Below are 115,343 nucleotides of genomic sequence, written 5' to 3'. Positions count from 1 at the left end.
TACCCGTTGCCAGCGCCTTATCGAGCACATGTTTCATATCCCAGGGGGCAAGAAACTGACCCTTCTTGATATTTACCGGCTTGCCGGTTTCGGCAACGGCCCGGATAAAATCGGTCTGGCGGCAGAGGAATGCGGGTGTCTGCAGAATGTCAGCCACCTCAGCCACTGCTCTGGCCTGCTCCGGCGTATGTACATCCGTAATGACAGGCAGCCCCAATTCATCCTTAACCCGCTGCAGTATCCTAAGCCCCTCATCGAGTCCGGGACCACGGAATCCATCCCTGCTGGTTCGGTTGGCTTTATCAAAGCTGGATTTGAATACAAATGGCACACCAACTGTTGCTGCCATCTCGGCAATTGCTGCAGCTGTGTTCAGCGTAAAATCTTCGCCCTCAATCACACATGGCCCTGCCAACAGGACCAACGGGAGATCGTTAGCGATCCGAATATCGCCAACGGCAACGACCGATGCCATCAAACTGCCGCCTTGTCTTTACTGGCACTCACGAAGGCTGCAAACAGCGGATGGGGCGCATAGGGGCGCGACAGGAACTCCGGATGAAACTGGCAGGCAACAAACCATGGGTGGTCACGCACCTCCACCATCTCAACCAGCGAGTCGTCAGGCAGGGTTCCCGATACAATCAGGCCCGCCGCCTCCAACTGCTCACGATAGGTGTTGTTAAACTCATAGCGATGGCGATGACGCTCGCGAATCTGAGTTTCACCGTAGGCAGCATGGGCAAATGTTCCCTCAATCACTTTGCATGGATAACCGCCCAGACGCATGGTGCCGCCAAGGTCAGAGTCGACGCTGCGCTGAACGCGCGCGCCCTCCTGATCCCACTCGGTCATCAGTGCAATCACCGGATGCTCTGCACGTTCATCGAACTCACTGCTAATCGCATTTTCAAGTCCTGCAACGTTGCGGGCAAACTCCACCACCGCCAGCTGCATTCCGAGGCAGATACCCAGGAATGGAACTTTATTCTCTCGTGCATAGCGGATTGCGGCAATCTTACCCTCGGTTCCGCGCTCTCCGAATCCCCCCGGCACCAGGATGCCATCCATGCCATCCAGACAATCCGCCCCTTTCTTCTCAAGCGACTCAGCATCGAAATATTTGATGCGTACGCGCACGCCATTATGCATGCCACCATGAATCAGCGCTTCGTTGACTGACTTGTAGGCATCGGCCAGCTCAACATACTTGCCGACCATGGCAATGGTAATCTCCTGCTCAGGCTCACGAATCTCACGACATATGTTTTCCCAAACAGAAAGATCAGGTTCAGGCGTTTCCATACCGAAATGGTTCAGCACAACCGTTCCAAGTCCACCTTCACGCAGGCTCAGCGGTACACCGTAGATTGTATCGACGTCAGGTGCATCAATAACGGCATCACGATCCACGTTACAGAAGAGTGCAATCTTATCTTTCTGGCTCTTGGGTATCGGATGCTCGGAACGGCAAAGCAGCACATCCGGCTGGATACCAATCTCGCGCAACTTCTGCACGGAATGCTGTGTTGGCTTAGATTTAATTTCACCGGCAGATGCAATATAGGGCAGCAGTGTCAGGTGAATGTAAGCGGTATTCTTGCGACCGAGGTCAAAGCGGAGCTGACGGATCGCCTCAAGAAACGGCTGGGATTCGATATCTCCGACCGTACCGCCGATCTCAACCAGTGCGATATCCACATCCTCGGCACGCAGCGAGAGGATGGCGTTCTTGATCGCATCGGTGATATGTGGGATTACCTGCACGGTTGCACCGAGGTAATCGCCGCGGCGCTCGCGACGAATCACAGATTCGTAGATGCGGCCGCTGGTGAAGTTCGAGCGCTTGGACATGGTTGCATGCGTGAAGCGCTCATAATGACCAAGATCAAGGTCGGTTTCCGCCCCGTCGTCGGTTACAAACACCTCACCATGCTGGAACGGGCTCATCGTGCCGGGATCAACATTGATATAGGGATCGAGTTTCTGCATCGTGACCTTCAGGCCACGCGCCTCGAATAGGGCTGCAAGGCTTGCCGCAGCAATGCCTTTGCCAAGGGATGAGACCACCCCGCCGGTTACAAAAACGAAACGTGTATTTTTATTCATGACGGGGCGGCAAGTTATCAGAGTCCGATTTCATTCGCCAGTTAAAAGCGTTTAATCTGCCCACTTGCGGGCATTGCGGAACATGCGCATCCAGGGACCATCCTCGCCCAAGCCTTCAGGCTGCCACGAATGCTGCACGCTGCGGAAGAGTCGCTCCGGGTGCGGCATCATAATCGTGAATCGACCGTCTGCTGTAGTGAAGCCGGTCAGCCCATCGGGAGAGCCGTTCGGATTGTACGGATAACTCGTGGCAGGGCCACCATCCGGGCCGAGATAGCGCAGTGAGGCAAGCGCGCTGTTGTGCTGCTGTTCAGAGCTGAACTGAGCGCGGCCTTCGCCATGTGCCACCACCAGCGGCAGCCTGGATCCGGCCATACCATCGAGGAAAATCGAAGGCGAATCCAGCACCTCCACCTGCAGCAGGCGTGCTTCAAACTGTTCAGAGCGGTTGCGCTCGAAGCTCGGCCAGTTTTCAGCCCCCGGAATAATAGATTTCAGGCCGCTCATCATCTGGCAGCCATTACAGACACCGAGCGCAAAGGTGTCGCTGCGGTGGAAGAAAGCATCGAACTGATCACGTGCCCTTGCATTGAACATCACCGAGTTGGCCCAGCCACGTCCGGCACCAAGCACATCACCAAAGGAGAAACCTCCACATGCCACAAGCCCCTGAAACAGTGACAGATCAGTACGTCCGGCAATAATATCTGACATATGCACATCAACGCAGTCGAAACCGGCGCGATCAAACGCGGCCGCCATCTCAACCTGCCCGTTCACACCCTGCTCCCTGAGCACTGCCATTTTGGGCTTTTCCCCGCCAATAAACGGGGCACAGATATCATCTGAAGGAGCAAAGGTAAGCTCGGCAAACAGCCCCATGGCTTCGGTGTTGGCAATCGACTCAAACGCCTCTTCTGCACAGGCCGGATTGTCGCGAAGCGCCTGCATGCGGAAGCTGGTTTCAGCCCACACCTGCTGCAGTGACTGCACATGTTCATCGAACAGCATCTGCTCGTGACATGCCATGACAACCCTGCCATCGGTACGCGGGTGACCGATAATATGAGCCACATGCGCAAGTCCGATATTGGCCAAAATGGCCAGAACACGCTCGCGGTCGGAACGGCGAATCTGGACCACGCCTCCAAGCTCCTCAGAGAAGAGTACCTGAAGCTCCTCCCCGCCTGCATCGCCCATCAGGGTTTCCAGGTGAATCTTCAACCCTGTTCGGGCCGCAAAGGCCATCTCGGCCAGCGTTGCAAACAGGCCGCCATCTGAGCGGTCGTGATAGGCAAGCAGCAAGCCTTCACTGTTGAGCTGCTGGACACCCTCGAAGAAGGCCTTCAGCAGCGCTGCATCATCAACATCCGGAACCTCCTCACCGGTCTTGCCGTACACCTGAGCAAGGGCCGAGCCTCCAAGACGGTGCTTGCCATCGCCAAGATCAAGCAGAATCAGATCCGTATCGCCCTGGTCCAGCTTCAGCTCTGGCGTTAATGTTTTACGGATATCGGTTACGGGAGCGAATGCGGAGATAATCAGGGAGAGCGGTGAAAACATCTCCCGCTTTTCACTGCCATCCTGCCATACCGATTTCATCGACAGTGAATCCTTTCCGACGGGTATAGAGATGCCGAGTGCAGGGCAAAGCTCCATGCCTACCGCTTTCACGGTGTCATAAAGACGGGCATCTTCACCCTCGTGGCCGCAGGCGGCCATCCAGTTGGCGGAAAGCTTCACATCGCCGATCGCTGCAATCGGGGCAGCCGCAATATTGGTCAGTGCCTCACCGATCGCCATACGTCCGGAAGCCGGCGCATCAAGCACCGCAATGGGCGTGCGCTCGCCCATGCACATCGCTTCACCAGTATAGTGGGTGTAATCGGTGGCAGTGACCGCCACATCAGCTACAGGCACCTGCCACTTCCCAACCATCTGGTCGCGGGCGACAAGACCGGTAATCGAACGGTCACCGATGGTGATCAAAAACTCCTTGCTCGCCACGGCAGGCAAACGCAGTACACGATGCGCCGCCTCTTTCAGATCAATCCCACTCAGGCTCAGCGACTCATGCTTCGCATCAGTGTGTACCACATCGCGGGTCATTTTCGGCGGCTTCCCGAGCAGCACATTTAGCGGCAGATCAACCGGCTTGTTGCCGAACTCAGGATCGTTGACGGTAAGCTTGCGCTCCTCTGTTGCCTCTCCCAGCACTGCGAAAAGACAGCGCTCACGCTCGCATATCTCGGTGAAGAGATCGCGCGACTCCGGTGCGATAGCCAGCATATAGCGCTCCTGCGCCTCATTGCACCAGACCTGCATCGGGCTCATGCCCGGCTCCATATTGTGTACGGCACGCAAATCAACCCAGCCTCCTCGACCGGCATCATCAATCAACTCCGGCACCGCATTGGAGAGCCCTCCGGCACCGATATCGTGGATAAAGAGGATCGGATTGCTGTCTCCCATCTGCCAGCAGCGGTCGAGCACCTCCTGGCAACGGCGCTCCATCTCAGGGTTACCGCGCTGCACCGAATCAAAGTCGAGTGACTCTGCATTGGCGCCGGTGTCCATGCTCGAAGCCGCTCCGCCGCCAAGGCCGATCAGCATGGCAGGGCCGCCAAGCTGGATAATCAGGCTGCCAACAGGCACCTCTTTCTTGTAGACATGGCGGGCATCAATATTACCGACACCGCCGGCAATCATAATCGGCTTGTGATAGCCGCGCAGTTCACCCTTCACCTGCTGCTCATAGGTCCGGAAATAGCCTGAGAGGTTGGGGCGCCCGAATTCATTGTTAAAGGCAGCGGCTCCAATCGGCCCTTCGATCATGATATCCAGTGCAGAGACGATTCTGTCCGGCTTGCCGAAATCGGCCTCCCACGGCTGCTCAAAACCTGGAATACGCAGGTTGGACACGGAGAATCCGCACAACCCCGCTTTCGGCTTGGAACCGATACCGGTTGCCCCCTCGTCGCGAATCTCACCGCCGGAACCCGTAGCCGCGCCTGCAAACGGGGAGATCGCAGTCGGATGATTATGCGTCTCCACCTTCATCAGGATATGGGTGTCATCATCATGCGCCTTATAGTGGCGACCCTGATCGGGATAGAAACGCTTAGCTTTCGCACCTTTGATCACCGAGGAGTTGTCACTGTAGGCAACCAGCGTCCCCTCAGGATGAAGCTGGTGGGTGTTGCGGATCATTGCGAAGAGCGAGCGATCCTGTTCTTCACCATCGATAACCCAGTCGGCATTGAATATCTTGTGCCGGCAATGCTCTGAATTGGCCTGAGCAAACATCATCAATTCGGCATCGCTCGGGTTTCGCTCAAGTCGCTTGAAATTCTCCAGCAGGTAGTCGATCTCATCCTCGGCCAGTGCCAGGCCAAGGGCCCTGTTTGCAGCCTCCAGCGCAGCGCGGCCGCCCCCCAGCACATCAACCGTCTCCAGCGGTGCAGGCGCATGATGAGCAAAGAGGCGGGCAAGATCATCGGCATCGTCGAGCACCGACTCGGTCATGCGATCGTGCAGCAGTGCGGCAACTTCACCATGCTGATCGTGCGGGATGCCTGCAATGTGGTAGACAACACCGCGCTCAAGCCGCACCAGCGTGTCGAGCCCGCAGAGCCCGGCAATATCGGTCGCCTTTGATGACCAGGGGCTGATCGTACCGATACGCGGCACGACGATGAAGAGATTGTCGGCAACATGATCCGCAAACAACTCAGGGGAATCATTCAGAAGCTCGGCCAGGCGATGCGTATCCGCTTCACCCCACCCCTCTTTTACTTCGGCAATATGGATAAATTCGGCCCGGATCTCGGCGCTGGGCAATCCAATTTCTGCAAGCTGATTCAGTAGCTTGTCACGCCGGAAGTCTGAGAGTGCGCCCTTGCCTTTGAGAGTAATGATGCGGGTATGGATATCTGGTTCGGTCATACCCGCACTCTATTGCATAGGGCCATGAAACCAAGTCTAAATGTCAATCTTATACACCCTTTCTGATCACTGTTCACACACATGAACACCTTTGCTAAGATACATGGTTAATTACAATCAGGAGAGGCCACTTGCCCCACACACAAACGAATCTTAACAGCCTGCTGTCGGTTTTAAGCAAGCTTCATGACGGCGTCATTCTCACCAACAGTAAATTGAACATCACCTTTGCCAACCATGCCGCCCATGAGATCTTCGGTTATTCGCCTCGAGAACTCATCGGCGCCAATATCTCCGACCTCATTCCAGAGGAGCACAGGGCCCACCATCAGCATCTCACCGATACCTACATGCACAACCCTGTCCCGAGACTTATGAACCCCTCGATGCGACTTGAGGGCACCAACCGGACAGGAGAAACGATTCCACTCATTGTAAGCCTTGATCCGATTGAGACTGAATCGGAAACAATGATCTTGGTTCTGATTCGTGATATTCGCACCGTCGTGCGCATGGAGACGGAGCTTTTCCATGCCAGAAAGCTGGAAACGATTGGAAAGACCGCAGCAGGCATCATCCATGACCTGAAGAATGTCCTTCACATCATCAACAGTTCGAATTACTTCGCAAAAAAGGATTCATCCGGCAACGCCCTGAAATACCTCGATGATATCGATACCCAGACACAGGTTGCCAACAATATGCTGACTTCACTGTTGAACTACCTGCGCCATGGAAACCCTGCAGCGAAGCGCATCAATCTTGGCGACAGCCTGAAGGCGCTTGAACCAGTTGCAAGATCCCTCCTCCCCAAGAGGGTGGAGTTTAATGTGGAGGCCGGAGATGAACACCTCCATGTCCACTCAACTTCGACCTCTATCGAGCAAGTGCTACTGAACCTTCTTTTCAATGCAGGCGATGCAATAGCAAACGCCACCCAGCCGAAAGTCACTGTATCGCTGATGAAAGAAAAAGGGAGCGGGAATGCCATCCTGAGCGTCGCTGATAACGGATGCGGCATGAGTGACAAAGTGAAGGCCAATCTATTCCAGGCCTTCTTCACCACCAAGGAGAGCAAAGGAACCGGACTAGGGCTTGCCAGCGTTTATGGGGCCGTAGTCGACATAGGCGGTCAAATCGAGGTGGAAAGCAATGAGGGCATGGGAACAACATTTTTCATCTCGCTACCCACTGTAGCGTAATCAAAAAGGGGAGCCATTGGCTCCCCTTAAATCCTGTTGCCGATAACAACCAGGCTGTTCTTAGTAACGACGCTCGCGGATACGAGCTGCCTTACCGCGCAGTTCACGCAGATAGTAGAGCTTGGCACGACGAACACGGCCATGACGAACTACCTTGATGCTCTCCAGCATGGGTGAGTGCAGTGGAAATACGCGCTCAACGCCAACACCGTTAGAGATCTTACGAACAGTGAAGCTGCTGGAGATACCATTGTTGTGGCGGGCGATAACAACACCCTCATAGGCCTGCAGACGCTCGGTCCTGACCACACCCTGCTTGGTGTCCTTGAAATCGATAAGACGTACGTTTACGCGGACGGTATCGCCTTCACGAAAAGACGGAATATCATCACGCAGCTGATCTTTAGTTACATCATCCAGTGCACGCATTTTGTTTTGCCTCCAAACTTAACCCCTGTCAGGCCCATATATTTCAACGTTTTCCAAGTCGATCCAGATAAATCGCCAAGGCAGCCCGTACAGAAAGGTGGCGCACTTTACCGATACCTTCTATCGGTGACAACCATCCATTTGCATCCGGCATCTTTTCTGCATCCAGACCCCAGCCGGTTCCGAATACAATCAGATGTTTTCCGCCCATTTTCGGTATATCGGCAGGATCAACTATCGCACCTTCCGGCGGGGTCGCCGATGTATACCAGAGCTTGTACTCACCCAGCCCCTCGATATCAGCAAGTGATTTGACACAACGAACAGCCTGCAGCACTTCGCGGCGGGCCGGATTGCGTTCGCCCCCGGCACCGTTCAAATAGTAGTCGGTCATATCGTGGATCAGTGCGTGCATGCCATCAGCCGGATGCACAAGATAAACGGGGGCAATATCATAAAAGGCACAACTTCGTGCGAAATCGTGCACATCAATGGAGGTGATCGCAGTAGTGCCTGTCTCGCCCGAACGGGTGAGAACCGGGTGATGCACCAAGGCTACTGCGATTTCAGAACCGGAGTCAGACATGGCGAGAAACCTAACTGCCAAAGCCTCCCTCGCAAAGCCGCTGAACTCTTCAATGCAGACGGAGCCATTTATGTGTACTGTCCGCCTCATGCAAAGAGTGAGGATAATCAGATGACGGATATCGGTCGCCTTAACAGCCTGAAAGTGGTCAAAGAGCTTGATTTCGGTGTCTATCTCGATGGCGGCGAGTTGGGCGAGATTCTGATGCCGATCCGTTATGTTCCGGTTCCATGTCATGTCGGTGATGACCTTGAAGTGTTCATCTACCGCGACTCTGAGGATCGCCTGATTGCCACCACGGAAAGGCCAATGGCCATGGTTGGTGAATTCGCACTGTTGAAAGTGGTGGAAGTCACTCGAATGGGGGCGTTCCTTGACTGGGGACTGCCGAAAGATCTGCTGGTGCCATTCTCGGAACAGAAACCACGTATGGAAGAGGGAAAATCCTATGTGGTCCGCATCTATATCGATGAGGATAGTGATCGCATCGTCGCTTCCGCCCTGCTCGATGATTTTCTCTACCGCGAATCAGAAGGTGAGCTTGAGGCAGGTGAAGAGGTATCTCTTTTTATCGCCAACAAAAGTGACCTCGGTTATCAGGTGATCGTCAACAACACCTACTGGGGACTTCTGCACAATAACGAGGTGGCGCGACCGCTGCGTCGTGGCCAGCGCATGCAGGGGTATATTAAAAACATCCGTGAGGATGGGCGTATTGATCTCTGCCTGCACCTGAGGGCATCCGAAAAGACCGATGATATTTCGCAACTAATCCTGCGCGAATTAAGAAAGAGCGAAGGCTTCATCCCTGTCACCGACAAAAGTTCGCCGGATGAGATCGAGGCGCGCTTCCATATCAGTAAGAAGATGTACAAAAAAGCGGTCGGCTCGCTCTACAAAAAGAAGCAGATCACCATTGAAGCGGATGGCATTCGTCTGCTCAAAGCCTGGGCCACCAAGTAATTGCAACCCGATACTGTTCACCTCTCATATGCTATAATGAACAGTGCCCCCTTTCCTGGAGTTTATTATGAGTGATAAAAACAATACCCGTAGCATGGCACTGTTCTGTGATTTCGAAAATGTCGCCCTCGGAGTGCAGGATGCCAAATATTCAGCATTTGATATCCAGAAGGTGATGGAGCGACTTCTGCTTAAGGGCAACATCGTCGTCAAGAAGGCCTATTGTGACTGGGAGCGCTACAAGAAATTCAAGGCGCCGATGCACGAAGCCTCATTTGAACTGATCGAAATTCCGCATGTACGTCAGAGCGGCAAGAACTCAGCCGACATACGCATGGTCGTGGATGCGCTCGACCTCTGCTACACCAAAGCACATGTCGATACCTTCGTTATTATCAGTGGTGACTCCGACTTTTCACCGCTGGTCTCCAAGCTGCGAGAAAATGACAAGGTGGTGATCGGCGTCGGCGTGAAAAACTCCACCTCTGATCTGCTCACTTCAAACTGCGACGAATTCATCTATTACGACGACCTGGTTCGCGACTCGGAGAGCAAAGGGAAGTCCAGGCGCAGGCGCTCCTCCACCAAACCGAAGAGCAAAAGTGCAAGTGCAGATGTGGATGCTGATACCCTGAAGCAGGAGGGCATCGATCTGGTCATGGCAACAGTGGAAGACCTCTTCAAGGAGCGCGGCGAAGAGGAGAAGGTGTGGGGATCGATGGTCAAACAGACACTTAAACGTCGCCAGCCCGGCTTCTCAGAGGGTTACCACGGCTTTAAGAGCTTTGGCCAACTACTCGACGAGGCTCAGTCGCGCGGCCTGCTTGAGCTTGAACTGGATGAAAAATCTGGCGGTTACATTATCAAAAGCTTCTCGCAAGAGGAGTAGCCCCAGCCTGCACAAACAACAAGGCCCCGGGTACTGCCGGGGCCTTGTTTGCACTTCTCAACACGAGGAAAACTTATGTCCGGAGGGGGGATTAGGAGGGAGGGGAGGAAAAAACCGCTCCGGACAATGTGAACATTACGGATGGTTTGTTAGGCCGCTGTGAACCAACTATGAAAATAATTTCATGCTGGTATATGCCATCTGCCGGCATGGTTATCGGCTGATACTCCAGCTGCCATCGGGTTGACGGCAAGCGGTGCCGTAGCCCACCTCTTTCCTGCCATTAACAACAATATCCGTCTGGTATTCACGGCAGTACTGGCCTGATGGCTGCTGATAGGTGCTGGTCGGCATTGTCGAGAAATCGGCGCCTGTATTAGGGTTGCGCCACTGACTGGCCTGCATGTCACGATTCATCTCAAGCGCACGCTGTGCCTGAAGTTCATCAGTCTTGTCCATGTAGCTTCCGATTTCGCTACCAATCACTGCACCGAGAAGGGTTCCGGCAATAATGGCAGCTGTCCGACCTTCACCGCGCCCGACATTGGAACCCAATACGCCGCCAAGTGCACCACCCATGACTGCTCCCGCCTGCTGTCTCTCGCTGTAGCTGGAGCAACCTGATACAGGCATCATGAACAGCGTCATCAACATCAGAGATAGCATCTTTTTCATATCCACACCTCCTGATCTCCACAGTTCAACCGCCCCAACAGCCATGAACTACGGAGATATTACATACCGTAGGCTTATTATAGATGATGCCATACGGAAACCCCAAGCCAATTCGCCAACAGGTTGATTTATGGTCTATAATCAGATTGCGTAAATTACAAAACGGAGGCCCGACCATGAAACTGTTATCTCTCATCATAGCACTACTGTTTTCAGCCTACCTATTCACAACAGTTGAAGTCCAAGCCGACCCTTCCGCGAAAAACTCCCCGCCTGGCTGGCAGAAGGGGGATAAGGACAGCGACAAAGACGGCTGGGATAAAGACCGGCGAAACAGACATGAAAAGAGCCACAAATATAAAGACAAGAATAAAGAGCGTCCTCAGGGATGGGACAGCGGAAAAAAAGAGGGGTGGAGCTCAGATACCCCTCCGGGCCAGGAAGGCAAACAGAGACGAGACCCGCGCACCAAGGAGTGGAAAGAGATCAATAACCGACTTCCTTGGCTGGAGTAGACTTTTCCAACCAATATGAGGTTGCTTCTAAATAAGCATCGCGGACTGGTTGCTTAATGGTTCCGTTGCGACTATAATCGTATCAACAACTAACGAAGGCCTGCCAACCCCCTCCCCTCCTCGGCAGGCCTTTTCGTTTCTCTTCAGCACATCACCACCAATATTTCGACCTTTTATAAACCATTACAATGTAATGGTATCTTTTTCGGTGACAATGCGGTTTCTTCCAGACGATTTGGCCTGATAGAGGTATCTGTCCGCCAGCTTAACCAGGTCTGAGGCCACGACATCCTTGCCAGGAACTATTGTGGCCACGCCAATACTCACCGTGACACGCCTAGCGACAGGTGAAGATTCGTGAGTCATTTTTTTCATCTGCAAGCCATGCATGATGGCCTTAGCGACAGGAACTGCTCCATCAAGGGAGGTGTCCGGCATAATACAGACAAACTCTTCGCCACCATATCGGGCAACCATATCGGTCGGTCGGCGCAGGCTTTCCTGAATCAGTTTGGCGACTTTAATCAGGCAGTCGTCACCAGCCTGATGACCATAGCTGTCGTTATAGCGTTTAAAGTGATCTATATCGATCATGAAAAGAGAAACCGGTGTTTGATAGCGCATGGCCCTTCTCCACTCATGATGCAAATACTCATCGAAGCTTCTTCGGTTGGGGATATGCAGCAGGCCATCCATGCTTGCCAGTTTTTCCAGCGCCTTCTCTGCGGCCCGCCTGGCCACTTGCTCCTGTCGTGCTATAATAATCTGCCCACACGCCATAATAACCGGCGCCATATAATCCAGCAGTTGCTGATCAAAGCCACCCTCACGATTCGCCAAACCGACCTCACCAACAAGACGATCTCCGTAATAGACAGGGATGCCGGCAAACGTATGAATCGGAGGGTGCCCCCTGGGCATGCCACCACGACGAGGATCACTTGCAGGATCACCGGTAATGACCGGCTGACCACTTGAGATCACACGACCAATTAGCGTATTCAGGTTGCGGAATTCAAACCCCTTTTCACGAACAGCATCATAAAGTGCCTGACTCTCATCATCCCAAACATGATTACTCAGCGCAAACACCTTTAGATATGGTCGCTCTCCCGGGTCAGCCAACACTTCGCCAAAAAAACCGTATTCACTATCGGTCAATGTCAGTAAATCGCCGAGAAAATCCCTGTAAAGCGTAACCGGATCATCCCCATGCGAAATGAATCTCGATTGCAACTGCTCAATACACTTAATCAGCAGATTGCTTCGACGCAACGTCTCCTCGCCCTGTTTGCGCTCACTGATGTCCTGCACCACCCCGATCATACGAAGCGGCTTGTTGCTCTCATCATATTGCACCTGCCCCTGCTCATGCACGATGCGCACAGTTCCGTCTGGCCAGACAATCCGGTGATCTATGCTATAGGGCTCCATCTCATCCAGTGCAAGCTGAACCGTATCCTGAACCATCTGACGATCATCAGGATGGACTGAGCCTATAAACGCCTCGTAGGTAGCATCAAACGACTGAGGTTTAAGGCCGAAGATTCTATAAATCTCATCGGACCAGCGAAGCTCGTTACGAACGATATCCCATTCCCAGTTGCCGATATGTGCAATGGCCTGCGCCTCGGAAAGGCGCAAGGAACTCTCCTGCAATTTCCGCTCTGCAAGCTTCAGATCACGCACAGCTCGCTCCCTGAGGGCAGCAAGCCGTTCCGACTGACTGAGTGCCTCCTGCAAAAGCCTGACCCTCTTGTTCAGGGTCTCAAGCATACTCGCCTGAGCATAATCAGCTTCATCACCGAACTGCTCATTTGATGCTTCTGGTTCTGCTTCGAATTCAGTCTCAATATCCCCAACAGCATCTGACACTGACTCTTCATGGGAAGACTCAGTTGAGTATGTCAGGTCAATGCCACATTGAAGAGTTTCCAGATACTCAAGTGCAGCATCGACGTGATGACTGCAGATCAGTGAGCCGTGCTGTGGCAGTATGCCATTAATCTCCAGGTGGGATATATTGGCTACAAAACCACGGGTGGCCCTGTTGGATGCCATATAATCCTTGTGGAACAGATTCAGCTTGGGCACATGTGCATCGAAGGATTCCGCAACAAGGTGCCAGTCAGTATCAAGTGCAGCCCAGATGTCCCCTGAAAAAAGCAGCCCCGAAGCAGTATCATAGGTAACAAAAGCGCCCGGAAAGTGAAGAAATGGAGCAGGAATAAATAGCAGCTCCCTGCCATCGGGAAGACGGAAGCGAGGGTTCTTTTCGACATCATATGCCAGATAGTCACTTTTCCCGTAATGAGGAAGCAGCACATGTGTTCGTGGCGTGGAATAAACCTGCATTGCTGGATTGATGGCAAGCCACCTCACCATGGAGCCTGCCACATCAGGGTCCTGGTGACAGAGAATCATGCCGGTGATTTTGCCCGGAGGTAAAATGTGGCTTACACGCGTACAGACCTGATCGAATGCGTTGATTCCACCCGGATCGACCAGAATGGCCGCATCACCGTTTCGGATCAGATATGCATTGCAGCGGAAAGCTGTATCTTCAACGATACCCAGCCAGTAAACCGCATGTGCACCCGACTCAAAAACAAGAACAGGATGATCTTCGTCCGGTTCGATGTTTTCGGAGTAGCCTTGGCCTGTCAGCAGACTGTAAGTCACAGCAAACGCCTCCACTTTATGCTATCATAGCAGACCTATACCGCCCCGTGAAACAATTTGCCACACGGTTTTGTCATTGTGTTGACGTTATTATTTATGGCACCAATCTTCGCGGCTATGAACAGGCACTTCACAGAAAAGAAAACTGCACCGTTTGGTTGGCTAGTGGTAGCCCGCCGAACTGATTTTCTGTACCCGGACTGTTCTGATTAACTGACAAAGTTACTGCTACTGCAACGGCCACGGGTTTTGAAAACTCCGTGGCCGTTTTTTTTTCACCACCAAACTTCCACGGACACCCCTTAGCCAAACAGATCAAGATCATATGTAGAGAGGAGAGAGTCATGTCTGTGCCATCGGCGTATATAGGCGTCATAATCATCTGGAGCACCACCCCGCTTGCCATTCTGTGGAGCAGCGAAGAGGTCGGTTTTGTATTTGGTCTCACAAGCCGAATGCTTATCGGTGCCGTTCTGGCTCTGATTGTGGCCGCCCTTCTGGGCTCTGGCATGAAATGGCATCGCTCTGCCCTGATCGCCTACTCTGCTGCAGCCATCGGTATTTTTGGCGGCATGATAAGTGTTTACTGGGCTGCGCAATTTATCCCCACCGGGTGGATATCGGTCATCTTCGGCCTCTCGCCACTGTTCACCGCTTTGATGGCAGGCTGGTGGCTTGAGGGTGAGAAAATCACACGCTCAAAAGTCTTGGGCATGCTGATGGGAATCACCGGGCTGGCGATCATTTTCGGAACCAGCTTCACACTGCATGATCAGGCAGCACTCGGGGTGGTCGGCATGTTGGTTTCAGTATCCATTCACTGTGCCAGTGCTGTATGGATCAAGCGCATCGATGCCGATGTGCCTGCTATCGTGATGACCAGCGGCGGGCTTCTTTTTGCAGCGCCGCTCTTCCTGATGACGTGGATTTTGACCGGTGCTGAATTTCCATCTGAATTATCCACTCGTACGGTAACTGCCATTGGTTATCTGGCTCTGCTCGGTTCGGTACTTGGTTTTGCGCTCTACTATTATGTATTGAGCAAGGTTGAGGCGACAAAAGTTGCGCTGCTGACACTTGTTACACCGCTCTGTGCGCTGGCAATCGGGCACCTGTTCAACAATGAACCGTTGACACTGAATGTAGTGGCAGGATCGCTGTTGATTCTTTCTGGTCTGGCTCTGTTTGAATTTAGCGACATGACTGGACGGATCAGGGCCCGTATCCTGCGCTACTAAGAGAAGAGGCCTCGCAAAGCGGGGCCTCTTCTCAAATTCCTGACTTTAGCGGCCGCGACCACCGCCCATGCCGCCACGCCCCTGGCCCATACCTTGACCCTGGCCCATACCCGGGCCGCGTGCACCAGGCTCATCCGGGATGCTCTTGCCCTGCTCTCTGGCACGCTCCTGCATCCTCTCGTGATGCTCCTCTCGATACTGCTCTCGCTCTTCACCCTGCAGGTTGCGCATCTTCTGCCGGTGTTCCTGCAGCTCTTCCTGAGTCATCAGTTCGCGGCCGTAAACCATCTCTTTATCATTATCGGCATAGGATGATACCGAAAACATTGTCACCCCCAAAACCGCCGCAGTCAGTAAAACAAATAATGAAATGCCTCTCATGCCACACCTCCATGTTATTGGATAATAACATTATAGCCTTTACCAGCACCTGCTGCGACGAGTCAAATTGTCGCGGCCATAACAAAGGCCCTGCATGCAGGGCCTTTGTATTCCAATCATGATGGCTTCGGTGGCAGAAAGCCAGCTAATCACCTTAGCTGTCATTGAGGGGTTACTGTTTACCAGTTAGCACTTAACTCTCGCAGCTGCCACAGGCGCCACCGGGTTTCACACCCAGCTTAATCAGGATCTTCTCCATCAGGCACCAGCGGGTAAAGCCGGACTGGAAGAGATTGGCCCCCACAAAAAGGGTAAACCATAGCCATGTCGGCTCATCCAGCACCGTGCCGTTATAGATCGAGCTCAGGAATACCGAGAGCATGATAAAAAGTCCTGCAATAATTCGAATCAATCGTTCTGTAGTCATATCTTCTCCTTAATTGGGTTTTACTGCCGGCAGCTGGAAGCTGGCATGGCAGGCAATACAGTTGTTCATGGTTTCAACCAGCTTCAGCTGGATCGCTTTGCTGGGCTCGCCTGCTTTGGCCATATCGGCGATATCATCAAAGGCGTAGTGGGTGCCAAAACCAAGTTTCTTAAACTCAAGCGGCAGTTTCGCGCGCAATCTGAAATCGACCGTGGCGATCGCAGCACTGCCGATCGGGCGTGCTGCAGCCTCAACCGCTGCGAGATCATCGTTGGCAAGCGCTTCAACAACGGTTTGTGTTGTCTCAAGCAGCAGCCTCATCTCATCCAGCACAGCCTGTCGCTCTGCAGGTTCAAGGATCACCGCAGTACGGCCATCATCGCCCTTCTCGGTGCTTCCCAGCACCACAAATTTAAACACCAATCCTGCCAATATTGCGACCAGAATACTGATGGCTATCCAGTGTGGAGTTGTATTTTTCATATTGTCTTACCTATCCTCTCTTGTTGTTCATCAGTTTTTCTGAGATATATTTCAATGTTTTGATCGTAATCGCTTTCTCTTCGTCAGGAATATCGCTAAGCACTTCGGTCTGAAAATCCCTCACCAGAGGAATCATCACCTCCAGCGCCCGATCCCCTTCGCCAGTAAGTCCGATACGGAAATAACGCCGGTCCGCCGGATCGGGATTTCGCTCAACAAGCCCCTTCTTCACCAATCCGTCAATACGGCGGGTGATCGTGGTCTTGTCGCGCATAAGAAGTTGCGCTATCTCCACCTGGGTCATCGGCCCCTGTTTCATCAGACGAAACAGAATGCCAAAATCCTGTGCCGTTACGGCGTAACCGGCTTCTGCAAACCTGCGGGCGATCTCCTCTGTCATCAGGAAAGCAGTACGATTTACGTTCAGCCCGATCGCCTGTTCAAGCTGAAAGTCCAGAATAGATTCGCTCATCTTTATCTCCTGTGGGCCGCACACTATCCAATATAGTTGTATATTGCAACTGTTGTTATTTACATTCAATATAATATAACATCTCTTTCCATATTCCGCTCTGAAATCCAGTATAGAGCCATGCTCAGCTACCAACACAGTTACCATGCCGGCAATCACGCCGATGTTCTCAAGCATATCATCCTTGGCGAGGTGGTGGCCGGGATGCAGAAGAAAGAGACACCGATATTCCTTCTGGACGCCTTTGCCAGCCGCGGTATCTACGACCTTAATTCTCCCGAAGCACAGAAAAACCGTGAGTTCGAAACCGGCATCGCCAGGCTCTGGGCGCTCCGCAACGATCCGCACCCATTGGGTGTCGCACGCTGGTTCAAGCTTATTGAACAGAAAAACAGCGATGGAGACTTTTCCCACCTTCCCGGATCCACTGCCCTGCTTGCCGCCATGATGCGTCCGCAGGATCGTCTCGCTGCCTGCGACCTTCACCCGCAGGAGTTCGAAGGATTGCAGGCAAGCTTCAAAAGCAGTCGCAACCTTGCTCTTCATAAACGCGACGCCTTTGAGGCCATGAAGGCGCTACTCCCACCGAAAGAGAAGCGAGGCATGGTCTTCCTCGACCCCTCCTACGAGGAGAAGGGGGAGTACCGAAAACTGGCAACTGCTGTGGCCAAGGTTTACTCCAGATTTGCAGGCGGTGTCTATGTAGTCTGGTACCCCCTGCTTCCCGCCGCCAACCACAATGAACTGTTCGCCGTACTAAGGCGGGCAGGTATTCGCAAGATCCTCAGGATAGAGCTTGATTGCCATGGCGCATTTCCACAAATGCAGATGCAGGGATCAGGCATGCTGATAGTCAATCCGCCATGGGCGGCAGAGGATGCCATGAAAGCATCCCTGCACTGGATAAATACCCATTTGCTCTCGGGTAAAGGCAAAACACATTTCGGATGGCTGGTTCCGGAATAACGCACCATTGCGTGCGCTGAATAGCACCCATCTGCAAAGCCATCCAGCCACCCCATTACAATATGATTGTCATGCCCAACTGATAAACGGATAATCCAACGCCTATCAGCCGCGGCAGTTGTCGCGATACAAAATATAACCGCAGGTATAGCAATGGCTCATGCCCTCTCTACTGACAACGGCTCATCAAGCAAATTTGATCGTATCGTGGCTGATCTGCACGAGACCGGCTTTTCTATCTGCGATGGCTTTGTCTCACCACTACAAGTCAGCAATATGGCTCTCGAAGCGAAAAAGCAGTACAAAAAAGGCGCATTCCGGCATGCTCGCGTGGGTCGCGGCGCCTCGATGCAACTGCGTCCTGAGATTCGAAATGACCGGGTTCTCTGGCTGGACTCGGAAAAGCCGGGGGCAGCCCTGCTCCCCTATTTCCTTGATCTGGAAACGCTGCGCAAGGAGATCAACCGTAACCTCTACATGGGACTATTCGAATTCGAGGGGCACTTTGCCCTCTATCCGCCCGGCGCCTCCTATGACATCCACTTTGACCGGTTTATCGGCACGATGGAGCGCGTGGTCACCTGCATCCTCTACCTTAATGATAACTGGCAGCCTGATGAGGGTGGCGCCCTGAAGGTCTACGAAGGAACAGAGCCCTCAAACCTGCCATTGCCGATGGAGGTGATTCCGCAGGGGGGCAGGCTTGTCACCTTTATCAGCGAGCTGTTTCCGCACGAGGTGCTGCCAGCCAGACGCGATCGACTGAGCCTCACCGGCTGGTTTAGAATTCGAAGCTAAAGCTTACCTGTAGAGACAGAGATAGGCACTCTGGCCGATAGAGCGCACGCCGAAACGCTGATCCTTCTCAACCACAAATTCACTGCCTGCACAGTACCTGACCCAATCATCGGAATCGGGCAACTTCACATCAAGCAGGCCTGAGGTTACTGTCATAATCTCTTTCGTGGCCGTGCCAAACTCGTACTCGCCTTCGGCCATGACTCCAATTGTCGCCGGGCCATCCGCAGTCTCGAATGCGATTGATTTGACGGAGCCATCAAAGTATTCGTTGGTTTTGAACATAGCGTATTTCCTTATATCTGAAATTAAGCGATTGGAGATACCGCAAGCAGCATCTCACGCACAGCCTTGGCGGCCAGAACCGATGAGCAGCCCGATGTGTCCAGCTGCGGCGCCAGCTCCACGGCATCAAGAGCTACGATGTCGCACTCCATCATCGCCTTGATAAAGCGGTTAAATGTCCACCAGTCGATACCGCCCGGTTCAGGCGTGCCGGTGCCGGGAAAACAGGCCGGATCAAAAACATCAAGATCGATGGTGAGATAAACAGGGCGATCACCAATCCATGCGACCATCTCATCAAGATCATCATCGCGGAAAGTGGTCAGGGTACCAAACCCTTTCATCAACTCATATTCACGCTGGGTGCCTGACCGGATGCCGAGCTGACGAATATTTTCATCGCCGACTAGTTCCGAAACACGGCGCATTACACAGGCGTGTGAAAGCTCAATGCCAAGGTAATCATCGCGCTGATCGGCATGCGCATCGAGCTGCACCACGACAAGTTCGGGATACTTCTCAAACACCGCTTCAACGGCAGGCAGCGTTACCAGATGTTCACCGCCAAGCAGGAATGGAATCACATCGTCATTCAGGCACTCATCGACGGTTTCACGGATTATAGCGAGCACCGCTTCGGTGTTACCCATTGGCAACTCAAGATCACCGGCATCAGCATAGTGGACTGTCTCAAGATCGGCATCAAGATAGGGTGAATAGGTCTCCACACCATCGGAGGCGTCACGGATTGCCGCTGGCCCGAAACGGGCGCCGGGGCGAAATGATACGGTGCCATCAAACGGCGCACCGATGATACGAATATCATGCTCCTCTTTGAGGTCACGGTCGGTAAAATCAAACATGGCGACAGCATAATCGCATCCGCGCCTCCCGCATAGATGATTCATCGGGCTGGTCGAATACCAGCTACGGCATTAGCCTCGCTACCCGCCAGTCACCTCTTGCTGTGATTCGGCAATATATCAGGATACAGGTGTCTTATTATGAAAAGGGTTCTGATCATCGGCGCAGGTGGCGTCGGTCGCGTAGTCGCACATAAATGCGCCCAGAATGAAGATGTCTTCTCAGACATCTGGCTGGCCAGTCGCACCAAATCGAAGTGCGACCAGATCGCATCGGAAATCACCGAGAAAACCGGCCGAACAATCCAGACCGCAGCCGTCGATGCCGATAACGTGCCTGAACTGGTTGCGCTGATAAAGCAGATTCAGCCGTTCATGATTATCAACGTGGCACTCCCTTATCAGGATCTCACCATCATGGATGCCTGCCTTGAGACCGGCGTTCACTATCTCGATACCGCCAACTATGAACCGCTGGACGAGGCGAAGTTCGAGTACAGCTGGCAGTGGGCCTACCGCGATCGTTTTGAAAAGGCGGGGTTGATGGCACTGCTCGGCTCCGGCTTCGATCCGGGCGTAACCAATGTTTTCTGCGCCCATATGCAGAAACACCATTTTGACACACTGGATTACGTCGACATTCTCGACTGCAACGGTGGTGACCACGGCTATGCATTCGCCACCAATTTCAATCCGGAGATCAATATCCGAGAAGTGACCAGCAATGGCCGCTACTTCGAGAACGGCGAGTGGATTGAAACCAGGCCGATGCAGTACAAAAAACAGTTCGATTTCGATCAGGTCGGACCGAAGAACATGTATCTGCTCTATCACGAGGAGATGGAATCGCTCTCCGTCAACCTAAGAGGTGTTAAACGTATGCGCTTCTGGATGACCTTCGGCGATGCCTACCTCAAGCATCTCGAGGTATTCCGCAACATAGGCCTCGACTCCATTGAGCCGATCATGTTCGAAGGACGCGAGATTGTGCCTATTCAGTTTTTGAAAGCACTGCTGCCTGATCCTGCGAGCCTTGGACCACGCACCGTCGGTAAGACCAACATCGGCGTGATTGTGAAAGGCACCAAGGATGGCAAACCTCTCTCGCGCTATGTCTACAACATCTGCGACCACCAGGAGTGCTACAAAGAGACCAACGCACAGGCAGTCAGCTACACCACAGGTGTGCCGGCCATGATCGGCGCGATGATGATGTGTCAGGGCCACTGGATGAAAGCAGGTGTCTACAACATGGAGGAGTTCGACCCCGATCCGTTCATGGCTGCGCTGAATGAACATGGCCTGCCCTGGTCCGATATCGAAACAGATATCGACGTCGATTCTCTTCCAGAGTAAGCCATGTCATTTGACCTGAGTAAAGTCCCCTCCCCCTGCTATCTGCTGGAAGAGGAGATGCTGATCAGCAACCTTAAGGTTTTGAAACTGGTGCAGGAGCAGTCCGGTTGCAAGATCATCCTTGCCCTGAAGGGCTTTGCCATGTGGTCCACCTTCGAACTGATCAAACAGTACCTTCATGGCTGCACGGCAAGCTCGCTCTGGGAACTGAAGCTCTCCGACGAGAAGTTCGGTGCAGAAAACCACATCTATTCGGCAGCCTACCGTGAGGACGAGTTCGACGAGATCTGCTCAATGGCAGGCCACATTGTATTCAACTCTGTAAATCAGTGGCAACTCTTCGGCCCAAAGGCACTGGCGGCAGGCATCTCCTGCGGCATCCGTGTAAATCCGGGTATCAGTGAAGTTGCCACCGACCTTTACAACCCCTGCTTCTCGGGCTCTCGCCTCGGCGTACGCCCGGAACATCTGAAGGGGAAAGACCTTAGCGGTATCGAAGGGCTGCATGCGCATGCGCTCTGCGAGAACCTCGCCGACTCGTCGGTCGCCCTGATTGATGCCTTTGAAGCGAAGTTCGCCGATTACATCCCAAACCTTAAATGGGTGAATTTTGGCGGCGGCCATTTGATGACCCACAAAGATTACGATGTAAAAAAACTGGTTGAACGAATCAAGGCATTCAAAGAAAAATGGAGTGTCGAGGTCTATCTTGAGCCTGGAGGTGCGATCGGATGGCGTACAGGCCCGCTGATCACAAGCGTTCTCGATATCGTGCCCACTGACCAGTTGCCGGTAGCGATTCTCGATATCTCGGCCACTGCCCATATGCCCGATGTGCTGGAGATGCCCTACCGCCCCGCCATTAGCAGTGCTGGTGAGGCCAACGAGAAAGAACACACCTACCGTCTCGGCGGCACCTCCTGCCTGGCCGGTGACGTGATCGGTGACTACTCCTTTGATACGCCGCTTGAGATCGGTTCTCGTCTGATCTTTGAGGATATGATTCACTACACAATGGTGAAGACAACAATGTTCAATGGTGTGCGCCATCCGGACATCGGCATCTGGCGCAAAAACGGAGAATTTGAGCTGGTTCGCCGCTTCAGCTATGAGGATTTCCGCGACCGCCTCTCCTGATGCAGCCCCGTAGAGTAGGTCAGCAGGTGGCTCTGAACGTGGACCGCCATCTTCACCAGGGAACAGCATGGATTGGCTTTGCGCTGCTCTCATCCGCCAGCTTTGCGGTGATGGGTGCATGCGTGCGGGTGGTCAGCGAATCACTGCCGCAGAGCGAGGTGGTTTTTTTCCGTAATTTCATCGCCCTGTTAATCCTTCTCCCCCTGCTTGGTCGCAACAAGGCGTCTATGAAAACGGCCAAATTTCGATTGCACCTGCTTCGCGCCATATCCGGGCTGACAGCTATGTATCTCTACTTCTATGCACTGGCCCATCTGCATCTGGCCGATGCACTGTTGCTCAACTATACCTCGCCGATCTTTGTCGCTCTGTTTGCCGTGCTGTGGCTGAAAGAGGCATGGACAGCCAGCCGCCGCTGGGCACTGGGGCTGAGTCTGATCGGCATCATTTTGCTCTTTCACCCCTCGGCCAGCCTCTTTTCACTTGCCGGAGCGCTGGGACTTGCATCGGGCGCGCTGGCCGGGCTTGCCCTGACCACGGTGAAACAGCTCTCGAACAGCGATGATCCGGTAAGCATCGTTGTCTGGTTTGCGTTAATCTCATCAATTATTTCGGCTATCCCGCTCCTTTGGCACTTCCAGTCGCCGCATGGGACAGAGTGGATCTGGCTGCTTGCCGTCGGCCTGTTCGGAAGCCTTGGCCAGCTTGGACTGACATGGGCATACCAGCGTGCCCCAGCCACACAGGTTTCGCCTCTGGGTTACACAAGCCTGATCTTTGCCGGACTGATCGGCTTCTTGCTCTGGAATGAATTACCCGACCTGATCGGCTTTGCTGGCATTTTATTCATCACCGCCGCCGGCATCACCGTTGCCCGCGAACGACCCATTCCAGCACCTCAGCCACCGAGTGGTGTGCCGATTATTGAACAGCCATTGCATGCAAATCAGGGGGAGGAACGGCCGTCACAATAACAGGATGTTGTATTTTATTTCCTCGTGACTGAGCTGCCCCATAATATGGGTGGCAGATAAGGAAGGCACAATTGATCCATTGTTGAAGCATGGGCTTACGCCCCTCATAGTTCACAGCCATTCAGACACAAGGGAGTCGGCATGAAACGTACAGCTGCAAAATCTGAAAGTGCGACGTGTGCGCATAAACTGGTTTCATCACTGCAGACGCGGTTTGTGGAAGGACTGGAGAATCTGGCAACTGAGTTGGGCAGCACACAGCGCTTCTCGCCTGTCGAATGGTTCCGGGATGAAGGCATTCACGGCGGTGGCATCCGATATGAAACGGCGGACGGTGACCTGATCGGTCGCGGCTCTGTGAACGTATCGCAGGTGCACTACGATGACACCCCTGAGAAAAAACTCGGTTCAGCCAGTGCGATCTCCACCATCATCCATCCGGTGAATCCGCTTGCTCCATCTGTACATATCCATATCAGCTGGACCGAAATGAAAAACGGCGGCGGCTACTGGCGCATGATGGCCGACCTCAACCCATCCAATGAGAACAAGCAACACACGGCCCAGTTTTTCTCTGCCATGAAAAGTGCTGCTCCGGAGCAATACAATGAAGGCGTCGCACAGGGCGAACGCTATTTCTATATACCGGCACTCGGACGCCACCGTGGTGTCGCCCACTTTTATCTCGAAGAGTACAACTCAGGTGATGCCGATACTGATTATCATCTTGCCAAAGCAGTCGGCGAGGCAGCCATTGACACCTATGTCGATATTCTGGCGCAGGTACTGCGCAGCGGCGAGCAGGGCACAACAGCACAGCAGGAGATGCAACTTGCCTATCACACGCTCTACTTCTTCCAGGTGCTGACACTTGATCGCGGCACGACAACAGGGCTGCTGGTGCACGACCAGAATGACGTTGGCATTATGGGCTCATTGCCTGCCTACGTAGATCGAATGCTTCTCAAGTCGTGGGTGGATCGCATGCAGCCGCCCCAGCATCAGCTGCTCAATGCGCTGGTTGCATCCCTGCCCGAAGAAAACCCGGCACTTGTGGATGCGGAGGTTAAGCGGAAACTTGCCTCTGTGGTTCGCAATCACTACCGCGCCCATCCGGAAGCGATAAACATGCAGGCAAGCGGCAATGTCATCCCGCCAACGGTGAAGAACCACAGCTAACATTCGGGCAAAAATAAAGTCCAGGTCAGAAGCCACACGCCTGTTTTTGGCATCATGTTTGCTTTACTGTTTGGTAGTTAGTTCGTTGCACTGGTGTTGTGACTTATAAAGCTGGGCCGATGTATACTGAATGGGAGCTTATATACTCAGGTTGTGTGAATCCCTGAAGCGGGATACCTGATACCGGGATGCGGCGCCCCCCTTACTATAAAGGGTTCAGTATTTATAGGTCACAACACCAGTGTTATGACACATCCTCAAGGCCTGCCAGCCCCCCCCTCCCTTTCTGGCAGGCCTTTTCATTTCCTGCACATGATGTTTTTATAGATGGCAAATCCTATTGTGCATTTTGCTCAGAAATCTTGTTCTGGCGCTCAATCCAGCGGTTGCGTCTCTCGATATTCTCTTGGCTGTTCTGATGGTTCTTTAGTATCCGTTCCCGATGCCAGCTGGCGGGTTTTCCGCCCCACAGCTTCTCTTGCGGTTTAACGCCCTCTTTTTCAGCACCCTCTACTTCATCATCCGGCACCAGCTCGATACGGGCGAGGTTCAAGCGCGCAGGCTCGTAATCAGGTTCAAGCTTGAGCGCGTAATCGAAATGATCCCGCGCTGCAGGCAGATCTCCCCAGATCACCAGAGCAAGGCCCAGATCATTGTGGGCCGCTGCATTATCAGGACAATACTCAATCCCCTCCTCCATATATATGATCCGTTCATCTACATGGGGAGTACGCGTGGCTTTGTCAAAATAGCGGGCACCATGTTGACATTTCGGCCGATGATAGCGTACTTCGGAAGCATGGATCCGGTCATCCCTCTCCTTATCCAGAACAGCCCCGACAAGACTACCCAGCACGCCACCCTGAATACCGCCTTCGAAAACCCGATCACTCTGAGTAATATCAGTCGAGTTGCTAACAACGCTGCTCGACGGCTCTTTTTTGACTGAATGCTCCTGATGTGAAGCTGCACAACCGGATAGAACAAGAGTCGCGGCAATCAATACAAATCCATTCATACCCACCTCCTGAATAGCTCTAGCTTACTCAGAAGACCCTCTCCGACAAGAGGCATGCAGACAATCGGCACCAACTGTCAAAAATTCTCTCTCACCAAAGGAATTTCTGACGTTTGAACAAGGGTTGAAATAACAACTCGAGTTAAAAAATACTTAAGAACAGGGAGATATCCACGATTAAGGACTCTGGTATCAAATATGCTATAGGGTTATAACAGTTCGTTGCACTGGCGTGGTGGTTTGTAATTCTGGGCCGATGCGTACTGAACGGGAGCCTATAGAACCAGGTTGTGTGAATCCCGCCCCTAAGGGATACCTAATGCCGGTATGCGGCACCCACCTCGTAAATAGGGTTCAGTAGCTACAGGCCACCACACTGGTGCAACGACAAGTTTTCCTCGAAGGCCTGCCAGCCCCCCTCCCTCTGGCAGGCCTTTTTGTTTCTCCAGCCCATTCAATGCTTCATCCATGATAGCCATCAGCGCGGATGTATTCTTTGATCTGGCTTTCTCAGAAGGTTGGCCTACATTCTGCTATCATGAGTTATGAACAGGTCACTCAGCTACCTGTAGATCAACCGATGGAGAAAAAGTATGCAACTGGCAATGGTGGGTATGGGCCGCATGGGCGGCAACATGGCAAGAAGACTGGCCCTCGGAGGACACCGGGTGGTCGCCTTCGACGTCGATTTTGAGACGACTAAAGCGATTGCGGCCGAACATCACGAGATTCATCCTGTTGCTGACTTGGCAGCACTGGTTGCTGCGATGCCTGCTCCGCGCGCTATCTGGATCATGGTGCCTCATCAGGTTGTTGATGCCACCATCGCCGCCCTGCTCGATGCGGGGCTTGAGTCGGGTGACCTGATCATCGATGGCGGCAACTCCAACTACCGGGAGGGCCAGCACCGCGCCTGCAAACTGGCAGAGAGCGACATCCACTTTGCCGATTGCGGAACCTCCGGTGGCATTTGGGGACTTAAGAACGGCTACAGCCTGATGATCGGCGGAAAGAGCGAAGCGATCGAGCTGATCGCGCCCGCACTCACCACCCTTGCCGCGAATGATGGCAAGGGGTGGGCCCACGTAGGCCCGGTCGGTTCCGGCCACTTCGTCAAAATGGTTCATAACGGCATTGAATACGGCATGATGCAGGCCTTCGCAGAGGGATTCGAGCTGATGCAGGCAAAGTCTGAGTTTGCGCTCGACATGCACCAGATTGCCCGCGTCTGGCAGAAGGGCTCTGTGGTCAGCTCATGGCTTCTCGACCTCACCGCAGATGCGCTGGAGCAGGACAAAGGCCTCTCCTCCCTGTCCGATTACATGGACGATTCAGGTGAGGGACGCTGGACCGTCAACGAGTCGGTGGATCTCGGCGTACCGACGCCGGTTTTGACACTGGCGCTGCAGATGCGATTCCGCAGCCGCCAGCAGGACGCCTACTCCGGAAAAATCGTCAACGCCATGCGTGCAGGTTTCGGCGGCCACGCCATTAAGCCTGCCGGGAAGGCTTGAGATGAACGACGCAACGCAACCTGAACCGTGCAATATCGTCATCTTCGGTGCTGGCGGCGACCTCTCCAAACGCAAACTCCTGCCAGCGCTGGCGCGCATGCAGCGATGGAACTTGATCGCTCCTGAATCACGTATAATCGGCATACTGCGCGAGGGCACATGGAATCTCGACACGTGGAAAGCTTATGTGCGGCAATCACTGGAGGAGTTCCGCTCAGATAACGTAAATGATGAAGAGAGCTGGGGGCATATCTCTCAGATGCTTGAATTGACCATCGGCGACCTTGGCGAGGCTGAGATGTATCAGCGCCTGCGCCAGACGCTGAAGAGCGCCAACGGCAAAACCAACGTGCTCTTCTATCTCGCCATTCCTCCGGATTGGTACGAGGCCACCGTCAGCAACCTGCATGCGGAGGGTTTACTGGACGAGAGTGATGGCTTCCGCCGCATCGTCATCGAAAAGCCTTTCGGTAATGACCTGAACAGTGCACGCGAACTTAACCGTAGAATTGGCGAGTATGCCGGAGAGTCGCAGATCTACCGCATCGACCACTACCTCGGCAAGGAGGGAGTACAGAACCTGATGGTATTCCGCTTTGCCAATACCGTCTTCGAACCGCTGTGGAACCGAAACTATATCGACCACGTACAAATATCAGTTTCCGAGAGTCTTGGCGTGGAGTATCGGGCCGGCTACTATGAAAAGGCGGGGGCACTGGTCGACATGATCCAGAGCCACCTGATTCAGGTGATGACGCTGGTGGCAATGGAGTCGCCGATCTCCCTCGAAGGCAATGCCGTGCGCGATGAAAAGGTAAAAATACTCAAATCAGTGCGCCCGATCCCTGTGGAACGCGTCAACGAATTCGCCGTTCGCGCCCAGTACGCCGGTGGAACGAGGGACGGCAAACGTATCCTCGCCTACCGGGATGAAGAGGGGGTAGACCCTTCATCGACCATCGACACCTTTGCCGCCGTCAAACTCTATATCGATAACTGGCGCTGGCAGGATGTACCGTTTCTGCTGCGTACGGGTAAGCGACTGCCTGAGCGCGTCTCCGAAATCACTATCCGCTTCAAGCAGCCGCCAAAGAACCTCTTCTCTGTTACACAGCAGCATCTGCCGCAGAACGAACTGATTTTCAGGCTGCATCCGGAGGAGGGGATGATTTACCTGCTCAATGCGAAACTTCCTGGGCTCAACGACAAGCTGCGCGAACTCGCACTCGATGCCCCCTATGCAGTAAGTGGCGCCGACTCGCCCGAAGCCTACGAAACGTTACTGCACGATGTGCTGCTCGGGCAGAGTGCCCTCTTCTCTCGCGCCGATGAAGTGGAGGAGTCATGGCGCATCGTGGCCCCAATCATGGAGGCATGGAAAGAGAGGCGAGGCCTTCACTTCTACGAGGCAAACACGTGGGATATTCCAGGTATGGAAGAGTTAATGGAGGACTGCGTCGGTTGCTGGCGCGACCTCTCAGCGACACACCAGCATGGATATACGCCGATCTCTTAACTCACAATCACTGGCTGAGGATGCGGCACGTTATATTGCTGAGCGCATCCGAAAGGTGATTGCGAAGAAGGGGAGCTGCCATCTGTCACTGGCTGGTGGCGGGACGCCGAAAACAACTTATGAATTACTGCGTCAGCAGCCGATTGACTGGAGTCGTCTTCATATATGGTTCGGGGACGAGCGCTGTCTTCCGGTCGGTGACAGCGAGCGCAATGATACGATGGTACGACTTGCTCTTCTCAATCACATCCCGCTGCCAGATAATCATGTTCATCCAATCCCTGCTGAGCGTGGGGCAACGGCAGCGGCAGCAGCATACACAAAGGAGCTGAGCGACATTGCCGGGCTCGATATCATACTGTTGGGAATGGGCGAGGATGGACACACCGCCAGCCTCTTTCCTGAGAATGTCGCACTGGAGCTGAGTGAAGCGGCTGTGCCTGTTTTCGATGCGCCAAAACCTCCTGCTGAACGCGTATCATTAAGTCTGAATTTCATCCGTCGGGCGGAAGAGCGCATTATTCTGCTATCCGGTGCTGGTAAGCGTGAAATATTGAGCCGGATTATCGGCGGTGAAAGGTTTCCAGCCAGCGAGGTCGGCACGGCCACCTGGTTTGTGGATGCGGCCGCATCTCCAGACTGTAGAGACTGCTGACCAGCACCCCTCAGCCTGCCGGCTCTTTCCGTCATAGCGATTATCAACTACGCTACACTCGTTTACTGGTTGTTGAAGGAGGGTTTCATGAGCGAAGCACCCCAACTCCTGATAGGAGGAGCCTGCGGGCAGCAGGTCAAACTCGATGCTGGCATGGCCAACCGCCACGGCCTCATCGCAGGCGCCACCGGCACCGGAAAAACAGTCACCCTGCAATCGCTAGCCGAAGGCTTTTCACGTATCGGAGTACCGGTATTTATGGCCGACATCAAGGGGGACCTCTCCGGTATTTCGCAGGCAGGAAAACCGCACAAGGAGGTTGACCGGCGCATCCGTGAAATTGCCATCGACGGCTACAGTCAGCGCGGCAATCCGGTACTGTTCTGGGACATCTTCGGTCGCTCCGGACACCCGGTTCGCACCACCATCTCAGATATGGGGCCCCTGCTGCTCTCTAACCTTCTCGACCTCAATGACACGCAGAGCGGTCTCCTCTATGCCGCTTTCCGCATTGCCGATGATCAGGGGTTGCTCCTGCTCGACCTGAAAGATCTGCGATCCATGCTCTCCTGGATGAGTGAAAATGCTAAAGAGCTGAAATCTGACTATGGCAATATCTCATCCGCCAGCATCGGATCCATTCAGCGTGGCCTGCTGGTGCTCGAAGAGCAGGGGGCGGAACACTTTTTCGGCGAACCCGCCCTGAGACTCTCGGACCTGATGATAACGGACTTCTCGGGATTTGGCGTGATAAGCCTGCTCGATGTCACTGAACTGATCGCCAAATCACCCAAGCTTTATGCCACCTTCCTGCTCTGGCTACTGGCAGAGCTGTATGAAAATCTGCCGGAGGTCGGTGATGCCGACAGGCCGAAGATGGTTCTTTTCTTTGACGAGGCACATCTGCTGTTTGATGGCGCACCTGATGTGTTGCTGGACAAGGTTGAGCAGGTTGTACGCCTGATCCGCTCCAAGGGTGTCGGCGTCTATTTCGTAACCCAAAGCCCTCTCGATATTCCTGAAAGCGTACTGGGCCAGCTTGGCATGCGCATCCAGCATGCTCTGCGCGCCTTCACGCCGAAAGACAAGAAAGCGGTAAAAACAATCGCCGGAACCTTCCGGACGAATCCGGAACTCGATACCGAAGCCGTGATTTCCCAGCTTGGGACCGGCGAAGCACTGGTATCCACGCTTGATGCAACAGGCGCGCCCACCCAGGTTGAACGCATCCTGATTGCCCCGCCACAGTCACGCATCGGCCCCGCCAGCATTGATGAACGCAGTGCCATGATATCGCGCTCCCCACTGGCCGGACGATATGAGGAGATGATCGACCGGGAGTCCGCCCATGAGCTCCTGAAAGCCCGCGCAGAAGATGAAGCAAGAAGGGAAAGTGCAGCCAAAGCTGAACAGCAGCAGATATGGCAGGAACCGGCAGCACCAAAACGCCCGGCCGGAAGACCGCGTGACTCCATGGGGGAAGCCATCATGAAATCGGCAGCCCGTTCAGTCAGTTCGGCGATTGGTGGAGCGATCGGCCGTAAGCTGGTACGAGGCCTGCTCGGCTCCTTGCTCGGCGGCAGGTAAATTTTGGTTTCTGCTTTGTATTCAAGCGAGCGTGGCGTCGAGGTACATCATACAGGCAAAACCGATAATCAGACTGAATGTGGCGATCGACTCAAAGCCGCGGCGATGCGTCTCGGGAATGATTTCATCACTGATAATAAACAGCATCGCTCCTGCTGAAAAAGCCAGCGCCAATGGCATAACAGGCCCGGCCAGTGAAACGGCCAGACTGCCGAACAGACCACCTACGGGTTCTGCCAAACCAGTCAACGCAGCAACCATAAACCCCTGCATGCGACTGTAACCTATGGCAATCATGGCCACGGCTACGGCCAGTCCTTCAGGAATGTTCTGAATACCAATGCCAGTTGCCAGAGAGGTTCCATTGGCAATGTCGCCATTGGCAAACCCGGACCCTACAGCCATCCCTTCCGGAAAGTTGTGCAGTGCAATAGCGATAACAAAGAGCCAGATACGTTTGAAAGCTTTTGCATCCGGGCCCTCATGCCCTGAAAGGAAGTGCTCATGCGGAAGATGGCGGTGTAAATAGAAAAGCACGGCAGCGCCGGCCAGAAAGCCGATGATCACGACAGCCACTGCCAGCCCTTTACTCTCAAACTGCAGCTCACCATATTCGATGGCAGGCAGAAGCAGGGAAAAGAAGGAGGCTGCAAGCATGATGCCAGCAGCAAAACTGAGTAACGCGTCCTCAAGTTTTGGTGAAAGCTGCCTCACAAAATAAACACCGGCTGCTCCAACCGCAGTCATTAATCCTGCAACCAGGCTGCCAAAAAAACCTAACCAGACGATGTCCATGTCCATAGCACACCTCCGGGACAGGCATTAACATTACCATATCCCAGAGCCACTCTTCAGACAACAGTTTGAACACCGCCAGCTAGACGGAGTCTGCTGTCACCTGGCCTTCAGCCCGCTCCGCCACCTGCTCCAGTGTGGCGCGGTGAATAAAGCGGTCTCCCACCCGAATGGCAGGGGCATGAGGGCAGAGGCTCTGGCAATCCAGATCCTCCACCTCAAACCCCTGCTGCCTCAGCTCTTCAGCCATATCCCTGCTTCCGAAATCACTGCAGCGGGGGCCATAGCAAACGCCAATAGCAGACTTGCAACTCATGTGGCCTTCTTTGCTGCCCGCTCACGCCGGCCCGGGCGACGGCCACGGGTGCTGTGCGGCTTGCGTGGTGAAGAAGGATCGTGCCTGCGATGGTCCGGCCTTCTGCGCTGTGGTGCAGGGGTTGCCGTCTCTTCTTCGTTGCCCGGTTCAAAACCGGGAACAACCACCTTCGTAATCGATTTTTTGATCAGCCGCTCAATGCCGGCAAGCAGCTTATTCTCATCACCGGAAACCAGCGAAAGAGATTCACCACTGCAGCCGGCACGACCGGTGCGGCCGATGCGGTGCACATAATCCTCGGCCACATTGGGAAGTTCATAATTCACCACATGCGGCAATTGATCGATATCGAGCCCGCGGGCGGCAATATCGGTCGCAACCAGCACGCGGATGTTGCCATCCTTGAAAGCTGCCAGCGCCTTGGTGCGTGCGGTCTGGCTCTTGTTGCCATGAATCGCGGCAGCCTGAATGCCGTCACTCTCCAGCTGTGTGGTAAGGCGATTGGCTCCATGCTTGGTTTTGGTAAACACCAGCACCTGCTTCCAATCCCCTTCTTTGATCAGGTGGGAGAGCAGCGCACGCTTTTTGCTCTTGCTGACCGGATGCACCACCTGCGTAACCTGGTGTGCGGTTTCATTGCGTGCCACCTCGACATAAACAGGTGAGCGAAGAAATCCGTTGGCAAGCTGCTTAATCTCATCGGAGAAGGTTGCCGAGAAGAGGAGGTTCTGACGCTGTTTTGGTAACAGCTTCAACACCTTGCGGATATCATGGATGAAGCCCATATCCAGCATACGGTCAGCTTCATCGAGCACGAAGAATTCAACATGCCCAAGATCAGCCTTCCCCTGCCCTACGAGATCAAGCAAACGACCGGGGGTGGCGACAAGGATATCAACGCCACGCTTGAGTTTCTCAATCTGCGGATTGACACCAACGCCACCGAACACGACGGTGGATTTGAGCGGCAGATGCCTGCCATAGGTGGCAATACTCTCGCCCACCTGCGCAGCCAGTTCACGTGTCGGTGTCAGAACAAGGGCGCGGATTACATGCCTCTTATGGCGCTCGGGATGCACTTTCTGCATCAGCTGCAACATCGGCAGCGTAAAGCCGGCGGTTTTTCCGGTGCCGGTCTGAGCGCCAGCCAGAATATCGTGGCCCTGCAGCACGACAGGGATAGATTTTTCCTGTACGGGGGTCGGGGTGGTATACCCCTCATTGGCCACAGCGCGAAGAAGTTCGGCTGAAAGGCCCAGTTGTTCAAATGTCATTAAGTTATATTTCCGTAGCACCCGGACTGAAGATTCACTGAATGTGTTGGGTGCGTGATTTATTTTCCGATTTGCCGGACATCAGTGACTGGCCGGGCAGATGAATTGAGGTGAGCCTCTCTTCAGGAGGGCGCACCCTGCGCATATTTTTCGAAAGTACAACCAGTAATTGTGTTATTGGCCGCCCGCTTCAGTCATCCTGTCGAATTGCGCAGCTCCCATCCAAGCACAGAAATGGTCGATGGGCATAGGCCTGGCGTAGTGAAAGCCCTGCACCCTGTGTACTCCGATCTCTTTGAGAATCTCACCGGTCACCCTGTCTTCCACGCCTTCAGCAAGCAGACTGAAGCCAAGGCTTTTCCCCAGTTCAACGATCGAATGGACAATCATCTGGTCCTGTTTGCTGTTGGCCATCGGAAAAATAAATGCCTGATCTATTTTCAACTCATCGACAGGCAGCGTTTTCAGATAACTCAGGGATGAGTAACCCGTTCCAAAATCATCGATGGCGACCTTCACACCCATTTTACGGAGTGTATTCAGGGCTTCGACAACCTGTTCCGATTTCTCCATAAACAGGCTCTCAGTTACCTCGACAGTGAGATAATCGCCGGAAAGATTATATCTCGAAAGCAATCTGGAGATGAGATCGATCAAGTCGGGCTCAACAAGGCATCGACAGGAGAGGTTAACCGAAACCCCGACGCGGCTGTTTTGCATCACCTGCCACTTGGCACACTGCTTGATTGCCCGCTTCAGCGCCCATCTGCTTAGCTTTGTAATCAGGCCGGTCTGTTCAGCCAGCGGTATGAATTCGCCCGGTGAAATAAAGCCTTCATCAGGATGCATCCAGCGCATCAATGCCTCGGCACTGACCACCTTTCCTGATTTCAGATCGATCTGCGGCTGATAATAGAGCTGCAGTTCATCCGCAGCCAATGCCCGCTTCAGGTCACGATAGAGCTCCAGATGCCTTAGATTAAAGGGGTTATGAGATGCATCATAAACCCTAACGCTGCTCTGCTCTTTCTTGGCCAGCCGCATCGCCGAATCGGCCGCTTGCAGCAACTCATTGGCGCTGCCTCCGTGCTCGGGGAAAATCGCGAAGCCGGTCTGGGCGCTGATTTCGAGTGACGTCTCTTCCACCTCAACCGGATGACTGAACACTTCCAGCATCCGCTTTGAAGCATGCTCGATCAGGTCAGTGCCAACAGTTGGCATGATCACAGCAAATTCATCGGCACCGATATGGGCCACCGTGTCCATGTCGCGCACTGCATCTTTTAATGAGCGTGCCACGTGCTTAAGCACGTCATCTCCAGCCTTGTGGCCCAGCACATTATTGATCTCGGTCAGGCGATCAATGTTAATCAGGGCCACAGCAACCGGAGTATTGCTGCGCCGAGCGCTGTACAGAATCTGTTCAAGACGATCGAGCATCAGCCCCCTGTTCGGAAGGCCGGTCAACTGCGAGTGCAACATCCTGTGTTTGAGTTCATCGAGATAGGCCTCTGCGGTCGCAGTCCTCTCTTTTAGCAGAGCTGTGAGCTTCTGCTCAAAATTGTTGCGCAGCATGTTAAAGATTGATGCAATCAGTGAATAAAATATAAATGAGGCAAAGAAGAAGCTCAGCCGGTCTTCCTGATACGGGAGCACAATTATTCCGTAGGCATGCAATCCGGCGCAGAGCAGCAGCGCGCCCCCGAATAAGCTGATCCACAACCATCCCCGGTTCTGCCCCATGATATAAAAAGCAACGAACGGGTAGACATAAACCCAGTAAACCCCGGTTTCAGCGATACCGCCATCAATGAACAGGGCACCGAAATTCAGTACGGCGCCAAACATCAGCAGATATTCGGCAAGAACGATATAGCGTTCGGAGGTTGAGAGAAGAATGCTCGGCAGCAGCAGCAGAAAGGTTGTCGAGATCAGAACGGATGCCAGCCAGTAGTGGACTGCAAAATAGTTCACGACAGTAAACAGGAGGCAGACCGGAATCGCAGCAAACAGCGCCAGACGGACGCCCTTGCGACGCTCTCCCCAATCGCGGGCTTCGGCCTCCGCCCTGAACAGCTCTTGCAGATCAGGAGACATCGCTGGTCAACAATCCTGTTTTGAGTTCCATCTCCACCCCATGCACTGCCGAATCCCCTGAAAACCGCCTCAAGTCCGTTCAGTATAGCACAAATACTGTATGGCGGAAATTCATCCGAACCCGGAAAACAACGCGGATATGGAATTCCGGCCTACATATTCAAAAGCGATTAAATCTCCCTTGCAGCAAAGGAGGTAACTTTTCGTATCGGGTGAATACTATTTTGTAGAAATGGAAGGCGGAAGCTGCTCTTCCAGGTAGGTATAACCGGCCAGCCCCTCTTTGTAGAAGCGCAGAAACACGCTCGACTCGGCAGCACTCAGGCGGCCTTCAGTCCGAGCCTGGGTAAGCTGGCGGCGCATACGATCGATCAGCACCTTCTCATTGAACTGAACGTAATCGAGCACCTCGGCCACGCTCTCGCCCTCGACAATCTGTTCCAGCTCATACTGGTCTCCGTCCATGCGAACATGCACCGCATGGGTGTCGCCGAACAGATTGTGCAGGTCACCGAGAATCTCCTGATAGGCACCGGTCAGAAATACGCCGATCAGGTAATCGTCGCCATTGTTCAGGGCGTGCAGAGGCAAGGTCTCGGCATGTCCACCCTCTAACGCGAAATTCTGGATCTTACCGTCAGAATCACAGGTGATATCAACCAGAATCCCTTGTTGTCCAGGCTTTTCGTTCAGACGGTGAATCGGCACCACCGGGAAAAGTTGATCGATAGCCCAGGAGTCAGGCAGTGACTGGAACAGTGAGAAGTTACAGAAGTAGCGATCAGCCATCTGGGTGCGGATACCCGGGATCAACTCAGCAACCTCATCCTCATCCAGCCTGTCGATGAGCACGGTAAGCATATGCCAGTAAAGTTCATCGGCCTGTGCTCTTTCTGCCAGCGAACAGTGCCCAAGCACGAAAAGACGATTCACATCCTCGCGTAGCGACACAACATCGTGCAGCGCCTCACGTGGTTCAATGCGCTCAAAGTCGACATAGGTGTTCCAGAGCTGGCGCAATTGCATCGGAGCCGCTTCATCAGGCTCTTCGGAAGGCGCCTGACTCGATCGTTTTGTCACACCAAGCACATCAATCACCATCACGGCATGATGGGCCACAAGAGCCCTTCCCGATTCGGAAATAATATTCGGATGCGGCAGCTCCTCATCGTCACAGACCGCCTTCAGCGACCAGACAATATCGTTGGCATACTCCTGCAGCGAATAGTCCACCGAGGTTTGTGTCCCCGAAATCGATCCATCGTAGTTGACACCGAGACCGCCGCCGACATCCATATATTCGATCGGAGCGCCAAGCTTGCGTAGCTCGACATAGAAGCGCGCCGCCTCCTGCATCGCCTGCTTGATGCGACGGATACGCGGAACCTGCGATCCGATATGAAAATGAAGTAACCTTAAGGCATCGAGCATGCCGGCCTCTTTCAGCTTATCGACAACCTCTACCAGCTCAGAGGCGGCCAGACCGAACTTGGACCGGTCTCCGCCGGAGTCCTCCCACTTGCCCTTACTGGTAGCGGCAAGCTTGCAGCGCAGCCCGATCAGCGGCTCTACCTGGAGTCGCTTTGAGGCTTCGAGAATCATATCCAGTTCATTGGACTTTTCGACCACGATAAATACGCGTTTGCCCATCTTGCGCCCGATCATGGCCAACTCAATAAACTCGCGGTCCTTGTAACCGTTACAGACGATCAATCCCTCAACATCCTCAAGCATGGCCAGCGTGGCGTGCAACTCAGGCTTGGAGCCTGCCTCAAGCCCCCAGTTGTACTCCTGCCCGAATTCGATGATCTCTTCTACCACCTGCCGCTGCTGGTTTACCTTGATCGGATAAACGCCGTAATAGCGCCCCTCGTAGCCCGACTCTTCGCGGGCGATCGAGAAGCGCTGGTGAATCTGTGCCATGCGCTGCTTAAGGATATCCGAGAATCTCAACAGCAATGGCGGGTAAAGGCCTCGCTCAGTCAACTCATCGCAGAGAAGTTTCAGGTCAACCTGATGCTCGCCATCGGGGATGGCCATCATATGGCCAGCTTCATTGATGCCGAAGAAACCGTTCCCCCACCCCTCTACCTGATAGAGTTCGCCAGCCTGTTCAGTGGACCACTTATTTTTCGTCATGATCGACCCTTGCTCCTCGGCGCTTACTTGTGCGCAATCGTGCCTGTTCATGACGCCACTTCTCGATGGCAGCATGATTTCCCGAAAGCAGAACTTCGGGCACCTTCTTTCCCTCAAACTCCTCAGGGCGAGTGTAGTGCGGCCAGTCGAGGATACCCTCTTCGCTGAAGGAGTCGAGCACGGCCGACTCGGGCGAACCAAGCACCTCGGGCAGCAGACGGATCACCGCATCCAGGACACACATCGCGGCGGGCTCGCCGCCGGATAGAACGTAGTCACCGAGTGAGATCTCCTCATCGACGTAATCGCAGATTCTTTCGTCAAAGCCCTCGTAGCGCCCGCATAGCAGTGTGATACCCGGCTTGCCGGTAAATTCGAGCGCCTTGGCCTGGGTAAACCGACTGCCGGAGGGGGTCAGCATCACCACATGCGTATCGGGATGCAGTTCTCTGGCCCTGCGAATGGCGGCCACCACGGGTTCCGGTTTCATCAGCATGCCAGGGCCGCCACCGTAGGGGGTATCATCCACCCGATTGTGTTTGTCGGTTGCAAAGTCGCGGATCTGAATGGCATCGACCCTGACGATGCCCGCCTCAATCGCCCGCTTTGGAATTGAACAGGAGAGCGGGGATTCAAAGAATTCAGGGAAGAGGGTCAGGATCTGGGCGTGAAACATGCATCCATCCCATCCGGCAGGTCGACCGCGATGATGCCCTCTTCGAGATCAACCTCGACAATGACCTCTTCGATAAACGGGATCAGCCACTCTCCCTGTGATTCGGCATCATCCGGGGCTTTTACCACCAGATTATCCTGAGCACCGTAATCCTCAAGGGCCACCACCGTGCCGAGCAGCTCATCGCTCTCATCGAGGATCACCTCGCAGCCGATCAGCTCCTCCCAGAGGTACTCACCCTCATCAACCTCCACCTCGGAGAGAGGCACCCAGATCTTCTGCCCCTTCAGTTTTTCAGCACTGTTGCAATCAGCGATGCCCTCCAGATCGGCCAACATCCGTTTGCCGTGCTGCCAGCAACGCTTGACCTGATAAGGCTTTGCAAGCTCGCCGCTTTCTCCGACCCACCAACAAGAATACCCGGCGACCGCCGAAGCGGGCCGGGTATGCGAATAGAGTGTCAACGTGCCCTTGAGACCATGTGTCCCAAGAATATCGCCGACATGCAGATACGATGGTTCAAGCGCCATCAAACAAAGCCCTCAGTCAGGCTTCGTTGATCGAATCAATTAAGCGGACGCTTTGACGATCAGGCTGGCGACGCGGTCGGAAACCTGCGCACCCTGATCGGTCCATGCTTTTACACGCTCCAGATCAAGCTCGATCACTTCAGGATCGGTGCAAGGATCGAAGTAGCCAAGCTTCTCGATGAATGCACCATCGCGACGCTTACGCTCGTCCATTACAACTACAGAATAGAATGGGCGCTTTTTGCGGCCACCACGGCTCAGACGAATAACAGTTGCCATTTTATATACAAACCTCCGAAAAACAGGCGGCGCACTATAGAGAGGTAACGCGTAAGGAGCAAGGAGTTAGGTGCACCACTCTCCCAAACCGCCGATTTTATTTGCAGCCTCGAATTCATGAGGCATCTCCTCACTGCGAAGAGATGCATGTGAATCGAAGTTCGTCTTCACATCCTCGGCATGCCCGGAGGCATACCCCCTCCACCCATGCCACCGAACTTACCCATCATCTGGGCCAGCATTCGACGACCCTTGCCGCCCTTCATCTTCTTCATCATGCGCTGCATCTGTGCAAACTGCTTGAGCATACGGTTCAATTCGGGGACGGAAGTACCGGATCCCATGGCAACGCGGCGTTTTCGGCTGCCATTCATCAGCTTGGGATACTTGCGCTCTTTCGGCGTCATAGAGTAGACCATCGCCTGCATCCGCTTGATCGGCTTATCATCAATCTGGTCGAGAGCATCCTGTGGCAGCTTCATGCCCGGCATCATTTTCAGCATGCTCGCCATGCCGCCCATGTTCTGCATCTGCCCCAGCTGTTCAGCAAAATCGCCAAGGTCGAACTGCCCCTTCTTGAGCCTGTCGGCAGCCTTCTGTGCCTGCTCCTCATCCACACCCGCCTGTATCTTCTCAACCAGGCCAACCACATCGCCCTGACCGAGGATTCGGCCCGCCATGCGCTGTGGATCGAACAGCTCGAAAGCATCAATCTTCTCGCCGGTACCGACATATCGAACCGGAACACCGGTACTGTGGGCCACAGACAGTGCCGCACCACCACGCACATCCGCATCGGTCTTGGTAAGAATACAGCCGGACATATTGACTGCCGAATGGAACTGTTCAGCAATCTGGAGCGCTGTCTGGCCGGTCATGGCATCGAGCACAAGCAGGCGTTCGGTGGCGCCGACAGCACCCGCAACCTCCCTGATTTCAGCCATCAACTCGTCATCAACGACCTGTCGACCTGCGGTATCAAGGATCAGAACATGATGGCCGTCGCGACCTGCCTGTTTGACTGCAGATTTCGCCATGGCAGCTGCACTGGCGCCATCACCGGCGATATAGGGCACATCCACCTGACCGGCCAGCACCTGCAGCTGTTCGCGTGCAGCAGGGCGGGTGGCATCGACAGAGGTCAGGGCCACCTTTTTGCCCTGGCCGATCAGCAGTCGGGCAAGCTTGCCTGCTGTGGTTGTTTTACCTGCACCCTGCAGGCCGCAAAGCAGAATCACTGAAGGAATCTTGGACAGGTTGAGGTCACGACGCTGGCCACCGAGGAGGTCGGCAAGTGCATCGTTAAGAATCTTAATGATCACCTGGCCCGGCTGCAGGCTCTTTGCCACCTCCGCACCGAGGGCACGTTCACGCACCTCGCTCATCAGGTGGCGCACTACCGGCAGTGCTACATCAGCTTCGAGCAGCGCCATACGCATCTCGCGTAGCGTGGCATCAAGATCGGCTTCCGATACGCGTGCAGAGCCGCGCAATTTATTGGCAATATTACCAAGCTTCTCACTTAAACTATTGAACATGAACCTCTCCTGCTAACCCGTTGCGATCCTCGCCAGCGGGCCGGCCATTCTGTGACACTACACGACAGGGTCAATGCCTGTTTCTCTGTCGCAAATAGAAAGAGGGGGCATATGCCCCCTCTTTTTATCTTTATCTGCAATCCGGACCGTTTCTAAACGATCATACCTGCACCGACGGTGTTGTTGGTAAAGGTGTCGATCAGAATGAAGCTGCCGGTGGCGCGGTTTTCCGCATAGGTGTCGTAATGTAAAGGCTTCAAGAGCTTGAAGGAAATTCGGCCGATCTCGTTCATGGCCAGTTCGGCAGCATCCTCTTCATGCTCCAGTGTATGGATGTCGGTTTTGAAATCGATCTGCGTCACCATCGCCTTGACGGTATTGGTATTGTGCTTGAGCAGGTACTTCTTACGTTCACTCAGCGGCTCATTACCGATCCAGCAGACGTTGGCGCGCAGCTCTTTCGAGTCCTTCGCCTTCTCACCCACATGGGTGAGCATATCACCGCGAGACACGTCGATCTCATCGTTCAGTGTCAGTGTCACACTCTGCGGCGCAAATGCCTCTTCAAGATTGCCGTCGAATGTCACGATCTCTTTAACGGTCGAGGTGTTGCCACTGGGCACAGCAACGACCTCGTCGCCCACGCGAACGGTGCCGGATACGATTGTACCCATGAAACCACGATAGTCGGGTAGATCGGCGGTCTGGGGACGGTTTACAAGCTGCACAGGGAACCGGAATGGTTTCTGGTCCACCGCATCAAGCACGGAAAGATTTTCCAGTGTCTCAAGCAGCGTCTCACCCTCATACCACCCCATATTGTCACCGCGCACGGCCACCATATCGCCATCGAGCGCAGACATCGGCAGGCAGATCAGGTCCTTGATCCCCTGCTTGGCACAATAGGCACTCATATCTTCCCGGATTTTCTCGAAAGTCGCCTGATCAAAACCGACCAGATCCATTTTATTGACTGCAACAATCAGGTGGGGAATCCCGAGCAGACCGAGAATATGGGTGTGGCGTTTGGTCTGCGGCATCACGCCATTTCGCGCATCGATCAGAATGATCGCAGCACTGGCAGTGGAAGCACCGGTCACCATATTACGGGTGTACTGCTCATGCCCCGGACAATCGGCCATGATAAACTTGCGTTTCGGCGTGGCAAAATAACGGTATGCAACATCAATGGTAATGCCCTGCTCCCGTTCGGCAGAAAGGCCGTCGGTCAGCATCGCCAGATCAATCTCGGACGCAGAAGCGATATGCTGCTCCTGTCCCTTTTTCTTGCGCACGGCCAGCAACTGGTCCTCGAATGCGCCTTTGGTATCGACCAGCAGGCGGCCGATCAGTGTCGATTTGCCATCGTCCACACTGCCTACTGTCACCAGCCGGAGCAGCTCGATCTCCTTGGTCATCTTAATATTCAGTTCAGTCATCTTTCTAACCCCGTAAAACCTTTCGCGAACCCTCTAAATAAGAGCCCGGCCTACCCTGAAAGGGTGGCGAATCAGCAAAAGGGTTTCATGCCCTTTTGCGTATGAATCTATCAGAAGTAACCCTCTTTCTTTTTATCTTCCATGCTGTTGGATCCGTGATCGATAATGCGCGTCTCACGCTCCGAGCGCCGGGCTGCTGCTGCCTCGATCACAATCTCGTCCATATTCGATGCATCCGAGCGCACTGCACCTGTACACGGGGAACATCCCAGCGTACGGAAGCGGCTCATCACCAGCTTCGGCTCTTCACCCTCAAGCAGTTGATCCTTCATCTCTTCGTAATAGGGGATCAGCATCTCTTTGCGCTCAACCATCAGGCGCTCTTTGGCAAAGTAGAGCGGCACAATCGGAATCTTCTCCTCACGGATATAGAGCCAGACATCCATCTCGGTCCAGTTGGAGATCGGAAAGACGCGAACCGACTCACCTTCGTGAATACGGCCGTTGTAGATATTCCACAATTCAGGGCGCTGGTTCTTCGGATCCCACTGTCCGAATTCGTCGCGCATCGAGAATACGCGCTCCTTTGCGCGTGAACGCTCCTCATCGCGGCGTGCACCGCCGAAAGCAGCGTCATATTCACCCTCTTCCAGGGCTTCAAGAAGACCCTGCGTCTTCAATGCGCCACAGCAGCGGGCCACGCCGTGATCCTTTGGATTCATACCCCTAGCGATCGCCTCTTCATTGCGGCGTACGATCAGGTCCGCGCCAACCTCTTTACAGTAGTTATCGCGGAATTCGTACATCTCCTTGAACTTGAAGCCGGTATCGACATGCAAAAGCGGAAACGGAAGCGGCGCAGGATAGAATGCCTTGCGCGCCAGATGCAGCAACACACTCGAATCCTTGCCGACCGAGTAGAGCATCACCGGATTGCGGAATTCTGCCACCACCTCACGGATAATGTGGATCGATTCCGCTTCCAGCGCTTTAAGCTGTGTCAGCTTATGTTCTGATACCTTTCCAGACATTTCGTTCTCCTAAATCCCTTCACCATCTTCAATTTCGCCAACAACCTGTTTGATGCTCATCACATGCAGACCGCACTCTGCCGCAACCTCATCATTTTCCCACCACCAGCGGCCGGCGCGCTCATCTTCACCCACGGTAATCGCTCGCGTGCAACATTCGCAACCGATGGATTGGTAGTGGGCATCATGAAGCCTGTTGTAGGGAACATCATTCTCTTTCACATAGCTCCATACATCATCAAGGCTCCACTCCAGTAGTGGATTATACTTTTTCAGTCCATATACAGAATCAGTTTCAACAGACTGCAGATCAGCGCGTCCTTTCGATTGCTGCCTGCGCCTGCCGGTAACCCACGCCTCTTTGCCCTCAAGTGCACGCATCAGCGGCCGCACCTTGCGTACTTCACAGCACTGCTTGCGCAACTCTACGGATTTCCTGAATAAATTCACGCCATATTCACGCACCATCGCTTCAACTTCATGGCAGTCAGGGAACAGCACCTGAATGCGGATGCCGTAACGCGCTTCGAAAGCAGTGATCACATCATAGGTCGCCTGCGGCAGCCTGCCGGTATCGAGTGTCATGACAGGAATGTTCAAGCCATGTTTACTGATCATGTCCACCAGCACCGACCCTTCAAGTCCCATAGAGCATGGATAGACCAGTGCATCGCCATGGACCTGTTTGGCCTGCTTAAGGAGGCTTACAGCCGGTTCAACCAAAGCATTCATATAGTTACCCAATCCTTCCGAGTGCCGGCCACAATATCGACACTGTCATCAAAAATAGTACAAACGAAGCAAGTGAGAGAAGTGCGCCGTAGCGAAGCATGTGTGATGCGCGCACAAAGCCAGTCCCAAAAATCATGGCATTCGGCGGTGTGCCCATCGGCAGCATAAAGGCAAACCCGGATACAATACCCACCGTCAGTGCCACCGTAACCGGATCGACACCTGCTGCTGCCGCGATCGGTATGGCTACCGGAAGCACGATCGCAACCGCGGCAGCGTTGCTCACACCTTCAGTAAAGAGAAGCGTAATCAGGGCAAGCAGTGCCAGCATGGCTAACCCTGTCAGGCTATCCGGAAAGATGGCATAAGCGAGCCATACACCGGCACCCGTCACGGTCAACGCCTTGCCGATCGCAATAGCACCGCCATACATCAGCACTACACCCCAGTTCACGTGCTGCTCCACTGACCGCCAGCTCACCAGCCGAAGTGCAAACATGCAGACCACACTGATCAGCGCGATGCCGGCCAGGCCGCTGGCATGGCCTGCCACAACCCATCCGGCGACAGTTGCTACCAGAAGCAGCGCCATCGCCTTTGACTTCAGATTCAGATCACCGAGCTCAAGTCTGCGCAGTGAGATGCGCTCGCGTGCAGATGAGATATCAAGTCCGCCCATCGGCGTGATCCGGCACAGAACCACTGCCGCCACAGCCAATACTGAGAGTGCAATCGGGGCGGCTGCAAGCGTCCAGTCTAGAAATGAGAAACTGCTTCCAGTCAGCTCTTCGCTCAACGCCATTGCCAGAGGGCCTCGCGCACCGCCAAGCAGCGTCACTACGCCGCCCGTCACTGCCCCCCACGCCAGTGCAAAGAAGATGGACTGAGCATATCGGTTTCCAGCTTTCAGTCCGAGGCTGCGTACAATCTCCCATGCAATGGGGAGAAAAAGTGCCGCCACCGCATGTTCGGGCATCACACAGGCCATCAAGGCCGGCAGCAGCAGCATCGCAAGCAGTAGCCTGCGTGGACTGGTGCCCACCTTGTCAATCGTAAGCAGCGCGAGTCGTTCGGAGAGACCGCTCTTCATCGCACCTGCGGCAAGCATGAAAGCCCCGAGAATAAAGAATACGGCAGGGTTGCCGAACAGCGCAAAGACCTCGTTCGCGGGCATTACGCCAAGCAGAGGCAATAGCGCCAGCCCCAATATCGAGGTCGCAGCAAGTGGTAGTAGCTGCGTTACCCACAACACTAGGCAGAGCGAAAACACAATCAATGAAACCCAGCCACTCTCACTCAGTCCATCCGGCGCATGCATGGTTCCGGCTGCAACGGCCAGAACAGCAATCGCCATCAATGCCGCAAAAGGCAGCACCTCGCCCGCCAGTAGCAGGTGAATCGGTCGGCGGTCCAGTGCTCCTCCCTCTTCACCATTGCCGGCCCGAAGGTGTCGCCTTAAACCATCAATCCAGCTGTCCCAGCGTCGGCCAATCGATGAGACCACCCATCGTTCAGCCAGCGCAGGTTCCCCGCCATCGAGAACCCGACTCTCCATCGGTGTCAGAACACGCCCCATATGACGCAGGCGATGGGTTGGAAAGGCTGCACTTTCCAGCGCAGCGTAGAGGTAGAGAAAGAGCTCTTCCAACCCTTCCAGTGTCGGCAGTGCATGCTTCTCCAGCGGTGTGCCAGGCAGTGGCCGGAAAGGCTGCAACAGCGGCACAACGCCGTGGGCAATCAGGGCATCAATACCTCTCTTGCTCGATTCGAGCTCCTCCAGCCCGACAATCAGGTTACTTACCACGGCACCAGAACGGAACACCTGACGGGCATGATCCAGCGCCTTCCAGATAGCAGCCTGACCGCCCGCATGCTCTTTGCCGGGGCATATTTCGGCAAATCGATCCCTATCGTGCAGCTCGAGGTTGCAGACAAAGACATCGAGACCGGCAGAATAGAGTGCATCAATCACTCGGGTATCTCTCGGGGCAACGGTTTCAATGGCTATCTGGCGATGGCCGACATGACGTCTGAGCAGCGCTATCACCGGCACGAGGCGATTCAGTCCCGCATCATCACCCGGCGCAAATCCGTTGTAGAGGTAGATGGTATCAATTTCGCGCTCCGCGAGTGCAGCCCGAACCACCTCCACCAGCTCGAGCGGATCGCGCAGCGGCGGCTCTTTCTCATTAAGCATCGAATCGTACTGACAGTAGTGACACGCCTCGCCCTTCTCGGCAAAGAAACCGCATCCCATCAGAGGGTTGAGCATCAGCAGGTTCTCGTGCAGAGATGAGAAGCTACCCATACGAGCACCGGAACGGGTTTTGTTGCGGTAGTATGCTGGCGCCGGAAGCAGCTGCACCTCCAGCGACTCATCGCCCCACTGCAGACTAGCCGAACCTTCGTCACCCTCCTGAATCAACTGGATAGGACTCTTCTGGGTATAGGGCTGCCCTACCGGTACGGTGGCAAAATGGCCACTGGGTAATCTGATATCCACAATCGATTCGGTCGCGTTGGCCTGTGCAACCCAGTGCGACGCATTGGAAAGACCTTCCGGCAATGCCACACCATGGTTCACCAGTGCCAGCTTACAGCGGCCCGGGTTCTCGAATGGATTCATCGTTTCCACTGTTCCAGCATCGTCAATATTCAGATCTGTCCGCTCTTCTCGACGCGGATTTTCCACTGGCTGTCGGAGATCTTCTCTTTGGCGAGCACCTTCTGCCCCTGCTCCTCAAGTGAAAGCGGAACATTCTCAATCGGCGCCCCGTCATCAAGGATGACATCAAGCTGTGAACCTTCAGCCATCATAGAGAGCTTGATCTTTGTTTTCACAAAATTCATCGGACAGGCAACGCCGGAAAGGTCGAGCAACACCACATCTTCTGAGGGCCCAGTGGCAGCTACTTCCGCAGCATCTTCAACACGCTCTTGCGGCACTGCAGCAAAGCGTTTGGCTGCCAGCTTCACCCATGCGCCCTGAACCTCTTTCAACTTTGTTACTCCGGCACCCGGATCAGCAAGGTCGATACTCATCAGTGCATTCTGCACGGCATGGAAACCGCCGATCACCTCGACATCGACAACTGCATGCTGGGCCAGTAACCCAAACACCTCTGCATCATCCTCAGGCGCCTCACCGTAAGGAACCAGATAAGCGCGCGCAGCCGAGATGGCCGAACGCCGCAGCGCCGTCAGCGCCTCTCCCCAGAACATCGCATCGGCATGGGCACGCGCAATCAACAGTTCGTACTCGGCCTCAGAGATCAGGGCGTCAGACATCGAGAGAACCGCACCAGCGCACTCGCCCTTCTTGTTGCCCTTGGTATTGAACGCCTCGTTTTCGCTCCAGTCGTAGATCAGCCCCTCCACCTCACCGGCATCTGCGGCAAACGGTGCCAGGATTGCTGAAATACCCTCTTTACCGATTCGTGATGCCCAGTCATGCATCGACTCATCACCCGTTCGGCCAGTCTTGTAAGCATTAAGCACGGCAATGCCCGCTTCCGGAGCATGTTTTGCCGGCACGGGGTCGGTGGCAAATGCCAGGGGTGATCCGGCAACGCCGCTTCCACCGACATGCAGCTGATAGTGCGGCACAGCCTGACCGGCCACCTTCTTGGCCATGCCGTGAAACCCGAGATCGGCAATGTGGTGGCGACCGCAGGAGTGCTGGCAACCGGATGCTTTCACGGTGATGCCGGCCAGTGTGCCGTCTTTTTTCAGGTCACTCATCAGAGGCTGCAGCGCTGCGGCAAGCCCCCGGCTCGAAGTAATACCCAGGCGACAGGTTTCCGTGCCCGGGCAGGCAACAACATCGGATATGCCGCGGGCATACTCGCTGGAGAGCCCTGCACCGGTAAGAACCGCCAATGCCGCATCAACTTTATCGCCATCGACATCGCAGATTACCATTCCCTGCTCGGTGGTAACACGCAGCTCATCGGTGCCGGCTGCACGGGCAGCACTGGCTACGGCCCGGCACTGTTCAGGCGTCAGGTCACCGCGGAAAAGGTTAAGCAGAATCGCTTTCTTGCCATTGTGCTGATCCACGACGCCGGAATCAGAAAACGGAAGTGCCGCCGAAGGTGAGCGCCAGTTTGCTTCACTGTAACCGGAATCATCGGCATGGGTTTTCTCGATAATAGCACGCTGCTTTTTATACTCTTCGATAAAGCCCTCTGCCCCGAGCTTCTGTGCCACATACTTCATACGGGCGCGGGCACGACGTTTGCGATCGGAGTATTTGAAGTGGATGCGCATCAAGGCTTCACCAACCACGAACAACTCAGACTCTTCGATAAACTCTTCCAGCAGCAGCGCACCCATCGGCTGCGATGAGAGGCCACCGGCAGCCCATACCTGAAAGCCGGGCTTGCCATCTTTATGGGTAGCGATAAAACCGATATCGTGCATGCCCGAGAGGCCGCAATCGGTGGCGCATCCGGAGAAGGTCACCTTGAACTTGCGCGGAAACTGCTGCCCGAGCGGATGGCGCAGGAAGAATTCGGCAAACTTGCGCGCATGGATGGTGACATCGGCATGCTCTGCAGGACAACGTCCCGCCAGGAAGCAGGTGGTAACATTACGAACGGTATTGCCGCACGCTTCGCGTGTGGTAAGGCCTGCGGCATCAAGCTTGCGAAGAAATGCCGGCACATCATCAAGCGACACGAAATTAGCCTGAATGTCCTGGCGCGTGGTTACATGCGCCACCTTCTCAGGCGGCTCGGTGACGGTTCCGTCGGTAGGCAGGCGCCCGGCATAAAGCTCAACACACTCTGCGATGACGTCCATCTGATCAGGGGTGACACAGCCACCCGGCAGCTTGGCGCGCACCATCTGCACACCCTCCTGCCGCTGACCATATACGCCCATCTGCAGACGGAATGGCGTGAAGCGCTCCTCGGACATGCGCCCCTCTTTAAAGGCGCGATAACCTGCGTCGAACTCATCGACATCGCTGGTGCGTGCAAAATCAAATTCTGTTGCCATATTCAAACCCCATACGCTTAAGCAGGGGGGCAAACCGGAACTATCCGCTTCACCCCTGCTGTTACTGTGACGACAGCTGTCGCCGGTGAGATATCGAACCTCCGGTCTGTTATTCGATTCTTCGCATCCCCCCAGATGTTCCGAATCGACCAGAGGCCCGTTTCTCCCCTTCTCTAATGTTCAGCTATGTCCCATCTGCAGCGCACAGGACTGCTCATAGGTCACCAGCTCGGTAATGCTCGGATTCTCACTGCAGAGCGGGCAAGCCGGATCCTTACGCAGCTTCAGCTTCTTCCACTCCATCCGGAGCGCATCGAAGGTCATCAGTTTACCTGCCAGAGAATCGCCGATTCCAAGCAGCTCCTTAACCGCTTCAACCGCCTGGATGGTACCGACCGCTCCGGCCAGCGCCCCCAGAATGCCCGCCTCGGAACAGGAGGGCACAAGGCCTGCTGGTGGCGGCTCAGGGTAGAGACAGCGGTAGCACGGTGCATCTTTCTGGCTGGTCGGTTTGAAAGTCGCCACCTGGCCGTCAAAGCGGAACATGGCGCCGGAGATCAGTGTCTTCTTCTCAAAGAAGCACGCGTCATTGACCAGGAAACGGGTCGGGAAATTATCACAACCGTCGATGACCAGATCGTAGTCGCGGATAATTTCACGGATATTGTCCTCGGTGACAAAGTAGTTGTAGGTATTGACCTTCACATCCGGATTGAGCGCCTGCATCGTTTCGCGCGCACTCTCCACCTTCGGCATGCCGACACGATCTTCGTTATGAATAATCTGGCGCTGCAGGTTGGATGAGTCCACCACGTCGGCATCGGCAATGCCGATAGTTCCAACGCCGGCTGCTGCCAGATAGTAGGCGACAGGTGAGCCCAGACCACCGGCACCGATCATGAACACCTTGGATTCGAGCAACTTGCTCTGACCCTCGGCGCCGACCTCCGGCAAAATAATGTGGCGCGAATAGCGCTCGATCTGTTTCTCTGTAAAATCGATCACGTGTTTCTCCAAAATCTTCCGCTGCAACAACCGCGGTTATCAATAATTAAACTTCGATTCCTTTAAAAAGGTCGGTGGACATATAGCGCTCTGCCATCGAAGGGATGATCACGACGATGCGCTTACCCTTCATCTCAGGACGACTTGCCACGCGAACCGCCGCAGTCACGGCGGCACCCGATGAGATACCTCCCGGAATCCCCTCCTCATTGGAGAGGCGGCGTGCCATTTCGAAGGCTTCGTCGTTGGTGACCTTTTCAACGCCGTCGAGAATATCCACGTTCAGGTTCTTCGGAATAAACCCCGCACCGATACCCTGAATCTTGTGCGGGCCGGGAGCCTCACCTGAGATGACCGGAGAATCGGCAGGCTCAACAGCAAACGCCTTGAATGCAGGATTACGCTGCTTGAGTACCTCAGCAACACCTGTGATCGTGCCGCCGGTGCCTACCCCTGCAACGATCGCATCAACCTTCCCGTCACAATCAGACCAGATCTCCTGAGCCGTTGTTTGGCGGTGAACTTCGGGATTGGCCGGGTTCTCAAACTGCTGCGGCATGAATGCACCCTCAGTGCTGTGGGTGATCTCCTCAGCCCTGGCAATCGCACCCTTCATGCCCTTCTCGGCAGGCGTGAGCACCAGCTCTGCACCAAGCAGCTTCAGCAGCTTGCGGCGCTCCAGGCTCATTGACTCCGGCATCGTGAGAATACAGCGATAACCCTTGGCGCGAGCCACGAAGGCGAGTGCAATACCGGTATTACCACTGGTCGGCTCGACAATCAAACCGCCCGGTTTCAGTCGCCCATCGGCCTCGGCCGCCTCGATCATCGCCTTGCCGATCCGGTCTTTTACCGAATTCAGCGGATTGAAAAACTCCAGCTTGGCGACGATTTCAGCACCACAATCCGCACCGATCCGGTTCAGACGAACCAGCGGGGTATTACCGATCGCTTCTGCAGCATTGTTATAAATTGCCATATCAAACTCCTTTACTCACCACAAAGAACATAAAACATCATCTGTATACGTGCGCATATGACGCGAGCCGCGGACGGGGAGACACAACATGTTGCTTACCCCTTATTTTGCAAGCAGGTGGAAACCACTGCTCTCTTCCTATGCCCAAGCAAAATACCTGGACGTTATTTCGCATCAACCAATCACCCTTCAATGATATTCTGTTCAATCGGCTCAACGTGAACGCCCTGCTCGCCAAGCCATTTCACAGCAGCATCAATCACATCGTCATCGCCATCCAGCTCAAGGCCGACAAGGCCCATGTGATCCTTCACCTCGGCAGTGCGAATATTGGTGATCAGGTCGAACTCTCTGCCCAGCTTCCATATAATCGGTTCGCGAACGGTCTCCGCGTTAAAAGTCAGATAAACGCGGAATTTCATCAGCAGCCGCCAGCAATCGCAGGAACGATAGAGACCTCATCTCCATCTTTCAGCGCGGTACCGCGGCCATCAAGAAAGCGAACATCTTCGTCGTTCACGTAGACGTTCACGAAACGACGGATTTCGCCGGCATCGTCGCAGAGACGCTCTTTCAGGCCCGGATGTGCCGCTTCAAGGTTTTCAATGACATCGCCAACATTTGCACCATCCACGGATACTTCATCGGCTCCGCCGGTCAGCTTACGCAGCGGGGTTGGAATACGTACGGTTACACTCATTTCATCTCTCCTGTTACTAAATAAATCTAAACTTTTTATGCGCCGGCAACGCCGTCTGCATCGGCCAGAACGTCGAACTCTTTCAGACTGGCATTGATAATACGCGGTTTGGTAATTGCATCCACCACCGCTTCCTGAGTCTTCAGGCCGTTTCCGGTAATGCAGAGTACAATCGACTCGTCACGTGGCAACTTGCCGGACTCAATCATCTTCTTGGCGCAACCCAATGTCACGCCGCCTGCGGTCTCAGCAAAAATACCCTCGGTCTCGGCCAGCAGCTTCATGGCAGCGATCACCTCCTCATCGGAGATGTCCTCTGCCCAGCCACCGGACTCATTGATCACGCGGTTGGCATAATAACCGTCGGCAGGGTTACCGATTGCCAGAGACTTGGCGATGGTATCTGCATGCACAGGATGAATCATGTCGGTGCCATCCTTGACAGACTTGGCAATCGGCGAACAGCCGGTCGCCTGCGCGCCGTAAACAGCAGTACCGTTATCTTCGATCAGGCCGAGCTTGATGAACTCCTTGATCGCCTTGTCCACCTTGGTGCAGAGGGATCCTGACGCCATCGGCACAACCACATGCTTCGGCGCCTTCCAGCCCAGCTGCTCCATCATTTCATAGGCGAGCGACTTGGAGCCTTCGGCATAGAAGGGGCGCACATTCACATTTACGAAGGCCCAGCCGTATTTGCCGGCCACTTCGGAGCAGAGACGGTTTACATCGTCGTACTTGCCTTTGATGCCAATGATATTGGTGCCGAAAATGCCCGCACCGAGCACCTTGCCCTGCTCGAGATCGTGAGGGATAAAGACATAAGACTCCAAACCTGCCGCCGCAGCATTGGCAGCAACTGATCCGGCCAGATTGCCGGTAGAGGCACATGCCACGGTTTTGAAGCCGAACTCGACCGCCTTGGAGAGCGCCACGGATACTACGCGGTCCTTGAAGGAGAGGGTCGGATAACAGACGGAATCGTTCTTGATATAGAGCTCCTTGACGCCAAGAGCCTTCTCAAGGTTTCTGGCGCGTACCAGCGGGGTGAAGCCGTTCTGGGCACCCACGGTTGGCTCGCCATCGATCGGCAGCAGCTCTTTATAACGCCACATGGTCTGCGGACGCGACTCGATCAGCTCGCGGGTGAATTTACCCTCCAGCTTGTGGTAGTCGTAGGCCACTTCCAGCGGCCCGAAGCAGAACTCACATACATGCGTCGGCTCAATCGGATATTCCTGGCCACATTCACGACACTTCAGCGCACGAACGATACTTTCACTCATTGATAGATACTCCGTTTTTTCGGCCATATCCAGAAACAAAAAAACCTCCGCGATAATTGCGAAGGTTGTCTATAGATGGAACTCCAAGGTGTTCCAAACGAACAACCCGCCATCATCGCTCCCTCGGTAATAAATTACTTCGGGCAGGCATTGGCACCATTCTCCTCGGATTCTCTTGCGATCATCTTTGGCCGGTTGCCGCAGTTTCTCAGGGCCTGTAACCCTCCACTGCTCTGGATAAAGCCGGATCAAAATATGTAGTGGCGGCGAATTATCGTGACGATTTTGAAAAAGGCAAGCACTCTTGTTGCATGCCCTGTTTGACACATACCCGCAAAATGGTTAGGTGTTTGGTTGTAATTCCCCTCTTGAACCGCGTCTTTCCCCTCCCTTTACAAGGACGCGGCAGCACCCCGTCAGGCAATGCCTGGCGGGGTGCTAATCTTTTCCGTTTTGGCATTACCCCCACAAGCAGTGCCCTTGACACTTTCGGGCAAGCTTCACACAGTGCCACCCCCTCAAAAAAGATGACCCCAACTGGAGGCCGACGTGGTAACTGAAGCTGAAATTCTCAAAGCACTCTCGGTGATTATCGATCCCGATTTTAACAAGGACATCGTAAGCCTCGGTTTTGTCAAAAACATCGCCATCAATAGTGGCGAAGTTGCCTTCACGGTGGAGCTGACCACACCGGCCTGCCCGGTTAAAGAGGAGTTCCGGCGCCAGGCCGAAGTTGCGGTATCCTCCCTGCCCGGTGTTGAGAAGGTTTCTGTCACCATGAGTGCGAAGACCACCCAGGGTCAGGCCAAGGAACATCTGCCTGGTGTGGCCAATATCGTTGCTGTTGCCTCCGGAAAAGGTGGCGTCGGTAAATCGACCACGGCGGTCAACCTTGCTGTTGCCATGGCGCAGACCGGCGCTCGCGTCGGCCTGCTCGATGCCGACATCTACGGCCCCTCCATCCCGCGCATGATGGGGCTGGCCGGATACAAGCCTCAAATCGATTACGACACCAAAACGATCCACCCGCTGGAGAACTACGGTGTAAAAACCATCTCAATCGGCTACATGATCGAGGACAATCAGGCGATGCTCTGGCGCGGCCCGATGGTGGCCGGCGCACTCTCCCAGCTGCTTACCGATGTGGCCTGGGGCGAGCTCGACTACCTCTTTGTCGACATGCCTCCGGGAACCGGTGATGCACAGCTTACCCTGACCCAGAAGGTGCCGGTGACAGGTGCGGTGCTGGTCACCACACCACAGGACATTGCCCTGCTCGACTGCCGAAAAGGCATTGAGATGTTCCGCAAGGCACGCGTTCCAGCGCTCGGCATTGTCGAAAACATGAGCCAGTTCATCTGCCCCAACTGCGGGCATGCCAGTGCAATCTTTGCCGAAGGCGGGGCTGAGCGGCTGAGCCAGGAGTTCAAAACCGAGGTGCTGGCGCATATTCCGCTCGACATCAAAATCCGCGAAAAGGCGGACGAGGGCACACCGATCGTGGCAGCCTTTCCCGACTCCGAACAGGCAAAACACTACACCGCGCTGGCCGGCGAGGTGGCCCGCAGGGTCAGCATCCAGAACAGCCGCAAGATCGATATTCCGGTCATGGTTCAGGGATAGTCGGCTGACCGGTTTGCCCTTTTCCCGCCAGCGACTAGATTCTGGCGTCCGATTCCATGCATGGAGGTATGGTTATGGACCTGCCCGTTGATAAGAAAAAGATATCGATCGTCTGCTTCTCCGGCGATTTCGACAAGATCGTTGCCGCCTTCACGATCGCTACAGGTGCCGCCGCGACCAACCGCGAAGTAACCATGTTCTTCACCTTCTGGGGACTCAATGCCCTGAAGAGGAACAAGGGTCGTGCCGCAACCGGCAAAAGCATTATGGCGAAAGCCTTCAACTTCCTGATGGGTGGCCTGAACAACCTTCCGCTTTCGCGTCTTAACTTCGGCGGCATCAGCCCCAAGCTGATGACCGGCATGATGAAGAAACACAACGTTGCCACCCTGCCTGAGCTGGTCGAGGCGGCACATCTGCTTGGCGTACGCATCGTCGCATGCGAAATGGCGATGCATATTCTCGAGATCGAGAAGAGCGAGATGATTGAGGAGGTGAAGGATGTGGCCGGCGTTGCGACCTTCCTCAACGAATCGGAAAATTCGCATATCATCTTTATTTGATTTGTTTGACCCGAACACCGGCCTCCATGCCGCTGTTCTCTGGCGCGATGGCAAAAACGTCATTTCGCCATCGCTCACAAGATGAGGAGCTGAGCCCCTCATCCTGGCGGCCCGTCCATGGACCGTGTTGACACGAACGAGGTATAGAAAAACATGAAACATTTTCTCGATATTACCCGCGAGACCTGCCCGATGACCTTTGTGAAGGTGAAGCTGAAGCTGGCCCAGATCAACAAGGGCGAACAGCTGGAAGTGCTGCTTAACGAGGGCGAACCGCTGGAGAATGTTCCCCGCTCATGCGAAGAGCAGGGTTTCAAGGTACTATCCAACGAGCCGACCGATGAGGAAGGCAAGCATATGCTGGTGATCGAGAAGTAATTTGATAACCATGGAACTCTTCTGCTCCGGCTCAAGCGGCCTGCATTCAAGACAGGGGGAGCGCAGTTTGTTCCTTACAAATAAGCGGCGCTTAGCGCGGCATGAAGGCTGTTGGAGCAGGGTATGAGTAATCGTGCGTTCTGGGAAGGCAAATACCACAACAACGAAACCGGCTGGGATCGCGGCAATGCCAGCCCTGCCCTTCTCGACTGGCTCAAAGAGCTGGAGCCTTGCCGCATCCTCGTGCCCGGCTGCGGCCGAGGCCATGAGGTGATCGAGCTTGCCCGTCGCGGTTTTGACGTTACCGCTGTCGATATCGCCACCCCTGCCATTGATCACATGCAGGCGATGCTGGAAAAGGAGAGGCTGACTGCCACCCTGATCCACGGCGATCTCTTTGAACTCATTCTTGAACCGTTCGATGCGATCTACGAGCAGACCTGCCTCTGTGCCCTGCAACCGGAACAGTGGCCTGCTTATGAGCAGTGGCTTTATACCCACCTGAAACCGGGCGGCCAACTCCTGGCCCTCTTCATGCAGACCGGCGCCGAAGGCGGTCCGCCGTTCCACTGCGATGTGAGCGACATGAGCTACCTGTTTAGCGACAGCCGCTGGCAGTGGCCGGACAATGGCAACGAAGTCCCCCACCCTTCCGGCCGCTTTGAACTTGCCCATCTTCTGATCCGTATCTGAAAGCAGCTGCTTTCATCAACTTTCAATACTCACCGTCAACAGCATTGAAGGGCTGCCTGCGACGGCAATCTCAACTGGCAGCAACACCTTCTGATATCATATTCCTGACTAAACAGTGAGGTTGCTCTGTCAAAAGTGATTTATGAGTATCCGCGGATGTTTCATATTGTTGATGACCAACCATACCTGGGTGAAATCCTCGCTGAAATAATCGAATCATTCGGCTATTCTGCAAGGGCTTTTGCATGCCCGCAGGCATATGTCGACCATGTGCAGTCCGAAGCGTTTCAAATGCCATTGGGTACAATTACCGATATTGATATGCCTATCATGAATGGTTACGAAATGATGGAAAAGGTTCACCACTTTAAGCCAGAGATGAAGTTTATTGTTGCTACTGGTGAATCTGCTATCCGGCATGAATATCAATCAAAAGCATGCATGTATCTGACCAAGCCTTATTGTCCGGAGTCCATCAAAAAAATACTTAACAACCTATCAAAATGTGTGCAATTCGGGGCTTCCAAAGATATTGGCTGTGCTCACTGCGACGACAGAAATTCCTTTGGCCTAAAAAGCTGGTCCTGCCCTCATCCGGATACCAATCCGTCAACCTTTTAAGCTGCAGGCGCTGATTGTTCTGCCATATCGATTCAATCGAAAAAAGCCATCCCTCTACTCTTTGTCATCATAAGATGATAGCTCAATAACTGAATATCCGGGTTTAGGTCGCAAGCAGCCTTTTGCCTATCACCTCACATATCTGCCTTGACCTTTCTTCGTCATAAGGGGAGGCAGGGAACTTCCCCCAGACAGGGGCCGGCCAGGCGGGGTCGGTTTTGTAACGGACAATGTGGTGGATATGCAACTGCGGCACCATGTTTCCGAGTGCGGCGATATTGATCTTGTCGGCGCCGAACTCTTTTTCGATCACGGAAGCAAACATGCAGGATTCGCGTATCAGCTGCTGCTGGTCTGCTTCCGGGAGCTGGTGAATCTCGGTGACTCCTTCACGCTGCGGCACGAGGATAAACCAGGGATAGTTGGAGTCGTTCATCAGCAGAACTGCACATAGCGGCAGCTGCCCGACCACGAAACAGTCCTTCTCCAGCTGCGGATGTAGAATCATGGCTGTTGCTCCTTCAGTTGCTTCGTCAGAAACCGGTCAAGCTGGTTGGCGAAGGCCATGCGGTCGGCCTGACTGAATGCGGCCGGGCCGCCGGTCATGACGCCATCGCCGCGCAGCTTGTCCATAAAATCACGCATACTCAGTGCACTGCGCACATTCTCGGCTGTGTACATCTGCCCGCGCGGGTTGAGTGCAAAGCCCCCCTTCCCGATCATACCTGCAGCAAGCGGGATATCGGCGGTGATCGCCAGATCGCCCGGTTCTGCGTGATCAACAATATAGGCATCGGCCACATCGGCACCAGCATCCACCTTCACGGCATCAATATACTCTGATTTTGGATGCTGCAGCTGCATGTTGGCGACCAGCGTCAGCGGAACCTTCACTCGCTCGGCGGCACGGTAGAGTATCTCCTTGATCACCTTCGGGCAGGCGTCGGCATCAATCCAGATACGCATCAGCGGCCGAAGAGCCTGTTGGCACGCATCAGGTCGGATGGTCTGCCGATATCGAACCAGTAACCGTTATGCCTGACGCCGGCACAGCGGCCAGTGGCAATCAGTTTGCGCATCGGCTCGACAAGCGAAAAGATGGCCCCCTCTTCATAACCGTCGAACAACCTCTCCTGCCAGAGCGAGATACCTGAGAAGGTGAGCTTTGAATCACCATCGGCCAGAACAGAGCTACCATCCAGCGCGAAATCACCGCCCGGATGGTGTCTCGCGTTTTCAACAAGTCCGATCGCAGCGCCGCTATCGGGAATCACATTTGCAAGCCTGCCGATATCGAAATCAGATAACACATCGGCATTACAGACTGCCACCGGGCCACTGCCGGGAAGAAAGTCCAGCGCCTGTTTCACACCGCCGCCGGAATCGAGCAGCACCGGTTCGTAGCTGATACGGATGCGACAACCGAAGCGGCTGCCGTCGCCGAGGTACGTCTTCAACGCATGGGCATGGTGGTGGGCGTTGACGGCGATATCGGAGATTCCCTGCGAAACCAGCGAGCGGATCAGGTGTCCGATGACCGGCTCGCCCGCCACATGCATCAGCGCCTTGGGGCGCGAATCGGTCAGCCACTTCAGCCGCGTTCCGAGCCCTGCAGCCAATACCACGGCGCGATCGACACTCACTTGTCCCGTCCCAGCATAGCGATCAGCTTCGGCATCTGCTCATAGGCCGCCTGCCTGCCGCGATCGATCTCCTGCTCGGGATTGGAAAAATCGTGCCACTGTGTGAAAGAGACCAGCGGCTCGATCACGATATCCGCATACTCCTTCGAATAACGGCGCAGATAGAGCGATTTAATCTCGTTGGTCCAGTCGAGCATGCCGTAGACATTCGCAGGCTCCACATCAGGCCTTGGGCGGGAACCGACATTGACAGCCACCACCAGCTGGTCAGGCCGTGCAACCATTCGCGCCTCTTTTGAAGGCAGCTCCGAAGCCACTCCGCCATCGACATATTTTCTACCGGCAATCGAAACCGGGTCGAAGACGCCGGGAATGGCCATGCTGGCAGCAATAGCACACGGCATTTTCACACCTGAATCGATAGAGAATATCTCGCACTCCCCGCCCGGAAACTGAACTGCCGTGACAAACAGAGGAATCTTGGCATCGGAGAAGAACTCTCCGCCACAGAAGCCAAATGCAATATCCACCAGCGCATTGGTATCCGCAAAAGAGGTGTCTGTCGCCGCACGGGTATAGAGGATGGTCTGCTTGGCTGCAGAAGTGAGCCGACTCAACCAGCTCTCATCCTCCTCCTCACCCAGAACCGGCAGCTCGATACTGCCAAACAGGTCGGAAGCCAGAATCTCTTCCGCCCGGCGAATCACCAAGCGCGCATCAGGGGTCACGGCATACATGCCGCCAAACAGCGCGCCGATACTGCTGCCGACTATCACGTCGGGTTTCAGGTGATGCTCCTCAAGCACCTCCAGTACACCAAGATGGGCAAGGCCGCGGCCACCACCACCGCCGAGCGCCAGTACGAAGCCACTCTTCTTCTGTTCACGGGCAGCAAAGATGCGATCCAGAAAACTCATGCATTATCCTCGGGCAGTGCAGCCACTTCGGAGAGTTTAGCGCAAAGGTCACCTATCTGCTCATCGCTAAGAGGACCGGAATTGTCACCGGCAATAAAAAACACATCGACTGCACGTTCACCGAAAGTCGAGACCGATGCGCCGTGCAGTGAGTAGCCCTCGCGCGCGATGGCATCTGCAAGCCGTGCCAGCAGCCTCGGCTGATCGGCGGTGGAGACTTCGATCGCCGTTTCACGGAAGGATGCCTTCGGCAGTTCGCGCACACGCACACGCACATTGCGCATCAGCAGATTCACCTTGAACTTCTTATCAAAGACAAGTGTCGGCAAGGTCTCCGCTGCAAGAAGATTGCGGGTCTTGGCCTCCAGCCGCTCAAGGTCGGAGTGGATATTAAATGGCTTGCCGTTCGGACCCTGGAGATGGAACACATCGAGCACGCGCCCGTCATTCAGCATATAGGCCTGGGCTGCCAGGATGCTGGCGTGACCCGAGGTGAGAGCTGCCGCAAGTGCTGCAAACATGCCTGGGCGTGGATGCGCAACGATATAAAAAAGCGTTTCGCTGCGATCGTTGTCGACCCAGTATTTCACCGCATTACCATCAGAGCCTGCGATCAGAGGCACAATATCCATCAGCTGACGCGGCGGAAAATGCATCACGCACTGCCTAGACATCAGCTCCAGCGTCTCTCTGATTGTAGCCTCGTCGCCTTCCACGCTATTGAGCATAGAGCGAACCCGTGTCTGGTAGAGGCGCTCGGCGGTTTCAGTGACGGTCTCGTCACTGAGGAAATAGTTTTCGGTTAGCCGATAGAGCTCGGATAGCAGCGATCCCTTCCAGTCGTTCCAGACATTGGGACCAACTGCTGCAATATCGGCCACGGTCAGAAGCAGCAGATAGTTAAGTCGATTCTGGTTACCTACCCGATCGGCAAAGGCGCGGATCACCCCGGGATCCGAGAGATCGAAGCGCTGGCTCTTCACGGCCATCAACAGATGCTCTTTGACCAGCCACTCCACCAGCTCCACGGCATCAATATCGAGCTGCATACGCTTGCAGAACCGACGGGCCATCTTCGCCCCCACTTCCGAGTGGTCACCCGGCAACCCCTTGGCAATGTCGTGGAAGATCAGCGCAATGTAGAGCAGTTCAGGCCGACTGATCTTATGGCACACTTCGTGAGCCAGCGGCAGCCGAACATAGCGATCGCGATGAAAGAAGTTCCGCGCCTCCCCGATCGCTCTGATCGTATGTTCATCTACAGTGAACGCGTGATACTGGTTAAACTGCCCCAGCCCCACGATATCACGAAATTCAGGGATAAAACGGCCCAGCACACCGGTGTCGTGCATCTGCCTGAGCGCCCATTGAACATTGCGCTTGCTGCGCAGGATTTTCAGAAAGATGCGCTGCGCTATCGGATCGTCTCGCATGGCATCATCAATCAGCAGTACATCCTCACGAATCTGCCGGAGAGCCCTGCTTGAGAGGCGCCGTTTTCCCTTTTGCGCTTCACGGAAAATCCGCAGCAACCTGAGCGGCTCCTCTCTGAACACGTTGTCATCGACAATGCTCAGCCGCTTGCCTTCAAGGGTGAAGCCGTGATCAATCGAACGGGTAAACGAAAAGAGTTTCGGATTCAGCTGCTCCCTGAAATGCATGAACAGCAGGCTGGATACCCGTGCAATACGCCCGACATGCCTGAAGTACTCCTTCATGAAAGCATCCACGGCCGGCCGGGGTGGTATTGGCTGGTAGCCCATCTCCTCGGCCAGCAGCGCCTGCTGCTCGAAACCGAGACGGTCCGATGGACGGCGCATCATCAGATGCAGGCCGGTGCGGCAACGCCAGAGAAAATCCTGCGCACTCAGCAGATGGTCGCGCTCAACAATCGAGATCGCGCCCTTCTCAACCAGTTCGGCAATATTTTCACAGCCATACCATACCTTGGCCATCCAGAAGACCGCCTGCACATCGCGCAAGCCCCCCTTGCCCTCCTTGATATCCGGTTCCATCCAGAAGGCGGTTCCGCCGGTGCGATTATGCCGAGCCTTGACCTCCTCCAGCTTCGCTTCGACAAATGCCTTGCGCCTCTTTTTGAAAAACTTCTCCAGTCCGGCCTGGAGTTCGCCGTACAATTGGCCGGGGCCTGTCAGCAGGCGCGATTCCGAAGCTGCCGTGGCGCTGTTCCAGTCCTCATTCACATGGTCGAGACACTCTTTTACTGAGCGTACTGCATGGCCGATCTTTGCCCCCATATCCCAAAGTGCAAGCAGGAACCCCTGGATCTCCTCCTCCACAGCCTCGGAACAGTCGCCAGCCACCAGAAACCAGATATCCCAGTCCGATTTTGGGGCCAGTTCACCCCGTCCATTGCCACCGACAAGCACCAGATCGATGCAGGCAGCAGCTGTCGGAGCCTTCTTCTGCCATAGGCTGATCAACAACTCATCCACACCGCTGCACATTATACGGGTCAACTCCGTGCCACTTGCTCCCGCACTGAATGCATCGGCAACAGCTGCATGCAGCTGCTTTAAGGCTTCCCTGCTATGCAACACTATTTACCGCACCGGTAAACATTAAATGCCTGTTCGCCATCAGTTACCTTGCTCACCGCAACAATGGTGTCGCCATTCATCTCGGCAGCACTGTTTTTCGCCATCGTCTGCAACTCTTCGGCCATCTTCCGTTCAGAGCGTGGGATAAAACCGATGCTGTCCAGAACGTTCACTGTCACCTTGCCGAGCTTGCCACAGGCAGCAACCTGCTCGAATGTGCTGACTGAGACCAACATGCCTGCATCAGTCGGTTTCACCCATGTGCATCCACCTGCCAGCAACAGAAAAAAGAGACATATTCCAGGTAATAGCTTCATTTTCGATCCACCTCGTTTTTCAATTTATCCAGCAGCAGCAGTGCATCGACCGGCCGCATCGATTCGATATCTGTTGCTGACAGTAATGTTTCAATGTCTCGTAACCGTTCCAGATCGCGCTCCTGCTGCCGTTTCTCAGCCACGGCAAACAGCCCAAGCTGTGGCTTGCCGCTCTCGGCTGCCAGCTCCGAGCCGTGCTCAAGCCTGAACAGATGCTCGCGCGCCCGCTTGATCACCTCGCGTGGCAATCCGGCCAGTTGTGCCACGGCGATACCGTAGGACTGGTCGGCGGCATCCTCGATCACCTGATGCATGAAGATCACCGAGCCGTTCCATTCGCGCACCGTGACCGAGGCATTGAAGGCCTCATCGAAGTCGTCGGGCAGTTCGGTCAGCTCATGGTAGTGGGTAGCGAACAAGGTCAACACATCGGGGGCGGCGATCAGTTGCTCGGCCACCGACCAGGCAATGGCCAGTCCATCCCATGTGCTGGTGCCGCGCCCTATCTCATCGACAATCACCAGCGAGCGCGGCTCCAGCTGATTGAGGATCGTTGCCGTCTCCATCATCTCAACCATAAAGGTAGAGCGGCCACTGGTCAGTTCATCGCCTGCACCGACACGGGTGAAGATACGCCGGGTAAGGGGGATGCGCGCCTCATCGGCCGGCACAAAACATCCGGTGTGCGCAAGCCATACAATCCATGCCACCTGCCGCATGTAGGTCGACTTACCTCCCATATTGGGGCCGGTAAGCAGCATGAAACGACGACTCTTCAAATCCATATGGGTGTCATTGGCTACAAACGGTTCGTCGCTCTCGAGGAAGCGCTCGACCACCGGATGGCGGCCTCCAACCAGCTTCATGCTGCGACCGCTGTGCACCTCGGGCCTGACATAGCGGTAGCTCCTGGCCAGATGCGCAAAGCAGCTCAGCACATCAATTTTAGCCACGGCCTGTGCTGCCTTCTGAATCGATGCTGCAGCACCACACAGCTTCCGACGCAGCAGCTCGATAAGCTCACCCTCACGGACGAGTGCAGCATCTTTGGCACCCAGAATCTCGGACTCAAAGCGGTGCAGCTCATCGGTAATGAAACGTTCGGCATTGACCAGCGTCTGTTTGCGCACATATTCTGGCGGCGCATCCTTCGCCTGAACCTTGGAAATCTCGATGAAATAGCCGAAAACCTTGTTGTATTTCACACGCAGATTGGCCAGCCCCGTTCGCGCGCGCTCTTTAGCCTCATACTCTCGAAGCCATGCATCCGCATCCAGTGCCAGTCCACGCAGGCGATCAAGCTCTGCGTCATATCCCTCCCGAATCACTCCGCCATCGCGAAACACCTGTGCCGGCGCCTCGATAATGGCACGGTCCAGCTCCTCCGCCAGCGATTCAAGCCCCTGCATCGCCTGCACCATCTCGGCAAACAGGCCGCTGCGATCACCGATGATGGCATAGAGCTCTGGCAGTGCGACCATCGCCTCAGCCAGCCCCCTGTAGTCACGCGGGCTGGCCCGATTCAATACGATACGGGTCAGCATGCGCTCCATATCACGCACGCCACTCAACCCATGGCGTAGCGCATGCAGCGCCTCCTGATCATCGAGCAGGCTCTGCACCGCATTCTGTCGCTCATTCAACTCGGCAAGGTTGGTTAGCGGCCGGTCGATCCACGCACGCAGCAGCCGTGCCCCCATCGGCGTCTTCGACTCATCCAGCACATGGATCAGACCACCCTTGGGGTCACCATTCAGCGAACAGTAGAGTTCGAGGTTGCGTCTGGAGCGCATATCGATACGCATCCCCTCGCCCTGCTCAGCAAATACCGGCAGCGAGAGGTGCTCAAGCGCACATTTCTGGGTCTGCCCGAGATAGGCCAGCACTGCGCCAACTGCCGAAGCGGCAGCTTCGTGCTGCTCAAGATTGAGCGAGTCCCAATCGGTCACGCCGAAATGGCGCTCCAGCTGCTCGCGCGCGACGGCTGGACTGAAACTCCAATCCCCCGGTCGATTGACCGGAACACTGTGCCGCGAATCGTCGGATGTGGTCAGAAGCAGCTCTGCCGGAGCCATGACTGCCAGCTGCTCATCAAGCAGCAGATCACCGGACCCTTCCAGCAGACGCCAGTGGCCGCATGAGAGATCAACCGCCGCTAACCCCCACTTCTCACCCTTCCTGTAGCAGGCTACAAGCGGAGCCGAACGGGAATGATCCAGCAACTCCGCTTCGGTAATGGTGCCTGAGGTAACAACGCGCACCACCTCGCGCCTGACCGGCCCCTTGGAGCCGTCGGGCGGCTCCATCTGTTCGCATACCGCCACCCTCTTGCCGGCGGCAACAAGCCTGGCCAGATAGCCTTCGGCCTGATGCCATGGCACGCCCGCCATGGGAATATCTTCGCCACCCGATTTTCCACGCTTGGTCAGGGTGATATCGAGAATCTTTGATGCGTCGACCGCATCCTCGAAAAACATCTCGTAGAAGTCGCCCATGCGATAAAAGAGCAGGCAATCCGAATGTTCGGATTTGATCTTCAGATACTGCTGCATCATGGGGGTGTGAGCCGTTTCGCTCTTCTTCTTTACCATGCCCGCAATGTAACACGCCGCTCTGCGTTACTTAAGCATGTTTGGTGATCTTTTCAGGAAATGCTTAGGCCCGGGAAACATGCTAGGGAAGGGAAGGGGGAGGGACGCATATTTACCCGGGCCATGTGTGAAAAAGCACTGTTGCTCACATATCTGTTGCCAGAAGGGTTGCAACAGGAGTGACAGTAACAGTCGTGCGGGCTGAAGATGTGATCCAGATCATGAATTATTCAGCAGCGCTGCGTTTGAGCGTTGACTTCGCCCGATATGCACCGGAGCGTTCCGGCTACTTAAGGACGGGTCATGACGAAGAGACGAACACTGTTACAGATAACCCTGTTTGCGCTGCTGGTTGCCGCCGATCAGATAAGCAAATGGTGGATTCAGCAGCCTGACTTCCACGCTTTTGTCGTCATCGAGGGTTATTTCAATATCGTTCGCGCCTATAACTATGGCGTGGCCTTTTCGATGTTTGCCAACCTGCCCGATGCCTGGCGGGTTTATCTGCTGCTCGGAGTTACCATCGGTATCGCCATTGCTGTTCTCTTCTGGTGGTGGCAGGAGCGCAGGCGTTACGGCATCACCTCCTGGCTGCTGGTACTGATTCTGGCTGGTGCCGTCGGCAATATATGGGATCGGATGCAACTCGGTTATGTTGTCGATTTTGTCGACTGGTATGTGCGGACCAACGGAAATGAGTACCACTGGCCTGCATTCAATGTTGCTGACGCCTGCATCTCTGTTTCAGTCGTCCTGCTACTGATCACCAGTTTCAGGCATCGATAAACACCCTTCTCCGGGTGCGGTCCCGGCTCAGTAATCAAGCGACACGAAAGCGATAAGCGCCCTGTAGGATGCGCCAAGATCGATGAATGTGAACGCCAGCAGGTAACAGGCTACAAACATGGCCACCGCTGCAAAAAGGGGCTTAAGGTGGTTGCTGTGGCTCCGCTCCTTGATCTGGATCAGGGAGATAATATCGGCACCAATGGTCAGGGCATGGCTGATTACCCGTCTGGTTTTTTCATCCACATGTGGCTTCAGGTCGGACAGAACCGTGTCGAAGAAATGGATGGACGCCCGCATCTCATCCAGCCTGATCTCATCCAGCCTGCCTGATTTCGATAGATCTTTGACAATATAGAGCTTCTTGAACAGCGCAAATGAGACGAACTGTTTAATCACATGCTCTTTATCAACACTGTCAGAAAACCTGTGCACTTCAGACTCATCAACCTCCTCTTTCCCCTCCATTGCTTTCTTCAGTGAGACCGGATATCTGCCGCTCTTCAGGTAACCATCGAGCAGGCCCTGAAACGCTCTTGTATGCCTTCTCCTCTCCAGAAGCTCAAAGCCATATGCGAATATGCCTGTTGAGAAGATCATCTTCAGCCCTCTCTTACTGTCGATATGGAACACTTTCAGATTATTGATGTCTTCAATGATTTCCCTTGCCAGGTTTTCATCGCTTTTCATTGTAGCAATTCCTGCATATCTCATAACAATCTCCTCAACAGAATTGGTTATTTCCTGATAGTGAAATTGTAGTTGAAAGGCTTACATCTCGGATATAACACGAATGTGTTATGCCATATCTGCAGAGAGGAGCCTGTGTGGTCGTATATCAGAGTTCCCGGCATGGCAGCGTCAAGCTAACCAGTGTTCCACCATGGGGATTGCCTTCTACGGAAAGTTGCCCACCCAGCACTTCACAGCGCTGCTCCATGTTACCAATACCCCTGCCGCGGCTATTTTTCTGCACAATGCCCTCACCGTTATCCGCAACATCTATGCGAACCATGGATTTGCTTCCCTGTCTGAACTCAGTGGCCCTGATCTCCACCCAGCTTGCATCGGCATGGCGGATAATATTGGTAATGGCCTCCTGCAGAATCCGCACCAGATGAATGGAACTCCCCTCCCTCAGCAGACAACCGGCGGGCAGACTGATCATATTCCATGTCACATGCAGATCTGCAGCCTTCAATTCGTGCTCCATGCGTGAGCGGAGCAACCCCAGGATCATACCGATATCATCACACTCATCGCCAACCGCATCGATAATGAGGCGCATATCCCGTATTGCCTGATCAAGCACTTCGGAAAACGGTGCGTTATCGGCCTCTGCCCCCTTCTCAGCGAGCATCGACTTCAGTGCCACAAGATGCCCCCCCATGCCGTCATGCAGTTCGCGGGTAAAGCGATGGCGCTCTTCGGTCAGGATTCGCTTCCGTTCAAGCTCCAGTCGTCTTTTACTCTCCTGCTGCAATTTGATGGAGATTTCCGCCACCTTCTCCTCGGCCTCAAGTCGCTGCTGCTCCTGAGACCTGAGTGAAGATGAGACGTGCATCAGCATCCACCCACCGATCAGCAGTAGCATCAACGGCGGACCGAACTGCATGACAAACAGGCTTGTAAGGTGCTCGGCGTGAATGGTCACCCACCAGTCGTGGCCTGCAAACAGCATGGCACATGAAATTGCCATACCCATCCACAACGCTTTTATCATTCCGGTCTGTCGATAGTGCCAAAGGCAGAGGCAAACCATATAGAACCCAAGGGCAATCGAAGCGATATGAAAGAAATTGAACCAGATCACCAGATTGCCCCCTGAATATGCAAGGGCCAGCAGCGAGTTAAGCACGTAGATGGCAACAATCGCCCTCTCCAGATGCTCATTACCTCTCTCAATGAACCGGTGCACCGCCATGAGCAGGCAAACAGTGAACCCGCCCAGAGATGAGAAAACTATCCACTCCCAGTAGTAGTGAGAAACCGGAGGGTACTTGAGCACCTGGTTGCCAATAACAAAACTCCAGAAGAGGCCTGCCAGTGCCATCCAGAAGAGCTCAAGATGCTTCTTTTGCAAGAACCACAGTACCCCCATCACCAGTGTGATCACACTGGTGATCACAAGCGCAACCCATGCGAGGGTAATATGTATAAAGGTGTTTCTTTCAAAAAGCGGCTTCAAATACTTATGCGGACCTACATAGACATATCCCAGGCCGCCAGCATCATGGGCAAGTGCCCGAAGATAGATATAGAGCCAATGTTCCCCCTGCTCCAATGAATCTGCAGGCAACAGCAGAGAGAGAGGCCGTGACCAGTTACGAGCAACAGGATCACTCATACTGCCACCGGAACCCAGCATTCTACCGTTCCACCAGATGGCAGCATTCATGCTGAACCTTGGCAGCAGGACAGCCCATGGTTCATTGACTTGGCCGCTGATTAATACAGGGATCCGGTACCAGACCCCTCCTGACAGACCCGGGCGCGTTTTATCCCAGGCATCAGGAAGCGCCACTCTCTCCCACTCGACTGCATCAAACGGCAGGTGATGTGGATCATCAGAAACAAGGGCTTCGGCGCGATCCAGCCGCAGCGAAGAGGCTGGCCCATCCCCAGAGATCTGGCTACAACCCAAAAACAGCAGCACCAAAGCAACAGTGCCGAAATGAATCTTACTCATTCAGCTTGATCAGCCCCAGCTGAACTGCCTCGAATACCGCTTCGTTTCGGCTATGAACTTCGAGTTTTTGATAGATGTGGCGAATATGCGAAACGACAGTATGGATACTGAGTTCCATATAATTCGCTATCTCTTCACGATTAAATCCGCGCGCCACCAGCTGCAACACTTCAAGTTCTCTCTTGCTGAGCAGGCTTTCCTCCACGCTTTCAGGAACCGGATCCGGCTGGGTGTTAAACATTTTCAGTATATGCCGGGCTATCGAAGAGCTGATCGGCGCATCGCCAGCCAGCATCCGCACAATCAGATCACCGATATCATCCGGCATGGAGTCCTTGAGAAGGTAACCGGTTGCTCCGGCCTTGATCGCTTCAACAACCCGGAACTCATCGGCAAACACGGTAATGACGATCGCTTCACTTTGTGGAGAACTGTTTTTGAGCAGCCGGATCAGATCTGCCCCGTTGCCATCGGGCAGACCAAGGTCGACCAGCATCACATCCGGACTATCGGCAAGCTTTTCCACTGCATCCCTGAAGCTTCCGACCGATCCGAACAGTGACAGATGGTCATGCTGATGAATGGATCTTTCGAAATAGCGTCTGACGTGCTCATCATCTTCAACGATAAGAACTCTTGGAAGCCGTTTGTCCTGAGCGTCCACCAGAAACACCTCCCGGTCACTGGCTCCTGCCTGAGGGAACTATGCTGACACTCAGAGCTGGTACACAGATCCTGGCGCCTTATAGACCCGGCCTCCTGCCTATAAGAGATATTAATAGCAGAAAAAATTGATTTTGGGGATTAGTCACATTTCATGCAGGGGAACAGGGAGATCTCTCCCCGCAAAAAAAGCGCTCTTCTTATGAGTCCTCTTCGCTGCTGTTGCCAGCGGCATGATGCGCTTTTGGCCTGGGAGCCTGCTTCTTGGCCGGACGCATGCGGACGCCGAACATCAGTCGTGCGACATCCCTGAAGTGGCGGGCATAGTGGATAACCAGCCCTTCACACACGCTCTTCGGAAGCTCAGCCACATCCACCTCGTTGGCAGCGGGAAGAATCACTTCTGAAATCCCAAGCCGTTTGGCAGCCAGCAGCTTCTCACGCTCGCCTCCAATCGGCAGCACATCCCCGGTCAGCGTCAGCTCTCCCGTCATGGTGATACGTGCAGGCGCTTTATCAAGCGCCAGCGAGAGAAGTGCCGTGGCAATTGTAATACCTGCTGATGGCCCATCCTTCGGCACTGCACCCTCAGGTACATGCAGGTGGATAAATGCGCTGTCATAGAAATCGGCAGGGGCACCGAATCGCTCAAGATTGGCCGTAATGTAGGAGTAGGCAATCTCGGCCGACTCCTGCATCACCTTGCCCAGCTGACCGGTCACCTTCATGCCACGGCGGTCGTAGTGGGCAATGGTTGCCTCCAGCGACAGTGTCGTACCACCGAGGGCCGTCCATGCAAGTCCAGTGGAGAGGCCAACCCCCACCTTGATAGCCTGCTCGCGGAAACGCGGTTTGCCGACATAATCGGAAATATCGGAAACACCAATCCGCACGGGCGTCTCGATTTTGCCCTCGGCAACATTGCGCGCAACCTTGCGAAGAATCTTTTTCAGCAGCCCCTCAAGACGGCGAACCCCCGGTTCGCGGGCATAATCCTCCACCAGATGCTTGATCACAGCGGGGGTAAGCACCACCTCTTCACGGTCGACCGCATGCTCACGCAGCTGCTTGGGCCAGAGGTGTTTGCGTGCAATCTCGATCTTCTCGCTCGGCATATAACCGGCAAGATGAATAATTTCGGCACGATCGAGCAGTGGCCTCGGCACGGTATCAAGCTGGTTGGCCGTGAGCAGGAAGAGAATCTGCGACAGATCGAAGCGGACATCGAGATAGTGATCCATAAAGTCCGAGTTCTGCTCGGGATCGAGAACCTCAAGCAGTGCCGATGACGGATCGCCGCGGAAATCATTTCCGATCTTGTCCACCTCGTCGATCATGATCACCGGATTGGCCACCTCAACTCTCTTGAGAGCCTGTACTATCTTACCCGGCATTGCGCCGATATAGGTGCGCCGGTGCCCCTTGATCTCAGCTTCATCGCGCATGCCACCTACAGAAAAGCGGAAGAATGGACGGCCGACCGCCTCGGCAATTGCCCTGCCGATCGATGTTTTGCCAACGCCCGGAGGCCCCACAAACAGGATGATTGAACCGCCCACCTGCTTTTTGCGGCCACCAACGGCGATAAATTCGAGGATTCTATCCTTCACATCTTCAAGACCTGAGTGATCCTTGTTCAGGGCGCGACTGGCAGCCTTCAGGTTATAGCGGTCACGGCATGTCCTGCCCCAGGGCAGGCAGGTGAGCCAGTCAAGGTAGGCGCGAGTAACACCGTACTCGGGAGAGGAGGGTTCAAGCATCGTCAGCTTCTCCAGCTCCTCATCAAAGGCCTTCTGTGCCTCTTTGCTGAATTTCAGTTTTTTCGCCTTCTCCCTGAAATCCTCAATCTCCTTATCGCGCGGATCTTCATTCATGCCAAGTTCGCGCTGGATTTCGTGCAACTGCTCCTGCAGGAAAAAGCGCCGCTGCTGGTCGGAGACACGCTCATCAATTCGTTCACGAATCTTGCTCTGCACCTTGCTGACATTGAGTTCACGATTTAGCAGGGTGACCACCTTCTTGAGGCGATCATAGATCGGATAGGTTTCAAGGATATCCTGCAGATCCTCGCGACTGGCCGTGGTCAGGCTGGCGGCAAAATCAGCCAGGCGGTTGGGCTCATTGACATCAAAACGGGAGGCGAACAGCCGCAGCTCCTCCTCGTGCAGCGGATTATGCTTGAGCAGCTCCTTGATCGTATTGATCACGGCAACGGTGTAGGCACGCAGTTCGACATTATCCTCATAGGATGTCTCGACGCGGTAGGTTGCCTTCACACGGATCGGATGCTCATTAGTAATGAAACTGTCGATCCTGAAACGGCGCAGGCACTCAACCACCAGATGCAGGCCATGACCCTCGATCTCCACAGCTTTGGCGACTCGCGCCACCACCCCAACCCTGTAGAGATTGTCCGGCTCGTACGGCCCACTCTCATCCTTGACCAGAACCAGACCGATATGCTGCATATGGCTTGCTGCCAGCTCGCGAACAACACGGGTCATCTCCTCATTCTCATAAACAAGCGGAACCACAAGTCCTGGGAAAAGCGGCCGGTTGGAGAGCGGCAGGAGGGTCAACTGACTGGGAAGGGCGTCATCGCTTCGAACCAGCAAGGCCTCCGTGGTTGTACCATCGCTGTCAGCCGCATCCTCTACAGGATCGGTCTCATCTACAATTTCAGGGTCGTGAATATCGTCTGGCTTCATAAATGCTTTTTTAAGGTTACCCTCATCTTTTTTCAAGACTTGAATTCATACGCTAGCATCCCCACATTTAACCTGACAATATAAAAAGGAGTTTTCATGCGCGGCTTAAAAGGTATTTTCCTGTTAATCATCACCAATTTACTGGTCTTTCTCACCCTGATCATCTCAGGAAATATTCTTATTCACTTCATTTTGCCAATGTTCGGCATCGATGTACGTGGCGCTTTCGCCACCCATCAGTTTGCATGGGCGATGGTATTCGGCTTTGGCGGCGCCTTCATTTCACTGTTGATGAGCAAACCGATGGCCAAGCGGATGTACCGCATGCAGCAGGTAACCGACCCTTCCACGCCGAAAGAGAAGCTGGTTTACAACACCGTGAAAGAGCTCGCTGAACGAGCAGGCATCAAGATGCCTGAGGTATGGGTCTACTGGGATGATGCCCCCAATGCATTTGCCACCGGTCCAACGCGCAACAATTCGATGGTAGCCGTTTCATCGGGCCTGGCCATGAACCTGACCGATGCGGAACTGAAAGCCGTACTTGCCCACGAAGTCGGCCATGTCGACAGCGGTGACATGGTCTCTACTACCTTGCTGCAGGGGCTGATGAACACCTTCGTCTATTTCCTGGCCAGCATGATCGCGAGACTGGTGGCCAGCGCCGGATCCCGCGACGGCGAGATGAATTACATGCTCTACTTTATCGTCGATATCATATTGCAGATCCTCTTCTCGATCCTCGCCATGATCGTGGTGATGTGGCACTCGCGCCGCCGCGAATTCAAGGCTGATGCCTATGCTGCAAATGCCTACGGAGCCGATGCGATGATCAGTGCACTGCAGAAGATCGATGCGCTGGCGCACCGCGTTGAACCGGTTGAAGAGCAGCATGAATCAGCACTTGCTCCGAAGGATGCGCTGGCAACGATGAAGATCCATGGACGCAGCAGTGGTCTGATGCACCTCTTCGCCTCACACCCATCCACCGAGGCGCGTATCGCCGCGTTGAGGAATCGCAACTAAATCACAATGGCATGACTGTAAAAAGGCGCACCGTGGTGCGCCTTTTTACTTGTAGTGGCGATCCTCTGACTCTCAATCTATGATATGTCCATGGCGCATCAAACAGCAGCGATTCTGGTTATCGGCAACGAGGTGCTCTCCGGGCGCACCCGCGAGGCCAATGCTTATTATGCCGCCGGCAAATTGTTTAATCGCGGCTGCAGACTGTCTGAAGTTGCCATCGTTCCCGATGAGGCCGATGCCATCATCTCAACCCTGAACCGGCTGCGGACGCAGTTTGATGCCGTGATCACCTCCGGCGGCATCGGCCCCACCCACGATGACATCACCATGGAGTCGATCGCCGAGGCATTTGGCGTTGAGCTGATCGAACACAGCTACATCGTGCAGGCAATGACCGACCACTACGGCGAAGAGGGGATGAACGAGGGGCGCAGGCGCATGAGCCGCGTACCACAGGGAGCAAAACTGATTCGCTGCGATAAAACAATCGCACCAGGCGCCCGCATCGGCAACGTCTATATCCTTGCCGGTGTCCCCTACATCTTCGAATCGCAACTGGACTCCATCCTCGACGACTTCGGCGACACCCCTTATCAGCGTATCGAGATTGAAGTGGCGCTGGCAGAGAGCATCTTCGCCAACCAGCTCACCGCCATCCAGCAGCAGTTTGACGATGTGGAGATCGGATCCTACCCGGGACGCTGCGGCCCCAACCCCTGCGGCAAGATCTGCCTCTCAAGCCAGGATAAACTCCGCCTCAACGAAGCGGTCGATTCGGTTAACAGCATGCTGAAGGCCATCTCAAACTAACATCATCAGTGACCTCTTCCGGCTGCCGGCTCACCGGGTCGGCCCTCTTTACCGGAAGAATGGAGGAGCCAGGTCGGTAGCAATAACGACTATAGTGAGACCTCATGAAGTGTGTGAACGCCGCTTTTGCCTTTAAGTTCAATTTGATGTGAGTTGCCGACTGGCAATGCAGTGGAGACCTGCAAGAAAGCCGCCTCCGAGATAAGAAGCTGGGTTCCGAATGTTTTGTTCGCCTGTTCAATGCGGCTGGCCATATTGACCGTATCCCCGATCGCAGCGACCTTGCTCATGGGGCCGGTGCTGAAGTGACCGATAATGGCCGGACCAAAATGGATACCGGCCCTCAGGCCGAATGATCGGTGATACATCGATTGCAGATAGGCGTTAAACCCGGACATTTTTTCCTTCATGGCGCGAATGCACGCAATTGCATCCTCCACAAGGCCATCGCTCTTTTTACAGGCGCCAAAGAGAATCAACATGCCGTCACCTGCGACATCGCTGATTACGCCGTTATGCTGAGTAACAATCTCATTCATTGTCAGGTAGTAACGATTAAGCACGTGGACGACATCATAGGCGGGGAGTGATTCCGCAAAGCTGGTGTAGTTGGCAAGGTCTACAAACATCACCGCGATATTTTTCTCTCTGCCGAGCGAATTCTCATCATGGCTGGCGAGCTGATCCCTGATGATTCGGCTATCGATTTCGTCGACGACAAGCCGGCGAATCGTGACATCACCAGAGATGAGGCTCTGGCATGCAAGGCGAACCGTCTCCGGAAGATTCAGCAATGCCTCCATCCTTTGTTCCGCTTCGTTGCGCGGAGAGAAGTGGTGAATCCCATCAAGAACCTCCACTCTGCATGTGGAGCATTGAGCATTGCCGCCGCAGGCATGCGTGTGCCTGATGCCTGCTTTTAATGAGGCCTGAAGAATCGACTCATCATCTGAAACTTCAATTTTTCTATTATCGTTATCCAGATGTGCAAACTTCATGGCGATGCCCCAAGGTTGAATTCAGATAGAACCATACTTGATTCAATGCAAGGTGTGAACGCGGCGAGCTATCCCTTTCGACTCCCGGATCGAATAAATCGGGGAACCGCTAAGCAGATGCCATGGCTGTTACACTTTGCCCGTCTTGGAATGGCCGTTATTACCCCTTGGTGATTGGCAGGATGCGGATACTTAATCTGAGTGAATCTGAATCGGGATGCGGCGGGCTCCGAAGCAGTCTTCGAACTCCTCATAACGGCCCGGAATCGGGGTGTCGCACATGATGCAGTGACCCTCGGGGGAGATTCGGTGCTCTACGATCTCGTACCAGTCGCGCACGATCATCCGACTGCCGCAACCGGGGCAGATGGTGGTACCGCCGCGTTTGTCGTGGGTATTTCCGGTATAGACGTAATTCAGTCCCGCATCCATGCCGATCCTGCGGGCCCGCGTCAGTGTCGATTGCGGCGTATCCGGCACATCAAGCATCTTCCATGACGGGAAGAAGGCGGTGAAGTGGAGCGGCACGTCGGGGCCGAGGTTCTCAGCGATCCAGTCGCACATCGCTTTCAGCTCCTCGTCACTATCGTTGTGGCCGGTGATCAGCAGCGTGGTGATCTCAAACCAGACATCGGTCTCATGCTTGAGATACCTGAGCGTATCAAGCACCGGATCGAGGTGGCCGACGCAGAGCTTGTGGTAGAAATCCTCCGTGAACGCCTTGAGATCGACATTGGCCGCATCCATGTGATCGAAGAACTCCTTGCGCGCTTCGGGATGGATATAACCCGCAGTCACCGCCACGTTCTTGATATCGCGGGCACTGCACTCTTTGGCCGTATCGACCGCATACTCCAGGAAGATCACCGGATCGTTGTAGGTGTAGGCGACCGACTTGCAATCCCAATGTTCGGCGGTTTTCGCAATCGCCTCGGGGCTCGCCTCGTCGCATAGCCGGTCGAACTCACGCGACTTGGAGATATCCCAGTTCTGGCAGAATTTGCAGGCGAGGTTGCAGCCGGCGGTGCCGAAAGAGAGAACGCTGCTACCCGGATAGAAGTGATTGAGCGGCTTCTTCTCGATCGGATCGATACAGAAGCCCGACGAACGGCCATAGGTGGTGAGCACCATCCTCCCCTCTTCGCACTTGCGCACAAAGCAGAGTCCCCGCTGACCATCGTGCAACTTGCAGTCGCGAGGGCAGAGATCGCACTGGATGCGACCATCCGCAAGGCTGTGCCAGTAACGGCCGGGGAAGTGACTTGAAATCATACCCTTTCCGTGGAGAGATCCTTTTCTCGATATTTCTTCACCTGATATTTGAAGAGCAGCACCTCAGGATGCCAGAAGTCGGCGGAGAGCCCTGCCTTGACCTTCAGATGGCCTAGAAAATCGACCGGATTGGGCAGCTGATCCCACACCTGTGGCAGGAAGGTCGCCTTGTACATGCCGAACTTGAAGACCACGCCATCGATACCGGGACGCAGCGTGGAGAGGGCAATATTCTCAGTGTAGGCATGCATCGCTTCCAGCTCCGTCAGCACGGAGACCTCAACATTCACACTGGCAAACTCCTCCGCAGTCAATGGGGTGAACCGGGAATCCTGAAACGCGGCCGCTTCGGCATTGCCGCGCACATCCTCGATTAACGGACGATACGCCTCCAGTGATCCGATGCAGCCACGCAGTGCGCCGTTCAGTGTCAATGTAACAAAGGTGGCAGCCGGTTTCTCCAGCCATGTTTTTCCCTCAGTAGAGACCAGCTCACTGCCAAGGCCAAGCCGCTTTGCAATAGCAGTTCGGGCCAGCGCGATAAGGACCTTTCCCTTGTCAACCGTATCACTCATTCAAACACTCCTGATCAAACCATGCGATCGAAGCATAGCCGACCACACGCAATTTATCTCCTGCCGTATCCCCGGAGTTGCGATAGTCTAGCAGGCGGGGCACAAGCCCCTGTTTTTCTGCCAGCAGCAGCAGCGCATTAATACCGGTAGCACCGCACGCCTGTTCGTGGCCGATCGGCCCATGCATCGACAAGATACTGTTTACAGTTGCATGGTCTATCGCCCTGGCACTCTCATAATCGTGAAAGTGCGAGAGATCAGAACTGATCACCACCAGTGTGTCCGGATCCTCAAGAAAGAGAGACATCACCTCGGCCACCGCCTCGGGATCAACCATGCCGACACAGACCGGCAGCAGTTCAAAATGGCCCAGCACCGACTGTAGAAAAGGAAGCTGCACTTCCAGAGAGTGCTCCTGCGCCTGGGCAAGATCGGATGACTGCACGTCCGGATGATTCAGGGCTTCACGGAGCCCCTCTCTGTTGATCGGAATGGCTCCCAACGGTGTTTCAAATTTGTCCGCCTCCGGCACTGCCATACCATAGAAGCCAACCCTGTGTGCCGGCCCGAACAGGGCCACGCGACTGAAGCTCGCACCTCGAATGGCCTGGTAGGCATAGGCAGCCGTCTGACCTGAATAGATGTATCCTGCATGCGGCACAATAACGGCCCTGGGCCATGCGCCAATAGCAGAGGCTTGTGAGGCAGCTGCAGCCAGAAAAGTGTCAACGGCTGAAGAGAGTTCCTGAGCATCGCCAGGATAAAATAGTGCTGCCACAGCTGCAGGACGAACTGACATGGCCACCTCCTGAAAAGCAGGTGGAACTATTGTAGACTAATCATAGGAGTATGTCGCCTGGACATACCAGCGCTGCTGCTGCTGGGTTGCGTACTGCATCGAGTTACTCTCATTCTCCACATGCTTCAGCTTAAGCATGTCCTGTCCGACAACGCTGATCTCAAGCTCATCTGAGGGTTTGTAAGCTGCACGAAGGTCAAGCCGGTGATGACCGGTAACATTGTTGTCTCGAAACGGACCATAAAAATAGAGGTTGGCATCAAGTTCCAGACTTCTCACCGGGCTCCAGCTGCTTCCAACATGGAACCGAACCTTGGGATCCTGCTCCAGGTTTGAGCGAACAGTCCAGACGGTTTCACCGTCAGCAATCGGGTAATCGACATAATCCTGATTCAGAAAGGTTAAGGAGCCTTTAAGGGTCAGACTATCTGAAGCCTCGAGGCGGAAATTGGCCTCAAAACCATCCGCCTTGCCGTTAAGCACATTCCTCAGGTATTCAGGTACGATCGCCTGCGGAATAAGAGGATTGGCCAAGCTCCTGTCCTGCCAGGTGTCAGGTACGCCCTTATAGATAATCTTGAAGGCAGAAACCTCTATCAGGCTCTTTTCAGTAGGTCGCACACGACCACCGATTTCGTATGTCTTCACATGTTCGGTCCGCACATTGCCATCACCCGTCTGCCTGACCAGACAGGCCACCCTGGTGACTGGTGAGGTCCAGCACCCGGAAGCCTTCCGATTCCAGCGCAGACCATTCTCCATCTCATTCGGAGTGCGTGCCGATTTGGATGCAGCCACCCATATCGCCCAGTCATCATCCGATGCAATAGCGCGGATGCTTGGTTGCGACTCCCATTTCGTGAATGAGTTCTTCTCCACCTTTACACCACCAATAATTCGGAACAGGCCATCAAACATGGAGAGTTCATCATTGATAAAGAACGACGTGAGGCCGGTAGTGCGCGACGGCATCTGAAACTGGGGCGTGCTATCAAAGCGGGATCTGGTCCCTCTCAGGTTTGCACCCAGTGAGATATTCTGGTTTGCAACATCACTGAAATCGAACTGAAGATCCGCATCAACTGTCTCTTTCTTCTCTCGGATAATGCGCGTATGCACCTTGTACTGATCGTAAAAGAGCTGCCCCTTAAAATCGATGCCCGGCATCAGCTCGTTTTCCAGACGAAACACTATGTTCTTACCGCTGTAGCCATTATGGCTGCGTGAGAACTCGACAAAATTCAGAGGTGTCGGGTTTGGCATCCAGTAACCGAACTGACCGGAATGAATCTGGTAGGCATCGCCATGCAGGGAAACCCTGGTCGCCGCACTTGCCTGCCAGTCGAGGCGGAAGCCTTGCTGCTTCATACGCCTGAAATCAGGCATATCAGAACCGGCAGGATAGCCAAAAGAGTCAACGTTCGCCAAACCGCCATCCCTCGTTTCACGCATGGCATACAGCCTGTAATCGAGTCCGCCACTGCTTGCGCCGTATCTGATGTTGCCAAAGCCTTTCTCTTCCGTACCTGCACCGGCGGTAACACGTAAACCCTGGGATTTACCCGCATGTTTGGTGATTATGTTAATCACACCGTTCACGGCATTGGAGCCCCAGATTGCACCGCCAGGCCCGCGCACCACTTCGATGCGATCAATCTCCTCCAGCGGGTAGTTCTGGGCTACCCACCATACCCCTGAAAATGTCGTGTTATAAATCGGGCGGCCATCAACCATGACAAGAAGAAGATCTGTCCAGAAGTCGGTCTGACCACGGATTCCTATCTGAAACTGATTGGCATTTGTTTGTGTAACCTGCATACCGGGCGCCAGCCTCAAGGCATCAGGGATACTTCTGACGCCCGAGCGCCTGATATCATCACTGGTAATCACGAAAACGGCACCCGCTGTTGCCATGTAGCGCTCTTCACGTTTGGAGAGGGTCGTCACATTAACATTCACCAGATCTTCAATGTTCATGGCGAGAAGGTCATCTGTGGAATATTTTTCAGCAGCTGTAGCCCACGATGACACGGACACCGACAAAAGCAGCGAAAACAGCACCCCTGCCGGGTACCTTAATAACAAGCCAATCCTCTCCATGAGCCTCTCCCCCTCTCAATCCCTGATCCCATAAAAGCAAGCAAGAATGATGCCTCCCAAACCTCTCATAGCCAACACTTGAGTTCCGCAGATCCGCATTCAGGCAATGGCCGGTCAGCCTGAAAGTAATCCTCTGCGTCACTTACCAAAGGAAGCGTGAGCATTAACCCAAGCAGGGTTCTCTTCCATGAGAATATGGTTGTCATCACTCTCCCCCTTTAATCTCCATTCAAACAGATGCCAAGCACCTGTTGCAGTGATTGCAGTGAAAAGGGCTTTTGCAGGAATGCATCTGGCGGCGCATCGTCAAACTGGCTGCTGACTGATTCCCCCCTGTAGCCGCTACAGACCACCACGGGCACCTTGATTCCCATCTCCCTCATCTTCGACAACGTCTCCCTGCCATCCATTTTAGGCATTGTCATATCAAGAAATACGGCATCAATCTGATGTTTATGTTCCCGATAACACCTCAACCCCTCTTCCCCGTCAGCGGCAAGCAGCACCTTAAAGCCGAGCTTATTAAACATCCTTTCAAAGATGGATCGTACCATCGCCTCATCATCAACCACCAAGATGGTCAGATTATTATCAGCCAGCTCCTCGTGGTCAGTATCGCCATCCACGACCTCGACGGCTGGTGCTTCCAGATAGACCGGCAACAGGGCCCTGAACCTTGTCCCGGAGCCGGGACTACTCTCAACATGAATGGTTCCGCCATGGGAGCGCACGATACCGAGAACAGCACTCATGCCCAGGCCCCGCCCGGTGAATTTGGTGGAAAAGAACGGGTCAAACATTCTGCCCAAGACCTGTTCATCCATGCCGCAGCCGTTATCAATCACCTCAAGGAAGACATACTCCCCTTCAGGCCGTTTCTCCTCCATGAAGGGTGAGTCCAGCTCCCTTCTGCCGGCGTGAACTGAACCGGTTGAGACACGAATCTCTCCACTGCTCTTCTCATCCATTGACTCTGATGCATTGGTAATCAGATTCATGATGATCTGCTGCATCTGGGTTTTATCGGCAAAAATCGGTGGTATATCTGCCTGCAGGTCAAACGTAATAGCGACCTTCTTGGAGACTGAAACGTCTATCAGGTGAACCGTTTCCTTAACCAGGGAAGAGAGATTAACAGACTCCCGGATGAGCGCGCCCTGACCGGAATAGGCAAGCATCTGGCGGCAAAGGTCTGCCGCACGGACACTGCCGTTGATAATACTTTTCAGCTCCCTGTCGACCGGAAGGTTGGAGTGCTGGTTCAGCTCTGCCAGCTCCGCATTGCCCATGATCCCGGCGAGGATATTGTTAAAGTCATGGGCTATGCCGCCGGCCAGAACCCCCAATGACTCAAGGCGCTGAACGTGAGCCATTTTCTTCTCCATCTCCTGCTTCCGCTCCTCTGCCTCAACAAGCAGGGAGATATCCCTTACCACTCCCTCAATGGCTTTGGCCTCCATATTGCCATCGAGAACCAGATGGGCGGATATGGAGCTCCAGACTGTTTTGCCCTGCCTGTGCTGCAACTGGATTTCATGGTTCATCATCACACCATCGTTTGCGGACAGGGCCGCCACCGCCTCTGAAAAGGGCGGACTGTCAGGCCAGAACAACTGCATGGGCTTGCCGATGGATTCATCAACGCTGTACCCAAGTAGAGGCGTGATCGCACTGGATACCCACTCAACAGAGCCATCGGTTGCGATGCGATAATAGACATCCATCATATTATCGAGAGTCGACTGCAGTTCATCACGCGCACTCTTAAGCTCCTGCGTTCGCTCAGACACCTCCACTTCCAGCCTCTTCTCGATCTCTTTCTGATCGGTGATATCCATGAAGGTACTGCAGAGCACCTCCTCTCCTTCAAAGCCAATCTGGCTAACTGAGAGTGAAATCCAGAAAGGTGTACCGTCACTCTTAACAGCCTCCATTTCATACCCGACGAGTGTCCCCTCATCTCTCAATTTCCCGATAACCTTTGATCTGTCTTCCGGGTGGCGATAATAGTTCAACGTGTGGAACACTTTTGATGCCGAGGGGTCGATAGCAAGCAGTTGGGCAACAGCCTGATTATAAAACAGCATCTTACCGTCACTTTTTCGGCTGATCAGCACAGGCATGGGTACCTGTTCGATAATACTCCTGAAGCGCCTCTCGCTCTCCTGCAGCTGCAGGTTCTTCTCTTCGATCTTCGCAAAACTGTTCTGAATTTCATCGGCCATCCTGTTGAAGCCGCTTAGAAGATCACTGGTTTCCCTGTTATATGCATACTCCTCTGCCCTCAATGAGTAGTCGCTCTTGGAGGCCATTTTGTGCATGACACTGGCCAGTGAGCTGATGGGCTTAGCGATCCTCCGCTGTAGAGTACTGGCCAGCAGTACGCCCAACAGGAGGGAGCCGGCCATCACCATGATCACCGTTAGCGCGCTGGCATTCTGGCTCTCTTGAAGGTAGTTGAGGCGTGACTCAAGATAGATCATCCCCACAGTATCCTCCTTGTGAGTAACCGTCCGGTAGAGATGCAAGCTACCATCATTGAAGGCGCTGCCGGGATTACTCCGGAAGTCGATCGCCTTGCCCAGTTCCGGAGATACATCATCAGCCGTATATGTGTACAGAACATCACCATCGCTTGTGAAAAGCTTTACAACGGAAATATCCGGATCGAACTTCATCGCCCGCAGTAGCTCACTAGCCATACGCTGGTCATTAAACATCAATGCAGGCCTGGCAGCCGAGCCGATGATGTCACTCTCAACAATCAGTACACGTTCAGCCTCTTGCTCAAGCAGGGTCCGGTTATAAATGCTCCATACAGCCCCCATGATCAGCACAGTTATCACCAGCGTGAGTATAAAAAACCGCTGGAGCTGTCGCTGAATAGAAGTAGAAGAGGTCCTATTCATTCTTCCTCCCAACCACATCACCCAACTGCAACAGCTGTGCGCTGATGTAGAGGCCAGCGCGTTCCACAGCCTGCAAATTGACCGCAAAGGTGAGTTTTTCGTTGTGATATTTGATTTCGATCATCCCGCCCCGTTCGGCAAAGCCAGGGATATCGGAAATAGTTAATATGGGGCGTCCATCAACAAGCTTGAGAAGGGGATCTAGCCCGCTCCACTCTGACTCTCCAATATAGAGCACTGAGCTACCCTGAATACAGGCCTCATCTTTACATGACTGCAGCTTCAGGCCGACCTGGCGTCCTGCTGGCTTGGCTGCAATCGCTTCGAGTATTTCCAGGATTCTGTCGTTGTTGAGAATATTAAGTGTTGTAGCTGAGTCGCCCTGCCCGGAGTCATTCTCGGGCCACTCCGTAAAACGTATAAAGTTAAAGATATAGACGGACTTCAAATCGTCCGCTCTGGCCTTAATCTGATCGGTCGCAAAGGAGGTGGCAGGCAATGCCATGCATAGCAGGAGGCAGATCGCAACCAGACTTTGGCGACCTGCTGTTCTCCACATGCTTCCTGCACGCTTTTGAGGGGCTCCGCCCTTCAACTTCAGAGGTTTAGAACAACCCCGAATAATACGCCACACCTAACCGATACCAGCCCCTTCTGTTGCTTTAATCATAAAGCATGGCATTTTTTTTCAAGTAATCAAATACGGACGGGAATCCCCTGCGCAGCAAGAAAGGCCTTGGCCTCGGCGATGGTGTAGGTACCAAAATGGAAGATAGAGGCAGCCAGTACCGCGTCGGCTCCGCCCGCCTTCAGCCCTTCAGCCATATGCTCGAGTGTTCCGACACCGCCTGAGGCCACTACATTGGCGGTAATGGCATCGGATACGGCACGCGTAAGCGGAATGTCGTAGCCGTTCTTGGTGCCGTCGGCATCCATGCTGGTGAGCAGTATCTCTCCTGCACCATAATCGGACATGCGCTTGGCCCACTCCACTGCATTGATGCCGGTCGGCTTGCGGCCGCCATGGGTGAAACACTCCCAATGATCCTCGACGCGCTTGGCATCAACCGCCACGACAATCGTGGAAGAGCCGAAACGCTCAGCCGCCTCTTTGACCAGTTCTGGTGTAAAGATCGCAGCGGTATTGATAGAGACCTTGTCGGCTCCGGCATGCAGCAGGTTCTCGATGTCGGAGAGCGCCTTCACACCTCCGCCAACGGTAAGCGGCATGAATACGTGTTCCGCCACCTCGGTCACCATGTGATAGAGGGTGTCGCGGCTCTCGTGGCTGGCGCGAATGTCGAGAAAACAGAGCTCATCCGCCCCCTGCTGATCATACTTGACCGCAGCTTCAACCGGATCGCCCGCATCGATGATATCGACAAACTGAACACCTTTTACAACACGGCCGTGTGCCACATCAAGGCAGGGAATGATGCGTTTGCTCAGCATTTGATACGCCTCAGGACACGCTTCCCTCTGAACCCAATCGCTTCGCTTACGAGCTCACCACATTCGCTTGCCCTGCATCGTGCAGGAAAGAAAGAGTTCCGTTTCATGCGCCAAGAACCTTCATGGCCTCTGCAAAGTCGATAGTTCCCTCATAAATCGCTCGACCGGTAATGGCACCGCAGATGCCGTCATTAACGTGCGCTGCGCAGGCGGCCACATCGTCCATCCTTGCCACGCCGCCGGAGACAATCACCGGAATGGAGATCGCCTTGGCCAGATTCACCGTCTCCTCGATGTTCGGGCCGGTCAGCATGCCGTCACGGGCAATGTCGGTGTAGATGATCGCCGATACGCCTGCATCTTCGAACTTGCGCGCCAGATCAACCGCCTTCACATCGGTGACATCATCCCATCCATGTACGGCAACCATGCCGCCTTTGGCATCGATGCCGACACATATCTGCCCTGGGAATGCCTTGCACGCCTCTTCCACCAGCGATGGATTGGAGACTGCAATCGAACCGAGAATTACACGATTGATGCCAAGGTTCAGCGTACCTTCAATCATCGCAAGGTCACGCAGTCCACCACCAAGCTGAACCGGGATATCGAGGGCGTCGCAGATGCCGCGAATGGCCGCCCGGTTGGCCGGCTTGCCGGCAAAAGCGCCATCAAGGTCCACCACATGCAGGCGCGTGGCTCCCAGCGACTGCCAGTGGGCAGCCATGGCGGCCGGATCATCGCCGTAGTCGGTGGCATCATCCATGCGCCCCTGCTTCAGTCGCACGCAGTGCCCCCCTTTCAGGTCGATGGCGGGAATAAGTTCGAACGTCTTTATGGATTCCATTGCAGGAATGCCTCCAGTAGTGCCAGGCCAGCGCCCTGACTTTTTTCCGGGTGGAACTGCACACCCACAATGTTGTCACGACCGATCGCGGCTGCGAACGGGTAGTCGCCGTAGGAGCAGGCCGCAAGCAGGTGATCCGGATTCTCGGGCATGCAGCAGTAAGAGTGCACATAATACACCTGCTTACCCTCCAGAGGCTGCAGCACCGGATGCTTCTCTTTTTCAGATGAGAAGATCACATCATTCCAGCCCATGTGCGGAATCTTGAAGCCGCGTGCCGCGTGATCCTCAGGAAATCCCCTGACCACACCGGGAATAAGGCCCATGCCGGAATACCTGCCAAATTCATAAGAGAGGTCCATCAGCACCTGCATGCCGAGGCAGATACCGAGAAACGGCTTGCCTGCATTAACTTCACTTCTGATTGCCGTCTCCATGCCGCTGGCTTTCAGCGCTCCGATACAGTCGCGGAATGCACCCACCCCCGGCAAAACGATACGGTCGCACTGTTTCAGTGCTTCGGCATCGGCAACCAGTTCAACCTCGCCGCCGGCCTTTTCCAGTGCCTTGGCCACCGAGTGCAGGTTGCCCATGCCGTAATTAATAAGTCCTACTTTCATAAGTCCTTCTTAAGAAACTCTTGCATACTCCCCGCACGATGCGGGGGCGGGCGATTCACACGAGCCCGTATGTGAACGTACCGAGACCGGAGCCATGGATGGCAAAGGGCGGAGCAACAAATCAGAGGGCGCCTTTGGTGCTCGGAATGCCTGACTGGCGCGGATCGGACTCAAGCGCCATGCGCAGTGCACGGCCGAATGCCTTGAATACGGTCTCGATGATGTGGTGGTTGTTATCGCCACGAATCGCATCGATATGCAGCGTGATGCGTCCATGGTTGGCAACCGCCTGAAAAAACTCCTTGAACAGCTCCACATCAAAACCACCGACTGTCTCTTTCGGGAATTGAATATTGTACTCAAGGCCCGGACGTCCTGAAAAATCGAGTACGACACGCGACAACGCCTCATCAAGCGGCACATATGCATGTCCATAGCGCACGATGCCGGCCTTGTTGCCAACCGCTTCCCTGAGTGCCTCACCGAGACAGATGCCGATATCCTCGACCGTATGATGCGCATCAATCTCAAGATCTCCCTTGGCATCGACATTCAGATCAATCAAGCCATGGCGCGCAATCTGCTCAAGCATGTGATCCAGAAACGGAATCGAGGAGTTAAGATCGGCACTGCCCGATCCATCCAGATTCAGGCTCAGTTTGATCGAAGTCTCTTTGGTGGTGCGTTCAATTGCTGCCTCTCGACTCATGCCACTATCCCCCTCATTGCGGCCAGTACCGCATCATTCTCTTCATGACTGCCGACCGTGATGCGCAGACAGTTATCCAGCAGCCTGTCTGAACCATGCATGTTCTTAATCAGGATACCGGCCTGCCTTAGCGACTCGAACACAGCATTCGAATTCTCCACCCTGACCAGCAGGAAATTGGCCTGGGAAGGGAATATTTCAATGCCCTTCATATCAGCCAGTGCTGCCGCCATGCGTTCACGCTCATCGCGGAGCTCAGCCACCTGCTTCTCAAACACATCGAAATGGTCCAGCAGGAAGGTTGCCGAAGCCTGAGTCAGGGCATTGATATTGTATGGCATACGCACCTTGTTCAGCTGTGCAATCACCTCTGCATCACCTAGCAGGTAACCCATTCGCAAGCCTGCCCAGCCCACCTTTGAAAAGGTCTTCAACACCATCACATTGGGGCCGATAAGATGGTTGTGGGTGCGCTCAGAAAACGGGCCATAAGCCTCGTCAATGACCAGCATGCCGCTCATTCCCCGGGCAATCATTTCGACCTTATCCTGACGCCAAAGATTGCCTGTCGGATTGTTCGGGCAGGCAAGGAAAGCAACCACAGCCTTCTCGCGTGCACACACCTGCAAAAAGTGTTCCTCTTTCATGGTGAAATCTTCAGCCAGAGGTACTGTCGCCACAGGGCGCTTCAGCCACTGTGAAACCAGATTATACATGACGAATGTCGGGCTCGGTATCACACATGTTCCCGGAACAGTGGCAATCAGGATCATCTGAATGATTTCATCCGAACCGTTGCCCAGCAGCACCTGCTCAGGCTCCACGCCTTCATGGCTGGCAATCTTGGCCCTCAGCTTATACATATCGGCATCCGGATAACGGTTGATATCCACGCCTGCCAGTTTCTCTGCCCACTGTTTACGCAAATCATCCGGCATGGAGAAAGGATTCTCCATCGCATCGAGCTTAATCATGCCGCTGCTGTCCGGCACGTGATATGCCGATAGCGCTTTGATATCGTTTCTTATCATGCTTTCTCTTTCAGGCGTAGCTCAAGGGTCAGCGCATGCGCCTGCAGTCCCTCTCGGTGCGCCAGGTGTGCTGCAGCCGGACCGATTGCCTCTACGGCCGCGCGCGTGGCGCGAATCACGCTACTGCGCTTCTGGAAGTCATACACACCCAGCGGACTGGAGAAACGGGCCGTGCGGTTGGTCGGAAGAACATGGTTCGGGCCTGCAATATAATCGCCGAGCGCCTCCGGCACGAAATGGCCGATAAAGATCGCTCCGGCATGTTTGATCATCGGCAGGATTTCGTCCGGATTCTCAAGTGCCAGCTCCAGATGCTCGGGAGCAATCACATTAACGACATCTGCCGCCTCTTCCCAGTTCTGCACATGAATCAGCGCGCCGTGCGACTCGACAGAGGCTCGCGCAATCTTGCTGCGCGGCAACACCTGCAGGTGCGCCTCGATCGAGCGGGCCACTTCAACGAGAAGATGGGCGTCTGTGGAAACCAGGATGCTCTGCGCCGCTTCATCATGCTCGGCCTGCGAGAGGAAATCGGCAGCAATCCATGCCGGATCACCGCCATCGGCCACAACCACAATCTCGGAAGGGCCTGCAATCATGTCGATACCACAGGTGCCGAACACCTGTCGCTTGGCCGCTGCTACGAACTTGTTGCCGGGACCAACGATCTTATCAACGGCAGGAATGGTTTCAGTACCATAAGCAAGGGCTGCAACCGCCTGCGCACCGCCTACCGCGAAACCGCGCTGCACGCCGGAGACGAATGCCGCGGCCAGCACCAGTTCGTTGATCTCACCACCCGGCGTCGGAACCACCATGACGATCTCTTCAACGCCGGCCACCACGGCAGGCACGGCATTCATCAGCACCGAAGATGGATAAGCGGCCTTGCCTCCCGGCACATAGAGACCGACGCGGTCCAGCGGGGTGATACGCTGTCCGAGTGTCATGCCGACGCTGTCGGTATACTCCCAGTCATCCTGCTGCTGATGCTCGTGATAGGCGCGGATGCGATCAACGGAGAGCTGTAGGGCTTCGCGATCCATATCGGATACGGCATTCCACGCCTTTTCCATACGTTCGCGGCTGATCTCAATGGTTTCACCCGTACAGGCCCAGCCATCAAAACGTTCGGTATATTCACAAAGAGCCGCATTACCGCGCTTTTTGACGTCGGCAAGAATGCCCGCTACCAGATCCTGTACATCGGCACCTGTATCGGCCTCGCGTGATAGCAGTGCATCCAGCTTTTCTGCAAAGCCCTCCTGCTGCGAATCCAGTCGAAGAATGTTGCTCATAATCCTTTCCTTATCCCTTATCTCTATCGTTTACTGCTTGCCTAAGCTTCTCAATGATCGGCTGAATCTGCACCTTACGCGTGGCGAAGCTGGCCGGATTGACGATCAGGCGGCTGGAGATGTCGCACAATGTAATCTCCTCAATCAGCCCGTTAGCCTTGAGTGTGCTGCCGGTTTCAACCAGATCAACAATGCGCTCAGCCATGCCCACCAGTGGTGCCAGCTCCATTGAGCCGTAAAGGTGTATGATCTCCGCCTGCACTCCCTGCGACATGTAATAGTCACTTGCCAGCTGATCATACTTGGTTGCTACCCGGATGCGGCTGCCGCGTTCAGGAGGACCAGCCTCAACCAGGGCTTTCGGACCGCAGACACAGAGCCTGCAGCGTCCGATACCAAGATCGAGCGGCTCAAACACATGCGGGTGATATTCGAGAAGAGAATCGCGCCCGGCCACACCGATATCTGCAGCGCCCTGCTCAACATAGGTGCAGACATCCGCGGCACGAATAATCAGGAAGCGGACCGGCTTGCCGTCGATATCGCCATCCACCATCAGCTTGCGCGTCTTCTGCACATCCTCATACAGCGTTACACCTGCTGCCTCGAGCAGCGGTAGTGTCTGCTCAAGAATGCGCCCTTTTGAGAGGGCAATCGTTAACGGTCGGGTATCAGACATTCAGCGTGCTCCCTGCACCCAGTTCTCACTGGCACTGTGCCGCTCGATTCTCGCTCCGAGCCGGCTCAACTTCTCTTCAATTCGTTCATAACCGCGGTCAATATGGTAAACGCGGGAAATGGTGGTCTCACCTGTTGCTGCCAACCCTGCCAGCACCAGTGATGCGGACGCGCGCAGATCGGTTGCCATCACCGGAGCGCCGGATATCTTTTCCTGACCGGTCACCACAGCGGTATTACCGTCAAGCCTTATCCTGGCACCCATGCGGGCCAGCTCCTGCACATGCATGAAGCGGTTCTCAAAGATCGTCTCACGGATCACACTGGTTCCATCGGCCAACGTCATCAGCGCCAGAAACTGAGCCTGCAGGTCGGTAGGGAAGCCGGGATGCGGAAGCGTGTGGATATCCACTGCCTTCAGCCGCCCCTGCGCCTTGCAGCGGATATAATCCTCGCCGGTTTCAACAAGCGCACCGGTGTCGCGCACCCGAGCCAGAAATGCCTCAAGCATGGAAGGGTCAATCTGGGTTACGGTCACATCCCCGCCGGTAATCAGCCCGGCAGCCAGATAGGTAGCCGCTTCAATTCGGTCGCCGATCGTGGTCATCTCACCACTTTCAAGACGGTCGACACCCTCGATCCTGATGCTGTTCGATCCATCGCCCTCGATTTTCGCCCCGAGACCGCGCAGTGACTCAGCCAGATTGACGATCTCAGGCTCACGCGCTGCGTTATCGAGAACCGTGACACCCTTCGCCAACACGGCAGCCATCATCAGGTTCTCAGTACCAGTCACTGTCACCTGATCGAATACGATATGTGCGCCAGAGAGGCCGTTCGGGGCACGGGCGATAATATCGCCCTGCTCAACCTCGATCTCGGCCCCCATCGCCTCAAGGCCTTTCAGATGCATGTCGATAGGACGTGCGCCGATGGCACAGCCACCCGGCAGACTCACCTTCGCCTCGCCGAAGCGGGCCAGCAGCGGGCCGAGCACGAGTGAGGAGGCGCGCATGGTCTTCACCAGTTCGTAAGGCGCCTCGGACTTGGAGGCGGGTCGCGTGTCTACATGCAGGCAGTACTGGTCATCATAAGCAACATCTGCACCCTGCCATGCCAGCAGTGTCATCATCGTAGATATATCTTTCAGGTGCGGGATGCGGTGATAGGTGACGGGGCCATCGACAAGGATCGATGCGGCAAGCAGCGGCAGCGCCGCATTTTTTGCGCCACTGGCTTCGATTGTTCCGGACAGCACATTGCCACCCTGAATGATGATTTTATCCATTAAATTCTCGCAACATAAAGGAGCCGAACGCTAGCCGTTCAGTCGCATCTGAACAATGTTTTGAAGCCCTTGGCCCTCAAACAGCAGGCGCAGGGAGTGGAGTCTGCGCTTCGGTCAGTACTCCCCGCCTTCGTCCCACATTGAACTCTCAAACATCAATGTTCGATTTCTGCCCTGCTCCTTGGCTTGATAGAGTGCAATGTCGGCGAACTTCACTGTGGCCCAGAACCCCTCGCTTTTCTCGCCGGGGAAGAGTGCAATACCAACAGAGAGCGTCTTCTTCAGCGACCCCTGAGGCGTTGCAAACTGCGTGCCCTCCATCTCCTTACGAATCCTCTCAGCAAGCAGCATGCAGCCATCGGCATCCGTATCAGGCAGCAACACCATAAACTCCTCGCCACCGAAACGAATAGCCAGATCAGAGGTGCGAATTGTGTTCTTAAGCAGTTCGGCAAGACCCTTGATTACCTGGTCACCAACATCATGGCCATAGTTGTCGTTCACCTGTTTGAAGAAATCGACATCAACCATAAGTACGCCGAGTGTCGACTTCTGGCGAATCGTATTGGCAGCCAGCACCTCAATGTAATCCTCTAGGAAGCGTCGATTGTAGAGGCCCGTCATCGGATCCCTCATGGCGGTATCTTTCAGAGATTGCATCAGCTGGCGCGCCTCAATTACAGGTGCCGCTTCGTTAAGATAGATGCTAGCTGTCTGCTCAATGTCGGGAAGACGCTGAACATCATCCTCGGACATGACAACCTGCAAAATTCCCCCTACGCGCCCGGAGAGCATCATCGGGATACAGACATGCTTCTGTTCACCTCCGCAGAAGCGACTACATATCTGCGGATTATTAATACTGGACACGCAGCCAGCCGTCCGTTTTGCCCTACACGCCTGGGGAGAGACAAGTATCTCCGGGTCACACCAGAGCCCAGCCTCTCCTTCCACCCCTTCAACGAACTGAGGCTTCAACCCCTCCGTCTCACCATCAATGCTGTAAAAGGAAAAGCTAGTGAGCTCGAAATGCTCCCCCATCACGCGGCGGATTCGTGCATATATCTCATCCAGGTCGAGATCATCCTCAACCGCCTGCTTGAAACGTGCAGCCCCAACCATCTCGTCAACAACATGCACGGTGTGGGTCAACAGGTTCTGTCCATTATTACTGGTGCTTGTGCGATCGCCAAGGGAACTGATTGACGCAGAAATCTTGCCCATGCTCTGCTCCAGCGTATCCATCAAATTGTTGGTCTGCGTCGCGATCTCTCCGATCTCATCGCTACTGGCTGCCGTAATACGCCCCGAGAAGTCACCCTTCTCAGCCTGAACCACTACACCTCGCAAGCTCTCAGCAGTGGCGACCACAGGCTTGAGCAGGCGCTTGAGGAAATAGCCAAGCGCTAAGCCAAACACAATCAGAAGAAGTACAATTGGCACAATCGCAAGGGCCTCAGATTTCTCCATCTCTTCAAGCGAAAAGCCAAGCGTAACCGCGCCGTTAACCGCTCCCTCGGGAACATCATGGCACTGCATGCAGTTTAGCGTCCCTGTACTGCTGGCTATATAGGGGATTGTAATTCGGTAGACCGGAGCGTCATCCACAGCAATCAGAGACTCCTCCCACTTGCCAGTAGCAAGCACCCGCTTCTCCATATCGAGCCTGGCCTGTTCACCATTTTTCCCGGGCCCGAACTGATGAATGACAGGCTCCCCTCGCATCACACGAACATCCACCAACCCCGGAATTGTACGCATCCGCTTGAGTAGCATCTCGCGCTCTTCTATCACCCCCGTACGCATCTGCTCGGTCAGCGTGATTCGCAGCATCTCAGCAGCCATGCGACCCTGCTCACGAATGGTTCCCATGCTGAAATAGTTGAAAGACTGGATCGTCAGCACCGAAAAAATAACGATCAACACAAAGGAGACAACCGCAGTAAACCAGAAACTCTTCTTTCGCAGCGTCATACACCCCCCTTCTCCAGCAGCAGATATCTCCCTGGCCAGCAATTGCTACAACAAAGAGATCTGAAACTCCATCGGATGGATGGCAAAAGACTTAAGCCAGAGGAGAAAAAAATGAGCCATGATCACCCATTCACAATAAAATCACCCCAAATCCGCATGAGATTCGGATGACTTTTGTCCGAACTATCCGCTAGCCTTGCCCGCCATGTCCGTCTATACCGAACTCACCAGATCCGATGTTTCTGATATTCTCGCTGATTACAATCTCGGCACACTGACCTCATTTGAAGGCATTGCTGCAGGCATAGAGAACAGTAATTTCTTTGTCGAAACCGAGGGGAGTGAAAACAGCGCCCGCTTTGTCCTGACCATTTTCGAACGCATGAATGCAGAAGAGCTCCCCTATTTCATGCGCCTGATGCATCACCTCGCCCACCATGGCCTGGCATGTCCTGATGTCATGCAGCGCAAAGATGGATCATCGCTCTTCGAAATTCATGGCAAGCAGGGGTGCATTGTTTCATGCCTGAGCGGCCGGACGCTTGACGAACTGAACAAAGAGCAGCTCTTCTCTTCGGGACGTGTACTGGCACAACTCCATCTGGCCGGCGCTGAATTTGAGGAGCGGCGCGGCAATCCGACCGGCATGCCATGGCTTGAGGAGAAGATTGCAGAGGTGCTCGACGGTACTCGAAGCACCTATGGTGAAGAAGCAGCCCGACTTCTAACGAACGAGCTGGCCTTTCAGCAATCCTGCTGCTGGGATTCACTGCCAAAAGGGGTGATTCACGGCGACCTCTTTGTCGACAATATTCTTTTTGAAGGCAACAACGCTTCGGGGGTGATCGATTTCTACTATTCCCATGATGCTCCCTATGCGATGGATATTGCCATCTCGCTTAATGCACAGGCTGTGCTGCTCTGTGAAGATGACAATGCGCGCATCGAAGCCTTTCTTGATGGCTATACTTCACTGCGGCCGCTGGATGAGGAGGAGAAGCTGGCGCTTCCACTGCTGCTCAGGCTTGGCGCATTGCGTTTCTGGGTATCCCGCCTCTACGATGCCCTGTTCCCTCGCGGAGGAGCCATGACCCAGACCAAGGATCCGGAGGAGTATCGCCACAAGCTTCTCTACCACCGCCATATTTAGAGCGCTGTAACCAACACCCCATCATTGCATTTCTCGCCTTCTCTGCTATATAAAAACAGCAGTAACAAAGGGAAGTAGGGGGCGGGATTATGTCAAAAAACATCATTCTCTGTGCCGACGGAACAGGTAACCTGGGTGGCTCCACGCCGGACACCAATGTCTACAAAATTTACAAGGCAGTGGATAAACACTACTCGGATGATAATACCAGTGAGCAGATCGCATTTTACGACAACGGTGTCGGCACACAGAAGAACAGGGTGTTTCGGGCATTTTGTGGCGCATTTGGCTGGGGCTTCAGTAGAAATGTAAGAGATCTCTACGAGTATCTTGCCAGAAATTACGCTCCTGGAGACCGGGTATACCTTTTTGGCTTCAGTCGCGGCGCCGCCACGATCCGGGCCTTTACGGGTTTTATCGCAGCCTGCGGATTGATCGATGGTAAAGATTTAAAACGCCGGGATTTAAAGAATCTCGTTGAAGAAAAATTCAAAGAGTACAGGAAGAGCAAAAAGGGCGAGCTACGGCACATCGATGAAATCAAAGGCGTGACCCATGGAACCATCGATATCCAGTTCGTGGGCGTCTGGGATACCGTTTCCGCCCTTGGCTTCCCGAGACAGAAAGATGCACCAGACCCTCTGTCCCTGCTCATTAAAACAATCTCCCCAGTTGTCGAGTCCATCACCAATGTTATTGCTCCGCACAGCTTCTATAACTACGACCTTACTGACAACCTCCGCTACGCTTACCATGCCATGGCGATTGATGACGAGCGGGCTGCATTCTGGCCAGAACTTTGGATTGAAGAGCGCATCCATAAGGTCTCCGGGAAAAAGGATGCCAAGACCACGGTTGAACAGGTCTGGTTTTCCGGCATGCACTCCAATGTAGGCGGCGGTTACGGTCGGGCCGGCATTGCCAACGTTGCCCTGTACTGGATGATGAAAAGACCAGGCCTTGAAGAGCTCCATTTCAATGACCTGGCAGGCAGTCCCGATATCGCACCGGAAAAAGAGCTGGCAGCAACATCCGTGGAAAGTGATTCTCACAATCATGCTATTGATAAGGTCTTCGATGAAAGCCATGCCCTTGGCCGCATCTACGACTCGCGTGAAGGGCTCGCCATCTACTACCGCTATCATCCGCGTGAAATCGAGAAGCTGTGCAAGGGCGAGAGGTATGATAACTCCATACCTGCGATTACTGGTGACATCAAAATTCATAGCAGTGTTATTGAACGCATCCGACACAGAACCGGACACTATGCTCCTGGCCATCTACCCGGTAAATTCAGGGTCGTAGACAGCAGCTCTTCTGCTTCATACTTCCTGAACCCAGGCAATCACGACAAGTGGGGAGAAACGCGAAAAACGATCAACACATATGTCCTCCTTCGCAAATGGCTTTACGCTGCAATGTTTGCTTTCACGGCAGTGATCATTGGGTCTGCAGGGAAATTATGGTTGGCTGGCAAAACATACCTTGGAGGAGATGGCATTCCAGGCCATATTGGTGATGTCCTGAACTATGTATTGCCTGATTTCTTTGGTGGACTGATCCAGATGGCCTTAATAGATCAACAGTATTACCTGTTAGGCGGAGTCCTTGTGTTCGCTTCACTTCTCGGATTGAAATTACACCTCAGTAAGCAAACGGTGAATGCCTGCGAAGATCTCCGGCACTGGCTTATTGATGCAATCAAAGCACACGAGAAAACCGGCTAGGCTTCCGCTGAAAATAGCGGAGAATCAGTCTGACGATTTATTCATACCAATAAGTTGAAACAGCTCAAGACGTGAAGAGGGGTTATTCATAAAGGCACCGGTCAGCTTTGAAGTGGTGGTCCAGGAGTTCGGCTTATGGACACCGCGGTGGCACATGCAGAAGTGCTGGCACTGGATAATTACGGCTACGCCTTTCGGGTCAAGCACCTCTTCAATGGCGTTGGCGATCTGCATGGTGAGCTTCTCCTGCACCTGCAGGCGCTTGGCGTAACCTTCGACGACGCGCGCCAGCTTTGATAAACCAACTACACGGCCGCGCGGGATGTATGCAACATGCGCCTTGCCGACAAACGGAACCATGTGATGCTCGCAGTGGCTGTGAACATCGATGTCGGAGACCAGCACCACCTCGTCATACCCTTCAACCTCTTCAAAGGTCTTTTCAAGGTGATCACGGGGATCCTCTTTATAACCGGAGAAGTGCTCGTGCATGGCCGCCAGAACACGTGCAGGTGTCTCCTTGAGCCCCTCACGACCGACATCTTCGCCAATATATTCGAGCAAGCCGCGCACATGCTTCATGCCTTCAATATTGATTGGATCGTTCAGGTCAAAGTCTTCACTCACGGCATACACTTCCTTTTCTCTTTCTGCGGGGCACCATAGCGCATTATGGGCAATTGCAACACCCAATTGAACTGCAGAAGCATAAGGAGCCCCCATGCTGACCATGGATATATTGCGTCACGGTGCCCTTGAAGGCGGCATCAAATACAGAGGGCAAATTGATGATCCGCTTACCGCCGATGGCCGCACAAGCATGAATCGCGTCTGGCTGCAGCTCAGGGATAAGATCGATGTCGTTGTCACCTCGCCACTTGCGCGCTGTGCAGGTCCTGCAACCGCATGGGCCGGTGAAGCCGGCATTGATTGCATTATCGAACCGCGCGTGGCTGAAATCCATTATGGTGAATGGGAGGGGAAAACCATCCCTGAGATTCAGCGGCGATATCCCGGCATTCTGGAAAAGTGGCGTGAAAATCCGGAGGGGATGAGACCTCCTGGTGGCGAATCCATCGAAGAGATGCTGGTTCGTCTCGATCAATGGTGGCATGAAATCCGTGAAAGCCATGAAGGGCGCCATCTGCTTCTCGTTACCCACTCCGGCTTCATGCGCCTGCTCATCGCCCGCACTCTTGGAGGCCCGATCGCAACCTCACGCCAGATTTCGATGCCCTATACATGCTGGAGCCGCATTTCACATGAGTCGGGCAGAACAGAACTGCTTTTCCATAACAGGCAAGTCACCTGAGAACGTGACCCGAAACACGGAAGCCGCTCTGTTATTCACCACAATTTCGTCCACAATGAGTTTCCGGTGCTCTGCAACGAGTCCCGGCCGGAGAGTTATATGAACCGTTTGCTGTATCGCTTAATTCCAGCCCTGCTTACCCTTGCCCTGCCTTTTAATCTGCAGGCTGCCGAGACCGGCGAGCCTGCCATACCCGCAACCGAAAGCGGCACACAGACCTCACCGGAGAACAGCGAAACATCCGCCGCCATTGAAGACACGGCCACGCCGGCAGCCGAAACTGTCGTACAAGAGACTACTGCTGCTGACAATGCGAACCCTGAAACCACCGAACCAAAGGTCGAAGCAGCCGGTGAGGCAGCCAGCACAGTTGTTGAACCTGCCGCTGAAAAAGCGAATGATGGAACCTTCAACATCGCCGCATTCGAGATTGAAGGCAACAACCTGCTTGATACCACAACCATTGAAAAAGCACTGCAACGATTCCTGGGAGAAGGCAGAGACAGGAAAGACCTGTTCAGCATCAGGAGCGCAGTGATCAACACTTACCGCAAGGCAGAACTGAAGGGTGTCGCGGTTGCAGTGCCGTCCCCAGCCGCCAATAACATGGTCATGATCAGGATCTATGAGGATGATATCAACGCCTACCCGGACCAGTCTAAAATGCGTGCTCCTGCAGCAGCCGTCATATCCCGCCCGGCAAAGACTAAACCGCAAACCTTTGCTGTTGCCTCCCTGCCGGATGACAACACCCCGACCACACAGGAGAACCCTTCCAGACAGCTGGAAGTTCAACAGCAGATTGCAGCATCCATGGCTGCAAGGACAGAGGCTGATAATTCATTCCAGCCGGTAGAACAGTCGAATGAAGCTGGCGAAAAACCGGTCCCTGAACTGGCAGTCAGTAAGAGTCCGGAACCGGCTGTTGAAATGCCAACCGTCGTATCGAATGAGGTAGAGAAGCCGGCCCTGCAAAAGCCAGCCGCGACCGAAGCTGTTCAGGTCGTCGCAGAGGCGGCAAAACCATCTGAGAAAAGACCGTCCGAAAAAAGCATTGCGAAAATAACTGAGGAGAAAACATCTGTCGTCGCCAAAAAGAAACCGGTGAGTCATGCTGAACCTGTTAAAGCGGAGCAGGCAGATAATGAGATGGCTTCAGATATTTCTGCTCCGGCAAGGGATGCGAGGAGCGGCAACTTTAATATTGCCAGCTTTGAGGTCTACGGTAACTCAGTAGTTAAAACAGCGGCCATCGACAAACTTCTCGAAGCGCATATCGGAACTGGCAAATCGTATGCCGATCTGGTTGAGGCAAAAACAGAGATCAGCAAGCTCTACCGCGCCAAGGGTTATAAAATGGTTGCCGTTGGCCTGCCTTCACGAATCTTTGGCGAGGCCATTCCGATCCGCATTTATGAGGCGGGCCGAAACCGCTAACCAGGCGTTTGCAAGGGTTAATACTTACTTAAGCAGCTTTTCCGCCACTTCGGCCAGGTGTGCCCCGTAACTGCGCGCTGCTGCAAGCGCACCCTCGGAAACCGAGCCCGGCATACCGTCATGGTGACCGCTACGACCATACGGCCCCCACTGCAGGCCACCATCGGCATAACCGGGAAGTGATTTGGGAAACCCGACCGTCACAAGCCCCTGCTCGAGAAAATGTGAATGCAGTGAAATCATTGTGGCTTCCACGCCGCCACCGGCTCCGCCAAAACCGCCACCCGTAGCAAATACGCCGCCCACCTTTCCTTCCAGCAGACCCTCCATCCAGAGCTTGCCGGCCCGATCAATCAAATGCTTGAGCTGCCAGGCCATGGAACCCATATGCACGGGAGTGCCGAATACCACCACATCGGCGGCAACAAGATCGTCCAGCGAAGTATTTTCAGCCGTTTGCAGCTTCACCGACACCTGTGGAGAGGCAACCTTCATCCCTGCAGCTATGGCATCGGCCATCTTCTTGGTATTCCCGTAATCGGAATGATAAGCAATCAGTACGTCCACGCGCCCCTCCAGCAACTCACGATGCGGCCATTGTCACCGATTGCAGCGAAAAAACCAATCCACTTTAGAATTTGCTCAACTGCCGCTAGATTGCAGCCTCTTTTTCTAGTGACATGTCTATTTTCAGGAGTGCCCAGTGAGCAACAGTTTTGATGCAAAGAGTTCATTACAGGTTGGCGATAAGTCTTACACCTACTACCGGCTGGATACCGCAGGGGATGTAAGTCGCCTGCCCTACTCCATGAAGGTGCTGCTGGAAAACCTGTTGCGCCGCGAAGATGGCATCAACGTGACCGCCGATGACATCAATTTTCTGGCCAACTGGGATGAGAAGGCCGAGCCAAGCCACGAGATCGCCTATATGCCAGCACGCGTTCTGATGCAGGACTTTACCGGTGTGCCTGCCGTAGTGGACCTTGCCGCGATGCGTGATGCGATGGCTGCCCTTGGTGGCGACACCAGAAAGATCGAACCCCTCGCCCCGGCTGAACTGGTTATCGACCACTCAGTACAGGTAGACAACTTCGGTCATGCTGATTCCGCAGCCAAAAACACAGAGATTGAATTCCAGCGTAACCGCGAGCGTTACAATTTCCTCAAATGGGGACAGAACGCTTTCGAAACCTTCAAGGCTGTACCACCAGGTTGCGGCATCGTACATCAGGTGAACCTCGAATTTCTGGCTCGCACCGTATTCGTTAATGACGAGGGGGTTGCATACCCGGACACACTGGTCGGTACCGACTCCCACACCACCATGATCAACGGCCTTGGCGTACTCGGCTGGGGCGTAGGCGGCATTGAAGCAGAAGCTGCGATGCTCGGACAGCCGGTCTCCATGCTGGTTCCCAAAGTGGTCGGCTTTAAACTGACAGGCGAGCTTCCGGAAGGTGCAACTGCGACCGACCTCGTCCTCACCATCGTTGAGATGCTGCGCAAGCACGGCGTGGTCGGCAAATTCGTTGAGTTCCATGGTGAAGGGCTTGATTCACTGCCGCTGGCTGACCGGGCCACCATCGCCAACATGGCGCCTGAATATGGCGCAACCTGCGGCATATTCCCGATCGACGAGGAGACCCTGAACTACCTGCGCCTCTCCAATCGTTCCGAAGAGAATATTGCACTGGTCGAAGCCTACGCCAAAGCGCAGGGCATGTTCCGCGATGCAGATACGCCTGATGCAATCTATAGTGAAAATCTGTCCCTTGATATGTCCACCGTGGTGCCATCACTGGCAGGCCATAAACGCCCGCAGGATCGTATCGCACTGACCGAGTCCAAAGCGGTCTACCAGAAGACGGTAGAGGCTGTGAAAGCTGAAGCGGGCATCACCACCAAAGCTGTCACCACGACCATCAACGGCGAAGAGGTGACCATTGATGATGGTGCAGTGGTGATTGCCGCCATCACCTCCTGCACCAACACCTCCAACCCATCGGTGATGCTCGGTGCCGGTCTGGTGGCCAAAAAAGCGGCTGCCCTCGGCCTGACTGCGGCACCCTGGGTAAAAACATCACTGGGCCCCGGCTCAAAGGTGGTTACCGAGTATCTAGACAGAGCAGGCCTCTCCCAGGATCTGGATGCGCTCGGTTTTAACACCGTCGGTTACGGCTGCACCACCTGTATCGGCAACTCAGGCCCGCTGCCTGCCGAGGTCTCCGCCGCCATCGCAGAGGGCAATCTGGCAGTCACCTCTGTACTCTCCGGCAACCGCAACTTTGAAGGGCGCGTACATGCCGAAGTACGCATGAACTACCTTGCCTCCCCGCCACTGGTGGTCGCTTACGCCATTGCCGGTACGATGAACATCGATCTCTACAACGACCCGATCGGTAAAGGCCGCGATGGTGAAGATCTCTTCCTCAAGGATATCTGGCCAACCCAGAAAGAGGTGGCCGATGTGGTCGCCTCATGTGTCACCGCCGAGCAGTTCGAAGCCTCTTACGGCAACGTCTATGCAGGCGATGCCAACTGGCAGAATCTGCAAGCGCCAAGCGGCGACCGCTTTGCATGGGATGCAGACTCCACCTACATCCAGCACCCGCCCTACTTCGAGGGCATGAGTTTCGACCTTGACCCGATCAGTGACATCAAGGGAGCACGCGTACTGGCACTGCTGGGCGACTCGGTCACCACCGACCACATCTCGCCAGCCGGCGCGATCAAAGCCGACTCCCCTGCCGGTCGATTCCTGCAGGAGCGTGGCGTTGATGCCAAGGATTTCAACTCCTACGGCTCCCGTCGCGGCAATCACGAGATTATGATGCGGGGCACCTTCGCCAATATCCGCCTGCGCAACAAACTGGCACCGGGAACCGAGGGTGGTGTAACGCTGCACCAGCCATCTGGATTGCAGATGAGCATTTATGACGCTGCCATGATGTATAAAGATGAAGGCGTGGCCTCGATTGTCATTGCAGGCAAGGAGTATGGCTCCGGCTCATCGCGCGACTGGGCAGCCAAAGGCCCGCGCCTTCAGGGTGTACAGGCTGTGATTGCCGAAACCTATGAGCGCATCCACCGCTCCAATCTGGTCGGCATGGGCATTCTTCCGTTGCAGTTTAAAGCGGGCGAATCTGCTGAATCACTCGGCCTGACCGGCCAGGAGTCTTACGACTTCACTGGAATTGGAGATGGATCGGCAAAGGAGCTGAATGTCACCGCTACCGCTCCGGATGGTTCAATCAAATCCTTCATCGTCGATGTACGCATCGATACGCCGAAGGAAGTCGAGTACTATCAGCACGGCGGCATCCTGCAGTACGTGCTGCGTCAGCTCGCCTCAAACTGATAACATTTTTTCATCATAAAGAACCCCGCTGAAAAGCGGGGTTCTTTATTTTACGGGCAATGGAACAGCCAATGATCCCTATTCTGGCTGATCGGGCAGCAGGCTGCTGATGAACTCCTCCGCATTAAACTGCATGAGATCCTCAAGTGCTTCCCCTACACCAACATAACGGACAGGCAAGCCGAACTTATGGGAAAGCTGCAGAACGATGCCTCCCTTACCGGAGCCATCGAGCTTGGTGACGATGAGTCCTGATGTTCCCGCCACCTCGCGGAACTTTTCAACCTGAGCCACGGCATTCTGGCCTGTGCCGCCGTCGACCACCTGCCACACCTCGTGCGGCGCTTCCGGGTATGCTTTGGTAATCACACGACGAACCTTGGCCAGCTCATCCATCAGACCACGATCGGTCTGCACACGCCCTGCCGTATCCACGATCACCACATCGTAATTTCGCGCCACTCCACGCTGAATCGTATCAAAGGCTACCGCTGCCGGATCCGCACCTTCATGCTGGCGCACCATATCTGCGCCGGCCCGATCCACCCAGACGGCCAGTTGCTCGACAGCTGCAGCGCGGAAGGTATCAGCTGCTCCGATCAGCACCGATTTCCCCTGCTTACGGAACATCGTAGCAATCTTGCCAATCGTCGTGGTTTTGCCGGTTCCATTCACGCCGACCACAAGCAGCACAAACGGACCGCTGGAAGGTTCATTTACGGGTTTCAACTCAGGCAGCATCAAGAGCATCGACTCCTTCAATGCCCGCACCGAGCCACCACGACGCTTTCGTGCCTTGGCCACCAGTTCACCCGAAAGTTCGCCGCCGCAATCGGCCATAATCAGCCCATCCTCGATATCGATCCACTCCTCCTCGGAGAGGGCATCGACGGAGCCGCCCGGCACCATCTGTGAGAGTGCATCTCGGCTGCGCGAAAGCCCTGTTTTCAGCCTGGAAAAGAACGAAGACATAAATTTCCCCCTAAAATATGTTGCAGGTCAGCCGCCTTGGGGCTGACTTTCACCCTGGTCGACAGGCATGTCCGGTATACCGATCAGCATATTCACCACATCAGCAACAAGACTCCGATATTCATCAGCGCCTGAAATATCGCGCAGCAGACCTGATGCTTCCCCCAGCATCATCTGCCCGTGGTTGACCATTACAGCATCAATATCGCCAGCCATTCCCTGCTGACCCAGCATAATCAGGCTGCTGCCGGTTGCCGCCACCTCGACGGCATGGTTGAGCATCCGGATCGCCCCCTTATCCCCGCTCAGGGTAGAGAGCTTCTTCATGGCTTCAATCAGCGTAGTTGCTCTGGCTGCAAGCTCATGGGTCATTTTCATTAGCGGCGCCGTAGCGCCGCCAAATTTATGCATACTCGCCATTTCAGGGCCTGTCATGGCACGCTCTAGCAGCCCGGATGCTTTCACCAGCATGGCGGGACCATGTTCTATCCCCTGCAGGTTCATATCCGCCCCCTGTGTTGCCATCTGCAGGGAGTGGTTAATCAGCATATGCAGGTGATGCAGCTTAATGGTCTGGGAGAGGTTCTGGCGCGCGTCATGCATTTCATGGCGATCAATATCGCAGGCGCTCAGGGCGGACAGGCAAAGGGCGATCATAAGCGAATAAAGCAGTCTCATTTTGCCCTCCATATACTTATCATGACCTGAAAAAAGATATGGCGGAGATTACATCAAATCGTAATCTCCGCCATCCACTCAATACGCATCCGCCTTCAGGCGGATAAAATCAATCAGTGGCCGTGATGGTGGCCTCCGTGATCGCTATCATTCGAATCCTTCATGCGTACATCACGAACCTCTGCATGAACCATCACCGAGCCGCCATCTGCGGTTTTGATAGTCAGCATCACATGATCACCGGCATTCAGGGGGCGAGCCAGGCCTGTTAACATCAGGTGATTGCCTCCCGACTCGAATTTCAGTTCGCCATGGGCAGGGATGATCACCTTGTCCATTTTCATCATATGCATCATGCCGTCATGCATCGACATGCTGTGAAACTCGGGCTTGGTCGCGGCATCGCTCTCCACGGAGACAACCTCGACATCGTGGTCACCACTGTTTTTCAGGGTGAGATAGCCAGCAGCCGTATCAGCAACAGGTGGCGGCATGCGAACCCAGGCATCTTCAACAGTTATCTCAGCTGCGGCCAGCGATGGCATCAGCAACATCAGTGCTGCAAGCAGTAAAACTTTAACTTTCATAGTCATCCTCATTTCTCTGGAATAGTGGGGCAGTGAAACACTACCCCACTTTCTCAACTTTTATATGGCGCGCACTTTACGCGCCATGATGCAGGCAGCGCACGGACTGATACACAGCCTCACTCCGGCCTGCCCTCCCAATCAGAATGCTGCAGTCGCACGCAGGAAGAACCAGTTATCGGTCACCTGCTGAATACCCCTTACGTCCTGATAAACCGGAATACGGTATTCACCACTCAGGGTTACGCCATCAGCAACAATCCACTGGAATCCCGGTGAAACAAAGAGAGAAGCCAGACCGGTATTATTCACATTATCAAGCACATTGACGGTCCGCTGATAGGCTGCAGGTACCATCATATTATTGAGAAAGTTCGGATCTTTGGTGCCATCGGTACTATCCTTCTGAGAGTAGACGCCATTCAGGTCAAGCTTCACATTGAACTTGGAGGTAACACGGTAGCGGGTAGAGAGGTCGACATTAAGACGGTCGCCAACCTTATAGCCGAGCGAGTTACGGGTGGTCATGTGATAGGTTGCAGATGGGGAAACAAGCCACTGGGCACCACCATCCTCATGTTCGCCGAAAGCCATGGTGCCATTTGCGATCAAGAGCCCGTCCCAGGAACCGGTACCCGCCTGCATCATCATATGAACCAGGTGGCCGCTTCGAGTACGCGCTTTGGAGGCGCCTGTTGGTGCTTTAATGCCTACACCGACCGAGAAGCGCTGACGTGTACGGATATCGGCATCCTTGTAGACATCGCGCAGATAGAGCAGCGAGATATCGCCAAGACCCTCGATCGTATCCATGTTGTTGAGGGAATATACGATGGGAGACATCGGCATCATCTTCATGCCCATCATCATCTCCATATCGTTGATGATATAGGGAACGGTCAGCACGAAGGCGTTGTCCTCATCCATGCGGTAGGCGAAGTTGGCAGCAATCTTCTGCATGGTCATGCTGTTCGATACCGCATACATGCCTGCAGTGCCAGCCAATTGATTACTGATAATCTGCTGAGGGGTGATTTCGTTGGTGCCCCGCTTGTTGGTTTTCATCAGCATGGTGTCGTACTGCAGGGATACAGTCAGGCCGGTTGCCGAACCGATACCGTCAACGCCTGCGGCGATACAGCATGAGAGGCCGCACTCGCTGGCATAAGCCTGCTGTCCGGCAGAAATAGTTGATAGAGCCAGCGCACTCGCGATGGCCAGAGATTTTACGAATTTCATGTTCTTCTCCAGAATATATTTAATGATTAACAGCGCAGGCGAACAGGCATAACTGCCCGACAGCACGCGCAAACGGGCCATCCTGAGGACGGCATCCGGGTTTTAGAAAATCAGGAAATAGATTGTGGAGGCGGAATGGGAATACGCGGAGTACTGCAGACAAGTGCAACTTCAAGCCTGAATGGAGCCTCACGGGACTCGACCCCGGTTTCAAGGTTTATTGAAGTAAAGGTATGTGGCGCCAGCAAATGGGGCAAAGCATCGACACTACGATGACATCCGCAGCCGCACTCGATACGGTCCTTCTGCCAGTCTGCCGAGAGTCCTGCAGAGTGATCATGCCCAAGATGGGCCTCATCAAGCCCGTCATCGTGATGCATGGCATGTTCACCGCCCGCAGTTATGGCAGCGACCTCCGGGCCGGCACAACTTGCCGCTTCCGCAAATGCCGGAACAGAGCTTACGCACAGCAATGTTGCAGCAAGGAATATAGCAAGTACTTTTCGCATGGCGCGGAATGATGGCGTGCCATGCCATTATCTGCAAGATTCCGGTTCTTCCGGCTGAAGGTGCCGGGTAGGAGATGAGTATGATTCGCTGGTTTGCGGCACTGATGCTGGTGCTGTTCTCATGGGTGCCAGCCCATGCTGCCGATTTCAAATGGATGGATGAAAGTGGCACCACCTATTCGCTTGATGAGCTAAAGGGTGAACCTGTTCTGGTTCATTTCTGGGCCTCATGGTGTCCATCGTGCCGCGCCGAAATGCCTGCTTACAGCGAGTGGGTCAGCAACCACCCCGATATAAAGGTCCTCTCTGTCTCACTTGATCAGAAAACGGAGAATGCGGAAAAGTTCCTCAACGAGACCGGCATTGAAACAGCCCTCCTGCTCAGCGATGAGATTCAGGCACGCAAGCTGGGGGCTCAGGCCCTCCCAACCACCATCGTTATCAATGCCGATGGGGATATCAGCCAGATACACCGTGGCCCCAGGGATTGGAAAAACAGTGAATTTTCCGATCAACTGCTTGAAGTTCTACTCCCGGAGGTGCAGAGCGCCCCCCTTCACAGCGGCCACTGATCCATCATGATGCTATATCATTCAATCCGCGGAGGTTTTATGCGCCTGTTTCTCTTACTCATATCTTTTCTGGTTCCTGCGGCCGCTTCGGCTGCCGCTGGCAATGCTGATATTCACGCGATCGCTCAAAAATCAGCAGAACTGCTGCATGTCGAGCGTGTGGATGAAGTGCGCAAAACCCAGATAGAGGGGCTGTTCGAGGTGCGCAGCGGCAGAAACATCTTCTACTCCGATGCCCAGGGAAAATACTTTGTACTGGGTGGAAGCCTTATCGATACCGCGGCGGGAAAAAACCTGACCAGCGAGCGCAAGGAGCAGATCAACCGCATCGACTGGAGTGAACTGCCACTGGACAAGGCCATTCTCTCCGGCGACAGGGGTGCGAAGCTGAAACTGGCCATTTTCACCGACCCTGACTGTCCCTACTGCCGCAAACTGGAGAAAGAGCTGGTCGACCTGAAAGGTGTGGCCGTCTATACCTTCCTCTATCCGCTGGAGAAGCTTCACCCGAATGCCCGAGCCAAATCAGAAGCGATCTGGTGCAGCAAGGAGCAGCACAGCATGCTGCAGAAGGTGATGCTGGAGAGGTTTGTGCCAGAAGCTGCCAGATGCAAAACCCCTATTGATGATATCCAGACCCTTGCCCAAAGACTGAACATCAATGGCACTCCGACATTCATTGCCGGTGACGGGCGCATGGCATCGGGTGTCAAATCGGCAGCTGATATGAAAACATGGCTCGAAAACGGAATGCAAAAGGATTAATTATGCGCGAAATCCGCCAGGCGGATGAACTCCGCCCGATCTCCATCGACACATCGTTCAATCGCTATGCGGAGGGGTGTGCCCTGATCTCCTTCGGCCATACCCGCGTGCTCTGCACGGCAAGCGTCGAAGAGAAACAGCCCCCATTCCTGAGGAATACCGAAAAAGGGTGGGTGACTGCTGAATACGGCATGCTGCCACGGGCCACCCATACTCGCGGCGGCCGCGAGGCAGCTCGAGGCAAGCAGGGGGGAAGAACCGTGGAGATTCAGCGACTTATTGGTCGCTCACTCAGGGCAGTTGTGGACCTTGAAGCACTCGGCCCCCGCTCTATCAGCATCGATTGCGACGTGCTGCAGGCGGATGGCGGTACGCGCACTGCAGCCATTACCGGCTCATGGGTGGCACTGCGCATTGCAATCAACAGGCTGCTTGCAGAGGGCGTTCTCAAGTCGGATCCGATCATCGGTCAGGTTGCCGCTGTCAGCTGTGGATTTGTGGATGGCGCACCCCTGCTTGATCTCCAGTACTCTGAAGATTCTCAGGCTGAAATGGATGCCAACTTCATCATGACCGAAGATGGCGGTGTCATCGAGGTTCAGGCCACGGCAGAAGACAGGCCCCTGCACTGGGATCAGTTCATGGCACTGAAAAAGCTCGCAGATAAAGGTATTCACGATCTTGCTGAATATCAGAGAAGCGCTGTAGCTGCCGCCTGAATATGGAAATTGTCGTTGCCAGCAACAACCGCAAGAAACGGCATGAGATCGAAGCCATTCTCGGCAAGCTGGGCATCTGTCTGACTCCGGCTGAAGATACGTTGTTTGTCGATGTGGTTGAAGATGCAGGCAGCTTTTCCGGTAATGCCAAAAAGAAGGCCGATGCCTTTGCCAAAGCCAACAACAGACCTGCACTGGCGGATGATTCAGGGCTCAGTGTCAATGCACTGAACGGCGCTCCCGGTGTCTATTCAGCCCGCTTTGCAGGGGCTGATGCAACGGATGCCGACAACAACAGTAAACTGCTGCATGATCTTGAAGGGGTTTCCGATCGCGCTGCCCAGTTCATCTGCGCCCTTCATCTTGCCTTTCCCGATGGCAGGACGCCCTTAACGGCCGAAGGGAAAGTGGATGGCTATATCCTTTCGGAAGCCAGCGGCTGTAGTGGTTTCGGCTACGACCCTCTCTTCTACTGCCCGGCACTCGGCAAGGCTTTTGCCGAAGCGACGCCCGAGGAGAAGGCCTCGGTTTCTCATCGCGGCCTGGCCCTTCGCGCTCTGGCCGAACAATTGGGGCATCGTGACTGAATTTCATGCTGGGTGCAGATCATGTCCCCGACTTGCCTCTCACCTCAAACAGATCAGAAAGGAACATCCGGACTATTATGCAGCGCCGGTTCCGGCCTTTGGGGATGCAGAACCCAGGCTGCTTATCGTGGGGCTGGCACCGGGCATGCACGGCGCCAATCGAACCGGTCGCCCTTTCACCGGCGACACATCCGGTGAACTGCTCTATCGGACCCTGTTCGAGCTCGGGCTTGCATCGGCTCCGGCATCAAAATACGCGGATGATGAATTACAGCTACATGGCGTTCGCATCACCAATGCTGTCAAATGCCTACCGCCTCAGAACAAGCCGAAATCCTCTGAGATAAGCAACTGCCTTCCTTACCTGCAAAGCGAAATCGCCAGCTTGCCGGGGGAGTGCAACCTGCTGGCCCTCGGCAGGGTTGCGCATGATGCCGTGCAGCGCGCATACAGCCTGAAGTTAAACAGCCACAACTTCGCCCACGGCGCCCGCCACGTCCTTCCCGATGGGCGGACACTTATTGATTCCTACCACTGCTCAAGATACAACACTCAGACCGGCCGTCTGACTGCGGAGATGTTCAGAAAAGTAGTTCTGGAAGCCGTTTAAATTCCGAAGTCGGTGGCTTTGAACTTCTTCATGCTTTTATAGATTTTGTTCGGATACTTCTGCTTGCCAAGTGACCCGTTATAGGCCGCCAGTGCTCGATCGAGATGGTTATAGCGATCGATATAGTGGCGAAGGATTGCGCAGCCGTAGCGCAGGTTGGTTTCGATCTCCAGCAGGTTATCAGAGGGGCTTCCCAGCTCATTTTTCCAGAACGGCATCACCTGCATCAGGCCAATGGCACCAACGTTACTGACTGCAAAATGGTCGAAGCGAGACTCCACGGCAATGACCCCCAGAACCAGCTCCGGTGAAAGGTCGAAATGCTTGCTGTAGACATAAACCCAGCGGGCAATGGTTTCCGCCTCTTTCTCGTCAGGGACCCACGGTGAAATGGTCTGCACAATATCCTTTACCCATACATCGCGTTCGAAATCGGGAACATCATCAACAGGCCCAGGCTGTAACATCCTGCGCAGCTCCTCTTTCTCTTCCGGCTCAAAATCAAGGAGATCAACATTCTGCTCCACCATCTTCTTCACCGCACTCTGAGACAGGTGCTGTTTATCCTCAGGGGTACTAGCCATCCATATAGGCAGCGAGACAAGGAAGCCTGCTACCATCACACCGGCAAGCAGGGCCTTGGGAGACACCCCGCCCAGCAAGCGCCTCAGCTCAGTGGCGTTCAGCCAGTTGCTCCCTGCAACATATCCAGAGTTTCGGCCACCGCATCGGCAATCGGCACCGATTTTCGGTCGCCGCCACGCAGTCCGATTTCAGCATTGCCATCGGCAAGGCCACGATCTCCAATCACAACCTGTATCGGCAGCCCGATCAGCTCCGCATCCTTAAATTTCACACCCGGCCGTTCATTGCGCTCATCCCACAACACCTCAACGCCCGCATCGAGAAGCTGTCGATAGATCGCCTCGGAAGCCTCGTTTACCGCTTCCGACTTGCCCATAGTGATCAGGCCTACCTTGAAGGGTGCCAGATTGGCAGGCCATGCAATGCCCGATTCGTCGTAGCACTGCTCAACAATGGCCGCAAGCAGCCTCGAAACACCAATGCCGTAACAGCCCATTGTAGCTGTCGCGCGTTTTCCACCCTGGTCCTGGAAAAGCACCTCCATAGGTTCGGAGTATCGCGTCCCCAGCTCAAAGACATGGCCCACTTCGATACCGCGAGATAGCTGCATGGAGCCACTGCACCTGCCGCAACGGTCTCCGGCACGTGTTTCGCGCAGATCAGCGAACACAACAGAATCAAGATCGCGTTCAACATCAAGACATGTCAGATGGAGATCCTTGCGGTTGGCACCGGCAACCAGGCCAACTGCACCTGCAAGTGTACGATCCAGCAACAATCTGCATTTCAAGCCTTTCGGGCCGACAAAACCGGTAACGCCACCAATGGATGAAATTTCCGCATCGGTTGCCATCTCCACACCATCGGCTCCGATGGCATGGGCCAGCTTAATCTCCTGCAGTTGATCATCACCGCGTACGCACGCTGCAATGATCTCGCCGTCGACCTCCCCACCTACAGCCCGGTAAACAAGCGTTTTCACCAGCAGCCCCACATCAATGGAGAGGAATGCCGCCACATCTTCTGCCGATGTGACATCCGGCGTTTGTACCTCGGCAAGGTCCGCAACAATACCCTGCGGCAGGTTTCGGCCGGATACAGCTTTCTCGACATTGGCCGCATAGTCGCAGGCATCGCAATGCGCAATCAGGTCTTCGCCAGATTCAGCCAGCACATGGAATTCATGCGAATTATTGCCGCCAATCGAACCGGTATCAGCCTCAACCGGCCTGAATTTCAGCCCCAGACGGGAAAAAATGCTGCAGTAGGCATTGAACATATTGCGGTATTCGGCTGCCAGACACGCTTCATCGGCGTGGAATGAATAGGCATCCTTCATGATAAATTCCCGGCCCCGCATCAGGCCGAAGCGTGGCCTTATCTCATCACGGAACTTGGCCTGAATCTGATAGAGATTCATTGGCAGCTGCTTATAGGATCGCAGCTCCCGGCTGACCAGATCGCAAATCACCTCTTCGTGAGTTGGACCAAGACAGGACTGGTGATCATGGCGATCCTGAAACTTCAGAAGTTCCGGACCATACTTCTCCATTCGCCCTGATTTTTCCCACAACTCTCCCGGCTGCACCATTGGCATGAGCAGCTCCTGCGCTCCGGCACGATCCATTTCATCACGCACAACTGCTTCAATTTTGCGCAACACGCGCAGGCCGATCGGCAGGTAATCATAGACGCCCGATGTAACCCGGCGGATAAAGCCGGCTCGCAGCAGCAGCTTGTGTGAAATCACCTCAGCATCAGCAGGATCATCTCTAAGAGTGGGTACGAAAAATTTGGAATAGCGCATAGGCGGTAAGGATAGCGGCGCATCCTCTGTTCAGGTAGTCCTTTAAACTATTTTATTGCGAGGGGTTATACGCGCAACAGAGGCTTAAAATAATTTGCCATCCGCCAAAGGCAGGGTTCAGCAAAGCAATGGTTGCAGCCCCCCCCCTCCTTTGAACGCAACGATGCAAGCGCGTTAGCGGCCGCAAATTCGCCACGGCATGAGTCCGGAACTGCGGAATACGAACGAACACATCAAGAAATGTCTCTTGAAGTTGTGATGATGTTATACAGAAGCCGCCAGATTCGGGGATGCAGAACCTTCAACCCGTTCCTCGCGATTGACCCTCACTTCACGGGGTGCTTCGATGCCGATACGCACCTGACCCCCCTTTACGTTCAAAACCTGAATCTGAATGTTGTCCCCGATCGAAATAGCTTCGCCTTTTTTTCGTGTCAAAATAAGCATGGATTCTCCTCTGCTTACCTTAATAGACTACAATCTGTGAAAGCGCAAGGTAGAAGAGTGGTCAGGTTGCAGCCTGTTCCCTGTCCAGACCGAAGGCACCGTGCAGCGCACGCACTGCCAGCTCGACATATTTCTCGTCAATCACAACGGTGATCTTGATTTCACTGGTAGTGATCATCTGAATATTCACACCTTCAGCGGCCAGAACCTGGAACATCTTCTGCGCAACGCCGGCATGCGAGCGCATTCCAACACCAATGACCGACACCTTGGCGACCGTATTATCGCCCTTGAGATCACTGGCTCCGATGTCTTTGCTGATCCCGGCCATGATCTTCATGGTCTGGGCATAGTCACTTCTGGGAACGGTAAAGGTAATATCGGTGTGCCCCTTTTCACTGACATTCTGGACAATCACATCGACATTGATTCCGGCTTCAGCCACCGGGCCGAATACACTACTGGCAATACCCGGATGATCGGGAATCTCCTTAAGGGTGATCTTCGCCTCGTCACGATTGTAGGCGACGCCTGAAATTGCTGCTCTTTCCATCTTCTCATCCTCTGTTGTTACCATTGTTCCCGGCACCAGATCAAAACTGGAGCGCAGATGAATCGGCATATTGTAACGCATCGCCAGCTCGACCGAACGGGTCTGAAGCACCTTGGCACCAAGGGAGGCGAACTCGAGCATCTCCTCAAAGGAGATCTGATCCATCTTTTGCGCCCTGGAAACAATACGCGGGTCGGTGGTATAGATACCGTCGACGTCTGTATAGATATCGCAAACATCCGCTTTCACGGCAATCGCCAGCGCCACGGCAGATGTATCCGAACCGCCACGACCAAGCGTGGTGATATTGCCCGATGCATCAATACCCTGAAAACCGGTCACCACCGGTACCTCGAAGCGCTCCATGCGTTCAATCAGATGATCGCTCTGCACATCAGTGATACGGGCGCGCACGAAGCTGCTATCAGTTTTGAAACCGGCCTGTGCCCCGTTAAAAGAGTAGGCCTTGATGCCGCGTGTCTGCAACTCCATAGCCAGCAGTGCCGCGCTCACCTGTTCACCGGTTGCAACCATGGCATCGAGTTCTCGCGTTGCTGGCGCATCACTGACTTCAAAGGCCAGAGCCAGCAGACGGTTGGTCTCGCCGCTCATGGCTGAGACAACAACAGCAACCTGATTGCCCCGTTCCAATTCACCCTGAACGATATCAGCGGTCTTGCGGATCCGCTCAAGCGTCCCTACAGAGGTACCGCCATATTTCTGTACAATACGCATCAGCGTGTCTCCACATCATCGGCTGCAACAGTTGCAATACCGATCTTAGTCATTTCCAGCTCCCGCAGCGTATCGAGCACATAAACGACCCGTTTATGTCGCGCATCCGCATCAGCCCTGAGAACCACACGGAAGCTCGGGTCACCCTTGGATACGTTAAGAATGCGTTTGCGCAGATCCGCATCCTCAACCTCCTCATCCTGAACATAGAGCTTCCCTTTGGCGTTGATCGCAATCGTCACCTGCTTGGACTCCTGATCTGCGGCCGTCGCCCTGCTGGTTGGCAGATCCAGCTTGAGACTTGAAGAGAGATTAAAACTCGTCGACACCATGAAAAAGATCAGCATCAGAAACACGACATCCACCAGTGGCGTAATATCCACCAGGTAGTCGGCGCGTTTTTTCTGCCTTAATTTCACGTGCGCTCACCTTTCAGCAGTTCAACAAAGCGCAGCGCATGCTGCTCGATCTCAAGCACAAAACGGTCCACGCGGGATTCATAATAACGGTAAGCCACCAGCGATGGAATCGCCACGGAGAGGCCGAATGCAGTAGTGTTCAGCGCCTTGGAGATACCTCCGGCCAGCACATCGGCCTTACCTACGCCCACAAGTGAAATCTGCTGGAACACCTCGATCATACCGATCACAGTACCGAGCAGTCCGAGCAGCGGTGCGATGGCGGCAATTACACCAAGCACGCCGATGAAACGGTCCATATGCGCCACCTCCTGGCGCCCGGACTCCTCGAGAATCTCCTTCATTACCGAGCGACTTACGCCGCGATTGGCAAGTGCAACCCAGAGAATACGGCTCATGGCGGTATTGTGGTCCTGGCAGACCTGCATGGCAGAGTTCACATCACCGGAACGAACAGCGGATTCAATCCGGTTCACCTCCTGCAGTGGAATAACGACGGAACGACGCAGGCTCCAGCCACGCTCAAAAATAATCGTCAGCGACAGTATCGATGCCGCAAGCAGGATGTACATGACCATGCCGCCCTGCTGGATAAATTCAATCACTCAAGCCTCCATGCGCAGCCCAGATCAGCTGCAAAACAACACTCTCTTCTGTCCATCAAATGCATGCACGATGTATAAATCCAGGCTGGCAATTGTAAATCTAACGGCCGGGAAGATTACAGAGTGGGCGCAATTATGGTGACGGGAGGGTCAGAAGTCACCCACCCCGCTGAAAGTTCTCGAATCAGGACAATTGAGGCGTCAAATCACCACGGCTGCCACCACTTCAGTGCCATATCGCGACGACTTGAGATGCCGGGTTCCCGCTGCTGCAGCGCTGGTAATGCGGAAAGCTCCATCAGCACGGCCCCGTCCGCCGTATTAACGAACACGGCCCCACTCTCCCGGTAGCGCGCCACCACCCGGGAATCTGGAAAGCCGTAACGGTTGTTCCTGCCGGCCTGTGCCACAACGAAGCCCGGCTGCACCTGCTTCACAAACCCAGTCGTACTGGAGCTGCGACTGCCATGGTGCGGCATGAGCATCACATCAACCGGGCCAAGGCCACCGGTCAGCAGCTGCCTCTCCACTTCTGCCTCAATATCACCTGGAAACAGGGCTCTGATTCCGTTGCTCAGCCTGATCAATACAACAAGCGAGCTGTTGTTGCGATTGGCCGGCGCATAATCTTTCGGAGGCCATAGCACCTCAGCCACGTAGCCTCTGCCCGCAACCCGATCGCCCCGAGAGAGCCACCTTACTGCCGATCCTGCTGTAATAAGCCTCTGAACACTCCTGTGCCCGTGTGCCGAAGGTACATCCGGCAACCATATCTCCCCTATCCAATTAAGACCTTCAGCAAGTGAAAGTGCGCCACCAAGATGGTCGGACTGTGCATGGGTAAATATCAGCACATCGGCATGCAACTGACCCACTGCACGCAGGCCGGTGGCGACAGTCGTACCGCCATTGAAACGACTCCCTTCATATCCCGGCGCATCAATGTTCAAAACCTCTCCTCCGGGCAAAAGCAGGGTGGAGGCGGCTCCCTGCCCGACATCCCAGACCAGCCACATCGGTCTATCCACATCCGACTCTTGCAGGATAAAGCCGAGATATCCGCCCAAGGTCAGCAGTAACATCAGTAAAGCAGCTCGTTTTTTCTGTTTCCACCAGATAACCCCAGCCGCAACCATGCCTGCGACATAAAGAAGGGAGAGCCAGAGTGGTGGCAGAACGGCATACATGGTTCCTGCCGGAAGCATTGAAATCGCCTCGATCAGATCAATACCCGCTCCCGCCATTGTGCCACTGAACTGCATCAATGCTCCTGCTACCACGCCTGCTCCGGCTACTGCCGCCACCTCCCCCAGCAGTGCAGAGGGCAGTACGATCAATCCGTAGAGCGGAACCAGCAACAGGTTGGCTGGCAGCCCGTAGAGCGGAAGTGTCCCGAATGTGGTCACGACAATCGGCAGCGTTGCCAGCATGGCCAGCAGCGAACTCCAGAACAGCATGCGCAAGCCAGTCACGATTCGTTGTGACCAGGAGAGTGACTGCTTCCGCTCAGGCTGTTTCCCCCATAACAATAGTGCTGCCGTCGCCACAAAGGAGAGCCAGAGCGAAATGGATGTGATCGCCGAAGCGTCGAACAGAAGAATCAGCCCAAGGGCTGCAAGCAGGATATTGAACGACTCATGCTTTGAGGTCAGCTGCCATGCCACCACTGCAGCCGCCAGCATCAGTGTTGCCCTGATCGCAGGCAGCGGCCAGCCGGCCAGCGCAGCGTAGACAACCGCCCCGATCATGCCGCCGGTCATGGCAACGTTGCGTACCGGCAGCTTCACGATCCAGGCCTCGCGCCGGGTTAAGAGCCACCACAAAAGTGCGAAAAGCCAGGCTGCCGCCATACCGACATGCATGCCCGATATGGCCAGCAGGTGGGCGGTCCCCGTTGCTGAAAACACCCGGCTTACCGGCTCCTGAACACGGCTCCGCTCACCCAACAGCAGCGCATGCAGAACCCCCTGCTCCCGCTCACCGGCAAATGCAATCGCACTACGGATACGCGCCCGGGCAACCTCCAGCAGCGAGACCCTATCATCGATCACCCTGATATCGCCCTTTGCACTGCCGATCAAAGCAATGGCGCGATCAAAACACCAGGATCTGTAATCAAAAGCACCGGGATTGCGGTAGTTCTGCGGTTGTCGCCAACGGACTAGCG

Annotated in this window: 107 protein-coding genes, 1 other RNA gene and 1 riboswitch (2 of these 109 cut by a window edge); of the genes, 34 read left to right on the top strand and 74 right to left on the bottom strand. The window is 54.5% G+C overall.

The features are described 5' to 3' along the window. The 3 genes in view from kdsA to purL are tightly spaced (at most 51 nt apart) and all read right to left on the bottom strand, a layout consistent with a single transcriptional unit that may run on beyond the window. Positions 1 to 475, bottom strand: partial view of a 3-deoxy-8-phosphooctulonate synthase gene (kdsA, locus tag Ga0123462_RS02210; RefSeq protein ID WP_198507368.1) — the 5' portion only. It extends 350 nt beyond the left edge of the window; only the first 475 of its 825 coding nucleotides appear in the window; the start codon lies at positions 473 to 475; the stop codon falls past the left edge of the window. Then, complete coding sequence (locus Ga0123462_RS02205; protein ID WP_100264799.1) at positions 475 to 2,109, bottom strand: CTP synthase; 1,635 nt, start codon at positions 2,107 to 2,109, stop codon at positions 475 to 477. The genes kdsA and Ga0123462_RS02205 overlap by 1 nt, the downstream gene beginning before the upstream one ends. A 51-nt stretch (positions 2,110 to 2,160) precedes the next feature. Then, a complete protein-coding gene (purL, locus tag Ga0123462_RS02200) occupies positions 2,161 to 6,054 on the bottom strand; it encodes a phosphoribosylformylglycinamidine synthase (protein WP_100264798.1) in 3,894 nt (1,297 codons plus the stop codon). Between the two features lie 131 nt (positions 6,055 to 6,185). Between purL and Ga0123462_RS02195 the strand changes: the two genes are divergently transcribed. Then, positions 6,186 to 7,256 carry a two-component system sensor histidine kinase NtrB gene (locus Ga0123462_RS02195; protein ID WP_100264797.1) on the top strand — a complete coding sequence of 357 codons (1,071 nt, stop codon included), beginning with the start codon at positions 6,186 to 6,188 and terminating at the stop codon, positions 7,254 to 7,256. A gap of 60 nt (positions 7,257 to 7,316) precedes the next feature. On the opposite strand, the gene rplS is transcribed toward Ga0123462_RS02195, so the two are convergent. Continuing rightward, positions 7,317 to 7,685, bottom strand: a complete 369-nt coding sequence (gene rplS / locus Ga0123462_RS02190) for a 50S ribosomal protein L19 (RefSeq protein WP_100264796.1) — start codon at positions 7,683 to 7,685, stop codon at positions 7,317 to 7,319. Positions 7,686 to 7,728: 43 nt separating this feature from the next. After that, positions 7,729 to 8,271: an RNA methyltransferase gene (locus tag Ga0123462_RS02185; RefSeq protein WP_100264795.1), complete on the bottom strand. Its 543-nt coding sequence runs from the start codon at positions 8,269 to 8,271 to the stop codon at positions 7,729 to 7,731. A 111-nt stretch (positions 8,272 to 8,382) separates the two neighbouring features. On the opposite strand from Ga0123462_RS02185, the gene Ga0123462_RS02180 reads away from it, so the two are divergent. Further along, positions 8,383 to 9,234 carry a CvfB family protein gene (locus Ga0123462_RS02180; RefSeq protein ID WP_100264794.1) on the top strand — a complete coding sequence of 284 codons (852 nt, stop codon included), beginning with the start codon at positions 8,383 to 8,385 and terminating at the stop codon, positions 9,232 to 9,234. A gap of 67 nt (positions 9,235 to 9,301) precedes the next feature. After that, the gene (locus Ga0123462_RS02175) at positions 9,302 to 10,123 is read left to right on the top strand and encodes an NYN domain-containing protein (protein WP_100264793.1); all 822 of its coding nucleotides are present in this window, start codon (positions 9,302 to 9,304) and stop codon (positions 10,121 to 10,123) included. 213 nt (positions 10,124 to 10,336) lie between these two features. Here the strand turns inward: Ga0123462_RS02175 and Ga0123462_RS02170 are convergent, their stop codons facing one another. Then, positions 10,337 to 10,798 (bottom strand): RT0821/Lpp0805 family surface protein, encoded by a 462-nt coding sequence (locus Ga0123462_RS02170; RefSeq protein ID WP_198507367.1) that lies wholly within the window; start codon positions 10,796 to 10,798, stop codon positions 10,337 to 10,339. Between the two features lie 176 nt (positions 10,799 to 10,974). Between Ga0123462_RS02170 and Ga0123462_RS02165 the strand changes: the two genes are divergently transcribed. Beyond that, entirely contained in the window at positions 10,975 to 11,313 is a 339-nt protein-coding gene (locus Ga0123462_RS02165; protein WP_100264792.1) for a hypothetical protein, read from the top strand. Positions 11,314 to 11,496: 183 nt separating this feature from the next. Here the strand turns inward: Ga0123462_RS02165 and Ga0123462_RS02160 are convergent, their stop codons facing one another. Beyond that, positions 11,497 to 13,995: an oxygen-binding di-iron domain-containing protein gene (locus Ga0123462_RS02160; protein ID WP_100264791.1), complete on the bottom strand. Its 2,499-nt coding sequence runs from the start codon at positions 13,993 to 13,995 to the stop codon at positions 11,497 to 11,499. Positions 13,996 to 14,339: 344 nt separating this feature from the next. Here Ga0123462_RS02160 and Ga0123462_RS02155 point away from each other — a divergent pair, with 344 nt between their 5' ends. After that, positions 14,340 to 15,233, top strand: a complete 894-nt coding sequence (locus tag Ga0123462_RS02155; RefSeq protein WP_100264790.1) for a DMT family transporter — start codon at positions 14,340 to 14,342, stop codon at positions 15,231 to 15,233. A 45-nt stretch (positions 15,234 to 15,278) separates the two neighbouring features. Here Ga0123462_RS02155 and Ga0123462_RS02150 read toward each other — a convergent pair whose 3' ends face one another. From Ga0123462_RS02150 to Ga0123462_RS02135, 4 genes are all read right to left on the bottom strand, one after another. Continuing rightward, positions 15,279 to 15,560, bottom strand: a complete 282-nt coding sequence (locus tag Ga0123462_RS02150; RefSeq protein ID WP_198507366.1) for a hypothetical protein — start codon at positions 15,558 to 15,560, stop codon at positions 15,279 to 15,281. Positions 15,561 to 15,807: 247 nt separating this feature from the next. Next, a complete protein-coding gene (locus tag Ga0123462_RS02145) occupies positions 15,808 to 16,041 on the bottom strand; it encodes a YgaP family membrane protein (protein WP_100264788.1) in 234 nt (77 codons plus the stop codon). Between the two features lie 9 nt (positions 16,042 to 16,050). Continuing rightward, positions 16,051 to 16,524 (bottom strand): hypothetical protein, encoded by a 474-nt coding sequence (locus Ga0123462_RS02140; protein ID WP_100264787.1) that lies wholly within the window; start codon positions 16,522 to 16,524, stop codon positions 16,051 to 16,053. 10 nt (positions 16,525 to 16,534) lie between these two features. After that, a complete protein-coding gene (locus Ga0123462_RS02135) occupies positions 16,535 to 16,996 on the bottom strand; it encodes a MarR family winged helix-turn-helix transcriptional regulator (protein ID WP_100264786.1) in 462 nt (153 codons plus the stop codon). A gap of 120 nt (positions 16,997 to 17,116) precedes the next feature. Here Ga0123462_RS02135 and Ga0123462_RS02130 point away from each other — a divergent pair, with 120 nt between their 5' ends. Beyond that, a complete protein-coding gene (locus Ga0123462_RS02130) occupies positions 17,117 to 17,962 on the top strand; it encodes a 23S rRNA (adenine(2030)-N(6))-methyltransferase RlmJ (protein ID WP_100264785.1) in 846 nt (281 codons plus the stop codon). Positions 17,963 to 18,115: 153 nt separating this feature from the next. Next, positions 18,116 to 18,760, top strand: a complete 645-nt coding sequence (locus Ga0123462_RS02125; protein WP_100264784.1) for a 2OG-Fe(II) oxygenase — start codon at positions 18,116 to 18,118, stop codon at positions 18,758 to 18,760. Positions 18,761 to 18,763: 3 nt separating this feature from the next. Here Ga0123462_RS02125 and ppnP read toward each other — a convergent pair whose 3' ends face one another. Further along, positions 18,764 to 19,045, bottom strand: a complete 282-nt coding sequence (gene ppnP, locus Ga0123462_RS02120) for a pyrimidine/purine nucleoside phosphorylase (protein ID WP_100264783.1) — start codon at positions 19,043 to 19,045, stop codon at positions 18,764 to 18,766. 23 nt (positions 19,046 to 19,068) lie between these two features. Then, positions 19,069 to 19,908, bottom strand: coding sequence for an agmatinase (gene speB, locus Ga0123462_RS02115; RefSeq protein WP_100264782.1), 840 nt, complete (start codon positions 19,906 to 19,908; stop codon positions 19,069 to 19,071). Between the two features lie 141 nt (positions 19,909 to 20,049). Between speB and Ga0123462_RS02110 the strand changes: the two genes are divergently transcribed. The 4 genes from Ga0123462_RS02110 to Ga0123462_RS02095 all read left to right on the top strand — a co-directional run bounded on the left by Ga0123462_RS02110 (position 20,050) and on the right by Ga0123462_RS02095 (position 24,554). Further along, entirely contained in the window at positions 20,050 to 21,264 is a 1,215-nt protein-coding gene (locus Ga0123462_RS02110) for a saccharopine dehydrogenase family protein (protein WP_100264781.1), read from the top strand. Positions 21,265 to 21,267: 3 nt separating this feature from the next. After that, positions 21,268 to 22,401: a carboxynorspermidine decarboxylase gene (gene nspC, locus Ga0123462_RS02105; RefSeq protein WP_100264780.1), complete on the top strand. Its 1,134-nt coding sequence runs from the start codon at positions 21,268 to 21,270 to the stop codon at positions 22,399 to 22,401. 26 nt (positions 22,402 to 22,427) lie between these two features. Beyond that, entirely contained in the window at positions 22,428 to 23,375 is a 948-nt protein-coding gene (locus Ga0123462_RS02100; RefSeq protein WP_232726522.1) for a DMT family transporter, read from the top strand. Positions 23,376 to 23,516: 141 nt separating this feature from the next. Further along, the gene (locus tag Ga0123462_RS02095) at positions 23,517 to 24,554 is read left to right on the top strand and encodes a coproporphyrinogen III oxidase (RefSeq protein ID WP_100264778.1); all 1,038 of its coding nucleotides are present in this window, start codon (positions 23,517 to 23,519) and stop codon (positions 24,552 to 24,554) included. 337 nt (positions 24,555 to 24,891) lie between these two features. Here the strand turns inward: Ga0123462_RS02095 and Ga0123462_RS02090 are convergent, their stop codons facing one another. Continuing rightward, entirely contained in the window at positions 24,892 to 25,572 is a 681-nt protein-coding gene (locus Ga0123462_RS02090) for a tetratricopeptide repeat protein (protein WP_100264777.1), read from the bottom strand. A gap of 221 nt (positions 25,573 to 25,793) precedes the next feature. Between Ga0123462_RS02090 and ssrS the strand changes: the two genes are divergently transcribed. From ssrS to Ga0123462_RS02070, 5 genes are all read left to right on the top strand, one after another. Then, a non-coding RNA gene (gene ssrS, locus Ga0123462_RS11680) (6S RNA) lies at positions 25,794 to 25,959 on the top strand. 206 nt (positions 25,960 to 26,165) lie between these two features. Beyond that, positions 26,166 to 27,086, top strand: a complete 921-nt coding sequence (gene gnd, locus Ga0123462_RS02085) for a phosphogluconate dehydrogenase (NAD(+)-dependent, decarboxylating) (protein ID WP_100264776.1) — start codon at positions 26,166 to 26,168, stop codon at positions 27,084 to 27,086. A gap of 1 nt (position 27,087) precedes the next feature. Then, entirely contained in the window at positions 27,088 to 28,602 is a 1,515-nt protein-coding gene (gene zwf, locus Ga0123462_RS02080) for a glucose-6-phosphate dehydrogenase (protein ID WP_100264775.1), read from the top strand. Continuing rightward, the gene (gene pgl / locus Ga0123462_RS02075; protein WP_100264774.1) at positions 28,580 to 29,257 is read left to right on the top strand and encodes a 6-phosphogluconolactonase; all 678 of its coding nucleotides are present in this window, start codon (positions 28,580 to 28,582) and stop codon (positions 29,255 to 29,257) included. The genes zwf and pgl overlap by 23 nt, the downstream gene beginning before the upstream one ends. Positions 29,258 to 29,344: 87 nt before the next feature. Further along, a complete protein-coding gene (locus tag Ga0123462_RS02070; protein WP_100264773.1) occupies positions 29,345 to 30,844 on the top strand; it encodes a helicase HerA-like domain-containing protein in 1,500 nt (499 codons plus the stop codon). Between the two features lie 21 nt (positions 30,845 to 30,865). On the opposite strand, the gene Ga0123462_RS02065 is transcribed toward Ga0123462_RS02070, so the two are convergent. The 19 genes from Ga0123462_RS02065 to thrC form a co-directional block, all read right to left on the bottom strand. Continuing rightward, on the bottom strand, positions 30,866 to 31,645 hold the full coding sequence (locus tag Ga0123462_RS02065; protein WP_100264772.1) for a ZIP family metal transporter: 780 nt from the start codon (positions 31,643 to 31,645) through the stop codon (positions 30,866 to 30,868). A gap of 76 nt (positions 31,646 to 31,721) precedes the next feature. Continuing rightward, on the bottom strand, positions 31,722 to 31,889 hold the full coding sequence (locus tag Ga0123462_RS11300; RefSeq protein ID WP_157821234.1) for a thioredoxin domain-containing protein: 168 nt from the start codon (positions 31,887 to 31,889) through the stop codon (positions 31,722 to 31,724). 62 nt (positions 31,890 to 31,951) lie between these two features. Continuing rightward, a complete protein-coding gene (locus Ga0123462_RS02060; RefSeq protein WP_100264771.1) occupies positions 31,952 to 33,229 on the bottom strand; it encodes a DEAD/DEAH box helicase in 1,278 nt (425 codons plus the stop codon). Between the two features lie 174 nt (positions 33,230 to 33,403). After that, positions 33,404 to 35,326 (bottom strand): putative bifunctional diguanylate cyclase/phosphodiesterase, encoded by a 1,923-nt coding sequence (locus Ga0123462_RS02055; protein ID WP_100264770.1) that lies wholly within the window; start codon positions 35,324 to 35,326, stop codon positions 33,404 to 33,406. A gap of 219 nt (positions 35,327 to 35,545) precedes the next feature. Further along, positions 35,546 to 37,465 carry a biosynthetic arginine decarboxylase gene (gene speA / locus Ga0123462_RS02050; RefSeq protein WP_100264769.1) on the bottom strand — a complete coding sequence of 640 codons (1,920 nt, stop codon included), beginning with the start codon at positions 37,463 to 37,465 and terminating at the stop codon, positions 35,546 to 35,548. After that, positions 37,452 to 38,141, bottom strand: coding sequence for a tRNA (guanosine(37)-N1)-methyltransferase TrmD (gene trmD / locus Ga0123462_RS02045; RefSeq protein WP_100264768.1), 690 nt, complete (start codon positions 38,139 to 38,141; stop codon positions 37,452 to 37,454). Before trmD ends, speA begins: the two co-directional genes overlap by 14 nt. Then, positions 38,120 to 38,671, bottom strand: a complete 552-nt coding sequence (gene rimM / locus Ga0123462_RS02040; RefSeq protein WP_100264767.1) for a ribosome maturation factor RimM — start codon at positions 38,669 to 38,671, stop codon at positions 38,120 to 38,122. The genes trmD and rimM overlap by 22 nt, the downstream gene beginning before the upstream one ends. 39 nt (positions 38,672 to 38,710) lie before the next feature. Then, a complete protein-coding gene (gene rpsP / locus Ga0123462_RS02035) occupies positions 38,711 to 38,950 on the bottom strand; it encodes a 30S ribosomal protein S16 (protein ID WP_100264766.1) in 240 nt (79 codons plus the stop codon). A 167-nt stretch (positions 38,951 to 39,117) separates the two neighbouring features. After that, a complete protein-coding gene (ffh, locus tag Ga0123462_RS02030; protein WP_100264765.1) occupies positions 39,118 to 40,488 on the bottom strand; it encodes a signal recognition particle protein in 1,371 nt (456 codons plus the stop codon). Between the two features lie 152 nt (positions 40,489 to 40,640). Next, positions 40,641 to 41,927: a sulfate adenylyltransferase subunit 1 gene (locus Ga0123462_RS02025; RefSeq protein WP_100264764.1), complete on the bottom strand. Its 1,287-nt coding sequence runs from the start codon at positions 41,925 to 41,927 to the stop codon at positions 40,641 to 40,643. A 110-nt stretch (positions 41,928 to 42,037) separates the two neighbouring features. Further along, positions 42,038 to 42,958, bottom strand: a complete 921-nt coding sequence (gene cysD, locus Ga0123462_RS02020; RefSeq protein ID WP_100264763.1) for a sulfate adenylyltransferase subunit CysD — start codon at positions 42,956 to 42,958, stop codon at positions 42,038 to 42,040. Between the two features lie 9 nt (positions 42,959 to 42,967). Beyond that, a complete protein-coding gene (locus Ga0123462_RS02015) occupies positions 42,968 to 43,690 on the bottom strand; it encodes a phosphoadenylyl-sulfate reductase (RefSeq protein WP_100264762.1) in 723 nt (240 codons plus the stop codon). Between the two features lie 4 nt (positions 43,691 to 43,694). Beyond that, on the bottom strand, positions 43,695 to 46,316 hold the full coding sequence (locus Ga0123462_RS02010) for a DASS family sodium-coupled anion symporter (RefSeq protein ID WP_100266440.1): 2,622 nt from the start codon (positions 46,314 to 46,316) through the stop codon (positions 43,695 to 43,697). Between the two features lie 29 nt (positions 46,317 to 46,345). After that, entirely contained in the window at positions 46,346 to 48,691 is a 2,346-nt protein-coding gene (locus tag Ga0123462_RS02005) for a sulfurtransferase TusA family protein (RefSeq protein ID WP_100264761.1), read from the bottom strand. Positions 48,692 to 48,871: 180 nt separating this feature from the next. Continuing rightward, positions 48,872 to 49,696 (bottom strand): molybdopterin-synthase adenylyltransferase MoeB, encoded by an 825-nt coding sequence (gene moeB / locus Ga0123462_RS02000; protein ID WP_100264760.1) that lies wholly within the window; start codon positions 49,694 to 49,696, stop codon positions 48,872 to 48,874. A gap of 46 nt (positions 49,697 to 49,742) precedes the next feature. Further along, positions 49,743 to 50,675: a cysteine synthase A gene (gene cysK, locus Ga0123462_RS01995; RefSeq protein ID WP_100264759.1), complete on the bottom strand. Its 933-nt coding sequence runs from the start codon at positions 50,673 to 50,675 to the stop codon at positions 49,743 to 49,745. A 182-nt stretch (positions 50,676 to 50,857) separates the two neighbouring features. Further along, entirely contained in the window at positions 50,858 to 51,097 is a 240-nt protein-coding gene (locus Ga0123462_RS01990; RefSeq protein ID WP_100264758.1) for an NIL domain-containing protein, read from the bottom strand. Continuing rightward, the gene (locus Ga0123462_RS01985; protein ID WP_100264757.1) at positions 51,097 to 51,375 is read right to left on the bottom strand and encodes a ubiquitin-like small modifier protein 1; all 279 of its coding nucleotides are present in this window, start codon (positions 51,373 to 51,375) and stop codon (positions 51,097 to 51,099) included. The genes Ga0123462_RS01990 and Ga0123462_RS01985 overlap by 1 nt, the downstream gene beginning before the upstream one ends. A gap of 35 nt (positions 51,376 to 51,410) precedes the next feature. Beyond that, the gene (gene thrC, locus Ga0123462_RS01980; RefSeq protein ID WP_100266439.1) at positions 51,411 to 52,661 is read right to left on the bottom strand and encodes a threonine synthase; all 1,251 of its coding nucleotides are present in this window, start codon (positions 52,659 to 52,661) and stop codon (positions 51,411 to 51,413) included. Positions 52,662 to 52,770: 109 nt separating this feature from the next. After that, a riboswitch (SAM riboswitch) is annotated at positions 52,771 to 52,905 on the bottom strand. A gap of 305 nt (positions 52,906 to 53,210) precedes the next feature. Between thrC and apbC the strand changes: the two genes are divergently transcribed. The 5 genes from apbC to Ga0123462_RS01955 all read left to right on the top strand — a co-directional run bounded on the left by apbC (position 53,211) and on the right by Ga0123462_RS01955 (position 56,539). Continuing rightward, positions 53,211 to 54,284 (top strand): iron-sulfur cluster carrier protein ApbC, encoded by a 1,074-nt coding sequence (gene apbC / locus Ga0123462_RS01975; RefSeq protein ID WP_100264756.1) that lies wholly within the window; start codon positions 53,211 to 53,213, stop codon positions 54,282 to 54,284. A 74-nt stretch (positions 54,285 to 54,358) separates the two neighbouring features. Beyond that, complete coding sequence (locus Ga0123462_RS01970) at positions 54,359 to 54,847, top strand: DsrE/DsrF/DrsH-like family protein (RefSeq protein WP_100264755.1); 489 nt, start codon at positions 54,359 to 54,361, stop codon at positions 54,845 to 54,847. A gap of 153 nt (positions 54,848 to 55,000) precedes the next feature. Further along, positions 55,001 to 55,225, top strand: coding sequence for a sulfurtransferase TusA family protein (locus Ga0123462_RS01965; protein ID WP_100264754.1), 225 nt, complete (start codon positions 55,001 to 55,003; stop codon positions 55,223 to 55,225). A 123-nt stretch (positions 55,226 to 55,348) separates the two neighbouring features. Beyond that, positions 55,349 to 55,918 carry a methyltransferase domain-containing protein gene (locus Ga0123462_RS01960; RefSeq protein ID WP_100264753.1) on the top strand — a complete coding sequence of 190 codons (570 nt, stop codon included), beginning with the start codon at positions 55,349 to 55,351 and terminating at the stop codon, positions 55,916 to 55,918. Between the two features lie 156 nt (positions 55,919 to 56,074). Further along, a complete protein-coding gene (locus tag Ga0123462_RS01955; RefSeq protein ID WP_100264752.1) occupies positions 56,075 to 56,539 on the top strand; it encodes a response regulator in 465 nt (154 codons plus the stop codon). Positions 56,540 to 56,642: 103 nt separating this feature from the next. Here the strand turns inward: Ga0123462_RS01955 and Ga0123462_RS01950 are convergent, their stop codons facing one another. From Ga0123462_RS01950 to mutS, 7 genes are read right to left on the bottom strand one after another with little or no spacing between them, the layout of a single operon-like run. Continuing rightward, entirely contained in the window at positions 56,643 to 57,047 is a 405-nt protein-coding gene (locus Ga0123462_RS01950; RefSeq protein WP_100264751.1) for an HIT family protein, read from the bottom strand. Then, entirely contained in the window at positions 57,044 to 57,505 is a 462-nt protein-coding gene (locus Ga0123462_RS01945; RefSeq protein ID WP_100264750.1) for a YaiI/YqxD family protein, read from the bottom strand. Before Ga0123462_RS01945 ends, Ga0123462_RS01950 begins: the two co-directional genes overlap by 4 nt. Then, positions 57,505 to 58,182, bottom strand: coding sequence for a nucleotidyltransferase family protein (locus tag Ga0123462_RS01940; RefSeq protein ID WP_100264749.1), 678 nt, complete (start codon positions 58,180 to 58,182; stop codon positions 57,505 to 57,507). Before Ga0123462_RS01940 ends, Ga0123462_RS01945 begins: the two co-directional genes overlap by 1 nt. Continuing rightward, positions 58,179 to 59,099, bottom strand: a complete 921-nt coding sequence (locus Ga0123462_RS01935) for a patatin-like phospholipase family protein (RefSeq protein ID WP_100264748.1) — start codon at positions 59,097 to 59,099, stop codon at positions 58,179 to 58,181. Before Ga0123462_RS01935 ends, Ga0123462_RS01940 begins: the two co-directional genes overlap by 4 nt. After that, the gene (gene glnD, locus Ga0123462_RS01930; protein WP_232726520.1) at positions 59,096 to 61,660 is read right to left on the bottom strand and encodes a [protein-PII] uridylyltransferase; all 2,565 of its coding nucleotides are present in this window, start codon (positions 61,658 to 61,660) and stop codon (positions 59,096 to 59,098) included. The genes Ga0123462_RS01935 and glnD overlap by 4 nt, the downstream gene beginning before the upstream one ends. Next, positions 61,660 to 61,977, bottom strand: coding sequence for a DUF4156 domain-containing protein (locus tag Ga0123462_RS01925; protein WP_100264747.1), 318 nt, complete (start codon positions 61,975 to 61,977; stop codon positions 61,660 to 61,662). The genes glnD and Ga0123462_RS01925 overlap by 1 nt, the downstream gene beginning before the upstream one ends. Beyond that, positions 61,974 to 64,568, bottom strand: a complete 2,595-nt coding sequence (mutS, locus tag Ga0123462_RS01920; RefSeq protein ID WP_232726518.1) for a DNA mismatch repair protein MutS — start codon at positions 64,566 to 64,568, stop codon at positions 61,974 to 61,976. Before mutS ends, Ga0123462_RS01925 begins: the two co-directional genes overlap by 4 nt. A gap of 303 nt (positions 64,569 to 64,871) precedes the next feature. Between mutS and lspA the strand changes: the two genes are divergently transcribed. After that, positions 64,872 to 65,354 (top strand): signal peptidase II, encoded by a 483-nt coding sequence (gene lspA / locus Ga0123462_RS01915; protein ID WP_100264746.1) that lies wholly within the window; start codon positions 64,872 to 64,874, stop codon positions 65,352 to 65,354. A 27-nt stretch (positions 65,355 to 65,381) separates the two neighbouring features. Here the strand turns inward: lspA and Ga0123462_RS01910 are convergent, their stop codons facing one another. From Ga0123462_RS01910 to lon, 4 genes are all read right to left on the bottom strand, one after another. Next, positions 65,382 to 66,068 (bottom strand): hypothetical protein, encoded by a 687-nt coding sequence (locus Ga0123462_RS01910; RefSeq protein WP_100264745.1) that lies wholly within the window; start codon positions 66,066 to 66,068, stop codon positions 65,382 to 65,384. 124 nt (positions 66,069 to 66,192) lie between these two features. Further along, a complete protein-coding gene (locus Ga0123462_RS01905; RefSeq protein ID WP_100264744.1) occupies positions 66,193 to 68,043 on the bottom strand; it encodes a sensor histidine kinase in 1,851 nt (616 codons plus the stop codon). Continuing rightward, positions 68,036 to 68,707, bottom strand: coding sequence for a response regulator (locus Ga0123462_RS01900; RefSeq protein ID WP_198507365.1), 672 nt, complete (start codon positions 68,705 to 68,707; stop codon positions 68,036 to 68,038). The genes Ga0123462_RS01905 and Ga0123462_RS01900 overlap by 8 nt, the downstream gene beginning before the upstream one ends. Before the next feature lie 199 nt (positions 68,708 to 68,906). Next, on the bottom strand, positions 68,907 to 71,414 hold the full coding sequence (lon, locus tag Ga0123462_RS01895) for an endopeptidase La (protein ID WP_100266436.1): 2,508 nt from the start codon (positions 71,412 to 71,414) through the stop codon (positions 68,907 to 68,909). A gap of 96 nt (positions 71,415 to 71,510) precedes the next feature. Here lon and htpX point away from each other — a divergent pair, with 96 nt between their 5' ends. After that, the gene (htpX, locus tag Ga0123462_RS01890) at positions 71,511 to 72,440 is read left to right on the top strand and encodes a protease HtpX (protein ID WP_100264742.1); all 930 of its coding nucleotides are present in this window, start codon (positions 71,511 to 71,513) and stop codon (positions 72,438 to 72,440) included. A 90-nt stretch (positions 72,441 to 72,530) separates the two neighbouring features. Continuing rightward, entirely contained in the window at positions 72,531 to 73,253 is a 723-nt protein-coding gene (locus Ga0123462_RS01885) for a competence/damage-inducible protein A (protein ID WP_100266435.1), read from the top strand. Positions 73,254 to 73,342: 89 nt separating this feature from the next. Here Ga0123462_RS01885 and Ga0123462_RS01880 read toward each other — a convergent pair whose 3' ends face one another. From Ga0123462_RS01880 to Ga0123462_RS01810, 16 genes are all read right to left on the bottom strand, one after another. Beyond that, positions 73,343 to 74,251, bottom strand: a complete 909-nt coding sequence (locus tag Ga0123462_RS01880; protein ID WP_100264741.1) for an adenylate/guanylate cyclase domain-containing protein — start codon at positions 74,249 to 74,251, stop codon at positions 73,343 to 73,345. 192 nt (positions 74,252 to 74,443) lie between these two features. Further along, positions 74,444 to 75,523 (bottom strand): AmmeMemoRadiSam system radical SAM enzyme, encoded by a 1,080-nt coding sequence (gene amrS, locus Ga0123462_RS01875; protein ID WP_100264740.1) that lies wholly within the window; start codon positions 75,521 to 75,523, stop codon positions 74,444 to 74,446. Continuing rightward, complete coding sequence (gene amrA, locus Ga0123462_RS11445; protein WP_198507364.1) at positions 75,520 to 76,098, bottom strand: AmmeMemoRadiSam system protein A; 579 nt, start codon at positions 76,096 to 76,098, stop codon at positions 75,520 to 75,522. Before amrA ends, amrS begins: the two co-directional genes overlap by 4 nt. After that, positions 76,091 to 76,897: an AmmeMemoRadiSam system protein B gene (gene amrB / locus Ga0123462_RS11440; RefSeq protein ID WP_198507363.1), complete on the bottom strand. Its 807-nt coding sequence runs from the start codon at positions 76,895 to 76,897 to the stop codon at positions 76,091 to 76,093. The genes amrA and amrB overlap by 8 nt, the downstream gene beginning before the upstream one ends. Positions 76,898 to 76,933: 36 nt before the next feature. Beyond that, complete coding sequence (locus tag Ga0123462_RS01865) at positions 76,934 to 78,874, bottom strand: TonB-dependent receptor plug domain-containing protein (RefSeq protein ID WP_232726514.1); 1,941 nt, start codon at positions 78,872 to 78,874, stop codon at positions 76,934 to 76,936. Between the two features lie 341 nt (positions 78,875 to 79,215). After that, complete coding sequence (locus tag Ga0123462_RS01860) at positions 79,216 to 81,843, bottom strand: PAS domain S-box protein (RefSeq protein WP_198507362.1); 2,628 nt, start codon at positions 81,841 to 81,843, stop codon at positions 79,216 to 79,218. Positions 81,844 to 81,898: 55 nt separating this feature from the next. Continuing rightward, positions 81,899 to 82,465, bottom strand: coding sequence for a YfiR family protein (locus tag Ga0123462_RS01855; RefSeq protein WP_100264738.1), 567 nt, complete (start codon positions 82,463 to 82,465; stop codon positions 81,899 to 81,901). Between the two features lie 137 nt (positions 82,466 to 82,602). After that, complete coding sequence (hisF, locus tag Ga0123462_RS01850; RefSeq protein ID WP_100264737.1) at positions 82,603 to 83,358, bottom strand: imidazole glycerol phosphate synthase subunit HisF; 756 nt, start codon at positions 83,356 to 83,358, stop codon at positions 82,603 to 82,605. A gap of 103 nt (positions 83,359 to 83,461) precedes the next feature. After that, positions 83,462 to 84,205, bottom strand: coding sequence for a 1-(5-phosphoribosyl)-5-[(5-phosphoribosylamino)methylideneamino]imidazole-4-carboxamide isomerase (hisA, locus tag Ga0123462_RS01845; RefSeq protein ID WP_100264736.1), 744 nt, complete (start codon positions 84,203 to 84,205; stop codon positions 83,462 to 83,464). Next, positions 84,193 to 84,825: an imidazole glycerol phosphate synthase subunit HisH gene (gene hisH, locus Ga0123462_RS01840; RefSeq protein ID WP_100264735.1), complete on the bottom strand. Its 633-nt coding sequence runs from the start codon at positions 84,823 to 84,825 to the stop codon at positions 84,193 to 84,195. The genes hisA and hisH overlap by 13 nt, the downstream gene beginning before the upstream one ends. A gap of 121 nt (positions 84,826 to 84,946) precedes the next feature. Then, positions 84,947 to 85,534 (bottom strand): imidazoleglycerol-phosphate dehydratase HisB, encoded by a 588-nt coding sequence (hisB, locus tag Ga0123462_RS01835; RefSeq protein WP_100264734.1) that lies wholly within the window; start codon positions 85,532 to 85,534, stop codon positions 84,947 to 84,949. Further along, positions 85,531 to 86,565, bottom strand: a complete 1,035-nt coding sequence (hisC, locus tag Ga0123462_RS01830) for a histidinol-phosphate transaminase (RefSeq protein WP_100264733.1) — start codon at positions 86,563 to 86,565, stop codon at positions 85,531 to 85,533. The genes hisB and hisC overlap by 4 nt, the downstream gene beginning before the upstream one ends. Next, complete coding sequence (hisD, locus tag Ga0123462_RS01825) at positions 86,562 to 87,863, bottom strand: histidinol dehydrogenase (RefSeq protein WP_100264732.1); 1,302 nt, start codon at positions 87,861 to 87,863, stop codon at positions 86,562 to 86,564. The genes hisC and hisD overlap by 4 nt, the downstream gene beginning before the upstream one ends. Before the next feature lie 10 nt (positions 87,864 to 87,873). Beyond that, positions 87,874 to 88,542: an ATP phosphoribosyltransferase gene (gene hisG, locus Ga0123462_RS01820; RefSeq protein WP_100264731.1), complete on the bottom strand. Its 669-nt coding sequence runs from the start codon at positions 88,540 to 88,542 to the stop codon at positions 87,874 to 87,876. Then, on the bottom strand, positions 88,543 to 89,829 hold the full coding sequence (gene murA / locus Ga0123462_RS01815; protein ID WP_100264730.1) for a UDP-N-acetylglucosamine 1-carboxyvinyltransferase: 1,287 nt from the start codon (positions 89,827 to 89,829) through the stop codon (positions 88,543 to 88,545). It lies immediately after the preceding gene. A gap of 114 nt (positions 89,830 to 89,943) precedes the next feature. Then, a complete protein-coding gene (locus Ga0123462_RS01810; protein WP_100264729.1) occupies positions 89,944 to 91,803 on the bottom strand; it encodes a sensor domain-containing diguanylate cyclase in 1,860 nt (619 codons plus the stop codon). Between the two features lie 205 nt (positions 91,804 to 92,008). On the opposite strand from Ga0123462_RS01810, the gene Ga0123462_RS01805 reads away from it, so the two are divergent. Both Ga0123462_RS01805 and Ga0123462_RS01800 read left to right on the top strand, forming a co-directional pair. Next, positions 92,009 to 92,953 (top strand): homoserine kinase, encoded by a 945-nt coding sequence (locus Ga0123462_RS01805; RefSeq protein ID WP_100264728.1) that lies wholly within the window; start codon positions 92,009 to 92,011, stop codon positions 92,951 to 92,953. Between the two features lie 89 nt (positions 92,954 to 93,042). After that, entirely contained in the window at positions 93,043 to 94,680 is a 1,638-nt protein-coding gene (locus Ga0123462_RS01800) for a DUF2235 domain-containing protein (protein ID WP_100264727.1), read from the top strand. Positions 94,681 to 94,704: 24 nt separating this feature from the next. Here the strand turns inward: Ga0123462_RS01800 and folE are convergent, their stop codons facing one another. After that, positions 94,705 to 95,307, bottom strand: coding sequence for a GTP cyclohydrolase I FolE (gene folE / locus Ga0123462_RS01795; RefSeq protein WP_100266433.1), 603 nt, complete (start codon positions 95,305 to 95,307; stop codon positions 94,705 to 94,707). 94 nt (positions 95,308 to 95,401) lie between these two features. On the opposite strand from folE, the gene Ga0123462_RS01790 reads away from it, so the two are divergent. Beyond that, positions 95,402 to 95,992 (top strand): histidine phosphatase family protein, encoded by a 591-nt coding sequence (locus Ga0123462_RS01790; RefSeq protein ID WP_100264726.1) that lies wholly within the window; start codon positions 95,402 to 95,404, stop codon positions 95,990 to 95,992. A 99-nt stretch (positions 95,993 to 96,091) separates the two neighbouring features. Beyond that, a complete protein-coding gene (locus tag Ga0123462_RS01785) occupies positions 96,092 to 97,429 on the top strand; it encodes a POTRA domain-containing protein (RefSeq protein ID WP_100264725.1) in 1,338 nt (445 codons plus the stop codon). Positions 97,430 to 97,453: 24 nt separating this feature from the next. Here Ga0123462_RS01785 and Ga0123462_RS01780 read toward each other — a convergent pair whose 3' ends face one another. After that, entirely contained in the window at positions 97,454 to 97,996 is a 543-nt protein-coding gene (locus Ga0123462_RS01780; RefSeq protein WP_100264724.1) for an NAD(P)H-dependent oxidoreductase, read from the bottom strand. 136 nt (positions 97,997 to 98,132) lie between these two features. Between Ga0123462_RS01780 and acnA the strand changes: the two genes are divergently transcribed. Beyond that, positions 98,133 to 100,787: an aconitate hydratase AcnA gene (acnA, locus tag Ga0123462_RS01775; protein WP_100264723.1), complete on the top strand. Its 2,655-nt coding sequence runs from the start codon at positions 98,133 to 98,135 to the stop codon at positions 100,785 to 100,787. Positions 100,788 to 100,865: 78 nt separating this feature from the next. Here the strand turns inward: acnA and ftsY are convergent, their stop codons facing one another. The 5 genes from ftsY to Ga0123462_RS01750 all read right to left on the bottom strand — a co-directional run bounded on the left by ftsY (position 100,866) and on the right by Ga0123462_RS01750 (position 104,772). After that, the gene (gene ftsY, locus Ga0123462_RS01770) at positions 100,866 to 101,759 is read right to left on the bottom strand and encodes a signal recognition particle-docking protein FtsY (RefSeq protein ID WP_100264722.1); all 894 of its coding nucleotides are present in this window, start codon (positions 101,757 to 101,759) and stop codon (positions 100,866 to 100,868) included. A 27-nt stretch (positions 101,760 to 101,786) separates the two neighbouring features. Beyond that, on the bottom strand, positions 101,787 to 102,437 hold the full coding sequence (locus tag Ga0123462_RS01765; RefSeq protein ID WP_100264721.1) for a hypothetical protein: 651 nt from the start codon (positions 102,435 to 102,437) through the stop codon (positions 101,787 to 101,789). A 113-nt stretch (positions 102,438 to 102,550) separates the two neighbouring features. Further along, the gene (locus Ga0123462_RS01760; RefSeq protein WP_157821233.1) at positions 102,551 to 103,024 is read right to left on the bottom strand and encodes a copper chaperone PCu(A)C; all 474 of its coding nucleotides are present in this window, start codon (positions 103,022 to 103,024) and stop codon (positions 102,551 to 102,553) included. Positions 103,025 to 103,165: 141 nt separating this feature from the next. Then, positions 103,166 to 104,263: a hypothetical protein gene (locus tag Ga0123462_RS01755; protein WP_157821232.1), complete on the bottom strand. Its 1,098-nt coding sequence runs from the start codon at positions 104,261 to 104,263 to the stop codon at positions 103,166 to 103,168. Positions 104,264 to 104,373: 110 nt separating this feature from the next. Then, entirely contained in the window at positions 104,374 to 104,772 is a 399-nt protein-coding gene (locus Ga0123462_RS01750; RefSeq protein WP_100264718.1) for a hypothetical protein, read from the bottom strand. A gap of 80 nt (positions 104,773 to 104,852) precedes the next feature. Here Ga0123462_RS01750 and Ga0123462_RS01745 point away from each other — a divergent pair, with 80 nt between their 5' ends. From Ga0123462_RS01745 to Ga0123462_RS01725, 5 genes are read left to right on the top strand one after another with little or no spacing between them, the layout of a single operon-like run. Beyond that, on the top strand, positions 104,853 to 105,344 hold the full coding sequence (locus Ga0123462_RS01745) for a TlpA family protein disulfide reductase (protein WP_157821231.1): 492 nt from the start codon (positions 104,853 to 104,855) through the stop codon (positions 105,342 to 105,344). A gap of 39 nt (positions 105,345 to 105,383) precedes the next feature. Beyond that, positions 105,384 to 106,109 carry a DsbC family protein gene (locus tag Ga0123462_RS01740; protein ID WP_100264716.1) on the top strand — a complete coding sequence of 242 codons (726 nt, stop codon included), beginning with the start codon at positions 105,384 to 105,386 and terminating at the stop codon, positions 106,107 to 106,109. Between the two features lie 2 nt (positions 106,110 to 106,111). Further along, a complete protein-coding gene (rph, locus tag Ga0123462_RS01735) occupies positions 106,112 to 106,828 on the top strand; it encodes a ribonuclease PH (protein WP_100264715.1) in 717 nt (238 codons plus the stop codon). 2 nt (positions 106,829 to 106,830) lie between these two features. Next, a complete protein-coding gene (gene rdgB, locus Ga0123462_RS01730; protein ID WP_100264714.1) occupies positions 106,831 to 107,415 on the top strand; it encodes an RdgB/HAM1 family non-canonical purine NTP pyrophosphatase in 585 nt (194 codons plus the stop codon). Beyond that, positions 107,408 to 108,025, top strand: a complete 618-nt coding sequence (locus tag Ga0123462_RS01725) for a uracil-DNA glycosylase (RefSeq protein WP_257790530.1) — start codon at positions 107,408 to 107,410, stop codon at positions 108,023 to 108,025. The genes rdgB and Ga0123462_RS01725 overlap by 8 nt, the downstream gene beginning before the upstream one ends. Here Ga0123462_RS01725 and Ga0123462_RS01720 read toward each other — a convergent pair. The 7 genes from Ga0123462_RS01720 to Ga0123462_RS01690 all read right to left on the bottom strand — a co-directional run. Next, on the bottom strand, positions 108,022 to 108,675 hold the full coding sequence (locus Ga0123462_RS01720; RefSeq protein WP_232726512.1) for a lytic transglycosylase domain-containing protein: 654 nt from the start codon (positions 108,673 to 108,675) through the stop codon (positions 108,022 to 108,024). The genes Ga0123462_RS01725 and Ga0123462_RS01720 overlap by 4 nt on opposite strands. A 32-nt stretch (positions 108,676 to 108,707) precedes the next feature. Then, positions 108,708 to 110,417, bottom strand: coding sequence for a proline--tRNA ligase (locus Ga0123462_RS01715; RefSeq protein ID WP_100264712.1), 1,710 nt, complete (start codon positions 110,415 to 110,417; stop codon positions 108,708 to 108,710). A gap of 264 nt (positions 110,418 to 110,681) precedes the next feature. After that, complete coding sequence (csrA, locus tag Ga0123462_RS01710; protein ID WP_100264711.1) at positions 110,682 to 110,864, bottom strand: carbon storage regulator CsrA; 183 nt, start codon at positions 110,862 to 110,864, stop codon at positions 110,682 to 110,684. A gap of 61 nt (positions 110,865 to 110,925) precedes the next feature. Next, a complete protein-coding gene (locus Ga0123462_RS01705) occupies positions 110,926 to 112,152 on the bottom strand; it encodes an aspartate kinase (RefSeq protein ID WP_198507359.1) in 1,227 nt (408 codons plus the stop codon). Then, positions 112,152 to 112,571 carry an ExbD/TolR family protein gene (locus Ga0123462_RS01700; protein ID WP_100264709.1) on the bottom strand — a complete coding sequence of 140 codons (420 nt, stop codon included), beginning with the start codon at positions 112,569 to 112,571 and terminating at the stop codon, positions 112,152 to 112,154. The genes Ga0123462_RS01705 and Ga0123462_RS01700 overlap by 1 nt, the downstream gene beginning before the upstream one ends. Continuing rightward, positions 112,568 to 113,176: a MotA/TolQ/ExbB proton channel family protein gene (locus Ga0123462_RS01695; RefSeq protein WP_100264708.1), complete on the bottom strand. Its 609-nt coding sequence runs from the start codon at positions 113,174 to 113,176 to the stop codon at positions 112,568 to 112,570. The genes Ga0123462_RS01700 and Ga0123462_RS01695 overlap by 4 nt, the downstream gene beginning before the upstream one ends. 206 nt (positions 113,177 to 113,382) lie before the next feature. Beyond that, positions 113,383 to 115,343, bottom strand: partial view of a DNA internalization-related competence protein ComEC/Rec2 gene (locus Ga0123462_RS01690; protein ID WP_100264707.1) — the 3' portion only. The gene runs 430 nt beyond the window's last position; 1,961 of the gene's 2,391 nt are visible here — the last part of the coding sequence; its start codon lies off the right edge, out of view — the gene reads right to left on this strand; the stop codon is at positions 113,383 to 113,385.

Origin of the sequence: Mariprofundus ferrinatatus, assembly GCF_002795825.1 — a bacterium.
Lineage (GTDB): Bacteria > Pseudomonadota > Zetaproteobacteria > Mariprofundales > Mariprofundaceae > Mariprofundus > Mariprofundus ferrinatatus.
Note: the sequence above shows the minus strand (reverse complement) of the source record. Positions and strands in the feature narration are given on the sequence as shown.

What these genes read in the sequence shown, in the direction of transcription:
- Ga0123462_RS02205 (WP_100264799.1), bottom strand. Translation starts at nt 2,109, where the DNA reads ATGAATAAAAATACACGTTTCGTTTTTGTAACCGGCGGGGTGGTCTCA.
- purL (WP_100264798.1), bottom strand. Translation starts at nt 6,054, where the DNA reads ATGACCGAACCAGATATCCATACCCGCATCATTACTCTCAAAGGCAAG.
- rplS (WP_100264796.1), bottom strand. Translation starts at nt 7,685, where the DNA reads ATGCGTGCACTGGATGATGTAACTAAAGATCAGCTGCGTGATGATATT.
- Ga0123462_RS02185 (WP_100264795.1), bottom strand. Translation starts at nt 8,271, where the DNA reads ATGTCTGACTCCGGTTCTGAAATCGCAGTAGCCTTGGTGCATCACCCG.
- Ga0123462_RS02180 (WP_100264794.1), top strand. Translation starts at nt 8,383, where the DNA reads ATGACGGATATCGGTCGCCTTAACAGCCTGAAAGTGGTCAAAGAGCTT.
- Ga0123462_RS02175 (WP_100264793.1), top strand. Translation starts at nt 9,302, where the DNA reads ATGAGTGATAAAAACAATACCCGTAGCATGGCACTGTTCTGTGATTTC.
- Ga0123462_RS02170 (WP_198507367.1), bottom strand. Translation starts at nt 10,798, where the DNA reads ATGAAAAAGATGCTATCTCTGATGTTGATGACGCTGTTCATGATGCCT.
- Ga0123462_RS02165 (WP_100264792.1), top strand. Translation starts at nt 10,975, where the DNA reads ATGAAACTGTTATCTCTCATCATAGCACTACTGTTTTCAGCCTACCTA.
- Ga0123462_RS02155 (WP_100264790.1), top strand. Translation starts at nt 14,340, where the DNA reads ATGTCTGTGCCATCGGCGTATATAGGCGTCATAATCATCTGGAGCACC.
- Ga0123462_RS02150 (WP_198507366.1), bottom strand. Translation starts at nt 15,560, where the DNA reads ATGTTTTCGGTATCATCCTATGCCGATAATGATAAAGAGATGGTTTAC.
- Ga0123462_RS02145 (WP_100264788.1), bottom strand. Translation starts at nt 16,041, where the DNA reads ATGACTACAGAACGATTGATTCGAATTATTGCAGGACTTTTTATCATG.
- Ga0123462_RS02140 (WP_100264787.1), bottom strand. Translation starts at nt 16,524, where the DNA reads ATGAAAAATACAACTCCACACTGGATAGCCATCAGTATTCTGGTCGCA.
- Ga0123462_RS02135 (WP_100264786.1), bottom strand. Translation starts at nt 16,996, where the DNA reads ATGAGCGAATCTATTCTGGACTTTCAGCTTGAACAGGCGATCGGGCTG.
- Ga0123462_RS02130 (WP_100264785.1), top strand. Translation starts at nt 17,117, where the DNA reads ATGCTCAGCTACCAACACAGTTACCATGCCGGCAATCACGCCGATGTT.
- Ga0123462_RS02125 (WP_100264784.1), top strand. Translation starts at nt 18,116, where the DNA reads ATGGCTCATGCCCTCTCTACTGACAACGGCTCATCAAGCAAATTTGAT.
- ppnP (WP_100264783.1), bottom strand. Translation starts at nt 19,045, where the DNA reads ATGTTCAAAACCAACGAATACTTTGATGGCTCCGTCAAATCAATCGCA.
- speB (WP_100264782.1), bottom strand. Translation starts at nt 19,908, where the DNA reads ATGTTTGATTTTACCGACCGTGACCTCAAAGAGGAGCATGATATTCGT.
- Ga0123462_RS02110 (WP_100264781.1), top strand. Translation starts at nt 20,050, where the DNA reads ATGAAAAGGGTTCTGATCATCGGCGCAGGTGGCGTCGGTCGCGTAGTC.
- nspC (WP_100264780.1), top strand. Translation starts at nt 21,268, where the DNA reads ATGTCATTTGACCTGAGTAAAGTCCCCTCCCCCTGCTATCTGCTGGAA.
- Ga0123462_RS02095 (WP_100264778.1), top strand. Translation starts at nt 23,517, where the DNA reads ATGAAACGTACAGCTGCAAAATCTGAAAGTGCGACGTGTGCGCATAAA.
- Ga0123462_RS02090 (WP_100264777.1), bottom strand. Translation starts at nt 25,572, where the DNA reads ATGAATGGATTTGTATTGATTGCCGCGACTCTTGTTCTATCCGGTTGT.
- gnd (WP_100264776.1), top strand. Translation starts at nt 26,166, where the DNA reads ATGCAACTGGCAATGGTGGGTATGGGCCGCATGGGCGGCAACATGGCA.
- zwf (WP_100264775.1), top strand. Translation starts at nt 27,088, where the DNA reads ATGAACGACGCAACGCAACCTGAACCGTGCAATATCGTCATCTTCGGT.
- pgl (WP_100264774.1), top strand. Translation starts at nt 28,580, where the DNA reads ATGGATATACGCCGATCTCTTAACTCACAATCACTGGCTGAGGATGCG.
- Ga0123462_RS02070 (WP_100264773.1), top strand. Translation starts at nt 29,345, where the DNA reads ATGAGCGAAGCACCCCAACTCCTGATAGGAGGAGCCTGCGGGCAGCAG.
- Ga0123462_RS02065 (WP_100264772.1), bottom strand. Translation starts at nt 31,645, where the DNA reads ATGGACATGGACATCGTCTGGTTAGGTTTTTTTGGCAGCCTGGTTGCA.
- Ga0123462_RS11300 (WP_157821234.1), bottom strand. Translation starts at nt 31,889, where the DNA reads ATGGCTGAAGAGCTGAGGCAGCAGGGGTTTGAGGTGGAGGATCTGGAT.
- Ga0123462_RS02060 (WP_100264771.1), bottom strand. Translation starts at nt 33,229, where the DNA reads ATGACATTTGAACAACTGGGCCTTTCAGCCGAACTTCTTCGCGCTGTG.
- Ga0123462_RS02055 (WP_100264770.1), bottom strand. Translation starts at nt 35,326, where the DNA reads ATGTCTCCTGATCTGCAAGAGCTGTTCAGGGCGGAGGCCGAAGCCCGC.
- speA (WP_100264769.1), bottom strand. Translation starts at nt 37,465, where the DNA reads ATGACGAAAAATAAGTGGTCCACTGAACAGGCTGGCGAACTCTATCAG.
- trmD (WP_100264768.1), bottom strand. Translation starts at nt 38,141, where the DNA reads ATGTTTCACGCCCAGATCCTGACCCTCTTCCCTGAATTCTTTGAATCC.
- rimM (WP_100264767.1), bottom strand. Translation starts at nt 38,671, where the DNA reads ATGGCGCTTGAACCATCGTATCTGCATGTCGGCGATATTCTTGGGACA.
- rpsP (WP_100264766.1), bottom strand. Translation starts at nt 38,950, where the DNA reads ATGGCAACTGTTATTCGTCTGAGCCGTGGTGGCCGCAAAAAGCGCCCA.
- ffh (WP_100264765.1), bottom strand. Translation starts at nt 40,488, where the DNA reads ATGTTCAATAGTTTAAGTGAGAAGCTTGGTAATATTGCCAATAAATTG.
- Ga0123462_RS02025 (WP_100264764.1), bottom strand. Translation starts at nt 41,927, where the DNA reads ATGACTGAACTGAATATTAAGATGACCAAGGAGATCGAGCTGCTCCGG.
- cysD (WP_100264763.1), bottom strand. Translation starts at nt 42,958, where the DNA reads ATGTCTGGAAAGGTATCAGAACATAAGCTGACACAGCTTAAAGCGCTG.
- Ga0123462_RS02015 (WP_100264762.1), bottom strand. Translation starts at nt 43,690, where the DNA reads ATGAATGCTTTGGTTGAACCGGCTGTAAGCCTCCTTAAGCAGGCCAAA.
- Ga0123462_RS02010 (WP_100266440.1), bottom strand. Translation starts at nt 46,316, where the DNA reads ATGAATCCATTCGAGAACCCGGGCCGCTGTAAGCTGGCACTGGTGAAC.
- Ga0123462_RS02005 (WP_100264761.1), bottom strand. Translation starts at nt 48,691, where the DNA reads ATGGCAACAGAATTTGATTTTGCACGCACCAGCGATGTCGATGAGTTC.
- cysK (WP_100264759.1), bottom strand. Translation starts at nt 50,675, where the DNA reads ATGGCAATTTATAACAATGCTGCAGAAGCGATCGGTAATACCCCGCTG.
- Ga0123462_RS01990 (WP_100264758.1), bottom strand. Translation starts at nt 51,097, where the DNA reads ATGAAATTCCGCGTTTATCTGACTTTTAACGCGGAGACCGTTCGCGAA.
- Ga0123462_RS01985 (WP_100264757.1), bottom strand. Translation starts at nt 51,375, where the DNA reads ATGAGTGTAACCGTACGTATTCCAACCCCGCTGCGTAAGCTGACCGGC.
- thrC (WP_100266439.1), bottom strand. Translation starts at nt 52,661, where the DNA reads ATGAGTGAAAGTATCGTTCGTGCGCTGAAGTGTCGTGAATGTGGCCAG.
- Ga0123462_RS01970 (WP_100264755.1), top strand. Translation starts at nt 54,359, where the DNA reads ATGGACCTGCCCGTTGATAAGAAAAAGATATCGATCGTCTGCTTCTCC.
- Ga0123462_RS01965 (WP_100264754.1), top strand. Translation starts at nt 55,001, where the DNA reads ATGAAACATTTTCTCGATATTACCCGCGAGACCTGCCCGATGACCTTT.
- Ga0123462_RS01960 (WP_100264753.1), top strand. Translation starts at nt 55,349, where the DNA reads ATGAGTAATCGTGCGTTCTGGGAAGGCAAATACCACAACAACGAAACC.
- Ga0123462_RS01955 (WP_100264752.1), top strand. Translation starts at nt 56,075, where the DNA reads ATGTTTCATATTGTTGATGACCAACCATACCTGGGTGAAATCCTCGCT.
- Ga0123462_RS01950 (WP_100264751.1), bottom strand. Translation starts at nt 57,047, where the DNA reads ATGATTCTACATCCGCAGCTGGAGAAGGACTGTTTCGTGGTCGGGCAG.
- Ga0123462_RS01945 (WP_100264750.1), bottom strand. Translation starts at nt 57,505, where the DNA reads ATGCGTATCTGGATTGATGCCGACGCCTGCCCGAAGGTGATCAAGGAG.
- Ga0123462_RS01935 (WP_100264748.1), bottom strand. Translation starts at nt 59,099, where the DNA reads ATGAGTTTTCTGGATCGCATCTTTGCTGCCCGTGAACAGAAGAAGAGT.
- Ga0123462_RS01925 (WP_100264747.1), bottom strand. Translation starts at nt 61,977, where the DNA reads ATGAAGCTATTACCTGGAATATGTCTCTTTTTTCTGTTGCTGGCAGGT.
- mutS (WP_232726518.1), bottom strand. Translation starts at nt 64,568, where the DNA reads ATGGTAAAGAAGAAGAGCGAAACGGCTCACACCCCCATGATGCAGCAG.
- lspA (WP_100264746.1), top strand. Translation starts at nt 64,872, where the DNA reads ATGACGAAGAGACGAACACTGTTACAGATAACCCTGTTTGCGCTGCTG.
- Ga0123462_RS01910 (WP_100264745.1), bottom strand. Translation starts at nt 66,068, where the DNA reads ATGAGATATGCAGGAATTGCTACAATGAAAAGCGATGAAAACCTGGCA.
- Ga0123462_RS01905 (WP_100264744.1), bottom strand. Translation starts at nt 68,043, where the DNA reads ATGAGTAAGATTCATTTCGGCACTGTTGCTTTGGTGCTGCTGTTTTTG.
- lon (WP_100266436.1), bottom strand. Translation starts at nt 71,414, where the DNA reads ATGAAGCCAGACGATATTCACGACCCTGAAATTGTAGATGAGACCGAT.
- htpX (WP_100264742.1), top strand. Translation starts at nt 71,511, where the DNA reads ATGCGCGGCTTAAAAGGTATTTTCCTGTTAATCATCACCAATTTACTG.
- Ga0123462_RS01885 (WP_100266435.1), top strand. Translation starts at nt 72,531, where the DNA reads ATGGCGCATCAAACAGCAGCGATTCTGGTTATCGGCAACGAGGTGCTC.
- Ga0123462_RS01880 (WP_100264741.1), bottom strand. Translation starts at nt 74,251, where the DNA reads ATGAAGTTTGCACATCTGGATAACGATAATAGAAAAATTGAAGTTTCA.
- amrS (WP_100264740.1), bottom strand. Translation starts at nt 75,523, where the DNA reads ATGATTTCAAGTCACTTCCCCGGCCGTTACTGGCACAGCCTTGCGGAT.
- amrA (WP_198507364.1), bottom strand. Translation starts at nt 76,098, where the DNA reads ATGAGTGATACGGTTGACAAGGGAAAGGTCCTTATCGCGCTGGCCCGA.
- amrB (WP_198507363.1), bottom strand. Translation starts at nt 76,897, where the DNA reads ATGTCAGTTCGTCCTGCAGCTGTGGCAGCACTATTTTATCCTGGCGAT.
- Ga0123462_RS01865 (WP_232726514.1), bottom strand. Translation starts at nt 78,874, where the DNA reads ATGAACATTGAAGATCTGGTGAATGTTAATGTGACGACCCTCTCCAAA.
- Ga0123462_RS01855 (WP_100264738.1), bottom strand. Translation starts at nt 82,465, where the DNA reads ATGTGGAGAACAGCAGGTCGCCAAAGTCTGGTTGCGATCTGCCTCCTG.
- hisF (WP_100264737.1), bottom strand. Translation starts at nt 83,358, where the DNA reads ATGCTGAGCAAACGCATCATTCCCTGCCTTGATGTGGCACACGGCCGT.
- hisA (WP_100264736.1), bottom strand. Translation starts at nt 84,205, where the DNA reads ATGGAATCCATAAAGACGTTCGAACTTATTCCCGCCATCGACCTGAAA.
- hisH (WP_100264735.1), bottom strand. Translation starts at nt 84,825, where the DNA reads ATGAAAGTAGGACTTATTAATTACGGCATGGGCAACCTGCACTCGGTG.
- hisB (WP_100264734.1), bottom strand. Translation starts at nt 85,534, where the DNA reads ATGAGTCGAGAGGCAGCAATTGAACGCACCACCAAAGAGACTTCGATC.
- hisC (WP_100264733.1), bottom strand. Translation starts at nt 86,565, where the DNA reads ATGATAAGAAACGATATCAAAGCGCTATCGGCATATCACGTGCCGGAC.
- hisD (WP_100264732.1), bottom strand. Translation starts at nt 87,863, where the DNA reads ATGAGCAACATTCTTCGACTGGATTCGCAGCAGGAGGGCTTTGCAGAA.
- hisG (WP_100264731.1), bottom strand. Translation starts at nt 88,542, where the DNA reads ATGTCTGATACCCGACCGTTAACGATTGCCCTCTCAAAAGGGCGCATT.
- murA (WP_100264730.1), bottom strand. Translation starts at nt 89,829, where the DNA reads ATGGATAAAATCATCATTCAGGGTGGCAATGTGCTGTCCGGAACAATC.
- Ga0123462_RS01810 (WP_100264729.1), bottom strand. Translation starts at nt 91,803, where the DNA reads ATGACGCTGCGAAAGAAGAGTTTCTGGTTTACTGCGGTTGTCTCCTTT.
- Ga0123462_RS01805 (WP_100264728.1), top strand. Translation starts at nt 92,009, where the DNA reads ATGTCCGTCTATACCGAACTCACCAGATCCGATGTTTCTGATATTCTC.
- Ga0123462_RS01800 (WP_100264727.1), top strand. Translation starts at nt 93,043, where the DNA reads ATGTCAAAAAACATCATTCTCTGTGCCGACGGAACAGGTAACCTGGGT.
- Ga0123462_RS01790 (WP_100264726.1), top strand. Translation starts at nt 95,402, where the DNA reads ATGCTGACCATGGATATATTGCGTCACGGTGCCCTTGAAGGCGGCATC.
- Ga0123462_RS01785 (WP_100264725.1), top strand. Translation starts at nt 96,092, where the DNA reads ATGAACCGTTTGCTGTATCGCTTAATTCCAGCCCTGCTTACCCTTGCC.
- ftsY (WP_100264722.1), bottom strand. Translation starts at nt 101,759, where the DNA reads ATGTCTTCGTTCTTTTCCAGGCTGAAAACAGGGCTTTCGCGCAGCCGA.
- Ga0123462_RS01765 (WP_100264721.1), bottom strand. Translation starts at nt 102,437, where the DNA reads ATGAGACTGCTTTATTCGCTTATGATCGCCCTTTGCCTGTCCGCCCTG.
- Ga0123462_RS01760 (WP_157821233.1), bottom strand. Translation starts at nt 103,024, where the DNA reads ATGAAAGTTAAAGTTTTACTGCTTGCAGCACTGATGTTGCTGATGCCA.
- Ga0123462_RS01755 (WP_157821232.1), bottom strand. Translation starts at nt 104,263, where the DNA reads ATGAAATTCGTAAAATCTCTGGCCATCGCGAGTGCGCTGGCTCTATCA.
- Ga0123462_RS01750 (WP_100264718.1), bottom strand. Translation starts at nt 104,772, where the DNA reads ATGCGAAAAGTACTTGCTATATTCCTTGCTGCAACATTGCTGTGCGTA.
- Ga0123462_RS01745 (WP_157821231.1), top strand. Translation starts at nt 104,853, where the DNA reads ATGATTCGCTGGTTTGCGGCACTGATGCTGGTGCTGTTCTCATGGGTG.
- Ga0123462_RS01740 (WP_100264716.1), top strand. Translation starts at nt 105,384, where the DNA reads ATGCGCCTGTTTCTCTTACTCATATCTTTTCTGGTTCCTGCGGCCGCT.
- rph (WP_100264715.1), top strand. Translation starts at nt 106,112, where the DNA reads ATGCGCGAAATCCGCCAGGCGGATGAACTCCGCCCGATCTCCATCGAC.
- rdgB (WP_100264714.1), top strand. Translation starts at nt 106,831, where the DNA reads ATGGAAATTGTCGTTGCCAGCAACAACCGCAAGAAACGGCATGAGATC.
- Ga0123462_RS01715 (WP_100264712.1), bottom strand. Translation starts at nt 110,417, where the DNA reads ATGCGCTATTCCAAATTTTTCGTACCCACTCTTAGAGATGATCCTGCT.
- csrA (WP_100264711.1), bottom strand. Translation starts at nt 110,864, where the DNA reads ATGCTTATTTTGACACGAAAAAAAGGCGAAGCTATTTCGATCGGGGAC.
- Ga0123462_RS01705 (WP_198507359.1), bottom strand. Translation starts at nt 112,152, where the DNA reads ATGCGTATTGTACAGAAATATGGCGGTACCTCTGTAGGGACGCTTGAG.